82 protein-coding genes, 8 pseudogenes and 1 CRISPR repeat array (2 of these 91 running past the window's edge) are annotated in these 115,343 nt (G+C 34.5%); of the genes and pseudogenes, 62 read left to right on the top strand and 28 right to left on the bottom strand.

Translation table 11 applies throughout. From position 1 onward, the window contains the following. From cas5b to CALKRO_RS12290, 6 genes and pseudogenes are all read left to right on the top strand, one after another. Positions 1–803, top strand: the 3' portion of a protein-coding gene (cas5b, locus tag CALKRO_RS12315; RefSeq protein ID WP_013431321.1) for a type I-B CRISPR-associated protein Cas5b. 25 nt of this gene lie to the left of the window's left edge; only the last 803 of its 828 coding nucleotides appear in the window; the start codon falls outside the window, past its left edge; the stop codon is at positions 801–803. Then, positions 796–3,534, top strand: coding sequence for a CRISPR-associated helicase/endonuclease Cas3 (locus tag CALKRO_RS12310; RefSeq protein ID WP_013431320.1), 2,739 nt, complete (start codon positions 796–798; stop codon positions 3,532–3,534). Before cas5b ends, CALKRO_RS12310 begins: the two co-directional genes overlap by 8 nt. A gap of 20 nt (positions 3,535–3,554) precedes the next feature. Continuing rightward, positions 3,555–4,067 (top strand): CRISPR-associated protein Cas4, encoded by a 513-nt coding sequence (gene cas4 / locus CALKRO_RS12305; RefSeq protein ID WP_013431319.1) that lies wholly within the window; start codon positions 3,555–3,557, stop codon positions 4,065–4,067. Between the two features lie 7 nt (positions 4,068–4,074). Further along, positions 4,075–5,055, top strand: a complete 981-nt coding sequence (cas1b, locus tag CALKRO_RS12300) for a type I-B CRISPR-associated endonuclease Cas1b (RefSeq protein WP_013431318.1) — start codon at positions 4,075–4,077, stop codon at positions 5,053–5,055. A 26-nt stretch (positions 5,056–5,081) separates the two neighbouring features. Further along, the gene (cas2, locus tag CALKRO_RS12295) at positions 5,082–5,345 is read left to right on the top strand and encodes a CRISPR-associated endonuclease Cas2 (RefSeq protein WP_041741788.1); all 264 of its coding nucleotides are present in this window, start codon (positions 5,082–5,084) and stop codon (positions 5,343–5,345) included. Between the two features lie 237 nt (positions 5,346–5,582). Beyond that, a CRISPR array of direct repeats spans positions 5,583–17,160; the repeat unit is 29 nt; unit sequence GTTTTATCTGAACTATGAGGGATGTAAAC. A gap of 156 nt (positions 17,161–17,316) precedes the next feature. Next, positions 17,317–17,613: pseudogene (locus CALKRO_RS12290) on the top strand (IS21 family transposase); the annotation flags it as partial. Between the two features lie 137 nt (positions 17,614–17,750). On the opposite strand, the gene cmr6 reads toward CALKRO_RS12290, so the two are convergent. Genes cmr6 through cas10 form a run of 6 tightly spaced genes read right to left on the bottom strand, consistent with a single transcriptional unit; the run spans position 17,751 to position 25,708 of the window. Then, entirely contained in the window at positions 17,751–18,812 is a 1,062-nt protein-coding gene (cmr6, locus tag CALKRO_RS12285; RefSeq protein ID WP_013431317.1) for a type III-B CRISPR module RAMP protein Cmr6, read from the bottom strand. Continuing rightward, entirely contained in the window at positions 18,790–19,167 is a 378-nt protein-coding gene (gene cmr5, locus CALKRO_RS12280) for a type III-B CRISPR module-associated protein Cmr5 (protein WP_013431316.1), read from the bottom strand. Before cmr5 ends, cmr6 begins: the two co-directional genes overlap by 23 nt. A 1-nt stretch (position 19,168) precedes the next feature. Continuing rightward, the gene (cmr4, locus tag CALKRO_RS12275) at positions 19,169–20,275 is read right to left on the bottom strand and encodes a type III-B CRISPR module RAMP protein Cmr4 (protein WP_013431315.1); all 1,107 of its coding nucleotides are present in this window, start codon (positions 20,273–20,275) and stop codon (positions 19,169–19,171) included. 34 nt (positions 20,276–20,309) lie between these two features. Continuing rightward, complete coding sequence (gene cmr1, locus CALKRO_RS12270) at positions 20,310–21,497, bottom strand: type III-B CRISPR module RAMP protein Cmr1 (RefSeq protein WP_013431314.1); 1,188 nt, start codon at positions 21,495–21,497, stop codon at positions 20,310–20,312. Beyond that, complete coding sequence (cmr3, locus tag CALKRO_RS12265; RefSeq protein ID WP_237699096.1) at positions 21,494–22,723, bottom strand: type III-B CRISPR module-associated protein Cmr3; 1,230 nt, start codon at positions 22,721–22,723, stop codon at positions 21,494–21,496. Before cmr3 ends, cmr1 begins: the two co-directional genes overlap by 4 nt. Positions 22,724–22,765: 42 nt before the next feature. Then, positions 22,766–25,708: a type III-B CRISPR-associated protein Cas10/Cmr2 gene (cas10, locus tag CALKRO_RS12260; RefSeq protein WP_148222764.1), complete on the bottom strand. Its 2,943-nt coding sequence runs from the start codon at positions 25,706–25,708 to the stop codon at positions 22,766–22,768. Between the two features lie 122 nt (positions 25,709–25,830). On the opposite strand from cas10, the pseudogene CALKRO_RS13135 reads away from it, so the two are divergent. The 5 genes and pseudogenes from CALKRO_RS13135 to CALKRO_RS12230 all read left to right on the top strand — a co-directional run. Beyond that, positions 25,831–26,804, top strand: a pseudogene (locus CALKRO_RS13135) (RNA-guided endonuclease InsQ/TnpB family protein). Positions 26,805–27,021: 217 nt separating this feature from the next. Beyond that, complete coding sequence (locus CALKRO_RS12245; protein ID WP_237699095.1) at positions 27,022–30,075, top strand: hypothetical protein; 3,054 nt, start codon at positions 27,022–27,024, stop codon at positions 30,073–30,075. Positions 30,076–30,263: 188 nt separating this feature from the next. Next, positions 30,264–32,288, top strand: a complete 2,025-nt coding sequence (locus CALKRO_RS12240; protein ID WP_013431310.1) for an SPFH domain-containing protein — start codon at positions 30,264–30,266, stop codon at positions 32,286–32,288. Positions 32,289–32,511: 223 nt separating this feature from the next. Continuing rightward, a complete protein-coding gene (locus tag CALKRO_RS12235; RefSeq protein ID WP_013431309.1) occupies positions 32,512–34,590 on the top strand; it encodes an alpha-amylase family glycosyl hydrolase in 2,079 nt (692 codons plus the stop codon). 39 nt (positions 34,591–34,629) lie between these two features. Beyond that, positions 34,630–34,980 (top strand): annotated as a pseudogene (locus CALKRO_RS12230) (polysaccharide deacetylase family protein); the annotation flags it as partial. Positions 34,981–35,047: 67 nt separating this feature from the next. Here the strand turns inward: CALKRO_RS12230 and CALKRO_RS13405 are convergent. Next, a pseudogene (locus tag CALKRO_RS13405) lies at positions 35,048–35,194 on the bottom strand (flavodoxin family protein); the annotation flags it as partial. A gap of 191 nt (positions 35,195–35,385) precedes the next feature. Between CALKRO_RS13405 and CALKRO_RS12225 the strand changes: the two are divergent. From CALKRO_RS12225 to CALKRO_RS12185, 10 genes and pseudogenes are all read left to right on the top strand, one after another. Next, a complete protein-coding gene (locus tag CALKRO_RS12225) occupies positions 35,386–36,138 on the top strand; it encodes a DeoR/GlpR family DNA-binding transcription regulator (protein ID WP_013431308.1) in 753 nt (250 codons plus the stop codon). A 27-nt stretch (positions 36,139–36,165) separates the two neighbouring features. Continuing rightward, positions 36,166–37,113 carry a 1-phosphofructokinase gene (gene pfkB / locus CALKRO_RS12220; RefSeq protein WP_013431307.1) on the top strand — a complete coding sequence of 316 codons (948 nt, stop codon included), beginning with the start codon at positions 36,166–36,168 and terminating at the stop codon, positions 37,111–37,113. Beyond that, on the top strand, positions 37,104–37,553 hold the full coding sequence (locus tag CALKRO_RS12215; RefSeq protein WP_013431306.1) for a PTS sugar transporter subunit IIA: 450 nt from the start codon (positions 37,104–37,106) through the stop codon (positions 37,551–37,553). Before pfkB ends, CALKRO_RS12215 begins: the two co-directional genes overlap by 10 nt. Before the next feature lie 21 nt (positions 37,554–37,574). Continuing rightward, positions 37,575–38,939, top strand: a complete 1,365-nt coding sequence (locus CALKRO_RS12210) for a PTS fructose transporter subunit IIC (RefSeq protein ID WP_013431305.1) — start codon at positions 37,575–37,577, stop codon at positions 38,937–38,939. Between the two features lie 80 nt (positions 38,940–39,019). After that, on the top strand, positions 39,020–39,280 hold the full coding sequence (locus CALKRO_RS12205) for an HPr family phosphocarrier protein (protein WP_013431304.1): 261 nt from the start codon (positions 39,020–39,022) through the stop codon (positions 39,278–39,280). Next, positions 39,273–40,964: a phosphoenolpyruvate--protein phosphotransferase gene (gene ptsP / locus CALKRO_RS12200; protein ID WP_041741783.1), complete on the top strand. Its 1,692-nt coding sequence runs from the start codon at positions 39,273–39,275 to the stop codon at positions 40,962–40,964. The genes CALKRO_RS12205 and ptsP overlap by 8 nt, the downstream gene beginning before the upstream one ends. Before the next feature lie 209 nt (positions 40,965–41,173). Further along, positions 41,174–42,139 carry an acetylxylan esterase gene (locus tag CALKRO_RS12195; protein ID WP_013431302.1) on the top strand — a complete coding sequence of 322 codons (966 nt, stop codon included), beginning with the start codon at positions 41,174–41,176 and terminating at the stop codon, positions 42,137–42,139. A 142-nt stretch (positions 42,140–42,281) separates the two neighbouring features. Further along, positions 42,282–43,211 (top strand): hypothetical protein, encoded by a 930-nt coding sequence (locus CALKRO_RS12190; protein ID WP_013431301.1) that lies wholly within the window; start codon positions 42,282–42,284, stop codon positions 43,209–43,211. 126 nt (positions 43,212–43,337) lie between these two features. Beyond that, positions 43,338–43,481 (top strand): annotated as a pseudogene (locus CALKRO_RS13400) (zinc ribbon domain-containing protein); the annotation flags it as partial. Positions 43,482–43,503: 22 nt separating this feature from the next. Continuing rightward, positions 43,504–43,722: a hypothetical protein gene (locus CALKRO_RS12185; protein ID WP_041741781.1), complete on the top strand. Its 219-nt coding sequence runs from the start codon at positions 43,504–43,506 to the stop codon at positions 43,720–43,722. Positions 43,723–43,832: 110 nt separating this feature from the next. Here CALKRO_RS12185 and CALKRO_RS12180 read toward each other — a convergent pair whose 3' ends face one another. Continuing rightward, a complete protein-coding gene (locus tag CALKRO_RS12180; protein WP_013431300.1) occupies positions 43,833–45,005 on the bottom strand; it encodes a hypothetical protein in 1,173 nt (390 codons plus the stop codon). A gap of 225 nt (positions 45,006–45,230) precedes the next feature. Here CALKRO_RS12180 and CALKRO_RS12175 point away from each other — a divergent pair, with 225 nt between their 5' ends. After that, complete coding sequence (locus CALKRO_RS12175; RefSeq protein WP_013431299.1) at positions 45,231–45,506, top strand: SHOCT domain-containing protein; 276 nt, start codon at positions 45,231–45,233, stop codon at positions 45,504–45,506. 62 nt (positions 45,507–45,568) lie between these two features. On the opposite strand, the pseudogene CALKRO_RS14180 reads toward CALKRO_RS12175, so the two are convergent. The 9 genes and pseudogenes from CALKRO_RS14180 to CALKRO_RS12130 form a co-directional block, all read right to left on the bottom strand. Beyond that, positions 45,569–46,251, bottom strand: a pseudogene (locus tag CALKRO_RS14180) (MjaI family restriction endonuclease). Positions 46,252–46,253: 2 nt separating this feature from the next. Next, the gene (locus tag CALKRO_RS12165; protein WP_013431298.1) at positions 46,254–47,492 is read right to left on the bottom strand and encodes a DNA methyltransferase; all 1,239 of its coding nucleotides are present in this window, start codon (positions 47,490–47,492) and stop codon (positions 46,254–46,256) included. A 167-nt stretch (positions 47,493–47,659) separates the two neighbouring features. Beyond that, positions 47,660–48,196, bottom strand: coding sequence for a rubrerythrin (rbr, locus tag CALKRO_RS12160; protein ID WP_013404300.1), 537 nt, complete (start codon positions 48,194–48,196; stop codon positions 47,660–47,662). 24 nt (positions 48,197–48,220) lie between these two features. Further along, positions 48,221–48,643, bottom strand: a complete 423-nt coding sequence (locus CALKRO_RS12155; RefSeq protein ID WP_013431297.1) for a Fur family transcriptional regulator — start codon at positions 48,641–48,643, stop codon at positions 48,221–48,223. A 158-nt stretch (positions 48,644–48,801) separates the two neighbouring features. Then, on the bottom strand, positions 48,802–50,475 hold the full coding sequence (locus CALKRO_RS12150; RefSeq protein ID WP_013431296.1) for a glycoside hydrolase family 13 protein: 1,674 nt from the start codon (positions 50,473–50,475) through the stop codon (positions 48,802–48,804). Between the two features lie 135 nt (positions 50,476–50,610). Further along, positions 50,611–51,237: a glycerol-3-phosphate acyltransferase gene (locus CALKRO_RS12145; RefSeq protein WP_013431295.1), complete on the bottom strand. Its 627-nt coding sequence runs from the start codon at positions 51,235–51,237 to the stop codon at positions 50,611–50,613. A gap of 155 nt (positions 51,238–51,392) precedes the next feature. Further along, positions 51,393–52,857 (bottom strand): annotated as a pseudogene (locus CALKRO_RS12140) (IS200/IS605 family accessory protein TnpB-related protein). Next, the gene (locus CALKRO_RS12135) at positions 52,823–53,431 is read right to left on the bottom strand and encodes an IS607 family transposase (RefSeq protein ID WP_041741777.1); all 609 of its coding nucleotides are present in this window, start codon (positions 53,429–53,431) and stop codon (positions 52,823–52,825) included. The pseudogene CALKRO_RS12140 and the gene CALKRO_RS12135 overlap by 35 nt, the downstream one beginning before the upstream one ends. Positions 53,432–53,475: 44 nt before the next feature. Beyond that, on the bottom strand, positions 53,476–54,579 hold the full coding sequence (locus tag CALKRO_RS12130) for a glycosyltransferase (RefSeq protein ID WP_013431293.1): 1,104 nt from the start codon (positions 54,577–54,579) through the stop codon (positions 53,476–53,478). A gap of 752 nt (positions 54,580–55,331) precedes the next feature. Here CALKRO_RS12130 and CALKRO_RS12120 point away from each other — a divergent pair. After that, positions 55,332–55,577, top strand: a complete 246-nt coding sequence (locus CALKRO_RS12120; RefSeq protein ID WP_013431292.1) for a TM1266 family iron-only hydrogenase system putative regulator — start codon at positions 55,332–55,334, stop codon at positions 55,575–55,577. 21 nt (positions 55,578–55,598) lie between these two features. Then, on the top strand, positions 55,599–57,032 hold the full coding sequence (hydG, locus tag CALKRO_RS12115) for a [FeFe] hydrogenase H-cluster radical SAM maturase HydG (RefSeq protein ID WP_013431291.1): 1,434 nt from the start codon (positions 55,599–55,601) through the stop codon (positions 57,030–57,032). An 18-nt stretch (positions 57,033–57,050) separates the two neighbouring features. Here the strand turns inward: hydG and CALKRO_RS12110 are convergent, their stop codons facing one another. After that, on the bottom strand, positions 57,051–57,437 hold the full coding sequence (locus CALKRO_RS12110) for a response regulator (protein ID WP_013431290.1): 387 nt from the start codon (positions 57,435–57,437) through the stop codon (positions 57,051–57,053). A gap of 158 nt (positions 57,438–57,595) precedes the next feature. On the opposite strand from CALKRO_RS12110, the gene CALKRO_RS12105 reads away from it, so the two are divergent. Together CALKRO_RS12105 and rsmI are read left to right on the top strand one after the other, a co-directional pair. Then, positions 57,596–58,318, top strand: a complete 723-nt coding sequence (locus CALKRO_RS12105; RefSeq protein ID WP_013431289.1) for a tRNA1(Val) (adenine(37)-N6)-methyltransferase — start codon at positions 57,596–57,598, stop codon at positions 58,316–58,318. Continuing rightward, positions 58,315–59,163 carry a 16S rRNA (cytidine(1402)-2'-O)-methyltransferase gene (gene rsmI / locus CALKRO_RS12100; protein ID WP_013431288.1) on the top strand — a complete coding sequence of 283 codons (849 nt, stop codon included), beginning with the start codon at positions 58,315–58,317 and terminating at the stop codon, positions 59,161–59,163. The genes CALKRO_RS12105 and rsmI overlap by 4 nt, the downstream gene beginning before the upstream one ends. Before the next feature lie 69 nt (positions 59,164–59,232). Here the strand turns inward: rsmI and CALKRO_RS12095 are convergent, their stop codons facing one another. After that, positions 59,233–59,475 carry an AbrB/MazE/SpoVT family DNA-binding domain-containing protein gene (locus CALKRO_RS12095; RefSeq protein WP_011917919.1) on the bottom strand — a complete coding sequence of 81 codons (243 nt, stop codon included), beginning with the start codon at positions 59,473–59,475 and terminating at the stop codon, positions 59,233–59,235. Positions 59,476–60,059: 584 nt separating this feature from the next. On the opposite strand from CALKRO_RS12095, the gene CALKRO_RS12090 reads away from it, so the two are divergent. The 15 genes from CALKRO_RS12090 (at position 60,060) to CALKRO_RS12020 (ending at position 86,200) form a co-directional block, all read left to right on the top strand. Continuing rightward, positions 60,060–62,915, top strand: coding sequence for an extracellular solute-binding protein (locus CALKRO_RS12090; protein ID WP_013431287.1), 2,856 nt, complete (start codon positions 60,060–60,062; stop codon positions 62,913–62,915). Between the two features lie 52 nt (positions 62,916–62,967). Beyond that, positions 62,968–63,861: a carbohydrate ABC transporter permease gene (locus CALKRO_RS12085; RefSeq protein ID WP_013431286.1), complete on the top strand. Its 894-nt coding sequence runs from the start codon at positions 62,968–62,970 to the stop codon at positions 63,859–63,861. Positions 63,862–63,915: 54 nt separating this feature from the next. Continuing rightward, positions 63,916–64,764: a carbohydrate ABC transporter permease gene (locus CALKRO_RS12080; RefSeq protein WP_041727298.1), complete on the top strand. Its 849-nt coding sequence runs from the start codon at positions 63,916–63,918 to the stop codon at positions 64,762–64,764. 29 nt (positions 64,765–64,793) lie between these two features. Further along, positions 64,794–66,944, top strand: coding sequence for a YIP1 family protein (locus CALKRO_RS12075; protein ID WP_013431284.1), 2,151 nt, complete (start codon positions 64,794–64,796; stop codon positions 66,942–66,944). A 27-nt stretch (positions 66,945–66,971) separates the two neighbouring features. Next, the gene (locus CALKRO_RS12070; protein WP_013431283.1) at positions 66,972–69,173 is read left to right on the top strand and encodes a DUF5696 domain-containing protein; all 2,202 of its coding nucleotides are present in this window, start codon (positions 66,972–66,974) and stop codon (positions 69,171–69,173) included. A 7-nt stretch (positions 69,174–69,180) separates the two neighbouring features. Beyond that, on the top strand, positions 69,181–70,101 hold the full coding sequence (locus CALKRO_RS12065) for a carbohydrate ABC transporter permease (RefSeq protein WP_013431282.1): 921 nt from the start codon (positions 69,181–69,183) through the stop codon (positions 70,099–70,101). A 29-nt stretch (positions 70,102–70,130) separates the two neighbouring features. After that, on the top strand, positions 70,131–71,150 hold the full coding sequence (locus CALKRO_RS12060; protein WP_013431281.1) for a carbohydrate ABC transporter permease: 1,020 nt from the start codon (positions 70,131–70,133) through the stop codon (positions 71,148–71,150). A gap of 74 nt (positions 71,151–71,224) precedes the next feature. Then, complete coding sequence (locus CALKRO_RS12055; protein WP_013431280.1) at positions 71,225–73,012, top strand: ABC transporter substrate-binding protein; 1,788 nt, start codon at positions 71,225–71,227, stop codon at positions 73,010–73,012. Between the two features lie 105 nt (positions 73,013–73,117). Continuing rightward, the gene (locus CALKRO_RS12050) at positions 73,118–77,134 is read left to right on the top strand and encodes a family 43 glycosylhydrolase (RefSeq protein WP_013431279.1); all 4,017 of its coding nucleotides are present in this window, start codon (positions 73,118–73,120) and stop codon (positions 77,132–77,134) included. 16 nt (positions 77,135–77,150) lie between these two features. Beyond that, a complete protein-coding gene (locus CALKRO_RS12045) occupies positions 77,151–79,244 on the top strand; it encodes an endo-1,4-beta-xylanase (RefSeq protein ID WP_013431278.1) in 2,094 nt (697 codons plus the stop codon). Between the two features lie 42 nt (positions 79,245–79,286). After that, a complete protein-coding gene (locus CALKRO_RS12040; protein ID WP_013431277.1) occupies positions 79,287–80,792 on the top strand; it encodes a GH39 family glycosyl hydrolase in 1,506 nt (501 codons plus the stop codon). Between the two features lie 19 nt (positions 80,793–80,811). Further along, complete coding sequence (locus tag CALKRO_RS12035; protein WP_013431276.1) at positions 80,812–81,825, top strand: endo-1,4-beta-xylanase; 1,014 nt, start codon at positions 80,812–80,814, stop codon at positions 81,823–81,825. Between the two features lie 47 nt (positions 81,826–81,872). After that, positions 81,873–82,670, top strand: coding sequence for an alpha/beta hydrolase (locus CALKRO_RS12030; RefSeq protein WP_013431275.1), 798 nt, complete (start codon positions 81,873–81,875; stop codon positions 82,668–82,670). Positions 82,671–82,760: 90 nt separating this feature from the next. Further along, complete coding sequence (locus CALKRO_RS12025) at positions 82,761–84,209, top strand: GH39 family glycosyl hydrolase (RefSeq protein WP_013431274.1); 1,449 nt, start codon at positions 82,761–82,763, stop codon at positions 84,207–84,209. A gap of 188 nt (positions 84,210–84,397) precedes the next feature. Continuing rightward, complete coding sequence (locus tag CALKRO_RS12020; RefSeq protein ID WP_013431273.1) at positions 84,398–86,200, top strand: peptidoglycan DD-metalloendopeptidase family protein; 1,803 nt, start codon at positions 84,398–84,400, stop codon at positions 86,198–86,200. A 75-nt stretch (positions 86,201–86,275) separates the two neighbouring features. Here the strand turns inward: CALKRO_RS12020 and queC are convergent, their stop codons facing one another. From queC to CALKRO_RS12005, 3 genes are read right to left on the bottom strand one after another with little or no spacing between them, the layout of a single operon-like run. Continuing rightward, positions 86,276–86,941, bottom strand: coding sequence for a 7-cyano-7-deazaguanine synthase QueC (gene queC / locus CALKRO_RS12015; RefSeq protein WP_013431272.1), 666 nt, complete (start codon positions 86,939–86,941; stop codon positions 86,276–86,278). A gap of 12 nt (positions 86,942–86,953) precedes the next feature. After that, complete coding sequence (locus tag CALKRO_RS12010; protein WP_013431271.1) at positions 86,954–87,331, bottom strand: RidA family protein; 378 nt, start codon at positions 87,329–87,331, stop codon at positions 86,954–86,956. A gap of 24 nt (positions 87,332–87,355) precedes the next feature. Further along, the gene (locus CALKRO_RS12005) at positions 87,356–87,757 is read right to left on the bottom strand and encodes a zinc ribbon domain-containing protein (RefSeq protein WP_013431270.1); all 402 of its coding nucleotides are present in this window, start codon (positions 87,755–87,757) and stop codon (positions 87,356–87,358) included. A 141-nt stretch (positions 87,758–87,898) separates the two neighbouring features. Between CALKRO_RS12005 and CALKRO_RS12000 the strand changes: the two genes are divergently transcribed. Together CALKRO_RS12000 and CALKRO_RS11995 are read left to right on the top strand one after the other, a co-directional pair. Beyond that, positions 87,899–88,093, top strand: coding sequence for a MoaD/ThiS family protein (locus CALKRO_RS12000; RefSeq protein ID WP_013431269.1), 195 nt, complete (start codon positions 87,899–87,901; stop codon positions 88,091–88,093). Positions 88,094–88,121: 28 nt separating this feature from the next. Then, positions 88,122–89,027 (top strand): TIGR00269 family protein, encoded by a 906-nt coding sequence (locus CALKRO_RS11995; RefSeq protein ID WP_013431268.1) that lies wholly within the window; start codon positions 88,122–88,124, stop codon positions 89,025–89,027. A 64-nt stretch (positions 89,028–89,091) separates the two neighbouring features. Here CALKRO_RS11995 and queE read toward each other — a convergent pair whose 3' ends face one another. Beyond that, complete coding sequence (gene queE / locus CALKRO_RS11990) at positions 89,092–89,769, bottom strand: putative 7-carboxy-7-deazaguanine synthase QueE (protein WP_013431267.1); 678 nt, start codon at positions 89,767–89,769, stop codon at positions 89,092–89,094. A gap of 143 nt (positions 89,770–89,912) precedes the next feature. On the opposite strand from queE, the gene CALKRO_RS11985 reads away from it, so the two are divergent. Genes CALKRO_RS11985 through CALKRO_RS11975 form a run of 3 tightly spaced genes read left to right on the top strand, consistent with a single transcriptional unit; the run spans position 89,913 to position 94,493 of the window. Beyond that, on the top strand, positions 89,913–90,362 hold the full coding sequence (locus CALKRO_RS11985) for a MarR family winged helix-turn-helix transcriptional regulator (RefSeq protein WP_013431266.1): 450 nt from the start codon (positions 89,913–89,915) through the stop codon (positions 90,360–90,362). Between the two features lie 19 nt (positions 90,363–90,381). Beyond that, the gene (locus CALKRO_RS11980; protein ID WP_013431265.1) at positions 90,382–92,610 is read left to right on the top strand and encodes an ABC transporter ATP-binding protein; all 2,229 of its coding nucleotides are present in this window, start codon (positions 90,382–90,384) and stop codon (positions 92,608–92,610) included. Further along, on the top strand, positions 92,607–94,493 hold the full coding sequence (locus CALKRO_RS11975) for an ABC transporter ATP-binding protein (RefSeq protein WP_013431264.1): 1,887 nt from the start codon (positions 92,607–92,609) through the stop codon (positions 94,491–94,493). The genes CALKRO_RS11980 and CALKRO_RS11975 overlap by 4 nt, the downstream gene beginning before the upstream one ends. 127 nt (positions 94,494–94,620) lie before the next feature. Here the strand turns inward: CALKRO_RS11975 and CALKRO_RS11970 are convergent, their stop codons facing one another. Beyond that, positions 94,621–95,898 carry a methyl-accepting chemotaxis protein gene (locus CALKRO_RS11970; RefSeq protein ID WP_013431263.1) on the bottom strand — a complete coding sequence of 426 codons (1,278 nt, stop codon included), beginning with the start codon at positions 95,896–95,898 and terminating at the stop codon, positions 94,621–94,623. A gap of 185 nt (positions 95,899–96,083) precedes the next feature. On the opposite strand from CALKRO_RS11970, the gene murA reads away from it, so the two are divergent. The 15 genes from murA to CALKRO_RS11895 all read left to right on the top strand — a co-directional run bounded on the left by murA (position 96,084) and on the right by CALKRO_RS11895 (position 109,724). Further along, a complete protein-coding gene (gene murA / locus CALKRO_RS11965) occupies positions 96,084–97,328 on the top strand; it encodes a UDP-N-acetylglucosamine 1-carboxyvinyltransferase (protein ID WP_013431262.1) in 1,245 nt (414 codons plus the stop codon). Between the two features lie 69 nt (positions 97,329–97,397). Beyond that, positions 97,398–97,826, top strand: coding sequence for a DUF1284 domain-containing protein (locus CALKRO_RS11960; RefSeq protein ID WP_013431261.1), 429 nt, complete (start codon positions 97,398–97,400; stop codon positions 97,824–97,826). Continuing rightward, on the top strand, positions 97,819–98,763 hold the full coding sequence (locus CALKRO_RS11955) for a biotin--[acetyl-CoA-carboxylase] ligase (protein ID WP_013431260.1): 945 nt from the start codon (positions 97,819–97,821) through the stop codon (positions 98,761–98,763). The genes CALKRO_RS11960 and CALKRO_RS11955 overlap by 8 nt, the downstream gene beginning before the upstream one ends. A gap of 17 nt (positions 98,764–98,780) precedes the next feature. Then, positions 98,781–99,911 (top strand): dihydropteroate synthase, encoded by a 1,131-nt coding sequence (folP, locus tag CALKRO_RS11950; protein WP_013431259.1) that lies wholly within the window; start codon positions 98,781–98,783, stop codon positions 99,909–99,911. Between the two features lie 26 nt (positions 99,912–99,937). After that, positions 99,938–100,153 carry a DUF3006 domain-containing protein gene (locus tag CALKRO_RS11945; protein ID WP_013431258.1) on the top strand — a complete coding sequence of 72 codons (216 nt, stop codon included), beginning with the start codon at positions 99,938–99,940 and terminating at the stop codon, positions 100,151–100,153. A gap of 4 nt (positions 100,154–100,157) precedes the next feature. Next, positions 100,158–100,631 (top strand): 2-amino-4-hydroxy-6-hydroxymethyldihydropteridine diphosphokinase, encoded by a 474-nt coding sequence (gene folK / locus CALKRO_RS11940; RefSeq protein WP_013431257.1) that lies wholly within the window; start codon positions 100,158–100,160, stop codon positions 100,629–100,631. Positions 100,632–100,637: 6 nt separating this feature from the next. Next, positions 100,638–101,432 (top strand): SDR family oxidoreductase, encoded by a 795-nt coding sequence (locus CALKRO_RS11935; RefSeq protein WP_013431256.1) that lies wholly within the window; start codon positions 100,638–100,640, stop codon positions 101,430–101,432. 28 nt (positions 101,433–101,460) lie between these two features. Next, positions 101,461–102,015 (top strand): Uma2 family endonuclease, encoded by a 555-nt coding sequence (locus CALKRO_RS11930; RefSeq protein WP_013431255.1) that lies wholly within the window; start codon positions 101,461–101,463, stop codon positions 102,013–102,015. Positions 102,016–102,041: 26 nt separating this feature from the next. Beyond that, positions 102,042–103,376, top strand: a complete 1,335-nt coding sequence (locus CALKRO_RS11925) for a coiled-coil domain-containing protein (RefSeq protein ID WP_013431254.1) — start codon at positions 102,042–102,044, stop codon at positions 103,374–103,376. Between the two features lie 38 nt (positions 103,377–103,414). Next, a complete protein-coding gene (locus tag CALKRO_RS11920; RefSeq protein WP_013431253.1) occupies positions 103,415–104,083 on the top strand; it encodes a PspA/IM30 family protein in 669 nt (222 codons plus the stop codon). A 216-nt stretch (positions 104,084–104,299) separates the two neighbouring features. Continuing rightward, on the top strand, positions 104,300–106,594 hold the full coding sequence (locus CALKRO_RS11915; RefSeq protein ID WP_013431252.1) for a SpoIIE family protein phosphatase: 2,295 nt from the start codon (positions 104,300–104,302) through the stop codon (positions 106,592–106,594). Then, positions 106,575–107,651, top strand: a complete 1,077-nt coding sequence (gene spoIID, locus CALKRO_RS11910; RefSeq protein ID WP_013431251.1) for a stage II sporulation protein D — start codon at positions 106,575–106,577, stop codon at positions 107,649–107,651. Before CALKRO_RS11915 ends, spoIID begins: the two co-directional genes overlap by 20 nt. 40 nt (positions 107,652–107,691) lie before the next feature. After that, complete coding sequence (locus CALKRO_RS11905; protein ID WP_013431250.1) at positions 107,692–108,093, top strand: hypothetical protein; 402 nt, start codon at positions 107,692–107,694, stop codon at positions 108,091–108,093. Then, positions 108,044–108,643, top strand: a complete 600-nt coding sequence (locus CALKRO_RS11900; RefSeq protein WP_013431249.1) for a hypothetical protein — start codon at positions 108,044–108,046, stop codon at positions 108,641–108,643. Before CALKRO_RS11905 ends, CALKRO_RS11900 begins: the two co-directional genes overlap by 50 nt. 142 nt (positions 108,644–108,785) lie before the next feature. Continuing rightward, positions 108,786–109,724 (top strand): DUF4097 family beta strand repeat-containing protein, encoded by a 939-nt coding sequence (locus tag CALKRO_RS11895; protein ID WP_013431248.1) that lies wholly within the window; start codon positions 108,786–108,788, stop codon positions 109,722–109,724. 171 nt (positions 109,725–109,895) lie between these two features. Here the strand turns inward: CALKRO_RS11895 and CALKRO_RS11890 are convergent, their stop codons facing one another. From CALKRO_RS11890 to CALKRO_RS11875, 4 genes and pseudogenes are all read right to left on the bottom strand, one after another. Then, complete coding sequence (locus tag CALKRO_RS11890; RefSeq protein WP_013431247.1) at positions 109,896–110,609, bottom strand: SurA N-terminal domain-containing protein; 714 nt, start codon at positions 110,607–110,609, stop codon at positions 109,896–109,898. A 126-nt stretch (positions 110,610–110,735) separates the two neighbouring features. Beyond that, the gene (locus CALKRO_RS11885; RefSeq protein WP_013431246.1) at positions 110,736–112,358 is read right to left on the bottom strand and encodes an NAD+ synthase; all 1,623 of its coding nucleotides are present in this window, start codon (positions 112,356–112,358) and stop codon (positions 110,736–110,738) included. Between the two features lie 71 nt (positions 112,359–112,429). Beyond that, a pseudogene (mntA, locus tag CALKRO_RS11880) lies at positions 112,430–112,901 on the bottom strand (type VII toxin-antitoxin system MntA family adenylyltransferase antitoxin). Positions 112,902–112,968: 67 nt separating this feature from the next. Beyond that, positions 112,969–113,232, bottom strand: coding sequence for a helix-turn-helix domain-containing protein (locus CALKRO_RS11875; protein WP_041741769.1), 264 nt, complete (start codon positions 113,230–113,232; stop codon positions 112,969–112,971). Positions 113,233–113,415: 183 nt separating this feature from the next. Between CALKRO_RS11875 and CALKRO_RS11870 the strand changes: the two genes are divergently transcribed. Continuing rightward, positions 113,416–115,343, top strand: the 5' portion of a protein-coding gene (locus CALKRO_RS11870; protein ID WP_041742014.1) for a glycoside hydrolase family 2 protein. 514 nt of this gene lie beyond the right edge of the window; the window shows 1,928 of its 2,442 coding nt (coding positions 1–1,928); the start codon lies at positions 113,416–113,418; its stop codon lies off the right edge, out of view.

Raw genomic sequence — 115,343 nt, 5'->3', positions numbered from 1 at the left:
ATACTTTAAAAATGAAGATATATCAACCGCAAGCACATTTTAGGATACCATTTAGTTATCAAAGAAGACATACATACCCTATTCCACCTTATTCGACGGTTTTAGGTTTGATAGCAAATGTTCTTGGTATTAAGAATATACCAGGGCAAGAGGAGCCTTGTGTAAATAAAAACTGCAAATGTTTATATCACAAATTGAAACAAATTAAAATGGGAGTTTGTGGAAATTTTGAAACCAAAGTTGAAGAATACTTTTGGTTGAGAAACCTGAATATAGGAAATCATATAGAAAGGTTTGGCTCTATAACAAATCGATATGTTGGTGGCCACATTGAACACATCGGTGGGCAGATGCCATGTATTGCAGATGTTTTGCATAACGTAAGAATTTTAATTTATTTGTATCATTGTGACAAAGAGTTTTTGGATATTATAAAAAGTAGTTTTGAAAATCCTATCAATAGAACTTCTGTTATACATTTAGGCAGAGCTGAAGACTGGATATTAATTGAAGATATAAGATATGTTGATTTGATAATTGATAAAATTAATGGAAACTACAAAAATTTTTTCTGGGTTCCTGAAAAAGTTTTTGGATTTGATGGAAATTTTGACTTTAAAAAGGTTAATGGCTTGGCTTACAATATAACTTCTTTTTATAAAATTCAGAATGGAGTTAGAAACTTTAGATATGTCAAAGTGAAACTAAATAATGGGGATTTTGGTGATATTACTACTTATTTTGATACAGAAGATAATATCCCTGTATTTTTAGCCGACCTTGAGGAGGGTAAAGATGAGTGAAATTTGGGCAAAGTCGGTGGATGAGAAAAATAATAAAATAGTTACTTTATCAGACCATGTCTCTGATGTACTAAAGGTTTTTAACTTTTTTAAAAAGAAATTTTCAGATAATCAATTTATCTTGAATGCGACTGAAGTTGCAATATTTCTTCATGATTTGGGGAAAGTATTGCCATCTTTTCAAATAAAAGCTTTAGGAAATATTGAATATTATCCAAGGGATGTGATTTATGAAATTCCACATTCATTATTTTCTGTTTTTTGGATTAATATAGACAAGCTAAAAGAAAAGTTTGATAGTGAAGAATATTTAAATTATATAATTTCAGCGATTGCGTATCATCATTGGAGAGATAATTTTGATGAGATAATTTCTTTAGAAAATAAGCAATTGAAACAGGTGTGTGAAAAGGTAATTCATGAATGGAAAGATGAATTAAAAGAAAATCTTGCTAAAGAGTTTGGAAAGCTTTCAAATTATGATGGATATAAAGAATTAATCAATGTTAATATGACATGGCTGAAAGCTATTTTAAACCACAGACTTTTTGTGAATTTAGTAGTTCCTCCTTACAAATTTGACTATCATCCACTCAGGGGTGAAGTTAAAAAAGAATGGATTTTTATATCAGGGATTTTACAGCGTTGCGACCATTTTGCTTCGTGGTGCGAAGAAGAGGGAGCAGAAGAAGAGTTAGAAAATGTTGAAATTGATGCACCAGAAAAAGAATATGTTGCTAAAACTATTTCAAGTAAAATTGGAGATAATGCTTGGCAATTTAAAGAGTTAGAAAAATGTTCAGAAAAAAACGTTATTCTAATAGCACCAACAGGTTATGGTAAAACAGAGTTTGCTTTTTTATGGTCATCAGGAGAAAAGCTTTTTTATACTTTACCTCTCAGAGCATCAGTAAATAACACTTTTGAAAGAGCTAAAAATGTATTTGGATGTGACAAGACAGGGCTTTTGCATTCAGATGCTGATATTTATTTGTTGGATAAAAATTCAGATGAAACTGGCTCAATAAAGTTGTATGAGCTTTCAAAACAACTATCATATCCTGTAATAATCTCAACAGGAGACCAATTTTTTCCATATGCATTGAGGCCTCCTGGATTTGAAAAGATATTTGTTTCTCTTTCATATTCCCGAATAGCAGTTGATGAAATACAGGCATATTCGCCAAAAGCTTGTGCTATAATTGCAAAATTTATGGAATGGGTATATAAAATGGGTGGGAAATTTCTTTTAATGACTGCTACTATGCCAAAATTTGTAATGGATTATTTAAAAGATGTAATTCCTGACTTTTATGATAATGTAAATACTATAAATATTTATGAGGAAGAAAAAGATGCATTTAGTAAACTTTACAAACACAAAATAAAACTAAATTTAATTAAAATCGAAAATGAGCAATTTGATATTCCTGATGAAATAATTAGAGAAATTTTGCAAAAAGCAAATAATAACAAAAGAGTACTTATAATATTGAATACTGTAGGTTTTGCGCAGAGTGTGTATGATAAATTGAAAAATAGTGCAGATGGACAATTGAAAGAAAGAATTTTTCTTATTCATTCCAGATTTACTTTGAAAGATAGAGAAAGTAAAGAATTTGATTATATAAATAATGAGTTTAAGAATCCTAAAACCGAGAATATTGGCAAAATACTTGTTGCAACCCAAGTAGTTGAGGCTTCTTTAGATATTGATGCAGATTTTTTGTATACAGAGATATGCCCGCTTGACTGCTTAGTCCAAAGAATGGGGAGAATTTTGAGAAGATATATTTATCAAAATAATGAAGTTGTCAATAAAAGCAATGATGAGAAATTAAAATTAGATTACCCTTTTAGAGCTTTTGAAAAAGAATATCATAATGAGCCAAATGTAAATGTACTTATATTTGATAGCAATAATTTGCAATCAGGCGGGCAGAGAGTTTATACAAAGGAACTTATTAATCTTTCACTTGCTTGGTTGTGGAAAGCAAGATATAATCAATCTAATTTGGGGAGCTTATTAGACAAAACTTTTCAACAAGAATTTGACGATGATGGTATTGAGGAGTTTTTTAGAGAGGAGTTTGCAGACTTAATCCTTGTTCAAAAAAATAATAAAAATAAAGGTAAAAAGGATAAAGGTAAGAATAAAGAAAGTGTCTATAATTCTCTTCTTTTCAGTCATGATTGGTTAGCAAAATTAGACCAGTTAGAAATTGAACTGTCAGAATATGATAAGTACATTTTGGTAACTTTATTTTATTCTACAATGAAAAAGAAAGGTAGATATTTAAAGGATTTTTACAATACCCTTATTGTATTAGATAGTGGATTGATGTCAGATAAAAAATCTGAAGCAGAAGAGATTTTTAGAGAAATTTATAGTGTACAGATTATTCCCAAGAACAAGTTTGAAGAATTTAAAAAGGATATTCAAGAATTTATAAAAACAATAGAACAGGGCAAAGAAAATAAAAGGATGCTTTTTACGCAATTTAAGAGGGGTGTCTTGTCAAAATATATTGTTATGCATTTTTGTTCAAAAGACTTAGAGTCTGTTTATAATAAACTTACAATTGAAATTGAGATGGATAGTAAGTGGAAAAGAAGACTTAAACGTTGGCTTTCAGGTGTATATTTGAACAATGATTTTGTATACAATAATGAGAAAGGCTTAATAAAAGCTGAAGAAGAGAAAAGTATAGAAGATAGTTTTATTCTCTAAAAAAGAGAGTGAAATTTGGCATGGAAAATTCTCAAGAATTTCAAGACCTAAAATTCCAGGCTATAAAAATTAACTATCTTTATGTTTGCAAAAGAAAACTATGGCTTTTTAGCAAGAATATAACCTTCGAAAACAAATCAGATAAGGTTCTTTTAGGAAGACTTTTGCATGAATACTCATATCCTAAAGAAAAAAGTAAGGAAATCTTGATTGATAACATAATCACAATAGACATAATGTCAGACGGCAGTATCAGAGAAGTAAAGTATAGCAGTAAAATGAAAGAAGCTGACATAATGCAGGTTATGTATTACCTTTACTATCTCAAGCAAAAAGGAGTTCAAAAGCAAGGTATAATCAATTATCCAAAAGAAAAAAGAAAAGAGGTGCTAAAACTTACCCCTGAGTACGAAGAAAAAGTAAAGCAAGCTTTAAAAGAGATAGAAGAAATTACAACAAAATCTATTCCGCCGCCTGCGCAAAAACAAAAGATTTGCAAGTCGTGCGCGTACTTTGAGTTTTGCTGGGGGTAAAATGGTAATGCAAAAGAGCTTATATATTACTTCAAATGGAAGACTAAGAAGGCATGAAAATACACTTTATTTTGAAATGGGTGCTGAAAAGAAGGCAATTGATATAGAAAACGTTGAACAGATTCACATCTTTGGAGAAGTCGATTTGAACACAAAAGCTCTAAACTATATCTCTCAATACGGTATTGTTCTTCATTTTTACAACTACTATGGTTTTTATGCGGGGAGTTTCTTGCCACGCAAGAAAAATGTGTCTGGAGATGTTGTGGTTAGGCAAGCCCTTCATTATCTTGATAGAGAAAAAAGATTATTTTTAGCATATTGTTTTGTCGAGTCGGCAGTATACCATATGATGCGAAATTTGAGAGAAAGAAAGGAAGCTGAGGCTTATTTGATTGCAATTGAGGATGAGTGGGAAAAAGGAAGGTTTAATATATCAAGTATTTCAGAGCTAATGGGACTTGAGGGGCGAATTCGAAATATATATTATCAATCATTTAATCAATTTCTTCCAGAAGATTTTTCAATGGAAAAAAGAGAAAAAAGACCACCTACAAATCCCATCAATGCTCTTATTTCGTTTGGAAATAGCTTGATTTACAGTCACACTTTATCTCAAATTTATCAAACTCAGCTTGACCCAAGCATAAGTTTTTTGCATGAACCAAGCGAAAAGAGATTTTCGCTTAGCCTTGATATTTCTGAGATTTTCAAGCCATTGATTGTTGATACTGTAATATTTAAGCTTCTTAATAACCATCAGTTAGAGCTTGAGCATTTTGATGAAGATTTAAATTATTGTTATCTAAATCAAGAAGGGAAGAAAATATTTTTAAAAGAATTTCAAAGCAAGCTTGAGACTACAGTTCGTCACAGACAGCTGAATAGAAATGTTTCCTATAAGGGATTTATAAGACTTGAGTGCTACAAGCTGATAAAGCATTTTATAGGCGATCAGGTATATTCACCACTCAAAGCATGGTGGTAAATTATTCCTCAGGGGAGTGATGAAGCATCTTTGTAATAGTTACATACGACATCAATGAAAAGAGAGTCAACAAGGTAAGAAAAATTTTGAAAAAATACTTCACATGGGTTCAAAACTCAGTTTTTGAAGGAGAAATTACATACGGCAAGCTTGAAAAATGCAAACGGGAACTTTTATCGGTCATAGAAAAGGATGAAGATTCGGTGTATTTTTATGAGATGGATTATAAACTTGTATGCAACAAAAAGGTTTTAGGACAAGAAAAAAACTATGATTCTGTTATAATTTGAAGGTTTTAAAATAAAACAAGGGTTGAATGTGCATTTCCAAACTAAACCATTTTGCAGCGAGGCCTAATATGATTTTAATCTTTCTGCCTTCTTTTCTTACAAGACCTTCAATACTCTTTACCAACTCCTTACAGAATCCAACCGCCCCCTCGCTGCAATCTATTTTTGTTGTTAAAAATTTGTTAATAGGTTATAATTTAAATGTAGCCTAGAAAAGAGGATATTTATTATTAATGGGTTTTATCTGAACTATGAGGGATGTAAACGAAGCCAATTGGCAGCGGGACTAACCCTGCTGACCAAGTTTTATCTGAACTATGAGGGATGTAAACGGAAAGATAAGGTTTAGCTGATTTTTCGGAGATATCAGTTTTATCTGAACTATGAGGGATGTAAACCTAGAATCTCTGTACTCTTCTTCATAAACAACTTCTTTGTTTTATCTGAACTATGAGGGATGTAAACTTATAACACCCTATGATGTCAGGAATACCTCTTCGTTGTTTTATCTGAACTATGAGGGATGTAAACATACTCCCGACCGTTTTTTTAGCGTCTCAAAAGTTGGTTTTATCTGAACTATGAGGGATGTAAACAAATACCCCTCGATGATATAGTTGAAATTATACGCCTGTTTTATCTGAACTATGAGGGATGTAAACCATCTTAGAAATAAATAGTGAAAGTGAATTTTTATAGTTTTATCTGAACTATGAGGGATGTAAACTTAAAATAGCGTCGTGAACTGTAGCAATAATATGCAGTTTTATCTGAACTATGAGGGATGTAAACATAAGAGCAATAGCTACTAATGTTTTACCGGTACCCTGGTTTTATCTGAACTATGAGGGATGTAAACGCAATAAATAATTATGGGTTCAAGGAATAGCAACTGAGTTTTATCTGAACTATGAGGGATGTAAACATATATAAATGATCATCTTATGCTTCAAAGATTGTTAGTTTTATCTGAACTATGAGGGATGTAAACGCTGCATCAGAAGTGTCGACAGTTTTTAAAAATTCAACAGTTTTATCTGAACTATGAGGGATGTAAACGCATTGTTGTTGGGCGACAGGGTTAGCGTTGTAGATAAGTTTTATCTGAACTATGAGGGATGTAAACATTTTGAAGATTTTTATAAGCGTCTGTTTGAATGTAGTTTTATCTGAACTATGAGGGATGTAAACTAATCTTTTGTTAACAGCTCATTTATTTGCTGTTGCACAGTTTTATCTGAACTATGAGGGATGTAAACTTTTTTACATTAGGTGTTTCTAACTGGGATCAGGTAAGTTTTATCTGAACTATGAGGGATGTAAACTTTTTAATTTTTATACTAAAATCTTGAATTTTTATACAAGTTTTATCTGAACTATGAGGGATGTAAACTTTTATACGCGACTTTTTGTTAGAAATGGCTTTTAGTTTTATCTGAACTATGAGGGATGTAAACTCGGTAAAAGGTTCTTGGACTTATGTCGCATTCTTTGTTTTATCTGAACTATGAGGGATGTAAACAAAATTGCTATATGAACGTTTTTAGTGCATTGTTCAAAGTTTTATCTGAACTATGAGGGATGTAAACAGAAGGTGAAGTACAGACAATAACACTTACAAACACTCGTTTTATCTGAACTATGAGGGATGTAAACGCAAAGATGTGAAAATGAACATCTGTCAGTTGGTAAAGTTTTATCTGAACTATGAGGGATGTAAACGAGTTAAGAAATGTTGGTAACAGTAAGGTATGTACATTGTTTTATCTGAACTATGAGGGATGTAAACTACGTCTGGCATGTATTGTTTAATAAACCGTATTGGTTTTATCTGAACTATGAGGGATGTAAACTTCTACACAATCTAAGTATTTTATTTTGTTTTTTGTCGTTTTATCTGAACTATGAGGGATGTAAACGCTAATGCGAAAATAAAATTTGTAGAAGTAATTGCAAGGTTTTATCTGAACTATGAGGGATGTAAACTGTTCTTATTTTGATGCAATTTGATTGGCAGGATTTGTTTTATCTGAACTATGAGGGATGTAAACTACTGTCCCAATAATTCAACAACTTTGTTTCTATCTTTGTTTTATCTGAACTATGAGGGATGTAAACATTGTCATAGTTTTTAATTCAAAATCATATTTGTGAAGTTTTATCTGAACTATGAGGGATGTAAACATGCAATCTTGGGATAAAAGCGATAGTCAATGTATTGGGTTTTATCTGAACTATGAGGGATGTAAACTTTCTATAAATTCTTCAAGTGTCATCTTGAACTCTTTCGTTTTATCTGAACTATGAGGGATGTAAACTCTTGTGTCGGTGGACTTGTATGTATGCTGTTATGGTTTTATCTGAACTATGAGGGATGTAAACGCTTATCAAGATACTTACATTCAAGCAACAAGAAGTGTTTTATCTGAACTATGAGGGATGTAAACAACAACGTTCTCGTAAACACGGCTACTAAATTGAAAAAGTTTTATCTGAACTATGAGGGATGTAAACCACCTGAGAAGCTTGATAACAGTTCATCCCAAACAAGTTTTATCTGAACTATGAGGGATGTAAACCTTTATTAGCACGTCGCGATTTGCCCTTGACTTCAAGTTTTATCTGAACTATGAGGGATGTAAACGCCTATTGAATTTATAGAAAAATTCTGCAAACACTCAGTTTTATCTGAACTATGAGGGATGTAAACATTTTTGGGACAATGATAAACTTGCTTAGTGAAATAAAGTTTTATCTGAACTATGAGGGATGTAAACCTTAAGGAAAGAAAACAGATAATTATAAACGACCTTGTTTTATCTGAACTATGAGGGATGTAAACCCTTTTGCATGAGTTGTTTTATGTGCAAAGTCCGTAAGTTTTATCTGAACTATGAGGGATGTAAACTGGAATCCTGCAACAGAAACTGTAAGAGATAAAGTTAGTTTTATCTGAACTATGAGGGATGTAAACTGGAACTGTCCCAAAAGACCCTGAAGTGTACAAAAGTTTTATCTGAACTATGAGGGATGTAAACCTCTGTTTGCAATATTCAATAAACCCTTCTGCCAAGTTTTATCTGAACTATGAGGGATGTAAACGGTCTACCGCAGCGTTCACACAAACCATGTTTGCTTAGTTTTATCTGAACTATGAGGGATGTAAACGTTTTAAAATGGGCACTTACAAACTTGCAAGTAGAAGGTTTTATCTGAACTATGAGGGATGTAAACGTAGTTTGAAGTAGTCTTTTTTGTGGTCTAACAGATTGTTTTATCTGAACTATGAGGGATGTAAACATAAATCAGAGAGAGAGATGAAAGACTATCCTTAGTTTTATCTGAACTATGAGGGATGTAAACAATAACTTCTTACCTCATATTGTCTTTAAAAGAAGCTGTTTTATCTGAACTATGAGGGATGTAAACAATTATCTGTAAGTGCCACAATTCGCAGGCTTTTGTCTGTTTTATCTGAACTATGAGGGATGTAAACTCAAGTAAGAGTGTCGTCTGTCTCGGCTCAAACCACCAGTTTTATCTGAACTATGAGGGATGTAAACGTCAGAGATGTTGAAGCTCTAAGACAAGACTTTGAAGGTTTTATCTGAACTATGAGGGATGTAAACGTTGTTGCAAAGATTGAAGCTATTTTACCCCAGTTCTGTTTTATCTGAACTATGAGGGATGTAAACTCATAGAAAGCCGGTGTAATGACTTCGGATATTTTAAGTTTTATCTGAACTATGAGGGATGTAAACATTTTTGGGACAATGATAAACTTGCTTAGTGAAATAAAGTTTTATCTGAACTATGAGGGATGTAAATATTGAAGCGGTGATCGATGTAGAAGAACAACACAAGGTTTTATCTGAACTATGAGGGATGTAAACGCAAGAATATATTTTGACAAGCAAAACTCAGCTCCCGGTTTTATCTGAACTATGAGGGATGTAAACCTTTAGTTATTCTTTAATTAGTTTTTAAAAGAGACCTGTTTTATCTGAACTATGAGGGATGTAAACATCAATGAAAATTGGCAGGATTTTTTTCATGTCTTGTTTTATCTGAACTATGAGGGATGTAAACCACTTTGGATGAGGTTGGTAAGGAATTCAATGTGACAGTTTTATCTGAACTATGAGGGATGTAAACGGTTTAAAGTCAATTAATCCTGCTTGTTTTAATCTAGTTTTATCTGAACTATGAGGGATGTAAACCTTGGCTATGACATTGTGGACAAGCAATATGTAATAGTTTTATCTGAACTATGAGGGATGTAAACGGTGAATACGCAGAATTGATACAAAAGGTTCAAGAAGTGTTTTATCTGAACTATGAGGGATGTAAACAATGACCGAATAGCACCGCCTGATGCACCAGAACTAGTTTTATCTGAACTATGAGGGATGTAAACTACCAAACAAGAACTGCTCCTGTATACACTCCAATAAGTTTTATCTGAACTATGAGGGATGTAAACGAAATAATTTCTCATATTTATGTGCTTCACTTCATACTGTTTTATCTGAACTATGAGGGATGTAAACACTTGTAGCGGCGCTATCTTCTTTCGCTTCAACAACTGTTTTATCTGAACTATGAGGGATGTAAACTTATTGTTTGTCCTGTATTTTGTAAATTTGGCTTATTGGTTTTATCTGAACTATGAGGGATGTAAACATCGTTGGGGCGGTTCGGGCTGGAACAAATGGTACGTGTTTTATCTGAACTATGAGGGATGTAAACGTTTCTGGGCAAAACTGAACATTACGAATTCGACATGTTTTATCTGAACTATGAGGGATGTAAACTTTCATGAAAAAATACGACGTAGTTCTACTGGACGAAGTTTTATCTGAACTATGAGGGATGTAAACTGGTTTGCTTTTCAAGAAAGTGAAAATAAAGGGATAGTTTTATCTGAACTATGAGGGATGTAAACGTTTTTGAACAGCCGAGGGTCGAAAACAACATTTCCGTTTTATCTGAACTATGAGGGATGTAAACTTTTTACTAAAGCTGCCTTAATTGCTTTATTTGCAATGGTTTTATCTGAACTATGAGGGATGTAAACTTTTTCTTCAGCTGTCGTTTATAAAAGGCGCTGTCATAGTTTTATCTGAACTATGAGGGATGTAAACAAAGAGAATATAGTGCTCTTGTTACTGTTATTATTGTTTTATCTGAACTATGAGGGATGTAAACAAGAGGGGATTATCATCTCGGCAGTTGACAGCATGGAGTTTTATCTGAACTATGAGGGATGTAAACAGTGAGCTTTACGCAATTGTCGAGGAAATAAAAAGGGTTTTATCTGAACTATGAGGGATGTAAACCTTATTACCAGCTTCACTGTTGCGCCTGTTAAATCCAGGTTTTATCTGAACTATGAGGGATGTAAACAATCTGATTTTAAGCTTAATGTCGTTTTCCTGATATCTAGTTTTATCTGAACTATGAGGGATGTAAACAAAGGAAATGATGAAAAAACTTAAGGAAGGTTTGAAGTTTTATCTGAACTATGAGGGATGTAAACTTCTATCCTTCTACAAGCCATTATCAACGCTTTTTCTTGGTTTTATCTGAACTATGAGGGATGTAAACCTGTATACCCTTTTCAGCGTCCAGTAGATACGTCGTCCAGTTTTATCTGAACTATGAGGGATGTAAACAGTTTAACGCACATCTCATTCACCTTCTCTTCTATGGTTTTATCTGAACTATGAGGGATGTAAACTTCCTCAAGATTCTTTAGCCTCTCCTCATGTATCCCAAGGTTTTATCTGAACTATGAGGGATGTAAACATCATAAAAGGCGTTGAGTTGTTTTATATAGTTCATCGTTTTATCTGAACTATGAGGGATGTAAACACTAAAGAAGGACCCGGTTCTGAAGCAGATAAATGGATGGTTTTATCTGAACTATGAGGGATGTAAACTAGTTGTTGCCTCACCACATATTGGACATGTGGCCTTGTTTTATCTGAACTATGAGGGATGTAAACTTCAATATCATCTCTTGCCTTAATGGCTTCACTGGCCTGTTTTATCTGAACTATGAGGGATGTAAACAAAAAGTATAGAAAGTAGGTGATGTTTTAATGGAAGGTTTTATCTGAACTATGAGGGATGTAAACTACGCATACTTTGAGCCGCAATCGCACAGGGAAGCAGTTTTATCTGAACTATGAGGGATGTAAACTTTAATTACACCTGCGTCTGCGTCTGGTAGCATGTTGTTTTATCTGAACTATGAGGGATGTAAACCTGGATAACACATTTCTATAAGACGGTCATAAGTTCTTGTTTTATCTGAACTATGAGGGATGTAAACGTGTTTGGTATGTATTCATGTGTAAAAGAAGTTTTACTGGTTTTATCTGAACTATGAGGGATGTAAACGCAAGAGGTCCTTGCCTTTACGGCAAACTTAGAAGAGAGTTTTATCTGAACTATGAGGGATGTAAACAAAACAGTCGTGGCAAGTTCTGTTGGTTTGCCACCAGGTTTTATCTGAACTATGAGGGATGTAAACGATACTTCAGTAAAAGTCGGTTTAATATCAAGTGCATAGTTTTATCTGAACTATGAGGGATGTAAACAGGGGAAGAATAATTGAAATTTATGGAGTTGAGGGAGTTTTATCTGAACTATGAGGGATGTAAACACAACTGCTCGACCAATACTAAGTTGTTTTCTTCTTGTTTTATCTGAACTATGAGGGATGTAAACATGCTTTTAAGTCCTTCTTGTTAAGTACCAAAACTGGTTTTATCTGAACTATGAGGGATGTAAACTGATTTTTTGCAACTGTTTCGCCACAGTTAAGCTCTCGTTTTATCTGAACTATGAGGGATGTAAACGATAATATGTCTGGGTATGTTACAGAAAAGAATAGGTGTTTTATCTGAACTATGAGGGATGTAAACATTCTTAATTTTTTCTCATTGCCTGGACCATCCCAGTTTTATCTGAACTATGAGGGATGTAAACTATCTTAAATTTCGTGCTTTGTCAAGCTGTATTACAAGTTTTATCTGAACTATGAGGGATGTAAACTTCCTGCAGTTGAAATTGTCGATACTATCTTACCCCAGTTTTATCTGAACTATGAGGGATGTAAACACAGAGATTGCTGAAATCAATGGGCAGACGTATTAGTTTTATCTGAACTATGAGGGATGTAAACTACAATGCTGGATATTACTATGAAAGCAATAATTTAGTTTTATCTGAACTATGAGGGATGTAAACGAAATCAATTGGTATGTGCGCGGTGATAAAAAGGAAATGTTTTATCTGAACTATGAGGGATGTAAACTGATATTGACAAAGTTCAAAGTCAAGTCCATCATGGTTTTATCTGAACTATGAGGGATGTAAACATCTGTTACCTTCTCCTTGCCCAAGTCATCGATGAGTTTTATCTGAACTATGAGGGATGTAAACGCAGCGGTAAGATTTGTTTCAGTAGAGCCAATGTTGGGAGTTTTATCTGAACTATGAGGGATGTAAACTCTTTAACCCTTGAAAATAGCGCATAATCAACAGCATAGTTTTATCTGAACTATGAGGGATGTAAACCACATAAAAGTAATGTCAATGCCCCAGAAATTGTGAACAGTTTTATCTGAACTATGAGGGATGTAAACGTAGCATTGTTTGAATATTTAATTAAAACCTACACAAAGTTTTATCTGAACTATGAGGGATGTAAACTGTAAGAAACTCTAAGACTTCATCCTGTGAGGCGATGGTTTTATCTGAACTATGAGGGATGTAAACATCAAGGGTGGAATTAGGCAATCGAATACTGTAAAGTTTTATCTGAACTATGAGGGATGTAAACTTATTAGCCCCATCGGTTGATACCCAGCTTGTGTTTCGTTTTATCTGAACTATGAGGGATGTAAACTTATTAACTGGTAATTATGTTATGAAGCTTGTGATAGTTTTATCTGAACTATGAGGGATGTAAACAAGGCATTAAAGAGTATATTGAACAGAAAATTGAACAAGTTTTATCTGAACTATGAGGGATGTAAACTTCAACCACCATATACATTGCTAAAATTTCTTTTTCAGTTTTATCTGAACTATGAGGGATGTAAACGAATTTCAGGCATTGGCTAATATGTTTGGCAAATCTTTGTTTTATCTGAACTATGAGGGATGTAAACATTAGTTCGGCCGAGATTAATATGTTTAATGTTGTTGAGTTTTATCTGAACTATGAGGGATGTAAACAACCTATTGCGATTAATCGAAACTACACGCGCATCATATGTTTTATCTGAACTATGAGGGATGTAAACCTCTAAACAATACTCGTCTGCATTTGTTATTGAGTTTGTTTTATCTGAACTATGAGGGATGTAAACAATTAATAAAATTGAATATATTGATAGTATTAAAAAAGTTTTATCTGAACTATGAGGGATGTAAACATTTTGAGTGGAACGAAAAAATAGATAATTATATTCAAGTTTTATCTGAACTATGAGGGATGTAAACCTTGCAGATTATATGAACTTAAGAGGGCTAAAAGATGGTTTTATCTGAACTATGAGGGATGTAAACGTCTCTTATTCGCCACCCTTTTTCTTTTATTTTAAGTGTTTTATCTGAACTATGAGGGATGTAAACCTCGTTGACGTCTTTATAATCAATAGGTATTTCAAGAGTTTTATCTGAACTATGAGGGATGTAAACTGTTGAAATTGTCTAATTAATGTATAAAAACTACCTGGTTTTATCTGAACTATGAGGGATGTAAACGATGTTTTTTTACTTTTTCAACATCCGCCTCTGGAATGTTTTATCTGAACTATGAGGGATGTAAACCTATCATTGAGGGTATAAATTTCTGCGTTATATAGTTTGTTTTATCTGAACTATGAGGGATGTAAACCATCTAATCAAAAGATTTACAAAATTATGAGGTGAAGTTTTATCTGAACTATGAGGGATGTAAACTGTTTATCTACTAATTTAAACATTGCAAGCGAGGAAATGTTTTATCTGAACTATGAGGGATGTAAACGACATAAAAATGATACCCTATTCCAGCCCAGCCTTGGTTTTATCTGAACTATGAGGGATGTAAACTTTTTCTTCAGCTGTCGTTTATAAAAGGCGCTGTCATAGTTTTATCTGAACTATGAGGGATGTAAACGCCAGACAAATCAAGTGTTTTAAGAATTTAAAATTTGTTTTATCTGAACTATGAGGGATGTAAACCCTTTTTTGTTACAATCAAGGGTTTTTCAATCTCTTGGTTTTATCTGAACTATGAGGGATGTAAACTCTGTCTACATACTTCCCTGCAGCGTCTGAAGTGTCGGTTTTATCTGAACTATGAGGGATGTAAACATGCACTGCTCCTCAACGCAACACCTCGCCATTGCCAGTTTTATCTGAACTATGAGGGATGTAAACTTCAATAGGCCCTTCTTCGTTTATGCGTTCCTGAAGGTTTTATCTGAACTATGAGGGATGTAAACCATGGACAACCAGCACCAATGTAACAAAGCAGCAATGGTTTTATCTGAACTATGAGGGATGTAAACATATTGTTGTACGAAATCGACCGAGGATAGAGCAATGGTTTTATCTGAACTATGAGGGATGTAAACTATCGGAAATATGGACAAGGTTATCAGTAGCTATAAAGTTTTATCTGAACTATGAGGGATGTAAACGAAATAATGCGAGAGCTTTTAATATAGCTGGTACTGTGTTTTATCTGAACTATGAGGGATGTAAACCTTATTAGATTGCCTTGTTTATCAAGGGATATATCAAGTTTTATCTGAACTATGAGGGATGTAAACTTTGAAGCTCTTTCTTGAGCAGGGGCTTGGCGAGATAGTTTTATCTGAACTATGAGGGATGTAAACGCATGTCAATGTTAAATTCACTTTTTTCCTCATGCTGAACAGTTTTATCTGAACTATGAGGGATGTAAACCATATGTTTTAGATGGCTCTTTTACACTGCTGCGTTGTTTTATCTGAACTATGAGGGATGTAAACACGGTTGCATACGTGAGAGTCGTCTCACTTACAACCGTTTTATCTGAACTATGAGGGATGTAAACAACTACGTGAACATTTTCGTTGATGCATTTTGGGAAGGTTTTATCTGAACTATGAGGGATGTAAACTTTATTTCTCTCTTCATCTTTTCACCTCGCCTTGTTGTTTTATCTGAACTATGAGGGATGTAAACGATACCGCTTCATCAATATATTCTTTTACAACGATGTTTTATCTGAACTATGAGGGATGTAAACAGCTGAGATAATTTTTTTAGTAACACTGAAAGTCTTTGTTTTATCTGAACTATGAGGGATGTAAACGCTGGGGCATTCTCAAATCTCAATTACGATGGATTTATGTTTTATCTGAACTATGAGGGATGTAAACATGTTATAAGTCCTTGTATCAAAGAGTCTTCTATATCGGTTTTATCTGAACTATGAGGGATGTAAACCAGCACCATTTTGGCTATGATTTATAAAAACAATAGAGTTTTATCTGAACTATGAGGGATGTAAACGTCAAAAGAACAACCCTTCCACTTACCACTTCGTCCTGTTTTATCTGAACTATGAGGGATGTAAACTGAATACAGTATTTTTTTGTCTTCTATGAACTTTTGGTTTTATCTGAACTATGAGGGATGTAAACCTCAGGATCAAGATACTTAGGGAAACAAGTATGTGAGTTTTATCTGAACTATGAGGGATGTATACATTTTTTGATTACATTCATTTTTCAATTATAGTGTCGTTTTATCTGAACTATGAGGGATGTAAACTGTCTTACGTAATTCACTTAAATATTCTTCAATCTTGTTTTATCTGAACTATGAGGGATGTAAACAAAGCTTGTTCTTGCAGACTCTCAAAATATCGCTGTCGGTTTTATCTGAACTATGAGGGATGTAAACCTTAAAATCAATGTCGAACAAAAACTGACTCTGACAGAGTTTTATCTGAACTATGAGGGATGTAAACTGGCCAAGACATTTACTTTGACATGCAAATAACTAACGAAGAGTTTTATCTGAACTATGAGGGATGTAAACTCAAAAAGTCTACTTGTTTTTGCAATGTTTCGATTTGCGTTTTATCTGAACTATGAGGGATGTAAACCTGCTAAAGCTGCTGTATCTTCATCTGCTTCTTTTGATGTTTTATCTGAACTATGAGGGATGTAAACTGGTGGAAGATTATGAGAGAGCTACATATAGAGAAGGTTTTATCTGAACTATGAGGGATGTAAACTGAAGGCAGAATCACAATTGAGGAGGCTAGGAAATTGTTTTATCTGAACTATGAGGGATGTAAACGATGATATTTCAACACAGACAGCACCTGAAGATACGTTTTATCTGAACTATGAGGGATGTAAACATGCTTTTAAGTCCTTCTTGTTAAGTACCAAAACTGGTTTTATCTGAACTATGAGGGATGTAAACAAATAATTGTTCGTCATAATAATTCAAACCTAATAAGTTTTATCTGAACTATGAGGGATGTAAACCATCAAGCGAACAATACAAATCTGGATGATAAGGATTGTTTTATCTGAACTATGAGGGATGTAAACTGTGAATGCGTCAAAAATTGTTGTTTTTCCTGTTGCGTTTTATCTGAACTATGAGGGATGTAAACTGCTATGCCCTGAATAGCTACGCCTTTGCTGAACTAGTTTTATCTGAACTATGAGGGATGTAAACAATGATATACTTCATTTGCATACCTACCGCAAACTTCGGTTTTATCTGAACTATGAGGGATGTAAACTCGTTACCTGTAAACTTTACCTGCCCTGTTGCTTTAGGTTTTATCTGAACTATGAGTGTTAATAATAAAATAAAAATGTACTGAAAGTGGAGTATAAGAATGTACAAAATTGAACATTGATATGATATCCTTTCTCATAGTGAGGAGGGATATCAAATGCAGAACTTAACAGCACATTTAAACATGATAAGGGCGATGAAAATGAAACCTAACTTTTCAGACCTTGCAAGAATATATGGGATGGATATAAGAACAGTTAAAAAATATTATGAGGGTTATGAAGGAAAACCTAAGAATAGAAATAAACCAAGTAAATGGGACAAATACTATGATGAGATAAAATCAAAGCTTGCTATCAAAGGAGTTACAGTCAAGGGTGTTTATGAGTATTTTAAATCAAAAGATGAGACAATAGGAACATACTCAAACTTCAATAAGTATGTCAAGAAAAAATTAAATCACAAAAAAAGCAAATAAAAGATTACTTATGTTTTAAACAAAAGTTATATATTTATGATACCTCAAAATTTATCAATGAATAAAACTATAGGGTGAGGAAGTTGTAGTAGTAATTTCCTCACCCCTTTGCTTTAAATGGAATTGCCTTGTTCATTTAAAATTTCAAATAAACCATAACCTAACCGTGTTTTTGCGCCTATGCCATAAAAGCTTAAAGAGGTTTTTATGGTGTTTCTAAGAATTTCAAAATTATTTTTTTCTAATAATTGGATTAGCTCAGAATATATGCTTCCTGTCCCAAAAGATTTTACTAACTTCTCAGAACGATGTTGGTCATAAAATACAGTGAATTTAAATTCGATTCCTGGTTTTACTGCTAAGAAGTAAACAGGTTGTGGATTATACCAATCCCCAGCTGGTATATCTTTGGGATTACTATAATAGTCAGGGTAATGAGAATTTATTATGTCTAATTCGAATATATGGGCTAATCCCGATAGATTTTGAGGATATGCATCTAAAAATGTGAATAAGCCTTCAAAATTCTTTGTCCCAAATATGAATTTATATAGTAAAATTCTTTTATCAATATCACTAAGTTCTAATAGTTTATTGTTTTCAAAATAAATATCTTCATCGTACAATTTCTGGAAAATATATCTTGCTACTTCATCAATTGCGTCTTGAGAAATTTCTTTTTGAGATTCTTTTTTATCATAATTATTTAATATTAACGAAACTATTTCCCAGAATGCAGCAGCCCTACATCCGCCTTTGACTGCAGAAGATGGTATATAAGGAATTCCCCAAATATAATCAAGAGTTAAGGATGTTTCGAAAACATGCTCAGATCCCAAACCTACAACCAGTCTTGATATGTTTTTCAGATTAATATCAATAACCTTTAAAAAGTGATTAGCAAGCAAGTATTCTTCAATACTCTTCAATTTGTAATTTATTTGATTTTGAATAAAAGATAATTTTTCCTTTGCTTTGCTAATAGAAATTGATTGTAAGTATTCTTTTTTGTTTTTTTGATTTATAAGATCAAAATTTTTATTTTTGCATATCTCAATAGAAACACCTTTTGAAAAAGCAAGTGAAAAGTTATCACATTCTGCTATGGCTAAATTTGACTGCCAATTTGCTTGTTGATTACCTTTCGGATTTTTACTCTTCTGTTGTTTTCTCATCTTTTATTTCCACCTCAACAATTCTTTTTAACCAGTCAGCAAGTTTAAGAACTTCAGAGGTTTTAAAAAGAAGCTTTTCATAGTCTACATCATTAGTTAAATATTCAATTAAATCAATATTTTGTCGCTTATAAGAAAACCAACTATTTATTATATTATAAACATCTTCATTAGTTTTTTTATAAAATACCATGGTAGCCAAAAGACCATTATTAGTTATCATGGCTGGAAGTCGCCTTATGTCAGATTTAAACCTTGAAAGTTTATCACTTTGACTTTCTACATTTTTTTTATAAGTTGAAATTTCATTAAAACAAAACTGAGCTATTTCTTGTTCTATGCTTTTTATACTCATTTTAGCTCTCTGCCTCCTGCTTATCTTTGGAGTTTGAAAACAGTATTGATGTAGTTTTTACCTTTACAAAACCTCTTCCAAGAGTTGAATCTGCACCAAGTTGAAGAAGTCCATTATCAAGTAGTTTCTCAAGTTGATTGATAACATCTTTAGAAGACAAATACCTGTTCTCTGTTTTATTAGCTCCATTTTCACTTTTTTCTCCAGCTGCTTCTTTTAATATATTTAACTTTTCAGAGGAAACAGAATTACCCAATTTTTCCCAATCAATAAAAGAAGATGTCAATATGTTATATAAATCATTATCAATACCGAAAAACGGGTCAGTTGTAAAAACAAATCCGTAAAAAATACTCTCTGAAGGCAAAAGTTCTTCGGTAAATAGTGCTTTATCCTCAACAACACCTGTTGTTTGGTCTATTCTTATTCGAGTTCTAATTTCAACAGCATATTTAACAAAAACTGAAAAAATATCATCTGGGACTATTGCTAATCTCTTTTCAAGTTCTTCTGTAAGTATATTTGTTGGAAGGATATCTTTATAAAAGTTAATAATTACAGTATCACTTTTAACTTCTGATGAGAATTCAAATTCTTCCAGCATTACTTTTTCTGAAGTATTCTTTATATAGGCACTGCTGTCAAGCAACACCACTTTGTTTTGAGATATAGGAGTTTCTATATAAGTAATCCAGTTAATTATTGCATTTAACACGTCATGATTATTACATAAAATACCTGCACCTTCTATTTCTTGGATAAATCTTTTTATGACAAATGGGCAAGTTATCCAAGCAAAGATGCCTTTTGCTGAACGAACAGGGTAAAAAAGTATTTTTGCATCAGTAAAGCTTATACAAGATGAAACTAAATTGTCAGGAGATTCATCTGCTTCAGAACCAAAAATATATAAAAGTTTTGTTTTACTCCATCCGCTTCTCAAAGCCCTATCTCTGGCAACACCTTTGATACTGCTTGACCAGATAACAGGGAAATCTGTGTGTTTTTCTCTTTGAATTGGCAGGTCTACGTATGATATACTCTGTCCAGAACCCATATGTAGAGGAGTCTCACAATAATATGTGGTCAAGATTACATCTTTAAACATATTATCACTCCTTTGATATTATTCTTTATTAAACCTAAATATTATCAATTATTCCATAACTTTTTAACGTATTAATAAAAGTATCTATAGCGTTCCAATTATTTGTTAAACATTTTATTTTATTTTGTTGGATTTTTAAGTTTATTTCCATGTTATTTGGTAAAAAATCAGACTTCATTACTACAAACAAACATTCGACGCTGTTTAAAGAATTTGACAATATTTTGAACCACAAAGGTGATGCCCGTCTACTATTAGTGTCTTTTTTATTATTAGTGTCTTTTTTATTGTCATACGCGTTTACAAAATAATTGCTTTCCCCAATTCTAAAAGTCAAAGGCAAACCAAACACTGCCCTTTCAATTATTATTCCCTTATTTGCTGCAAACGTAGGATTTCTAATTGCAGAAATTAAATTTTCATAATCAGGCAGATAATAGCTTCTAAATCCCATAAGTAAACAGCCCATAAACGACAATGCTTTTAAAGGGTTATCCAAATGAAAATCTGATGTTTTTAAATTCGGTATATATTTGTTGCTTTTTCTATTTTCATATATTTTAGCAACCCATTTATTATAGGAATTTTCTAAGTTGTCTTTTTTTAGATAATATATTTCAACACTATTGTTAAACAAACAAGGAATGCACTCCCTTTCTTTTGAAAACAAAGTACTTTTTATCACATTAAGATTATTATTAAACCAATCTTTTAATGAAGGTTGAGGAGTAAACTGGAGAAAATCAAATATTGAATCAGCACCTTCTATTTTGGTAATTTTTACAGAACCAAAACCTCTTCTTGATCTTGCACCAAAATTACCAAGGTTTACAGCAAGCCAAACACTACAAAAGAACTTTTTTATATCATCTTCTGTTGCTAAAGGTGAAAAACGAAAGATTAACTTAAACTGTTGACCAGGTGGGAAAAAAGAATTTTCTCGACCTGATCTTTCTAAAAAATTACTCAGATAATAAAAGCCTTTTTTCAATTCAGCAGAAGATTCTTCAACAACTATTATCTGCACAAGTCCTTTTCTGGCATTATTTCCTCCCAAACCAAATATTCTTTTTTCATCTTCTAAATCTCCTCCTCCTCCAATTCGAAACCAATACCTAAAAAGCCCGTTAAAAGACTGACTTCTTAATTCTAAATTTTTTGGTTTGCTCCCACCCATAAAAAGAGGAGTTACAACCTCACAGTAAAAGGTATATTCCCTCATTTTTTCGTTTTCTCCTTTCTAATCAGCACAAGATTTGAACCAATAAAGCTATTTTTTGACAAAGATGAAGTATTTTCTGATGAAATTTCAATATCTTTTTCAGCAACTGCCCAGATTACTGTGCCAGCTGGAATTGCTTTTGAGAAAAATCTTGTAATTTTTGATGAATATAGTGTTACATTGAGGCAACTGTTCATTGTCATGCTTGTAGTTCTAAAGCCACATTTGTTGAGCAAATCTGGCAAAAAGTTATCAAATACTCCCTGTGTGAGAAATAAAATTTGAACTTTTTCGCCTTTTTCTATTTTTATAATTTTCTCAGGCAATATTGATAAACTATTATTTTCAAACTTTAAAAATCCAACAAAGGTATTTTCAATTTCAAGAAGCTCTTTTATTTCATCAAAAAATGAAACTTCTTCAATCTTGTAAAATACTATTTTTGACTCACCGCCAACTTTTAGCACACGTGGTTGTTTTTCAAAGATAGCCTTTATTTGGTCATATCCTATATTTGCTTTTTTGATATTTTCATCTTCAAGATTAAATTCTACCCACACAACAAACGAGAACTCTTCTGCAGGCTCAATTTTGAGTTTTTTAAAAGATATTCTGTAAACTCCGCTTTCTTTTTCAACAGTTCCCTGTTTATAATTCATTTTTATACCAATTCGCTCATCGTTTTGACATATCTCATCAAGCTTAATAATGTTTCTTTTATTTTCAGTGTCATTATGCGTATCTGAAAGTTTATTTTCTAACGAACCGTCTAACCAATGTTTTAAATATTTTATTGAAATAAATCCTGTGAAAGGTTCAATTTCAGTTTCATCCTTAGTGTAAACACAAAATGTAGAGATTGTATTTGGCTTATTAGTATTTTGAGGAGAAAATAGCTTCAATGCTTGATTTTCTAATGGGTTTAATATGCAGAAAAAATTAGAATTATCTTCTTTTCTGGTAGTATATATATTTGAAGGTATAGAAAAAAATATGGTTTCCTCCTTGGATGTTACTGAAAGCTTTTTTACAAAAGGGCCATATATAAATTTTATCGCCTTTGAAGAGTCTATCTTGAAAAAAGTTGTAAGTTTTCTTGATATTGCTCCAGCAAAGGTATGCGAAAACGGGGGAAAGATAGAACTTGCATCATCTCCCCTGTTAAAAGGTTTTCCACTTCCAAAAAACAGGACATCAAAGGGTTTAAATTCAAATTTTAGCATCATTTTTTGAACCACCTCAAATATAATTATTAGGCCTTTATGTTTTTATAAATTAAGATCACTTTTGCCAGTCAGAAATTTTGCTAAAGGGAAAAGATAGCCAAACATTAAGATATTTTGTGTTTTAAACGTCTTACAATTATCAAAAGTATTGCCATTTTCAGTTACATATTCTCTAAAATAATATATTATATCTTCTATATTTAAGACAGAGTTTTCATATTTTTTCTTTCTTGTCCACAACCTTTTTATTTCCAATTCTAAAACATTTACCACTTGTTTTAAAACATATTCCTGTTCAATATCTAATAGTTGATTCATAGCCTCAACAATTTGGTTGCAAAATACTTTTGGGATTGAACCATTTTGAAGGTCAAATGCAATTTTATTTATAAATTCAACAAAATTCCACTTGCTGCCACATTCTCTGATTTCGCCAGAGTGGGTTATAAGCTGAACACAAAAAGCATTTCTGCCAAGTTTATTTTTTGCCTTTTTTTCTGCACTTCTTACTGCTTTTAAAGCAAGAGATAAAGGATATTTATGATGAGCTATAACAATTCCTGCACTCATTGTAGCCCGAGAGTTTACTGTTTTTTTGTATTGTTCTTGAAGCTCATATGCACAATTTAAAACAGTGTTTACAGGAAGCAAGGCTAAAACGTCATCGCCACCCGCATATATCAATTTTCCAAAATATTTTTCTTCAACAATTCTTCTGACGTCATGCAGAGCAAAATTACACAATCTACTGCTTAACATTTGATGGTATGTAGGTGTAACAGGATGTGTTTTATCACAGAGGCTTTTGAGCTTCTCTTTTTCAGTCTCGTTTGAATTTTTCAACAATTCATCATATACCTTAGGGTGAATAGTTTCACTAATTGTGGGGAATTTAATTTCATCTTTTTCAGTTTTTCCAAATCCTCTAATCCATTTGCCCATATGGTCGCCATCCATTTGCAAAATTGCAAAGTATCTTGAGAAATTTAAGTTTGCACTTTTCAAAAAACTTCTTATATTCTCAAGAATGCTTTCATCGATATTTTCAATTCCAAATTCATTCTTAAGATACTCTTTTGAGTAACTTTCTTCCATAAGCCACTGACCGTCAATGGAACAAAAGTATTGATATTTATCACCAGAAAATTTTTTCAAGGCAGGTACTGTTTCAGATAAAGAAAGTTTTTTGCCACTTGCTTCAATTGACTTTTTAAATTTGTTATATTTCTCTACAAATTCTTCAATAAATTTTTGATTACTTTTTAACAGCTCTACCTTGACTGGTATAGAAGCAATTTCTGAAGTAGATGGAAATGACAAAATTTGAAAGCCAAATTCTTTCTCAAGCAGTTTTGGGAAAAGTCTTTTAAATAAACATACCCCACAAAGCCTTTCGTTTTGTCTCAAAAGACCAGGGCTTTTTTCTCTTAGTTTGTGCCAGTATAGTTTATTTTTTTCTTCATCCTTAGCTAAAAAGACTATTTCATTTTCACCACACAAATGACATTTTTCTCTATTATAATAGGGTATAAATTGAATGTCTCGAATACTTTTTCTTGCTCCTAAAAGTTTTTCTAAAAGATCAAGTAATAATGGATAAGCCCTACCTATGCCAGCATTAGATGGATCAATCTCTTCCCCACTTTTAAGACCTTGGTTTACTCTAATTATTTCTTCTATTAAATTTCGAATTTCGCTTTCTTTAAATAAAATTTTATGTTCATAAAATACACTTTTGCAGTTTAGTCCACCAGGAATCGTGCCACTATTTTGCAAATTACATTCATTGGTAGTCCAGGGTAATATTGCATAGTAAATTTGGAAGTATGATATTAATTGAGATTCTATTTCATTTTGAAGAGAAGGATTTATTTCTTCTCCTTCTAAATATTGTTCTTTAATAATATTCACAATTTCCATGGCAAAATTTTTAAGTACATTTTCAAGAGCGCTATTGCATTCCTTAACTATTGTTTTTTTGCTATAGGGTATAATTGCTAAAAATCGATTCGGAATATTTGCAATTAACAATTTCTCGTTGTCTTCGTTTTCTAAATTGCAACATTTTTCTTTAATAAACTTAATAAACTTTTCAACATGGTTATTTTCATCTTTTGCATAGGAAAAAGTTTTATAAATCCACCTTTCAATTAAAGGTTGCCCTCTCAAATTAGGATAAATTACAACATCAGGTCCCAGCTTATCTATCAGAGGCTCTAAGCACTTATATGTAAGGTAAGAAAGAATGTAACTTCCTGCCCATAAATCTTGAGTTTTACGTGCTGTTGAAATAAAGCTTTGAACAGGACCAATAGTGAAAAGTAAAAATGCTGGGATACTACCCACTAATTTCTCTGAGGAAACTTTATCAACATCTATAATGGCTGTGGTGATTGCACTTGTTTGAACTAAGTGGTTGTAAATTGAATGAGAAGGTATTCTACTGTCTGCTGGATGGATATTTACCCATTTGAATAAATCGGGAACATACTGCCAGAGTATTAAAAAGGCTGTTTTTGCTTTTTCCTCATCATTACAAGTTACTACAGAGCAAAAATTTCCCAATAATTTGAAAAATTCTTCAAGTTCTTGATGCTTATTTTCAAAATCTTTACAAATCACATTTTCTTCAAGCTTTTCTATATAAATATCTCGAAAACAAATATCTTTATGGTCTCTAATTTTTTCTGTTTTACTTTTAAGTTTTTCACTTAATACTTCATTCATCGGGTAAGAAATTCTGTCTGCAATTTTAATGATTGGTAATAATTCCTTTGTACATTCTCCAGGAAGAATGTAATTGAGAAATTTTTCTGCTACTATTTCGTGAATTGCTTCTTTGTGATTTCTGTTTTTTGGACACTCAAAATTATCTATCTTGAGCTTGGTTTTAGTGCTTAAATCATTTTTATCAAAGTTAAGCACCCACTGTTTATTAATGGGGTCATGTAAAAAAGCTTTCAACTTTAATTTCCATATACTCACCTTAATCACCTTTCATGTTTTAGATAGATTCCGACATGCTTGAGCAAACAATGAAATTTTTTGTATAATTATATCATATATGCAAAGTAAATCAATATAAATTTTTTATCAGGTGATTTCTAATGTACAAAACACAGAAGAATCATATAAGGTGTAATAAACAAACATACGAACTTTTGCGTCTGTTGTGTCACTTTTCTAAAAACTTGTACAACTATTCTTTGTATCGTGTAAGACAACAGTATTTCAAAACTCAGGAATATCTGCCATATGAGAGTGTATATCATTTTGTAAAGGAAAATATAAATTACAAACTTTTGCCTTTCTCAGGTTGCCCAGCAAACACTTATTTCAGTGGATGAAGCCTTTAAGTCTTTTCTAAATCTTTTGAAAGTCAAAAAAGATGGAAAAGTAGATGAAAAAGTTTCAGTACCGAAATACCTGCCAAAGGATGGGATGTACTAGATTGTTTTTCCGAAAGACCAGTCTAAAATAGAAGACAAAAAAGTACGAGTAAGCCTTAGCAGAGGTTTTGCAAAAGAGTTTGGGGTAAGGTACCTGTATTTTAGCCTGCCAGCAACTGTTTCAGGTAAGAAGATAAAGGAAGTCAGGATAGTGCCAAGGCCTGGTGGCAGGTGGTTTGAGATTGAGTGTGTTTGACAACTTTTTGAATCAAGATGCGAGTTTAATAATCAAGCACTGTTTGAACAATCAAATATCTGCATTAGTTGTTTGGGAAATGAAAGGTATAAAGCAGGAGATAGAGCTTGGGGTTGTAAACAATCAAAATTTTGTGGGGGATACCATATGACAAGTTCAAAAGGAAGCTAAAATCAAAGTGCATGTATTATGGTATAAGGTATGTGGAAGTAGATGAAAGTTTCACATCGCATAGATGTAGTAGGTGTGGACATGTTAGCAAAAATAGCAGGAAATACAGGGGATTGTATGTATGCAGAAAGTGTGGGTATGGAGTAAATGCGGATATAAATGGAGCGATAAACATACTTGTGAAGGTATAAGGTAGAGTCTGCGAAGAAGCAGATAACCCAGTAGTGGGTGTGTGAACCACCCTGTGAGAATAAGGGTAGCTTAAGCTGCTGTCCAACTTCTCACAAAGCCTCCACCTCTTCAGGTAGACAGTAGTTTACTTTGGGTAAATATATTATATCCACATTGGCATAACGAGAAAGGAGAGAAAGTGTATAGCAATGAAAAAAACTTTGTTTACACATAGGTTATTAATTTTCTTTGTTTCCCTAATATTAGTTATAGTACTAATTATACCCTTATTACAATGGATAACAAAGCCAGTGAAAGAGCTTGATGTATGGATTATTGACAAAACTGTTCCAAAGACAGATTATCGTGAACATGGAGGACTTTTTTGGATTTTTAATTTTGAAAAAATCAAGAATTCGAATAATCAAAAATATGATTTAAAACAAGATTATTTTGGTTTTAAGCCCAGTGGAAATGGTTATAGCATAAGAAATATCAATGTGAAAGATTTAGAAAAGGATTTTCCAGATTTGATTTATATCACAGATGCATATGGTGTGTACAAAGATGATTTAAAAAAAGACTCAAAGTTAAATACAAAGTCTGAACTTGTGTATGGCAAGGTTACAAAGGATGACCTTTTATATATAAATGCAAGTCTCAAAAATAATATTTTGATTGGTGAATTCAATATATTACAGCATCCAACAGAAAAAGCTGTATCTGAAAATCTTCAAAAGCTTTTTGGAATAAAATGGACTGGATGGTATGGTAGGTATTATTCAAACCTTGAAAGAGGTGTGGAGGTTCCATATTTTCTTATAAAAACTTTTGAGGAAAAATACAAAACAAAGTGGAATTTTAAAGGTGCAGGAATTATTATTTTATCTGAGGCAGGAGACATTCTGGTTTTGGAAAAAGGGAAAGACTTTTCAAAAAAGCCTATAGCAGTAGAATTCAATAAAGATTATAAAAATTATTATAATGCTTATGACAATGTTGGATTTTATTACTGGTTTGAGATTATAGAGGATAAAGGAGCGCAGAAAATAGCAAATTTTAAGTTCAATCTATCTGAAAAAGGAAAAGATAAGTTGAAAAAATATAATATACCACAAATATTTCCAGCAATTCTAAAATATAAATCTGTTGATTACACTTCATATTATTTTGCAGGTGATTTTGCTGATTTTCCTGCAAAAAGTGGTTTTTATTTTTATAGCATAGCTGATAGATTGCATCAAATCTTTACATTTGAAAAAAGTGGGTTTCAGGATGCCTTCTACTGGAAGGTATATGTTCCTGTTATGAAAAAGATTTTGTCAGAAGCACACCAAAAAAGATTAGTTAAAAAAGATGTTTATGAAAGTGTAGAAATTGAAGATGGTATAACTTTAAAATCTAAAATACAAGGTAAACAACTTTTTGTGTTTACCAAAAATGGATGGGAAAAGTTTTTTATAAAAGGCGTTAATCTGGGCTTAGCTCTTCCAGGCAAATACTTTACCCAAATGCCAGACGACCCGAACATATATTTTAAATGGTTCAAGATGATATCAGATATGAATGCAAATGTAGTAAGGCTTTATACGCTTGCACCCCCAGAATTCTATCAGGCTTTAAAGATTTTTAATCTTACAAGTTCAAAAAAATTATATCTTGTTCAAGAGATTTGGCCAGATGAACAAGTGCCAGACAAAAACTATTTGAACAAGTCGTATACAGAAGAATTTAAAAAAGAGATAGAGTATGTGATTGATGCACTGCACGGCAAGGCTGACATTCCGAAGAGAATGGGTAGAGTATATGGTAAGTACAATTTTGACGTTTCGATGTACACAATTGCAATACTTATCGGACGAGAGCTTGAGCCGGATGAAGTCATAACAACAGATGTCAAAAACAATATAAAAGAATATAAAGGAAAATATGTAAAAGTTAAAGGAAGTCCATCAGAAGTGTGGCTTGGTATGTGCTGTGACTATGCTCTTGAGTATGAAACAAAAAGGTATTCAATGCAACATCCGGTTGGGATAGTTTCATGGCCAACTCTTGACCCGATTTCCCACCCCTCAGAATTTAACGCTCAGGGGAGAAAGGATTTAGAATACAATGACAAAGCACAGATACAGATTGATAATTTTGATATTGGTACAAAAAACAGAGCAGGTATATTTATAGCTTATCATATATATCCTAACTATCCGGATTTTATGAATAATGAAGAAAAATATAAGCTTTATAAAGATGAACAAGGTGAATTTTTATATGGTGGTTATCTAAAGGAACTTAAAGAAGCACACAAAAAGTTTCCAATACTTGTTGCAGAGTTTGGGCTATCTACATCTGTAGGAATTGCTCATAAAAATCCAAACGGATATCATCACGGTGGAATTGATGAAAAGACACAAGGTTACGGAATTGTAAGAATGATGAAAGCAATAAAAAAAGAAGGATACATGGGTGGGATTATTTTTGAATGGATGGATGAATGGGCAAAAAAGACATGGATCACAGAACCGTTCATGATTCCATATGAAAGACATGTTCTTTGGCACAACAGGCTTGACCCTGAGCAAAACTACGGTATTTTGGCAAACGAGGCTCTGCCCCCAGACCAAAAACAAGAAGTTTCAGGAAGCAAAAAAATAAAGGATATAGAGATATCTTCAAATGCTGAATATTTGTATTTAACAATTAATTTATCTGAAGAATTGTCAAAAGAAACTGAGCTTTTAATAGGTATTGACACATATGATAGAAAAAGAGGAGAGTTTATAATTCCAAGAGATAAAAAAATTGTTTTGCCAACAGGGATAGAGTTTTTACTGAGAGCAAAAAAGGACCAAGCAAAGCTTCAGGTAATCCCGAGCTACAATTGGACAAAAGGCAGATATAGCTCAGAAAAATCTATTTCTGGCAGATTCGAGGATATTATCTTTGAGATAAACAAAGAAAGAGTTACTCAGGATGGAAAGAAAATCCCTGCTATATTCCACAATTTTAGTATTCTTCCCAAAGGCAAGTTTGATGATTCAAGAAATACATGGTATATAGAGAAGAATAAAGTTTATGTGCGAATACCATGGGGGCTTTTGAATGTATCTGACCCATCAAGCAAAACTGTACTGGACGATAACAGATTAGTTTTACAGCCAGAAAGGGATATGCTAAAAACAACAAAAACAGATAGCTTTATATTTTATTTTGCTTTGTTACAAAATGGCAAATTGTCAGATATTGTTCTGAGGAATAATGGCAGGTTAATAGAACATAAGCTAAGAACATGGGAAGATATAACTTTTAAAGAAAGACTCAAAAAAAGTTACTATATAATCCAAAAATTTTTCGCAACATTTGAATAAAAATTAGCGTTATTATAAATAGAGACAGGAAACAATTTTAGTTACAGGATTGTAAAACAAAAATTAAATATGGTATTATTATAAGGTAACTAATGCAATACAAACATTAAATGTAATATTAAGTCGAACTTTGTCGAAAAATGAAGGAAGATGTGAAAAAATAAAATGAGAGAGGTGTTGTAATTAGGATGATTGAAATTTTAATTATGCTTGGTATTTTGCTGGTAGCAGTTTATCTACTTTTAAAGCTCATAGGTCTTCGAGTGATTCCGAATGACAAAGTGGGTATTGTCGAAAAATGGTGGTCTTTCAAAGGTTCACTGGATGAACAGATTATAGCGCTACATGGCGAAGCAGGCTTTCAGCCAGAGGTTTTAAGAGGTGGTATTCATTTTAGGACACCGCTTATGTACAAAGTTCATATTGTTCCGCTTGTTACAATTCCGCAGGGTCAAATTGGTTATGTGTTTGCAAGAGATGGGAAACCGCTCGAGCCTACTCAGACGCTCGGCAGAGTTGTTCCAGAGTGCAATAATTTCCAAGATGTACGTGCATTTTTAGAAAATGGAGGACAAAGAGGACCTCAAAGGGCAATATTGAGAGAAGGAACATATGCTTTTAACCTTGCTCAGTTTATAGTCATCACAGAAGATAAGATTTACTATCTCCCGATGGGCAACAAAGAGGAAAAAGAGATGATAGAGAAGATGGTCCAGACTTTAAAATCACGAAATGCATTCAGGCCGATTGTAATAACAGAGGACAAGGTTGGGATTGTAACTGTACACGACGGACCATCACTTCCAAGTGGTGATATTGTCGCACCGACGGTTGGCGATGACCCATCTGACCCTGAGACTTATCACAACAACTTCCAGGACCCTGAAAAGTTTTTAAAAGCAGGGGGATTTCGTGGAAGACAGCTTCAGGTTCTTGTTGAGGGGACATACTTTATAAACCGCCTGTTTGCAACAGTTGAGCTGATAGACAAAACGGTAATTGAAGTTGGATATGTAGGAGTTGTTGTATCATATGTTGGTCCAAAAGGGCAGGATACATCTGGTGAGGACTACAAACATGGTGAGCTTGTTGAAAAAGGATACAGAGGTGTTTGGAAAGATCCTCTGATGCCTGGAAAATACGCATTTAACACCTACGCTGGCAAAATTGTAAAGGTTCCCACTACAAACATAATTCTAAAATGGATAAGTAACCAGACAGGTACGCACCGCTATGACGAAAACCTCAAAGAAGTAAGTTTAATCACAAAAGATGCGTTTGAACCGTCGCTACCATTGGCAGTTGTTCTACACATAGACTACAGGAAAGCTCCTTTGGTTGTCCAGAGATTTGGAGATTTGAAGATGCTTGTTGAACAGACTCTTGACCCGATGGTATCTGCATACTTTAAAAATATAGGGCAGAAAAAGACCCTCATTGAGCTCATTCAGCAAAGAGATGAGATTCAAAAGATAGCATCAGCTGAGATGAAAGAGAGATTTGCTCATTACAACTTAGAGCTTGAAGAGGTTTTGATAGGAACACCAATGTCATCTCCAAACGACAACAAGATAGACGCAATTTTAGAGCAGCTTCGCGACAGGCAAATTGCTCTTGAGCAGATAGAGACGTACTCACGCCAGCAAAAAGCAGCTGAAAAAGAAAGAGAGCTCAGAGAGGCAGAAGCTCGGGCTGCCCAGCAAAAACTTTTGACAGAGTCTGAGATAAATATTCAGATTCAGACAAACCAAGGAAAGGCAGAATATCAGAGGTCACTTCAAGAAGCTCAAAAGATAAAAGCCTTGGCTGAGGCAGAAGCAGAAAAAGAAGCACGAATTGGTATTGGTCGGGCAATTGCAATAGAAGAACAGGTAAAGGCATATGGTGGACCTCAGTATCAAGTTCTGCAGGATGTCATGGGCAAGTTTACTCAGGCTTTAGAGAAAACTGGTATTGATATAGTTCCTGAGACAGTTGTTTCAATGGGTGAAAAATCATCTTCAGTTTCATTTAATGCGTTTGAAATGCTACTCACTTTGCTTTTGACAAAAGAACTTGGTGTTGAATTCAAGGCAAAAGAGACAGAGGATGAGAATGTCAAAAAGATAAAGCAGGAAATACTAAATTCAATCCTTCTTGCAAAAGAAGATGAAAAAGAAGAGAAAACTGAACAGGTTTCTCAGGGGCTACAGCAGCAAAGTAATGTATCTTAAGCTTTAAGATTTTGCATACATGGTTTATGAAAAGTGCGGCTCTGGGGAAGGAATTTTACAAAATATGCCAGAGCCGCTTTGCTTTTCAGAAAAAGCCACTACAAAATTTGAGTTTTGTATGGTAAAATAATTTCATACAAATTGCAAACGTTTGCTTATAATTAAGCTATATGGGTATAAATTAAATGTAGGAAAAATTCAAAAAAGGGGAGAAATAAGAAAGATGTCAGCTTTAAAGAAGCTTGTTGATATTCTTAATAATAAAGCAAAAGAATGGGATGAGAAAAACGATTTCAGAATACCAAAGGTGTGGGATAGTTTCGGCTATGATGGGGTTGAAAAAAAGGAAAACAATGATGGCACAATCTCAGTAAACCCTTATAAATTTGTTGCACAGGCGATAGAAAAAGCAATTTTGCCTTGTATGAAAAATAATACTGATTATCTTCAGCCACTTTCTAAGATACTTTCTAAGGATAATAGACCTTCAGAAAAAAGTTACAGCAGCTGGATTGAAAAGAGCAGTGTATATGGTATGCAAATTCGTACATTTTCGGCATGGGATCATGATAGTAGTAGAGAACTTGAGCTTGAAAATGCTTTTGATTTAAGAGATACAGGAACATTTGTAAAGACAATTGCACTCTTGCCAATTATAAAAAGAATGGGCTTTGATGTTATTTATACACTTCCAATTACCAAAAACAGCACAAGGTATAAAAAAGGTGAGATGGGCTCGCCTTATGCAGTCAAGAACTTTTTTGAACTTGACCCAGTGCTTTTTGACCCTATGGCTGATGAACTTTCAATAGATGAACAGTTCAAAGCTTTGGTTGAAGCGTGCCATATTCTTGATATAAGGTTTATAATTGATATTATTCCACGCACATCTGCAAGAGATTCTGATTTCATACTGGAACATCCAGACTGGTTTTATTGGATTAAAGTAGAGGATTTGAAAGACTACGGACCACCAAAGTTGACTTTGATAAAAGAGTTTACAAAGGCAAACGAAGAAAACATTGAACTTATATACAAAGACCCGGCTGTGCAAAAGCACATTAAAAAGTTTGTGCCATCACCTGACAAGTTTGATCCCCTAAAATGGCAGAGTATAAAAGAAAGGTGCGAAAAAGACAAAAACCTTGACTTTTTCGAGCTAATTGAAAAAGAGATTGGGATAACTACTGCACCAGCTTTTTCAGATTGTCTTAATGACCCGCAGCCACCTTGGACAGATGTGACATATTTGAGGCTTTATCTTGACCATCCTGTACAGTCTGCAAAGTATGTGGATGAAACCCAGCCGCCGTATATTCTTTTTGATGTTATAAGAGGAAATATCTTTAAAGGAAAAAAACCAAACAAAGAACTTTGGGAAAAAATTGCAAACATTATTGTACATTATCAAAAAAACTTTGGTATAGATGGTGCAAGGATTGACATGGGTCACGCTCTTCCAAAAGAGCTGGAAGATATGATAATTTCAAATGCCAGAAAAGTAGACCCTGAATTTTGCTTTATTGCAGAAGAACTTTCGATGAATGCGCACAGGAAAGCAAAAGAGTCAGGGTATGACATGATAATAGGTGATCTTTGGGCAAGAGAGCCACGATACTATCAAGGAACGCTAAAAAAGGTTTTGGATATACTTTTGCAGCTTGAAGTTCCTGTTTTTGCGGCATGTGAAATCCCAGACAGTCCGCGCGCAGCTTCAAGGCTTGGGAAAAGAGAATTTTCACGGTTTGCGACAGTTTTAAATTTCTTTTTACCAAACAGCGTGCCTTTTGTTACGTGCGGGCAGGAAGTTTATGAAGTTCAGCCAATGAACTTAGGTCTTGACCCGCAACCAGAAGGCAAATTTATGCTTGCTAAATCAGACCCTCTTTATGGTAGACTTGCGTTTTTTGACAGATACGCTCTTCACTGGACAAACGAAGGTGCAGATGAAATGATAGCTTTAATTGAAAGAGTAGCTAAGATAAGAAAAGAATATTTGGACTTTATGAGCAAAGAAAACTTTTTCAAGATTCCTCACAACAGCAAATTTGTCTTAGCATTTGGATACAAACTTTTTACTGAACATGGAAAACAGTACCTGATTGTAGTTGCAAATGCCGATATTTTGCGAAAAAGAAAAGTCAGTTTGGATTTAATGAAAGCAGGTTTATTTGAGGTAGGAAAAGGAAGGCAAATTGAGTGTATCTATTCTCTAAAAGGAGATAGAAATCATGTTTACGATTTTCCACGCGTTACAGTTGATATGGAAACTCTTGATATAAAAATTTTAAAGATAAAATAAAAAATTGGCACTTTCCTTGCACAAACAAAGAGGTAAAATGAATGGAAAGCAACCTGCCACCATAACCATAATCTTTTAAAACTTGCAGAGCAGTTTTTAAGCTTTTATAAGAAGCAATATTTGTATCTTTTTTATGTCTGGGGACACAGCTATGAGTTTGACAATGACAACAACTGGGATTTAATTGAAGAGTTTTGCAAAATGGTTAGCAATCAACCAGATATCTGGTATGCAACAAACATCGAGATTGTTGATTACATAAAAGCCTTGCAAAATCTCAAGTTTTCAGCAAACGGCGACTTTGTATACAACCCATCTTCAATTGACGTCTGGATTTCTGTAGATGATAAGATTGTTAAGGTTGAAGGTGGGAAGATAACAAAGCTTTGATAATAGATAACAAGAACATTAGAGGGGCTTGGAAGTAAGTAAGTTTTTCCAAAACCCCTCTTTTTTGTTACCTTATAAAATTGGTAACTACTTTTGGTTCTTTTGCAGGCTCCAAGATGCTGCCTTTTCCATTTTCAACAAGCTTCAAAAGCCAAGCCATATTTTTGCCAAGCACTCTCATAATCTGAACGCCTTCTTCATCCTGCAAAACTTTATTTTTTCACTTTTCACAATATCATTTTATTATGTATGTGCAAATCAAACAAATTTAGACAAGAAGGCATATATTTTTTGTAAAAGGTGCTTGACAGGGCAGCTTTCATGTTCTATAATGAAATTAATCATAAATGAGCATAAATGATTAAATTCATTCATCAAAATGAGCATAAACGAAAGGTGAATAAAATGTTTGCAGAGGAAAGAAAAAGTAGAATTGCGCAGATGATAAAAAGTGGGCAAAGTGTTAAGGTTTCAGAGCTTGCAAAGCTGTTTGGTGTGTCAGAGTCTACCATAAGAAGAGATTTGGCGGAGCTTGAAGCTCTGGGGATAATAAAAAGAACCCATGGTGGGGCGGTCAACAATTTTATTACCTCTTTTGAGCCTTCTTTTGCAGAAAAAGAAGACAAGTTTGCAAAAGAAAAGGAGTACATAGGGAAGCTTGCAGCAAGCTTTATTCACGATGGTGATACTCTCATCCTTGACTCTGGAACAACAACCCAGTATATTGCAAGAAACATTACTGCAAAAAATATAACTATAATAACCAACTCAGTAAATATAGCATATGAACTTTCTAACAATGATAATCTTGAAGTGATTGTGACAGGAGGAGTTATAAGGACAAAGACAAAAGCTCTTGTTGGAGATATAACACAAAGCGTACTCAGGCAATTTAGGGTTGACAAAGCTTTTGTGGCAGCAAACGGAGTGTCGATAGAATTTGGAGTAACAACACCAAGCCATGTTGAAGCTGCTATAAAAAGAGCAATGATAGAAAATGCAAAAGAGGTTTTTTTGGTCGCAGACAGTTCAAAATTTGGCCAGGTTACTTTTTCACTCATATGTCCTGTGGAAAGGCTTGATTATATTATAACTGATAAGATGGATGACAGACAAAGAGCTGAGTACGAAAAACTTGGTGTGAAGGTCATAACTTAAAACTTTAAATTTCAAGGTGGGATCAAATTGATTTATACAGTTACACTAAATCCAGCAATAGATATGACAGTGTATATCGATGAGCTAAAAAAAGGGCAAGTAAACAGAAGCAACCATTGTTTAATAGATGCAGGTGGAAAAGGCATAAATGTTTCAAAGGTTATAAAATCCTTGGGCGGAAAATCAATTGCTCTTGGTTTTTTAGGAAATGACAACAAGGATTGGTTTTTGAAATATTTAAAAGACTTGCAACTTGATTTTGACTTCATCCTTGTGGATGGTCTTACACGAACAAACATCAAAATTGTTGAGACGGCACAAAAGGTTTATACTGACCTCAATCAAAATGGTTTTGAAGTGAAGAAGAAAGACATAAACCTTTTGTTTGAAAAGATAGATAGGATAGCAAAAACTGATGACATCTTTGTGCTCTCAGGAAGCCTTCCACCTAGTGTAGATGAGGATGTGTATGTAGAGCTTATAAGAATGCTAAAACGAAAAGGTGCAAAGGTTATATATGATGCCGACGGAAAAGCGCTTGAGAGCGGTGTTTTAGAAAAGCCAGATGTTATAAAGCCAAATATCCATGAATTTAAATGCCTTTTTGATGTGGATGAAAATGATTTAAGTTCAATTGTAAGTTCAGCAAGAAGACTCATAGAAAGTGGGATAAAAAAGGTTTTGATTTCGATGGGAGCAAAGGGTGCAGTTTTTGTGACAGAAAATATGGAGCTGTTTGCAAAGGCAGCTGAGGCTAAAGTAAAAAGCACAACAGGTGCTGGCGATTCAATGGTTGCGGCTATTTCTTATGGGCTTTCGCAAAATATGGATGATATATCTATTTTCAAGCTTGCTTTAGCCTGTGCAGCGGCAAAAGTCTCAAAGGAGGGTGTAAAGGCGCCTGAAAAAAATGAAATTGAGGGGTTTTTAGAAAAAATAAAATTAGAAAGGCTGGGGGAATTCAAATGGATATAAAAGCTTTGTTTTCACCATCAAGAATGATTTTTGATCTGCAGGCAGAAACAAAAGAGGCAGTTATTGATGAACTTATAGAGCTTCTTCATAAAGATGGCAAACTATCTGATAAAGAAAAGTTTAAAAAGGCAGTTATAAAACGTGAAGAAGAATTTTCAACAGGTATAGGTATGGGCATTGCAATTCCTCATGGAAAAGATAGTTCAGTTTTAGAGCCTTGTATTACCTTTGGTGTTTCTAAAAAAGGGGTAGATTTTGATTCTATGGATGGAGAGCCTGCATATATATTCTTTTTAATTGCAGTTCCTGAAAATGCGGATGATACACATCTTCATGTATTGAGTTTTATATCACGAAAACTTATGCATGAAGATGTGAGAAAAAAATTATATAATGCTAAGTCTTTTGAAGATGTCATAACTGCTTTTGAAGAAAAATAAAAAATGAGGAGGAATGGGAAGATGAAAAAAATTGTGGCTGTCACATCTTGCCCCACTGGAATTGCCCACACATACATGGCGGCAGAGGCACTTCAGATGGCGGCAAAGGAGCTTGGGGTTGAAATCAAGGTTGAGACAAGAGGATCTGTCGGTGCAGAAAACGAGATAACACCCGAAGATTTAAAAGAGGCACATGCAGTTATACTTGCATGCGACACAAAGATTGATGAGGACAGGTTCCAAGGGCTTCCAATTGTTCGGGCAAGTGTAAAGGATGCTATCAAAGACCCCAAAGGACTTATCACAAAAGCAATGAACATGGAAAAGAAAGATTATGTTGACAAGGTCTTTGAGGCCAAGAAAGAAGCAAAAGAAAAAGCAACTGGTGTTTACAAGCATTTGATGACAGGTGTTTCTTATATGATTCCATTTGTTGTTGCAGGTGGTATTTTAATTGCAATATCTTTTGCATTTGGAATTAAAGCTTTTGAGAAAAAAGGAACACTTGCAGCAGCGCTCATGGACATAGGTGGTGGCAGTGCATTTTATCTCATGGTTCCAATTCTGGCTGGCTTTATTGCATTTTCGATTGCAGACAGGCCTGGGCTTGTACCAGGAATGATTGGTGGGCTTTTAGCAAATAAGCTTGGAGCAGGTTTTTTGGGCGGCATTGTTGCAGGGTTTGCAGCTGGGTATTTAGTTGCATGGCTTAAGAAAACCATAAAGCTACCAAAGACAATGGAAGGTTTGATGCCAGTATTGATACTTCCTGTTTTGTCAACATTGATTATTGGTTTGGGTATGATATATGTTGTAGGTGAACCTGTTGCAGCTTTAAATAAGGCAATGACTGAATGGCTCAAGAGCATGAGCAGTGGCAGCGCTGTGTTACTTGGAATAATTTTGGGTTTGATGATGGCGTTTGATATGGGTGGACCTGTCAACAAAGCTGCATATACATTTGCTGTATCAACTCTGGCGGCAGGTCAGCCATCAACAATAATGGCAGCTGTTATGGCAGCTGGCATGACACCACCACTTGGACTTGCGCTTGCAACCTTAATTGCAAAGGATAAATTTACAACAGAAGAAAGAGAAGCAGGAAAGGCGGCATTCTTCCTTGGGATTTCATTTATAACTGAAGGTGCTATTCCATTTGCTGCTGCAGATCCACTGAGGGTTATTCCATCTATTATGATTGGATCAGCAGTAACTTCGGCCCTGAGTATTTTGTTCAAATGTACTTTGGCAGTTCCACATGGCGGGATATTTGTACTGCCGATACCAAACGCTGTAGGAAATTTGCTTTTGTATGCGGTAGCTATTGCAATAGGAACAGTTGTAACAGCACTTATAGTTTCGGTTTTAAAGCCAAAGAAACTATGAATAAAAAGCTTTCGAGGCAGGTGAGTGCCTGCCTTTTCTTCTTTCAAATAAACTTATCATATGGCGGAGGAGGATTTAAAATGGTTGAAGCTAAAGTTGTTTTAAAAAATCCAACAGGTCTTCACGCAAGGCCTGCCAGCATATTTGTGACTGAAGCGGGGAAGTTTAAAAGTGATATTTTTATTATAAAAGACGGGAAGGAAGTAAATGCAAAAAGTATTTTAAACATCTTGGCAATGGGAGCTAAAAAAGGTGATGAGATTATTCTCAAAGTTGTAGGCGAAGATGAAGACCAAGCTTTAAAACGTTTAGTGGATTTATTAGAGAATCTAAATGAGTAAGTTGATGGGGGTAAATAGTGTGGTGATAAAAGGCATTCCTGTCTCAGAAGGGATTGGTTTGGGGAGAGCAGTTGTAATCAAAGAAAGTGAATATACAATCAAAAAGACAAAAATAGAGAATACTGGTGCTGAGCTGAGACGCTTTTTGGATAGCATAGAAAAAGCAAAAGAACAGATAAGGAAGATAAAAGCTGCAACTCAGGAAAGTTTAGGCGAAAAAAACGCAATGATTTTTGATGCCCATCTTTTAATCCTTGACGACCCAGAATTTGTAAATATGGTAAGAGGAAAGATAGAAGAAGGGATAAATGCTGAGTTTGCCATTGATGAGTCGGCAAGGTTTTTTGAAAATATGCTTTTGAGCTTAGAAGATGAATATATGAGAGAGAGGGCAAATGATATAAAAGATGTAGCTTTGAGACTAATTAAAATTTTGAATGGAGAAAAACAAATAGACCTAAAAAATCTTCCTGAGGACAGTATTTTGATTGTGCATGACCTTACTCCTTCACAAACAGCCCAAATAAATAAACAAAATGTGCGGGGATTTGTCACAGAGAAAGGTGGCAAAACTTCTCATACAGCAATAATTGCAAGAACATACGAAATTCCCGCAGTTGTTGGTGTAGAAGATATAATCAATAAAATAAAAGACGGAGATTTTCTGATTGTAGATGGCTATGAGGGGTTTGTCTATGTGAATCCTGAAGAGGATTTAATAAAGGAGTATGAAAAGAAGATTGTGGAAGAAAATAAGAGAAAAGAAGAGTTAAAAAGCTTTTTGTATGTTGAGTCCAAGACACAAGATGGGAAAAGGATAAAACTGTTTGCAAATATTGCGCATATAGAAGAGATTGACGCTGCCCTGAAAAATGGAGCAGAAGGAATTGGGCTTTTCAGAACAGAGTTTTTGTTCATGGATAGAAGCCAGCCACCATCAGAAGATGAACAGTTTGAAGTTTATAAAACTGTACTTGAAAAGATGGAAGGCAAGCCGGTTATTATAAGAACTTTGGATGTTGGGGGAGACAAGAATATTTCATATTTGAATATAGATAAAGAAGAAAATCCTTTTTTGGGGTACAGAGCTATCAGGCTCTGCTTAGGAAATAAAGAGCTTTTTAAAACTCAGCTAAGGGCGCTTTTAAGAGCATCTATTTATGGAAAACTCAAAATGATGTTTCCTATGATAACCTGTATTGATGAAGTGTATCAGGTAAAATGGATTATCCAGGAAGCCAAAGAAGAGCTCAAAAAAGAAAATATTCCTTTCTCACAAAACATCGAAATTGGTATAATGATAGAAACTCCTGCTGCAGCAGTTATCTCAGATATTTTGGCTAAAGAAGCTGACTTTTTTAGCATAGGAACAAATGACCTTATCCAGTACACCCTTGCAATTGACAGGACAAATGATAAAGTATCGTACCTGTACAATCCTTTGCACCCGGCTGTTTTGAGACTTATTAAGATGACAGTTGAAAATGCTCACAAAAGAGGCATAGAGGTTGGGGTGTGCGGAGAGATTGCATCAAACCAGGAATTTGTTCCTGTTTTGATAGGACTTGGTATTGATGAGCTAAGCTTAAATCCTTCTAAGATATTAAATGTAAAGAAGAAAATTTTACAAACAAGGTTTGAGGAAGAAAACCTTCGTGTAAAAGAGCTTTTAAATTGGCAGTAAAATAAAAAATAGCAGGGCTGGATTTGAAATGCTAAAGTGAGAAAACAGTCCTGCTTTTTGTTTTAGGAATACAATTTAGCATAAGAAAATAAATGAGACAAATATTGAAAAAATGAGATATAATCCCTATCACATTTTTTTTACTTTGTAAGATAATATATTATGTATTTTCTTCGTATATACGAATATCCAAAAAGGAGTGAGGTTATATGGTTTTTGAAATGCCGCTTGAAAAGTTAAAAACGTATATGGGGACAAATCCGTGTCCGCCAGACTTTGATGAGTACTGGCAAAGGGCATTAAAAGAGATGGATGAGGTTGAACCCAATGTAGAGATTGTCAAAGAAGAGTCAGTAGAAGCTCCATATGCTGAGTGTTTTAATATGTATTTTACCGGAGTAAAAGGAGCAAGAATAAGGGTTCAGCTTATAAAACCTAAAAAAATTGAGAAGCCATGCCCTGCAATTTTGATGTTTCATGGATACAAATGGTATTCTGGCGACTGGAGTGACAAATTTGGACTTGTTGCTGCAGGTTTCATAGTTGCTGCAATGGATGTAAGAGGACAAAATGGTTATTCAGAAGATGTTGGTGGTGTGAAGGGCAACACGGTTCAAGGACATATAATAAGGGGTTTTGACGATGATAAAGACCAGCTTTTATACAGGCAGATTTTCTTAGATACAGCTGAGCTTGCAAAGATAATAGCTAACATGCCAGAAGTAGATGAAAAAAGAATTGCAGCATTAGGATATTCTCAAGGTGGCGGGCTTGCTCTTGCCTGTGCAGCTTTATCTCCTTATATTTCAAGGGTTGTGTCTGTTTATCCTTTTCTTTGTGACTACAAGAGAGTTTGGGAGATGGATTTAGCAAAAGACGCTTATGAAGAAATAAGAACATATTTCAGATTTAGAGACCCTCTTCATGAAAGAGAAGATGAGATATTTACAAAGCTTGGCTACATAGATGTTCAGCATCTTGCAAAGTGGATAAGAGCAGAGGTTTTAATGGTTACAGGTCTTATGGACACAATCTGCCCACCATCTACTCAGTTTGCTGCCTACAATAAAATACAGTCCAAAAAACAAATGCTCATCTACCCTGACTTTGGACATGAACAGATTTTCTACTTAAATGACAAGATATTTATGTATCTTATGGAGATGTTAAAATAAAAAACTGAAAAATAGGATTTTGTATTAGCAAGGCTAAAGCAATACCAAAAAATGCTTTAGCCTTTTTGTTTTCAATCTAATTAAAATGTGGTATTTTAAAAATATATAAATTTATCTCACAGGTAAAAGGAGGAAGTCTGAGATGTTTAAAGATTTCTTAAAAGACTCATTTTTCTTCACAAAAAGATACTATGGATACATATTGGGTCTATTGGTTATATCATTTATTCTTGGTACTTTGGCAGTTGTGGTTTTACTAATACTTGGTATTTTATTGGCTATGTTAATGGGTGTGGATATGTCTACATTAGGTTTATTAAATGATAAGAATGTTTTTCCATTTTTAAGTAGCAAATTTATTTTCTATATTATTTTGATGATTCTACTTTTTATAATGTGGGTATTGTTAGTATTAGCTTTTATTCAATATCCACTTGTAAAGACCTTTATTGAAATAACACGAGAAAAGGATATATACAAAAAGCCTTTTGAAATTTTCTTTGCCGGAATAAAAGAAAAAAATCTGATGATGGCCTTGAAAATAGTTGGACTGGGATTTTTATTAACACTTATAGTTGGGTCAATACTTTTTATAGGTATTATAGGTATAGCTTTTAGTACCGATGCTGTCGATAATTTAGCACGCTTTGCTCTGATTATAATTGGTATTGTTGGTATAGTATTAGGTGTTTACCTGTTATTAAGATTAATGTTTGCAAATGCAGCATTGGTGGATAAAAATATAGGAGTTATAGAAAGTGTTAAAGAGAGCTTAAAGCTTACAAAGGGGAAAATGGGATTTGTAATAGCAGCTTATATTTATAGTATTTTGGTATCAATAGTTTTCCAAATACCAGTTTATATTGTTGATACATTATTTAAAACAGAAACATCTCAAGAGAGTGTATTATTTATTATTTTAAGTTTGATAGGATTTGTTTTTTACCTTATAGCAGTGCCTTACTTTATAGTGTTGCAATATCTACCATATAATTTTATAAATAGCTATAATAAGGGTGTGAACCATCAAGATGGTCAAATTTACAACACTGATGAGTATGTAATAGGTTAAACATGAAAAATATTATTGTTTTATTCAGCTAAGAGGCTATCTAACAAACACATTTTAGATAACCTCTTCTTAATATTCTTTTATAACTGAACTATTTGAGTGAAGAGAATGATAATAGTTAAAACATTTGAGAAGTTCAAGATGAAACTTGGAACAAAGTGCAGTAACTGTGGTATAGAGTATGTAGAAGTGGATGAGAGCTATACCTCACAGACATGTAGCAGATGTGGAATAGTAAGGAAAAGCAACAGGAAATACAGAGGATTATACTAATGACATTAAGGAAAAATGGATGGATAAAAAAGGCTCTGGCTCAAAATATTTGATGTATATTGCAATTGGTATTGGATTAGAATTTGTTCACGCCTTGTTACCAAAAGAATATAAACCTATTCTTTTGGCAGGTTCTGTGCTGCTTGATATAGTTTTATGGCTCTTAAGATTTGAAATGTCAAATGTTGCTAGTGATTTAGGTAATAATGTTATAAGACAACCATATAAAAGATTATAATAAGCTTTAAAAGTCAAAAGTCTAGCCAAAAAAAATAAACAAAAAAAGGAGCTGTTTTTCAAAACTTTGGCAGCTCCTTAAATTTTTCTATAAAAATATATTGAATTGCGTTACATCTTCATTCCTTCTACTGGCAAGCCCAGCTTTTTAAATATATTTTCTAAATTCTTCTGCATAGTTTCAAAATCTTTATTAGTCAGCTTTGACATATCAGCGCCTTTTGATATATCGATTTTGGGCACCTTAATATTTGCATTTAAAGAATTTATAACACCTTTTATGTCAAACATAATTTTAAAATCATTGGAGTCTTTCAAATAAAAGTATAATCTTTCACCTTTTAAGTTATTCTTATCGTCTATCATCATTCTGTACTGAAGAGTAAAAGGTGGAATCTGCGGCTTTACTTCATCAATGGCATAAACAGCACTGTTAACAGCTTGAGTGTAGTTTTGGTTTACCTGATTTAAGATTTCACCTACATCTAAATCCTCAGCGTTTAGTCCTTCTCCTTCAGGTAGCATCTGAGTCTGAAGAATTGCTTTTGAATCCTCAAGTATTAGTTTTAAAACTTGAAGTATAAACTCTTTTGTTTTAGTGTCATTTGCTGCTTTTGTTAAAATCGCTTTTACAATTTCTAAGCTTGAGTTTTTGTTAAATTCAAAAATGATTTCGCTACAGCTCTGTTTTTTTCCATCGCTAAAGACAATTTCCACTTTTTTGTCAGAAGACTTAATAGCAGCTGCAAGTTGAGGCATCAAAACCGCAGCATAGCTTGCCACCAGTTCTTGAAGCTGTTTATTAGATCTGACATCAAACAACTTTGTATATTTCTCGACATCAATCTGAATGGGCATATTCTTGTAAGTATCACTGAATTTTACATATAATGGTTTTGAATAAATTTGTGGAAAATTATAAACAGCCAAGTCTTTGTTGACGTAAACAGAACCACTAAGGACTTGTTTATTGTTGTAATACAAACTCAGTAACATATTAGATTCATAGTTATAAACATCAGCTACAACTCTTGCTTTTATATACGTTTTCTTCAAAAATTCTTCCAATTTCTTATCTTCTGCTGTTGCATTTTTGCCTGCAGAAAGTCTTAAGTCAATTCTTATCTCTTCATCAACCGTTTTTGCGTTTTGTGCCTGCAGGTAAGCAATTCCAGCTTTGAAAATGAGCGCAGAATTTGTCTGAGAATATGCAACAGAAGAAAACGCAAAACTTAAAACAGCTAAAAATGTGATGAGCAGCTTTATTGACCTTTTTAGTTTCAAAAAAATTACCCCCTCGCGCATTTTTAGAAATTGAATATATGCTAAGTATATCTAAAAAATCTTATACTGTCAATAATTTTTTGAAATAACAGATTAATACGCCAAAGAAAAATACTAATCACTTGATTTTACACATTCTTTACAATTTAATCATACTTTCTTCACACTAAAGGGTTATTATAGATAATGTAATCAAAAGTTAATTGAAAGGAGATGTGAATAACAATGATGAGATATTTTTATAATCACTTTGATGGTCTTTGGGGACTTCATATGATAGGAGGTTTTATTGTGGGTATTTTATTTTTGATAGTATTAGTGGTTATAATAATTTATGCTATTAACAAATTTAGCCAGTTGTATATGGAAACAAAGAAAAATGGTTTGCAATCTTTTTCGCCAGAAGACGAAGCGCTTAAGATTTTAAATATGCGATTTGCAAATGGTGAGATATCCGAAGAAGAGTATGAGAGAAAGAAAAAACTGTTGTTAAATAATTAAGTGGAAAGATAAATAAAAAAGAGGCTGTTACTTCATTTTTTTTAGACAGCCTCTTCGGTTTTTTATGTTTGTTTTAATCTTTCTATTTCTTGCTTAATTTGCTCTATTATTTCATTTTCATTGTATATCTCTTTTTTGCCGTCTTTATTTGTGATAGAAAATATAACAAATACTTTTCCACCAAATTCTTCTGAAAACTTTTTGTGTGTTTGCGAAAGCCATTTTATCCAATTATGTATTTGAGGCATATGTTCATAAGTAATGGGTTTTATTTGTATTCCAATGTACTTGTTGTTTATCTGAATATAAAAGTCTACATTATATAATCTATCCCATTCATCTGGAGCAGGGTGAATTTTTAAATTCAGCAATCTTTCTATTTTCCCGTAGATGGTTTCTTTTTCAGTGATATACCCTTGAAAAGTGCGGTTTATTACTAATTGCTTTATATAATTTATTTTATGCAGTCTTCTTCAGTGACATCGTCAATTTCAGCCTGAATAACTTCAGTTATTTTAACATACAGTTTTCTACCAAGCTCTTTAAGATATTCTTCAGCATCAGAAAATTCTAAATTTTGGGGTTTTAAGATGTTTTCTTCTACAAGCCTTAGATAAGCCTTTTCCTACTCTTCGAGATTTTTAGGCGCTGTTTCTCTAATCCATTTAGCAACAGGACCTACTTTATCTTTTTTGTTTAATCCCCATCTATTAGTTGCCATGTTTAAGATCCATTCTTTTGCCATTGTTAGTCAACCATTTCTAATTTTTTAAATTTATTTTTGTAAGTGTAGAAACTATCTTTATCGGCTAAAGCAAGTCCACTTTTTATTAAGTAAGCATTGATAAAGATTTTGTTTTTAAGGTACAAATAAGCATTTACATTATTGTTTTTTACAGTAGAGTTACTATCGTAGCGCAAAAAAACTTCTTTATTTAACACATAATTTTTTAAGTATTCTACAGCTTCTTTTTCTTTTTCTTTTTTTATTTTTACACCTAATAGTTTTACTTCTAGACCACTGTTAAGTTTAACTGTATCAGCAGAAACTATTTCGGAAACTTTAAAATATTGATTTTTTTTCGGTTCAATTATCTTAGGATCTATTATAGGTGATGCATCTTTGATACGTGGTTCATATTTTACAGCTTTTATCTCAGGAGTTTCGGTTTCTTTTTTAATAGTCTCAATCTTATAAAGGAACGAGTTATTAATTGTATTTAACTTTTTATTTATTACTTCTAAAAAATCTGGATTGATTTCATACCCTATTCCATTTCTTTCAAGTTCTAAGGCAACTTTTAAGGTTGTTCCGCTACCTAAGAATGGATCCAATACTGTGTCTCCAACAAATGAAAACATTTTGATTAATCTATATGGAAGTTCATCAGGGAACATGGCTTCGTGTTCAGTTTGTTTTTCACCTTTGAAGTACCAGTGCCCACTAAAGTATTCTTTCCACTCTTCCTTTGTCAAGACTGATTTTTCTTTAATTTCAGGAGACACCTTTGGGGATTTTCCATGCTTTTTGAATATAAGTATAAATTCATAATCGATTTCTATCATGCCATTTGGTGGATATGGGTAAGAACCCATAACATTTGCTCCACCACTTGTATTCATTGTGGTTTTTTTCTGCCAAATTATTGCTCCCATATAATCAAATCCTATATCTTCACATTGAGCAATTATCTCAGAGTGTAATGGAATTATTTTATATCTGCCATAAACTATAGAGCGTGCAAATTGGTCACCAATATTGATACACAAACGCCGCCCTTCTTTAAGAACTCTAAAACATTCTTGCCATACCCGATACAAATCTTTTAAGTACTCATGAAGTGTTTGACCATATCCTATTTGGTTAGCTACACCGTAGTCTTTTAAATGCCAATAAGGCGGTGATGTTATTATCAAATCAATTGTTTCATTATCTATTTCAGACATATTTCTGCTATCTCCTATAATTATTTTTCCCCAATTCATTTTTTTGTAAGCTCCTTTCCCTTTTCAGCTATGAACATTCTTTTTTTCACAACCTATTATAACACTAAATAATCAATTATTTAAGCTGTTTTACTGCAAAAAATTAAGGCTGCTACACATTGAAAAACATTAGTAGCAGCCTTACGTCTTTCTTTATAAATTTGAAATTAATAATTCTCAGCTCTAATCTCAAAGAATGACTGTGGATGTTTGCAGGTTGGACATACCTTTGGAGCTTCTTTGCCAACATGCACATAGCCGCAGTTTCTGCACTTCCAAACGACAACATCATCTTTTACAAATACCTTGCCGTTTTCAACATTTTCAAGGAGTTTTCTGTATCTTTCTTCATGTTTTTCCTCAACCTTCGCAACAAACTCAAAAGCAATAGCTATCTCTTCAAATCCTTCTTCTCTTGCAACCCTTGCAAACTCTTTGTACATTTCAGCCCACTCGTAATGTTCGCCTTCTGCAGCAGCTTTGAGGTTTTCTTGAGTGTTACCAATTCCGTTTAAGAACTTGAAAAATAGCTTTGCATGTTCCTTTTCATTTTCAGCTGTCTCTTCAAAGATTGCTGCAATTTGCTCGTAGCCTTCTTTTCTTGCCTGTGATGCAAAATAAGTATATTTGTTTCTTGCCTGAGACTCGCCAGCAAACGCTGCCCACAAGTTCTTTTCTGTCTGTGTTCCTTTCAAATCTTTCATTTCAAAACTCAACCTCCCATAAAATTAAGATAAACTTTTATTTTTACAATAAGGGCATACACCCTTATAGTAGACATAAATTTCCTCAACGTCAAAGTTTTTGTCTAAATAAGATTGAATGGACTCTTTTTCAACTAAAAAGTCGTAAATCTTGCAACACACCTTGCACTGAAAATGACCGTGAACAGAGGTGTCAGCGTCAAACCTTGCTATATTTTCTTCGATTGTCAACATCTGAACAAGTCCTTTTTCAACAAAAAGACTTAAAGTATTGTATACTGATGTTTTAGAAAGTGTTGGAATCTCTTTTGAAAGATTTAAATATACCTCTTCAGCTGTGGGATGTGTTCTGTGTTTTTTCAAATACTCATAAACTTTAATCCTAATCAGTGATGGTTTTATACCTCTTTTTTCAAGATCCTCTTTTAAAAGATTTATATCATTAATCTTAGCCGCCCCCTATAAAATTGATTTAAAATTAAACTGATTACAATTTTATTATAATTACAACTTTTGATTTTGTCAATAGGATTTTAAAAATCGATTTAGTTTATTAAAAACAAAAGGGCCGTATTTGCCATATATTTACAGCCCTTTTTAGTTTCTTATATTTTATATACCCTCGATTCATAAGGTTTTAAAACAATTTTTTCTTGGATATTGTCGTCAATTTCATAGTTACTTATCAGAAGTTCAGGTTTTTGGGTAAATATTTCATTTGGTGCTAAAAACTCGCTTTCTTCTTCAGAAAAGTTCATTACAACAAGAAGCCTTTCATCTTCATAGCTTCTTGTATATGCAAAGATCTTTTCATCGTCCTCATAAAGCATTTGAACATCCCCATATACAATGACAGGATGCTTTTTTCTAAGTTCAATCAATTTCTTATAGTAATAAAACACTGAATTTTTATCTTCTAAAGCTTTTTTAACATTTATTTCCTTATAATTTGGATTTACCTTTATCCATGGGGTGCCTTTTGTAAATCCTGCATTTTTAGAATCATCCCACTGCATAGGTGTTCGTGCATGGTCTCTACTTCTTTTGTTTAAGATTTCTAAAAGCTCTTCATCTGATTTTCCAAGCTTTTTCATCTCTTTGTACCAGTTGAGTGTTTCAATGTCCCTGAACTCATCAAAACTTTCAAACTTGCAGTTTGTCATACCAATCTCTTCACCTTGGTAGATATAAGGAGTTCCCTGCCATGTGTGAAGCAGGGTTGCTAAAAGCTTTGCAGACTCAACTCTGTACTCTTTGTCGTTTCCAAAGCGTGAGACCATCCTTGGCTGGTCATGGTTGTTAAGATAAAGCGAATTCCAGCCCTTGTCTTTTAAAGCCAAATACCACTTGAACATTATCTTTTTCAAATCAGTGAGTTTCCAAGGTTTTATATTCCACTTGCTGCCGCTGCAGTCCATATCCATGTGCTCAAAATGAAATATCATATTAAGCTCATTTCTATCATACTCTACATATAGCTTTGCAATCTCAGGAGTTACAAATGGAGTCTCACCTACTGTCATGATGTCGTATTTTGAAAGCACTTCTCTGTTCATTTCCTGAAGATATTCATGCACCCTTGGACCGTTGGCATAGTATTTAAAACCAATCAAGCCTCCTTGATTTTCATCTGGGTCATCTGGTAGCCCCTCAACTTTTGAAATGAGATTTATTACATCCATTCTAAATCCATCTATGCCTTTGTCAAGCCACCACTTCATCATTTTGTAAATTTCTTGACGGACCTGAGGATTGTTCCAGTTGAGGTCTGGTTGCTTTACAGCAAAAAGGTGAAGGTAATATTCTCCTGTCAACTCATCGTATTTCCATGCAGGGCCGCTGAAAAAAGATGTCCAGTTATTAGGAGGTCCTCCATTTTTACCAGGGCGCCAAAAATAAAAATCTCTGTAAGGATTGTCTTTTGATTTTCTGGACTCCAAAAACCATTTGTGTTCATCAGATGTGTGGTTCACAACAAGGTCCATTACAATTTTAATTCCTCTTTTGTGAGCTTCATTCAAGAGCCTATCAAAGTCTTCCATTGTACCAAACTCGTCCATGATATCATAGTAATCGCTGATGTCATAACCGTTGTCTGCATTTGGAGATTTGTAAATAGGATTTAGCCAAATAACATCCACTCCAAGTTCTTGTAGATAATCAAGTTTTTCTATTATTCCTGGCAAATCTCCAATTCCATCACCGTTTGAGTCATAAAAACTTCGAGGATAGATTTGATATACAACAGCTTCCTTCCACCACTTTTTGTGCAAGTCCATCTCTGCTCCTTTCCTACAATAATGTACTCTGTGAGATATTATAACATAAATTTAACAAAAGCACTATGTATTACTTGCTATACAAAACATTATCAGTACAAAATATACTAAAACATGCTTTTGAGGAAAAAGAATTTATTTTTTTATCTCATGTTGTTTATCAGTGAGCGAAATATAAAAAGTAGCAAGTTTTTCCTTGTTTTTATATATCATTATAATTAAGTTTAAAAACCACAAGGCCAAAAGATAAACCGAAAAGTTATTCAAATAGAGATATGCACCCACAATTGTAAAGCCAAGCACTACCATAAAAGCATCCTCTTGTGTTGTTGTACGACTGCCATGCTTTAGTTTTTTCGCTATTAAAAACAGCAGAGCAAGTACAACCGCATAGAAGAGAGAAACTCTAAAGCGAGTTGTAGCACTCCACACTCCAAATGTAGTTGCAATGGATTTTCCTCCTTTAAATCTCAAAAAAGGTGAAAATGCATGTCCTAAGATTGGTGCGATTGCAGCGGGAATAATATATGACTTTGGCAGGTATCCCTGTTCAACAAAATACACAAGGGGAAAATAACCTTTTGCAAAATCAAGAAATACTCCCAAAAGTCCAATTTTAACTCCAGCTGCCTGAATCAGATTAAAAGCTCCTGGATTTCCGTCTCCAACAGCTGTTATATCCTTTTTGACAAGCTTTCCAAGCCAGTAGGAGAACATCAACGATCCACAGAAAAATTCCAAAAGAGTGATTGCAACAAGCATCTTTAATTTACCCTGGTCAACCAAACTGTGCACATTAGCACATGTTTGGCGGCTGGGGTATTTGTAGTCCGCCCATCAAAGCTTTCCCAGCCCCAGCAGGCGGTATTTGGGAAAGCCATTGCCCCTGCCCCAAGAAACAGGAACTTACGCCCTTTTTAGCCGGGTCTCCCCACTTGCCCTGAAATCAAAAGCGATTTCAAGACAGACATATCACGCAGGACTCTGTCAGGAGAGAGTGGCGTTACCACCGCTACCCTAAGAACTCGCCAGGGATTGTGTTTTTTGCCACGACTACCCGCACTTGTTCCATCCAGAGGCACGGATAGCCTCCCTGGCTCACTCCCAGAGCTTTGTAAAATCCCTATCACCCTATCTATCGCTTTGAGTTGTTTTCTCCTAACGTTCGGGTTCTTAACTACCTTCTTTACGTATTCTTTTAGTTCTTCCATGCTGTTTGTATCAAGACTACTAAGAAGCAGCATATAATTGTGCGGTATCCTTTCTCTCAAGCCAAGTCCTCTTCGCGCTATTACATACGCTGCCGCAATATCCTTGCTCACCATAAACTGCGGTGCATACTTCAACATCCCTATTACCGAAGTATACGCAGGGTCTACTTCTATAACCTCTACTCCTTCCCGTTTTGCCAGAAGTTTTACCTTTTCCAAAAGTGACCTGTACCCAAAATAGTGCCTTATCCGTCTTGATTTTCTACCTGAAAAGTCGCCTCTTCTGCCCCTGTCCTGTATGCTAAGGTTCTCAATCACTATCGCTTTTTTCTTCTCTTTCGCCATTTGTACTATCATGTGTGCATACTGCCACCTGTAATACTCTCTCTTGCTTGAGCTTCCACTCTCAAGCTTCTCAAGTGGTATTCTGCCATATCCCAGAAACTGTCCGTACTCATCTGTTTCTGCCCATGCAACATTCTTTGGATATGCGTTAGTGTCTATCCCTATAACTCCATTTGCTCTCATTATCGCAGGCTGTGGGAAAACTTCTTCAACGGTGAAGTAGGCTATATACTACACCGTTTTTGAGTTTCAGTTCTACAGAATAAGGTTCACTTGAGCTGCTTATCGCTTGTAGCAGTAGGTTCCTATCCATGTATGTCTTACCTTTCATCTTCCATCCAGCTTGTATCGTCGCATATACGTACTCTCTTTCTCCTACGTTAATCCTGAGTTTTGTGAAGTTTCCGTCTATCTCAATCCTTGTATTGAGATTTCCCTTTTTGCTCCTGTCTCCTCTTGAGTACAGACTCCCCTTCCTTTTCTCCTGCCACTTAAGTTGAAGTTTCCTATTTGCTTTGCCGTTTATGTGCCGCCTCTTTAGTTTTTCAAAAAGTTGCCTACCACCAAAAATGACCTTTTCAGGATTTTCTCCTCTTTCTTTGCATGAGTTTAAAACACTGTTTGCTTTCATTATTGCATCATCAACGTATCGGGAATTAAGATTAAAAATTCCTTGCAGTTGCCTTTTGAGTTCATTCCTTTTGTGACCTTCAAGTAACCTCTTGTATGCATACCTCATACAAGAGGACCATCTTCTCATAAGATCTAATACTGCCTTTTTGTCTTCCTCTCTATCGAACACTAACTTCGCCTGAACTGTTACCATGTCTTTTAGCACCTCTTTGTCCATAAATCCTTGCTGCAAAAGATGTTACTATCGCTATTAAGTCCTCTGCCAGTTCTCTGTTAATATCTTCTTCATTTTCTCTGCCATTTAACACTATAAGTTCTACTCCAAAACTCTCCATGAAAAACTTAAGATATTCAAATCCAAACCTTGCAAGTCTGTCGGGATACTTTATTACAACTTTTGCAACTTCTCCTCTTTTGATTTTGTTCAAAAGTCTTAATAGTCCTCTCCTGTTTTCATTCACTCCGCTGGCTATTTCAGATATAATTTCATACTGCCAACCTTGAGACTTGGCATATTCTTCAAGTCTTCTAATTTGGTTTTTAAGGTACTCTTCTTGCTTTTTAGTGGAGACTCTTGCATACAAAACAACGGTTGGTTTTGGTTTTTCCTCTATCATACCAAGTAGCTTTTCTATGTCTTCTTTTTTATACCTTCTCCTTCCCTTCGGTGTCCTGAGAGGTGTTATTAACCCTTCCTTCTCCCAGTTTATTAGTGTTCTTCGGCAGATAGCATATATCTCTTTAACTTTTTGCACACTTAGCAATATTTAACATCACCTAGTCAAAATTATACCTTTTTGCATTGTTATTTTCAACTGTTGTGACCTCCTACTTTAATTTGTCTTCCTTTCCAGTAGATACTTTTAATAAATTTTACTTGATAAAAAGAATACAAAATCATTAGTAAAAAATATGCAGTAGGAATAAAGTACAGTATAGGAAGTAGAAAACCAAAATCACCTATATATATTTGGAGATATAATATCTGAATGACATAAAGAATATAGCCTATTAAAAATTTAGTTGCTAAAGGATGATGAATGTACAGCAAAATCGGTGTTAAGAAACCTGTTAAGACAAGCCCAAAAGTCCACAGAGCAATTAAAATGACTGTTTTTGTATTTAAAAGCTGCATGCTTAAAGCTGCACTTTTTGCAATTCCTTCAAGCTGGCTTTTCATTCCATTTGGGTACATTCTAAATGTAACAGCACCGTATCCTAAAAAATTTTCAACTCTAATGCCATTTTTGCAAAAAAGCTTGCCAAGGCTCAAATCGTCTGTTACTCTGTTACATATACGTTTGTGCCCGCCAACCTTTTCGTAGTCTTTTCTAAAAACTGCTATACATGAACCATACATTCCTTTGTTCTTGCTCTTTCTTTCATAAGGTGACATAAACGCAAATACACCAAGGATATTTACAATTAAACACAATTTTTCATAAAGCTGCTGCGTTGTATGATATGGTATAACTGAAATTGCACCATTTGTTGAAAAGAGTGTCTTTATAATTCTTTCTATACCATTTTCAGATAGTCTCACATCAGCATCTAAAAATATCAGTATATCACCTGTTGAGTTTAAATACCCATTCCAAAGAGCCCAATTTTTACCTGTCCAGCCTGGAGGCAAAGGTGGATTTTTAATTAGTTTCACACCAAATTTTTCAGCGATTTTGCAAGTCCCATCTTCAGAAAAATCATCTACCACTATTATTTCATCAGGAACTATTGTTTGGTTTAATAGACTTTTAAGAAGGTGAGGCAAGTTCTTCTCTTCGTTTCGAGCAGGGATTATAACAGAAATCTTTTGATTTAATTCAAAAAAATCGCCTTTAGTGTCTGAAAGAAAAATTTTTGAGAAAAGAAGAAATCCTGAAGCTATACCCAGAATGAAAAGAACAAAAAGTATCATAAAAAAATCAGCTCCTTTTTGAAAATGCAGAATGTTAGCCAATCATATTTACTATATTATACATTATTTGTGCTATTATTTGAATGCAACATATATTCAAAAAATTTTTACCAAATTCAAGTAATACTTGAATTTTTGATGTGCTATAGAGATAATATTAGGACAAAGTGCTATGGAGGTCTTATTGCACCTGACGCACAGTTGATGCTTGCAAAGTTTGGCTTGGGTGTTCCAAAAGAAGTTTTGCAAACTCCTCAATTGTTTGCTTGTAAGAACTATTGATTTTAATAACTCTATAGAGAGGTATTATCAGAGGCATTACATAAATATTGGATAGAGAAGAATTTGATAAGTGGTTAATTTGAAGTATTCCTTCACAGATTGATGTTCTTACAAATTCAATTTATAAATCATCAATGATAGTTGGGAACGAAAATATAAAAGTTAAATTCAGTTGGAATGGTAAAGAATATAAAGAGCAATGCAAGTTACTGGTTGGTGCAGATGAATGGTAGTTCACGTATGGATAAATAAAAGCATTTCTATTAGAATACTTTCAAAATCTCAAAAACTATGTTATAATATTAACAAACAAAATATTTGATCCTGACTTAGAGGGTATCATGGCCTGATAAGGAGGGGAATGGGATGATGTCAATAATAAGACATAAATCCACCTCTTTTGGCTGAAAAGGTTAAAAAGTCAGGAGAGGTGGTTTTATTTTACCTAAAAAAGGGAATGGTGAAGTGAATTGGAAAGGAGAATTGGCGTTATTGGAATTGTGATTGAAAACAGAAAAGAGGTATCAGACAAGCTCAACAAAGTCTTAAGCGATCATGGTGAAATTATTGTTGGCAGGATGGGTATACCATATAAAGAAAGAGGGCTTTGTGTAATCTCGCTCATAGTTGATGGAACAACTGATGAGATTGGCGCGCTCACAGGAAAGCTTGGTAGCTTGCCAGGTGTTAAAGTAAAAAGTGCTCTTACTAAATAAAAAGTGGAGTGTGATTTTGAGATGTTTAGAAAAGATGAATGGGAAAGAACTGAGTTTATAAATGACCAGATGGTCTATGATATTCTTGAAGAAGGTAGAAAAAATGTTGACAGAGCAGAAGAAATAATTGAAAAAGCTTTGCAGTTAAATGGACTTGAGCCTCAGGAGGTTGCAACCCTTCTTTATATAGAGGACAAGGATCTTTTAGAAAAACTTTTTAAGGCGGCAAGACAGGTAAAAGAAAGGATTTATGGCAAGAGAATTGTGCTTTTTGCACCTCTTTACATCAGTAACTTTTGTGTAAACAACTGCCGCTACTGTGGTTATCACAGGTCAAATACCAAAATGAAAAGAAGAAAACTTACGATGGATGAGATACGAAAAGAGGTTGAAATAATTGAATCTCTTGGGCACAAAAGAATTGCTCTTGAGCTTGGCGAAGATCCAAAAGAAGCGCCAATTGAGTATGTCATAGATGCCATAAAAACCATATATTCTGTTTACAAGGAAAAAGGAAATATAAGAAGAGTAAATGTAAACATTGCAGCAACAACAATTGAAGAATATAGGATGCTGAAAGAAGCAAAAATAGGCACTTATGTACTTTTCCAGGAAACATACCACAGACCAACCTATGAATACATGCACCCCGAAGGGCCAAAATCAGATTACGACTGGCATACGATGGCAATGGACAGAGCAATGCAAGGTGGAATTGATGATGTTGGGCTTGGAGTACTATTTGGGCTTTATGACTATAAATTTGAGGTTGTTGGACTGATTTTACATGCAAAGCATCTTGAGGAAAGATTTGGAGTAGGACCACACACAATCTCTGTGCCAAGGATTAGACCTGCCGAGGGTGTTGAGGTGACAAAAGAAAGATATCCTTACCTTGTTTCTGATGATGAGTTTAAAAAGATTGTTGCAATAATAAGACTTGCTGTGCCCTACACTGGAATGATTTTATCTACCCGTGAAAGACCAGGTTTTAGAGAAGAGGTAATTGACCTTGGAATATCGCAGATAAGCGCTGGGTCCTGCACGGGTGTTGGTGGCTATACTCTTGAGTATGAAGAAAAATCCACGGGTAATTTAGATGAAGACCTTGCACAGTTTGAGGTTGAAGACAAAAGAAGTCCAGATGAGGTCATAAGAACGCTTTGCGAGGAGGGTTATATTCCAAGCTACTGTACAGCTTGTTACAGAAGAGGAAGAACTGGGGATTTATTTATGCAGTATGCCAAGACAGGTGACATTCAAGACTTCTGTACACCAAATGCGCTTTTGACTTTTATGGAGTATTTAGAGGATTATGGTTCTGAAAAGACAAAAGAGGTTGGGCGAAAAATTATATATGAGAGCTTGAATCAGATAAAAGATGAAAAAATGCGCAAAGAAACTGAAAAGAGGCTTGAGATGATAAGACAGGGTGTAAGAGATTTATATTTCTGATACTAATCAAAAATGGGGCTAATGTATAGCCCCATTTTTACTGCTCTGTTCTTGTTTGATTTGGCTCAAAACATGTTCAATTGCTAATTTTGAAAATGGCTTTTTGATGAATTCAAATGCACCACATCTTTTTGCTTCTTTTTCAATATCTGGCTGAGAGATTGCCGAAATTATTATGATATATGTATTTGGTAAAATATTCTTTATAATTCTTGTTGCAGTAAGTCCGTCAATGTCTGGCATTGTTATGTCAAGTGTTATAATATCAGGCTTTAAATCTTCGATTTCTTCAATGAGCTGTGATGCAGATGAAAATTCTGCAATAACGTGATGCCCAAGTGAAGTGAATATCTCTTTTAAAATTTGGCGTATAAATTGAGCGTCGTCTACAATACAAACCTTCATAATAAATCTCCTCTTTTAGAGATTGTCAAATATTTTCAAGGGCACTATAATATATTATAATGCTTTTGCTGAAAAAAACAACACTAATTGAATAAAATTTTTTCATCTGAATAATGACTTTGTCATATTATAAATTTTGCAGGTAAAGAGGTAGAGCTATGCTCAGGAAGGAAAATTTGAAGATAGGAAACTATTGTATATACCAAGATACAGATTATTTTCTATACGGTACAGATGCTGTTGTGTTAAGCGATTTTATCCAGATAAAGAAAAATGACGTTGTAGTTGAATTTGGCACTGGTAATCTTATAATTCCAATTTTACTTTGGGCAAAAGGTAAAAAGTTCAAAAAGCTTTATGCACTTGAGATTCAAAAAGAGGTTTGTGACCTTGCTGTGTTAAACAGGAATATCAATAATCTTCAGGATAGGATTGAAGTGATTAATGCTGATTTAAAAGATGCTCTCAAAATTTTTGGTTCTGAGTTTGCAAATGTAGTATTTACAAATCCGCCTTACAGAAAAGTAAACAGTGGTACTATAAATCCCAATATTAAAAAAGCCATTGCAAGGCATGAAATTATGTGTACAATTGAAGATGTTGTCAAAAGCGCAATGCAGATTTTAAAATTTGGTGGGCGTTTTTATATGGTTTACAGAAGTGACAGGCTTACAGATGCTCTATACTATCTGCGACTTTATAAGTTAGAACCAAGCCTTATACGATTTGTTCACCAGAACAAGGAAAAAGAGTCTTCACTTGTGCTGATAGAGGCCAAAAAAGGTAAACAGTGTTCATTGGTGGTTGACAAGCCCCTGTTTATTGATGAAATGGAATATTACCTTGAGACGCAAAATGATAATGAGGATGAAACAAAATGAGTGGAAAGCTATTTATTGTTGGAACACCGATTGGAAATTTAGATGACATCTCAAAACGTGCTATAGACACTTTAAATTCGGTAGACTTTATTGCATGTGAAGATACACGGGTCACCATAAAGCTTTTGAACCATTTTGGAATAAAAAAGAAACTTGTTTCTTTTCATGAGTTCAGCCCAAAAGAAAAAGAAGAGAAAATTATACATGAGCTGAAAAGCGGCAAGAAGATTGCGCTTGTGTCTGATGCGGGAATGCCTCTTATTTCAGACCCTGGGTATGAGCTTGTTCGAAGGTGCATAGAAGAAGGTATAGATGTTACAGTGGTTCCAGGGCCTTCTGCTTTTGTATGTGCTTTAGTGCTCTCTGGTCAGAACACTTACAGTTTTGTGTTTGAAGGGTTTTTACCCAAAAATAAGAGAGCTAAGAGAGAAAAACTTGAAAGCTTAAAATATGAAAAAAGGACACTCATATTTTATGAAGCTCCTCACAAACTTTTAGATACTCTTTCTCAGATGGCTGAGATTTTTGGAGAAGAAAGAGAAATAAGCATTGTCAAAGAGATAACAAAAGTGCATGAAAGTGTTATGTTAACAAATCTTTCAAAAGCAATAGAGTTTTTTAAACAAAATCCTCCGAAAGGTGAATATGTGCTTGTTGTGAGAGGCTATGAAGATGCTAAAGAAAAAGAACAGGAAAACAATATTGAGTTAATAAGAGAAAAATTAAATGAAAAACTCTTGCAGGGATTTTCCAAAAAAGAGGCAGCAAGAATGGTTGCAGATGAGCTAAAGCTACCTAAGAACAAGGTGTACAAGATTATGGTGGAAAGTAATGAATTTAAATGAAAAAGAATAGAGGGCAGAATGAATTTTTTCTGCCCTCTATTCTTGTGGTGTCTGGCTTCTTTTGCTCAATTAGCTCTTTTTGAGTTCTTCCATGCAGTCTTTGCAGATGTTTTTGCCCTTGTAGTAGATAACATCCTTTGCATTACCGCAGAAAATGCAAGCTGGTTCATATTTTCTCAAAATAATCTTGTCACCATCAACAAAGATTTCAAGAGCATCCTTCTCAGCAATGTCAAGTGTTCTTCTGAGCTCGATAGGAAGAACTATTCTGCCAAGCTCGTCAACCTTTCTTACAACGCCTGTTGATTTCATTTCAAATTTTCCTCCTTTCAACAAATTTCGACATTTTTCTTACAATGCTATTATACCATCGTTACAATTTTATGTCAAGGATTTTTTAAATCTTTTTACAATAAATTTTATTCAAGCAAACAATAGCTTTTGTAGGGTTTATGTGTTCAGAAAAGGTACGCTGCTTGTTTTCAGTTTTTTTCAAAAAAATTCGATTAAATCAATATTTATTGTATAATACAGATTAATAAAGAACAAGAAAATATAGACTGGGAATAACGTTTTAAATGAACATTAATAAATTTTCGACACGATTCGACGGATTAGAAATAGTATCAAATATTGAAATAAGTAATTATAATATTAAATCTTAGGATCTACTTGTTCACATACAAGTTTTTAATAAAATACACACAAAAAATATTGACTAGTAAACGCTTACGATATATTATATAAACAAAAGAAAGTTGATTTTTGATATATTCAATTTTGAAAAAGGTTACAAAAAAATTTGTATAAAGAGTTTATAGGTTAAACTGCCTAATTTCTTAACAAATATAGTTTGGGCAAAATTACGGATAAATGTATCGAAGGAGATGATAGATTTGTCTGGTTTTTTAACAATTCTGAAAAGGACAAAATTTGTCATTGTATATTTACTAGTCATATTACTCATATTGCTCTGTAAAATCTCAGCATTTGCTTCAAACGAAGTACCTACCCTTCAAGATTACCTAAAAAAAGTGGGAAATGTTGAAAGACCAAAAAGATATATTATAATTGAGGCAATTAATTACACAAGTTCAAGTAATGCAAGTGTCAGAAAATTATCACAATTCTATGGGCAAAAAGATGTGCTTTTATGGGAAAAAGAAGGTGGATGGTTAGAGTGGAGTGTAAATATTCCGGAAGATGGATTTTATAATATGGCTCTTCTCTATTATCCTTTGCCAGGTAAAGGGCTGGGTATAGAATTTAGCGTATTTATTGATGGAAAAATTCCTTATAAAGAAGCCCAAAAAGTTACATTTCCAAGAGTATGGAAGGATACAACAGGAATTAGGAAAGATAAAAAAGGTAATGATTTGAGACCAAAATGTGATGAACAACCGCAATGGCAAAAAATTGATTTTATAGATACTGAGGGTTTCTATAACAAAGCTTTACCGTTCTATTTTACGAAAGGCGAACATAAAATTAGACTTATAAGTATTAGAGAGCCTATCGCATTGAAGCAGTTGATTATATATAACAGTGAGAAATTACCAACCTATGAGGAATACATATCAAAAAGTCGTGAAAAAATTTCAAAAAATGTGTTTATAAAAATTCAAGGTGAGAATACATATCTAAAATCTGATCCAATACTATATCCTACTTATGATAGAACCGACCCTGCAACAGAGCCTTATCATGTTTCTAAAATAAGACTTAACACAATAGGTCAGTGGAATTGGCGTTATCCGGGGATGTGGATAAGTTGGATTTTTGAAGTTCCGAAGGATGGATGTTATAAAATTGCAATAAAAGCAAGACAGAATTTTGTCCGAGGGTTATCTGTTCACAGAAAGTTATATATTGACGGAAAAATTCCTTTCAAAGAAGCTGAGGATATTGAATTTCCATATAGTATTAGCTGGTATATGAAAACAATAGGCAAGAAAAATCAACCATATCTAATATATTTGAAAAAAGGTGTTCATGAATTAAGGTTGGAATCAACCCTGGGTGCTTTTTCAGAGATTTTGAGTAGAGTTGAAAGTACCACAATAGATTTAAACAATTTGTATAGAAAAATAATAATGATTACAGGCACATCACCTGACTTGTATCGTGACTATTTCCTTGAAGAGCAAATACCAGGGCTTGTCAGTACATTAAAAAGATTAAGCAATGAGCTGGAAGAAGAAGCTGCTATGTTTGAAAAACTTGCAGGGCAAAAAGGCGGAGAAGCTGAGTTTTTAAGAAGAGTTGCTCTTCAACTCAGGAGTATGGCTGAAGATACTGATACAATACCTGGAAGATTAACAAGTTTTAGAGACAATTTGAGTGGATTATCTTCGTGGCTTGCATATAGAAGAGATCAGCCATTAGAGATAGATTATATATTGATTACATCACCTGAGGAAAAGCTGCCCTCGCCGACAGCTTCTATTGGTAATAAGATTGTTAATTCAATAAAAGCATTTTTGTATTCCTTTGTTGAAGATTACAATAACGTAGGTGAAGTATATCAGGGACAAAAGGTTATTAAAGTTTGGGTTGGCGGTGGTCGCGATCAGGCGCAGATTATAAGAGATCTAATCAATGATTCATTTACACCACAGACAGGAATTAAAGTAAATGTTAGCCTGGTTCAAGCAGGATTAATTGAAGCAATACTTGCAGGAAAAGGTCCAGATATAGTTTTAACAGTTTCAAGGGCACAACCAGTTAATTTAGCCGCACGTGGTGCACTTGTTGATTTGAGCAAATTTAAAGATTTTAATGAAGTTAAAAAAAGGTTTGCTAAAACTGCTTTAGTTCCATATACGTATAATGGCGGTGTATATGGGCTTCCAGTTACTCAGGATTTTTATATGATGTTTTACAGAAAAGATATCTTAAAAGAGCTAAATATTGAATTGCCACGAACATGGGATGATATGTACAAAGTCATAGCAAAGCTTCAGAGATATAATCTTCAGGTTGGTCTTCCATATCAAAGGATTGACGCTCTTGAAGCAATTGATGCGGGGCTTGGTGCAAGAAATCTCTTTCCTACATTATTGCTTCAGTTTGGTGGAAGCTTTTATGACAAAACAAAAACACGAACACTATTGGATAGACCAGAAGCTGTAGCTGCATTTAAGACTTGGACAGATTTTTACACAAAGTACAATCTTCCTTTGATATATGACTTTTACAACAGATTCAGAACAGGTGAGATGCCACTTGGAATAGCACCATATACCACGTATAACCTGTTATCGACAGCTGCACCTGAAATTCGAAATGAATGGGGAATGGCACCAATACCTGGGGTAAAAAAGCCAAACGGTGAAATAGACCGTTCTACAGGTGGGTCAGGTACAGCATGTATAATATTAAAGAAAAGCAGAAATAAAAAAGCATGCTGGGAGTTTTTGAAATGGTGGACATCTGATGAAATTCAAACACAGTTTGGGAAAGAGCTTGAGATGCTGATGGGTACTGCTGCAAGATACAATACAGCAAATTTGAGAGCTTTTCAAAGACTTCCATGGAACAAAGAGGAGATAGAAAATTTAGAGACACAGTGGAAATATGTAAAAGAAATAGAGGAAGTACCAGGAAGTTATTACATTACAAGAAGTATAGACAGTGCATTTTCAGCTGTTGTTTATCAGGGGATAAATCCAAGAGAAAGTATGTGGAAATATTCAAAAGAAATCAACGATGAGCTTGAAAGAAAGAGGATAGAGCTTAGTTTGAATAAATAATTGAAAAATATTTAAAAAGATTTTCATAATTCCATGAAGGGAGATTTTATAGATGAGCCTAATTGAAGACATAAAAAAGAATAAGGCAAGTTATTTAATGATAGCTCCATATATGTTATTATTTACGATATTCACATTAATTCCAGTTATAAGCTCTATATTTTTAAGTTTTACAAATTACAATATGCTTCAGCCACCTAAATGGGTTGGATGGTCAAATTATATAAGATTGTTTCTAAATGATAAAATATTTTTAAAGGTGCTCAGGAATACTCTAATATTTGCATTTTTGACAGGACCGCTTAGCTATTTTATGTCTTTTTTCCTTGCATGGTTTATAAGTGAGTTCAATCCGAAGTTGAGAGCATTTTTAACACTTGTATTTTATTCACCTTCACTTGCTGGAAATGTGTTTTTCATATGGTCGTTTATATTCAGTGGCGATGTTTATGGACTTATAAATGGATGGGCGATGAAACTTGGGATTATAGATGAGCCTATTAACTGGCTTCAGGACCCGAATTACATTTTATGGGTAATTATAATAGTTCAGCTTTGGCTTAGTATGGGGGCTGGATTTTTGGCATTTGTTGCAGGTTTTCAGAATCTTGATAGAGAACTATTTGAAGCAGGAGCAATTGACGGCATAAAAAACAGATTTCAAGAACTTTGGTACATCACAATTCCGCAGATGGCACCACAGCTTTTGTTTGGGGCTGTGATGCAAATAGGTGCATCATTTGGTGTTAGCACAGTTGTTATGGCACTTGGGGGACTGCCAACAAGGGAGTACAGTGCAGACACTGTTGTGACTTATCTTATTGACTATGGGACAGTCAGATTTGAAATGGGCTATGCTTCAGCAATTGCAGTTGTGCTTTTTATTGCTATGCTTTTGACTAACAAGGTTATTACGTCAGTTTTGAGAAGATATTCATTTGATTAGTATATGTATTCTAAATTTACAAAGAGTAGGTGAGTTTAGTTGAACAGAAAAGCAATGTTGGTGTGGAGAAAACAAAACAGAAGCCTTGGAGGGAATATAGTAATATTCATTATCTTAGCGGTACTGGGTATATTTATGGCATTACCGCTTGTTTATACGATAGTCAACGCATTTAAGCCATTTGATGAAATCTTTATTTTCCCCCCACGGCTATATGTACGGCGTCCTACACTTGATAACTTTGTCTTACTGTTTCAACTTGCAACAAACATGTGGGTACCTTTTTCAAGATATGTTTTCAACAGCTTATTTATATGCATTGTTGGCACAGTTGGTCATATTTTCATTGCATCGCTTGCTGCTTATCCGCTTGCCAAGCATCAATTTGCGGCAAAGAGGATTATAAATGAGATAATAGTTCTTGCACTGCTTTTTACACCGCAGGTTACATATATTCCTCTTTATATAATTATGTCTAACTTAAAGCTTATTGATACTTATGGAGCACTGATTTTTCCGGCTTGGCAAATGACTCTGGGGCTATTTCTAATGAGACAGTTCATGACCCAGATTCCAGATGCACTTTTAGAAGCTGCTAAAATTGATGGTGCAAATGAATTTTTGACATGGTGGCGTATAGTTATGCCAAATGTTAAGCCTGCGTGGCTGACGCTTATGATTTTATCATTTCAGCAGCTTTGGAACCAGACAGGTGGTTCGTTCATATTCAGTGAAAGTTTAAAGCCACTGCCTACTCTTATGTCACAAATAGCAGCAGCGGGTATTGCTCGTGCTGGAGTTGGTGCTGCTGTTGCGCTTGTGCTAATGATTCCACCAATTGTACTTTTTATAATATCGCAAAGTAGTGTTATGGAAACAATGGTAAATGCAGGAATTAAATAGTAAATAGTTATGTAACAATTTCTTAAACTATGAAAGTAAAGGTGAGGACAGTGAAAGTTGAATTAAAAAGTATAAAGAGAAGTATAGTACTCATTTTTGCCATAAGCCTAATATTCCAAATAATAAGTACTACAAAAGTGTACGCATATATAATTGAAGATATGCGTGAAGTTCCATATTATCAATACAATTATGATGTATATCAGCATGAAATACCAAGCGCTGCTGGTTATTATCCAGAAAAAACCGTAAGAGGTGAATATATCGGTTCAGGCAGTTTTAAAAATCCAACAGATCTATATGTTGATAACAATAATACTATCTATATTATGGACAGTGGTAACAAGCGAGTAGTAGTCTGCGATAAAGACTTCAAACTTAAGAAAATTATAGATAAATTTTTCGATTCTAATGGAACTATTCAACTTACTGAACCAGATGGAATATTTGTTGATAAAGGTGGTTTAATTTACATATGTGACAAGGGTTCTAAACTGGTCTGGATATTCAACCAAGATGGCAAATTAATAAGAACCATAGAAAAGCCTGTATCAGACCTGAAAGCTGCTAAAAAAGATTTTATTCCATTTAAAGTTGTTGTTGATAATGCAGGGATTATTTATGTTCTTTCTTTGGGAAGTTTTGAAGGTGCTTATATGTTTGACCAAAATGGGAATTTTTTGGGGTTTTACGGGAGCAACAAAGTAGTTGTTACATGGCAGTTATTGATTGACAGGTTTTGGAAGAGTATTTTAACAAAAGAACAGAAAAGTTCTATGGTAAGATATTTACCAACAGAATGTACCAGCATCGACATAGCTAAGGATGGATTTATATATACCTGTTCAAATTACACTGATGTAAGCGAAGGTGAAGTAAGAAAATTAAACTATTTAGGCGAAAACATACTTTGGTATAAAAAGCAAGGCAGAACAAGAGACTATGGTGATATTTCAAAATATCAGGGGAAGGAGTTGGAAGATTCATATTTTATAGATATTGACGTGACTGATGATGGATTTATCAATGTACTTGATTATGAACGAGGACGAATTTTTCAGTATGATCAAAATGCGAATTTGCTATTCATATGTGGTGGGAAAGGTGATCAGGTAGGCACATTTAAAGATCCAGTGGCTATAGATAGTATAGCAAATGATTTAGTTGTTCTTGATAAGCTAAAAGGAACAATCACAGTTTTTAAAGAAACAAAATTAGGAAGCTTAGTACATAAAGCAACACTGCTATATAATGAAGGTAAGTACGATGATGCAAGGCATTTGTGGGAACAAGTTCACAAAATGGATTTCAATTTTTCACTTGCACATGTAGGTCTTGGCAAAGCACTTTTGAGGATGGATAAATATTCAGATGCGATGTATTATTTCAGGCTTGCAAATGATAAAGATGGTTATTCAGAGGCAAAAGAAGTTTTAAGAAATGAATTTTTAAAAAGAAATTTTGGGGTTATAGCAACAACTGTAATTGCTATAATAGTACTTTTATATGTATTAATAAAACGCTTTAGAAAGCCACCTACAGCTCAAGACATTTATACTAAAAAGATCGACAAGTATAAATATCCTTTACATGTAATGCTACATCCATTCAGAGGCTTTGAAGAATTAAAAGAAGAGAGGAAAGGTTCTGTTATAATTGCAACATTTATTGTGTTTATATTCTTTGTAACTATGGTCATAAATAGACAATACACAGGATTTATCTTTAATCCGTATAGACAAGATAAAATTAACATATTGTCAATATTCTCAAGTACAATTGGTATATTTTTCTTCTGGGTACTTTCTAACTGGATGGTATCCACTCTTACTGAGGGTGAAGGCAAGTTTGGAGAAATATGGGTATTTTCGGCATATTCTCTGACACCATATATTATTTGTACTCTTTTAGCAGTTGTTATGAGTCAATTCATGATTGCAGAAGAAGCAATGTTTATAAACTTTGTAAGACTTGTTGGCACCTTATGGCTTGTAATATGTATATTTAATGCAATAAAATCTGTTCATCAGTATACTGCTAGTAAAACTATAGGCACAATAGCTTTGAGCGTTTTGGGAGTAGGAATAATTCTTTTCATAATTGTATTAATGCTTACACTGTTTGGACAGTTAATAGACTTTATCAATAATGTGTACAGCGAGATACTCCTCAGGATGTAGCTAACCTTTTAAAAGGAGGCATATAAATTGTTTGATTTAAAAAAGTATAAACTAATCAGAATAATTGGAATAATATTTGCAATAATCATTACACAGATATTAAGTTTTCAAAAGATTTATGCTGACTCTGAAATAAGTTTTCAGAAGATTGCCACCAATGATAGGTTAGAATTGTATGTGAATAAAAAATATGGTTATTTCAAAGTTTTAGACAAGAAAACAAATATTGTATGGTTGAGCAATCCAGAAAATTGGAAAGAAGACACTGTTGCAGCAGGAAGTATGAAAACACAGCTTGCATCTCAACTTGTATTAAAATATGCTTTTATGGAGTCATATGCAATTCAAACGTCAAACAGCTATGTAAGCTCTGCAATGAAAAGAGGTTTGAAAATAAAGCCAATAAAAAATGGATATATAGCCACGTATTCATTCAAAAAAGAGGGTTTTGTGATACCTGTTGCAGTAACAATCTCGAACGACTATCTGAATATTGAAGTGTTAGTCAATCAAATTAAAGAACTTAAAAAAGAAAAGTACCGGCTTGTTTCCATTATGCTCTTGCCATTTTTTGGAGCGGCAAGTAAAAGCGATAAGGGTTATATTGTTGTACCAGACGGTTGTGGAGCTGTGATAAATTTCAACAATAAAAAAGGGGAAGAAGAGTATTCACAGCGAGTATATGGTCCTGATTATGCCTTAATTAGAGAGCCCAACACGTATGTTACGCAGTATGCAAGGTTACCTGTATTTGGAATGAATAAGAATGATTCGGGGTTTTTGGCGGTTGTAACGAATGGAGACTCAAAAGCAATAATAAATGCCTATACTAGTGGCGTTAGAACAAATTTTAATCAAGTTTTCAGCGAATTTATCATAAGAGAACAAGACAGTGTCACATTTAGAGAAAAGCAGTGGAATGAAAAGACGTTTAATATATTTGAAGAGAACATTCCAAATCAAACAAAGTACTCTATCAGATATTATTTCCTTGACAAGAATAAATCAGACTATATTGCGATGGCTGAAAAGTATAGAGAATATCTAATAAAGGAAAAAGGTCTTAAAAAAGAAGACCAGCAGAAATTACCTTTATATATTGAATTATACGGTGGAATGAAGAAAACAAAATATATTGTTGGGCTACCAAGGAATGTAACAATACCATTAACTACATTTGATGATGCTATTGAAATTTCAAAGAGATTGAAAAATATAGGTATTAAAGACATAGTTGTGAAGTATACAGGATGGTATGAAAATGGAGTGTATTATAATCTTCCCATTTCACCAAAACCCGAGAAAGTTCTGGGTGGGTGGACAGGGTTTAGAAAAATGATAGATTACTTCAATAGAAATAACATAAAAGCATATTTTGATGTAGATTTTGTAACATTTAGAAAAGGTTCATTGTTTTATCCTCTGAATGTTGTTGCAACAAAGTCTTTGAGAAAAATGCCAGCAAAACTTATTAGATATTCACCAGCTACATGCTATGCAGATGATGATTATCCTCTACTATTTATGGTATCTCCTTCATACGTGACCAAGTTTGTTGACAAATTTATTGGCTCCAAACATGCAGAGATAAAAAATATATCTATCTCAACAATTTCTAAAATGTTATATTCAGACTTTGGTTCAAAACAAATAAACAGGTTAAAAACAGAAGAGATTTTTACTAATTTGGTAGAGAAGGTGACAAAGCAGTATAATGTTTTATTAACAAGTCCAAACGGCTATTTAATACCTAAGGGAAATGAAATAATTGATGTACCTATTTCAAGCAGCAAATTTGCAATTGAGGACTATGAAATACCATTTTACCAGATGGTGCTAAGAGGATATATTCCTTATTCTACACCAGCAATAAACGATTATACTAATGATTGGATGGTGTTATTGAAAACATTGGAAACAGGATCATTCTTAAAGTTTACATGGACCGCGAGAAATGAGGATGAATTGAAGGAAACAATGTGTGATTTTCTCTACTCATCAAATTATAGGATGTGGTTAAATGATGTAAAGAGTATGTATAGAAAAATTTATCCTGTATTGCAACAAATAAATAATAAAAAATTCTTAGAGCATAAGGTATTAAAGGCGGGACTTGTGTATGTTAAGTTTGATGGTGGAGTGGAGATATTGTTAAATTATACTTCATCTGACCAAAAGGTTGGAAATACTGTTGTAAAAGCAAGAGATTTTAAAGTTATTAAGAGGTGAATATTTAATGCAAAGAACTAATTTATTTAAAATATTTCCAAAAAGAAAACTTACTCTTAGGCAAAAAGAAGCGTTATACGGCAGATTATTTATCCTGCCATGGCTAATTGGACTTGTTATATTCTTTATAATTCCTTTTATAAATTCCATATATTACACATTTCACAAAATAAGATTAGGCGACAGTGGTTTGGAGTTTGAATTTATTGGATGGGAAAATTATATATATGCGTTTACAAAGGATCCCGATTATTTAAAAAATTTGACATCGTCTATAACAAATATGCTGTATGAAGTTCCTATAGTAATAATTTTCAGTGTTTTTGTTGCATATTTGTTAAAAGATGATTTCAAGGGAAGAACCTTTGCCAGAACTATATTTTTCTTTCCGGTAATTATAGCATCAGGGGTTGTTATAACGGTATTGAAAGAAAATGTCCTTGGAAGCAACACATCAAGTATGGTTGCTTCATCTACAACAATTTTTAAGGCTGAGAATTTGAGAGCGGTTATGATAAACGCAGGTGTACCAAGATGGTTCAGTATGTATATTGTCGACATAGTAAATAAGATATTTGACCTGACATGGAGGTCTGGGGTTCAGATACTTTTGATACTTGCAGCGCTACACAACATTCCAAAAAGTTTTTATGAAGTTGCAATAATTGAAGGTGCGACAGAATGGGAGAAGTTCTGGAAGATAACTTTTCCAATGATTTCGCCCACAATACTTGTTGCAGTCATATATTCAATAATTGATTATTTTACTGACTATGGCAACCAAGTAATGAGAATGGTTGTAAATCAGGCTAATAACGGGAAGTTTGAATATAGTACAACTTTAGCGATAACCTATTTCTTAGTGGTTATGATAATAATTTTAATTGTAAACAGAATAATTGGTAAAAGGGTTGTTTACTTAACTTAAATTTGATTTAAAAAGAGAGGCGAGATTAAATGAAAGTTGCAAGAGCAATTAAGATCAACTATACCTTTGAAAAGTTTAGAATTACAGATGTTTCAAAGCTAGTATTCAAAAAAAATCTATTTATAGTTTTAAAGAAGCTATTTCTGTACACATTCATAATATGCATGAGCTATATACTATTGTATCCAATACTATTTCTAATAAGTAATGCACTAAGGGCAAAAGAGGATTTGTTTGACCCAAGCGTTATTTGGATACCGAAGCATATAACTTTTAAAAATTTTGAATATGCCAATATGCTTTTATCATACCCATTGGCAATAAAAAATACGTTAATTATCCTAATTCCATCGGTTATTATTCAGACATTCATATGCATGATGGTCGGGTATGGTTTTGCTAGGTTTAGATTTGCAGAAAGAGAGTTATTATTCGGGATATTGCTTTTTACAATTATTGTTCCAATGCAAACAATAATAGTCCCACTTTATATGAAATTTAGATATTTTGATTTTCTTTACATTGGCAAACTTATAGGAATTTTTACTGGCAAACCAATGACAATAAATTTACTTGATACACCTTGGCCATTTTATATACTGAATTTTTTCGGGATGGGAATAAGGTCAAGTTTGTACATCTTTGTTTTCAGGCAATTCTTTAGAAATATGCCAGTTGAATTGGAAGAAGCAGCAAAGATTGACGGATGCGGACCATTTTCAACATTTTTGAGAATAATGGTTCCTAACGCGACAGGAGCAATAATAACAATTTTGCTCTTTACAATAGTATGGCACTGGAACGACTATTATGTTTCGGCTATGTTCTGTAATGAGAATCTGCCTGTATCAGTAATGTTAACCGCACTCAACAACAGGATGAGCATGATTCAGGATGCATATGGTTTTTCATCAGATGATATTTACCTGATTGGTTCTAATGTACTTGAAGCAGGGTGTTTGATGGTAATTTTACCACTGATTATTGTGTATATCATTGGACAGAGATATTTTACTGAAAGTATTGAACGTACAGGTATAGTTGGTTAAAAAATTGGGCTTTAATCCCCATAAAAACAGTAGGGGATTAAAAATAAAAAACATGAATGAGGAGGTTTGAGATTATGGTAAGACCAAAGATTGTTAAAAGAATTATTTCGGTTTTAGTAGCTATTTGTATGCTTGCTTCAGTTGCTTTGATTGTGGGCAAGTCTCCACAAAGAGTTCAAGCGTCATCAAAACTTGGTGACATTTCATTCTTAAGACCTGGTTTTTCTAAAGAGAGTTTAAAAAGTACTGACATTTTCAACAAAGCAGTTGCAAAGGCAATTGAAGACTATCAGAAAAAATATGGTGGAAAAGTAAACATAGTATATTCTGACTGGAACAACTGGCAAACAAAGATAATTGCAAGGATGGCTGCAGGTGATCCAATTGATGTTATTTTTGGAGGAACCGGGACATTTCCGGCATTTTACAACAGAGGGCTTGTACAACCACTTGATAAGTATGTTGATTTGAAAGCTCCATATATAAACAAAAGAGCAATGGACTATGCATTCAAGTACAATGGTCACTACTATTTAGCAAGCCAGAAAGGTTCGAATGTTCCATGGCTGGTTATATATAACAAAGACTTAATGTTAGAAGAAGGTATTGATGAAGAAGAAATGCCACTTGCTCTTTATAAGAAGGGAAGATGGAACTGGGATACATTTGCCGCACTTGCTAAGAAGCTGACAGCTGATACAAATAAAGATGGAAAGATTGATAGGTATGGTGTAAACTTCTGGGCAGCAACAGCTATTGTATACGCAAACGGCACACAGTTTGTTAAGGTTGATTCATCTGGTAAAGGCAAGGTAAACTTTGATAATCCAGCGCTTCAGAGAGCATTGAACTTCTACAAAAAGGGTGCAAAAGAAGGCTGGCTTGCTAGAGACTGGGATATAACAGTTTCTGGTTTGAAGAAGAGACAGACTGTAATGCTTGTTGCACCACAATATAAATTTGATCAGGACAAGAGAGAGGTTGAAGATGAGCTTGAAGCTGCTCCATTGCCACTTGGACCAGACAACAAGTCAGGGCTTTATCCATTCGATGCAGACGGGTATGGCATTATGAAGGGTTCAAAGAATCCAGTTGGTGCTGGAAAGTTTATTAACCTGTTATTAGAAAGCGTCCAAAAGAATCATGATGATGTCAATGCAAAAAATAGACCAAAATACTTAGTAGATTTTGTTAATAAGCTTGCAGAAAAATCTTTCTATCCAGGCTTAGGAGAGTCAATGCTTGGTATGCCACACTGGGATATATTCGGAAGAGTTGACAGTTCTGACTCTGTTGCAGCTGCATTGTCAAGTTTGAGACCTCAAGTTGAAAAGAACGTCAAAGAAGCTTCAGCTGGTGCTATTAATGCAGTTTACAAACCATTCAAGCCATTTACAATTAACTTTGAGGATGGAAAATTAGATACATTCAAAGTTTTAGATACATCAAAGAAGACAGTTAAACTTTCAATTGCTTCAGGTAAAGAAGCTATAAAAGGAAAATCCTTGAAGGTAACTTGGGACCAAGGAAAAGACGGTGGCGAGATTTATGTAGTAACAGCACCAGAAAAGGTTAAGATATACGGGTGGCATGACTATACTGTAAGCTTTGATGTCAAAGTCTTGAAAGCACCAAAAGCTGGCAAGACGACAGTTGTATGTTCAATCCTCAATGATACAAAACCAAATGCAACATCTTATGGCAGCATTACAAAGACAATTGATAAAGGTCAGACTGTCTACCATGTAGAAGGTAATATTACAAATATTCCAGATAACTCTGACAAGATGTGCTTGAGAATTGGCGTTCAAGAAGGAGTAGACTTTGTAATTGATAATATTAAGGTTGTAGAACTTGAATAATTATAAAATGTGAAACTTATTACAGGGCATACTCATAAAATAAGAGTATGCCCTGTAATAACTAATATTTCTGGTGTATATAAAGTAATGAAGGTAGTGAATCATATGAAGATTTTGAGGATGTTTAAAAATTTAATTATAGAAACAATCATTTTGAGTATGATACTATGGGTTTTTTTTAGTTATAATGCAAGCTTTATTTCTGCCATAGGAGGAGAAGCATTGAGAGGGGGAACAGCTGCAACAAATCCGATAATTCTTGCTGATATTCCTGATCCTGACATTGTTAGAGTTGGAAAAGACTATTACATGGTCAGCACCACAATGCATATGACACCAGGTGTTCCAATTATGCATTCAACAGATCTTGTGAACTGGAGGATAATTGGCTATGTTTATGACAGGTTAGAAGAAAATGATGCACATAATTTAAAAAATGGTCAAAACGTTTACGGAAAAGGGCAATGGGCACCATGTATAAGATACCATAATGGTAAATTTTATGTAATATTTGCTTCATTAGATTCTGGCAAGACTTACTTGTTTAGCTCAGCGAAAATCACGGGAGCATGGGAGAGGGTGGAATTTCACGAATATCTCCATGATCCAACACTTTTATTTGATGATGATGGGAAAGTCTACATTATATACGGTAATAAAGAAATAAGAATTAGAGAATTAACTCCAGATTTAAAAGCTTTTAATCCACTGGGACTGAACAAGGTAATTATTAAATCTAAAATTGAAGGACTTGAGGAAGGTTCACATGCTTACAAAATAAACGGTAGGTACTACATAACAACAATTCGGTGGGAAAAAGGAAAAATAAGAGAAGAATGTATATACAGATCAGATAGAATTGATGGGCCATATGAAGGGAAAGTTGTACTCAGTGATACCATGGGATACAAGAATAACGGTGTTGCACAGGGAGGACTTATCGATACACCGGATGGAAAATGGTTTTCAATGCTTTTTCAAGACCATGACGCAGTTGGGCGTGTTCCAGTTCTTGTGCCTGTCAGGTGGGAAAATGGATGGCCAGTCTTTGGAGATGAGAATGGTAAAGTTCCGATAAGATTTGTAAAGCCGGGCAGGTGCAGTTTTGAAACTGAAATTGTGAAAAGCGATGAGTTTTACCAAGAAAAAATAGAAACAAATTTCAGAAGATTTGAAGTTGAGAGAAATTTGGAAATTACTGCACAAGAAGAGCTTGCAGTAAACAGCGATTTTAAAAGGGGAAAAGTTGGCTGGAAAGGCAAAGATGATTCAAAGGTGGAAGTTGTGAAAGAAAAAAACAGAAATATTCTTCATGTCTATTCTATTTCAGACCAAGGTACAGGAATGCAACAAAACTTTACTGGTAAAATTATGAAAGGGAAAAAATATAAATCTACTTTTAGAGTTAAATACACAAAAGGTGCTGAAACTGTAGAATTTGTCTTATGTGCAAGACTGTCAAATGGAAATAATGAGATTTACAAAGAGCTTGTAAGGGGATTAGTGCAAAAAAATGAATGGACAACAATATCTGGTATATTTGAAATTGACCAGAATTTTGATACAATATCATTGATAGTAAAAGTTTTATTTATTGGAAATAAACAAGAGAAAGTAACTGACTTTTATGTGGACTTTTTCTCTGTAAAAGAAGTGCTTTTTACAAATAAAGAACCAGAACAAGCAGCACCTAATGGTTCGGTATTAGGCTTGACGTGGCAGTGGAATCATAATCCAGATAATACTAAATGGTCTTTGGTTGAAAGAAAAGGCTTTCTTAGATTGAGGACTTGTGATGTTGTAAATGATATACAACAGGCAAGAAATACGCTGACTCAGCGAACCATAGGGCCAAAATGTTCAGGATGGATACTTATGGATGTAAGTAATATGAATGATGGGGATGTTGCTGGGCTTGCTGCATTTCAAAAAGAGTATGGGTTTATCGGTGTTTCAAAGCAAAAGAACAAATACTACATAATAATGGTTGACAAAGGTAAGGAAATTGCAAAAGAAAATCTTTTACAAATGATGGTATATTTGAAGATTGATTTTGATTTTGAAGTTGACAGAGCATATTTTTACTACAGCTATGATGGAATTAGTTGGACAAAACTTGGTTCTGAACTTGAAATGAAGTATACTTTGCCCCAGCATTTTATGGGATACAGATTTGCAATATTCAACTTTGCGACAAAAAAGCCAGGCGGATATGTTGATATAGATTTCTTTAAGTTTGAGAATAAATTAACAGGCACAAAAACCGAAAATTATTTGAAGGTATATTTGGATCAAACTGAAATTTTTCTTGATAATTCTTCTGAAAAAAAATATCAAGTATCTATTTATGTAAATTCTCTGCCTAAGAATAAAAAAATAAAACAAGTTGAACTTTTGTTGAACCATCCTGAATGGATTGATGTTGCCGGCATAAAAAAAGAAAATAAACTGCTTGAAAATGCAATTGTAAAAGTAGTAAAAAGAGAAGCAAATCATACAACAATTTCAATTTCTAATATAAAAAAAGAGCTTATAGACAAAGATAATAAATGGCAGAAAATAGTAAGTATTCAATTAAAACGAAAAATAAAACCATCAGAGTCAAATAAAGGTGAAATATCAATTAAATCATTTGTTTTACAAACAGAGAAAGAAAAAATTAGTTACGGGAGTGACGCTGCAGTGACAAAGATAGAATACACTGCACCTAAGGTACCAATAGGTAAAATTCCACCTAATGCAAATCCTCTAATTTCACACAAGTTTGGTGCTGACCCCGCTGTTCTTGTTTATAATGATAGGGTATATGTTTATCTTACAAACGACATTTTAGAGTATGACGCAGACGGAAATATTGTGGACAATACCTATAGTAAGATAAATAAAATTACTGTTATTTCTTCTGAAGACCTTGTCAATTGGACAGACCATGGAGAAATTGAAGTTGCAGGACCAAATGGAGTTGCTAAATGGGCAACACAGTCATGGGCACCAAGTATAGCATATAAAAAGATAAATGGCAAAGATAAATTCTTCTTGTACTTTGCAAACAACGCAAGCGGTATAGGTGTATTGACAAGCGACAGTCCAATAGGTCCATGGGAGGATCCTCTTGGAAGACCACTAATTTCAAGATTTACACCAGGAGTTGAAGGTGTTGTTTGGCTATTCGACCCTGCAGTTTTGGTAGACGATGATGGGAAGGCATACATTTACTTTGGTGGTGGAGTTCCGCAAGGACAGGCCGAAATGCCAAACACTGCTCGAGTTATGCAGCTTGGAAATGATATGATAAGTGTTGTAGGAAGTGCAAAGACAATTCCAGCACCATTTATGTTTGAAGATTCTGGTATTAACAAGATAAATGGAATTTACTATTATTCCTACTGCACAAACTTTTATGGTGGACCAAGACCACAGGGAAGTCCTCCCACTGGTGTAATAGCTTATATGATTAGTAAAAATCCTATGGGGCCATGGCAATATAAAGGTGTAATACTCAATAATCCAGGATATTTCTTTGGAGTCGGTGGCAATAATCATCACCAGATTTTTATGTTTAAAGGTAAATGGTATATTACATATCATGCACAAACTCTTGCAAAAGATATGGGTGCAGCTAAAGGATATAGGTCACCGCACATAAACGAGGTTGTTATTGAGGGTGATAAAATCAGAGAGGTTATTGCAGATTATAAGGGTGTCAATCAAGTAAAGCTGTTTGATCCGTACAGGCTGGTTGAAGCTGAGACATTTGCATGGTGTGCAGGTGTGTCCACAAAGAAAGCAGATGCAAGTAACAACATGTGTCTTACTGATATTGATGATGGTGATTGGATAGCCCTTTCAAAAGTAGATTTTGGGAATGCTGGAGCAAAAAAGTTTGAAGCGATTGTGAATAATGCAAATGGTGAAAGCTTAATAGAGATAAAGCTTGATTCTTTAGATGGGAGAACCATCGCAGTTGTGGAAGTCAAACATCAGCAAGAATTTTCATCCAAGTGGACAAAGGTAGAAACAAAGGTTGAAAAAGTAACAGGAGTGCATGATTTGTATTTTGTTTTCAGAGGTAAAAAGCAAAATAAATTGTTTGATATGGATTATTGGAGATTTATGAAGTGAAAGGAGTAACTGGGAGATGAAAAAAGGGAAATTCAAAATATTATATTTATTTTTAATTATGGTACTTTCTATATCATTTATTATATCAATAGTTTTTCCATCATTTTTTAAGGCGGCACAGACAACATCAACAAACATAAACTTTGAAGGAAAAGACAAGATAACATTTTTTGCATATGGCAAAGCTAAAATAACAACAGACCAAAACACAGCCCAAGAAGGGAAAAAGAGTATAAAAGTTACAGACAGGAAAAGTGTATGGGATAGCATGGGGATAGATGTAAAAGATGTTTTACAAAGAGGAAAAACATGGGTAATATCAGCCTATGTAAAACATCAAGGGAAAAAGCCGATAGAATTTTCAATAACAGCTATTTATAACGACGGCAGGGGGTTAAAGTACCTTCAGCTTGGTGAGAAAATTGTCATACCAAACAAATGGGACAAAATTGTTGCTAAGTGGAAACCAACGTTAAAAAACCCGATAGACTTGATTATTGCAATTCATCCAACAGTTGATAAAACAACTGCATATAATGTGGACAATATTCAAATAATGACAGAAGAAGTTTATCAATCACAAGCTGTTGTTTTTAAAGATACATTTGAATCAAATTTGACAAACTGGCAGCCAAGAGGTGATACTGTACAACTAAAAATAGATAATACAAAATCACATAATGGAAATAAGAGTCTTTATGTATCAGATCGTTCGGCATTCTGGCATGGAGTTCAAATTCCTGTAACAAAATATCTTGTTGCTGGGAAGATATACAAATTTAGCGTATGGTTGTATCATCAATCAATTGACAAGCAAGGTTTTGGTCTTACCATTCAAAGAAAGATGGCAAACGATGATCAATATAAATATGACTGGATAACTGGAAGCCAGATTGAAGGTGATGGCTGGGTTGAGATAAGTGGTAATTATTATGTACCAAAGGATGGCAAAATAGAAGAACTTGTATTTTGTATTTCTTCGTGGAATCCAACATTAGCATTTTGGGTAGATGATGTTACAATATCTGATCCGTTTAAGTTACAGGAACCTAATTATAATTTGCCGTCTTTAAAAGAAAAATATAAAGAAGATTTTAAAGTTGGTGTAGCTATTGGATATGGTGAACTTATTAGTGATATAGACACACAATTTATCAAAAAACATTTTAACAGTATAACACCAGGCAACGAGATGAAACCCGAAAGCGTGCTAAAAGGACCAAACAACTATGACTTTACAATAGCGGATGCATTTGTGGATTTTGCAACAAAAAATAAAATGGGTATACGTGGACATACTCTTGTCTGGCACAACCAGACACCTGATTGGTTCTTCAAAGATGAGAATGGCAATTTTTTAAAGAAGGATGAACTTTTGAAAAGGTTAAAAAATCATATATACACAGTTGTTAGCCGGTATAAAGGCAAAATATATGCTTGGGATGTTGTCAATGAAGCTATTGATGAAACACAACCTGATGGATACAGAAGGTCAAACTGGTACAATATTTGTGGCCCCGAATATATAGAAAAAGCGTTTATTTGGGCACATGAGGCAGATCCACAAGCAAAGCTATTTTACAATGATTACAATACAGAAATTCCACAAAAGAGAATGTTTATATATAACATGATTAAAAATTTGAAAGCAAAAGGTGTTCCAATACATGGTATAGGTCTTCAATGTCACATAAATATTGACAATCCTTCTGTTGAAGATATAGAGGAGACGATAAAGCTATTTAGCACAATTCCAGGGCTTGAGATTCAAATTACTGAGCTTGACATGAGCTTTTATCAATGGGGTTCTTCTGTTTATTACGCAGAGCCATCAAGAGAAATGTTATTAAAACAGGCAAAGAAATACTATGAGTTATTTAACCTATTTAAGAAGTACAAAAATGTCATAAAGAGCGTTACATTCTGGGGGCTTAAGGATGACAACTCTTGGCTGAGAGGAGTTTTTAACAAACCAGATTTTCCGCTTTTATTTGATGAACATTATGATGGCAAACCTGCTTTCTGGGCATTGATAGATTATTCAATATTACCACAAAATGCCAATTTGCCTACACCACCTGCTATTCCAAAAGTAAAGGCTAAAAAATAATATTTTATCGTTTGACATTACTTGATATTGGAGGAATAGATAATGACATATGTAAAAATTGAACGAGGAAAGATATTTGACGTGTTTCCAGATAATTGGAAATTTTGTGTTGGTAGCGGTCGTATAGGGCTTGCTCTTCAAAAGGAGTATATGGAAGCATTAGAATATGTAAAAAAGCATATTGATTTTAAATATTTAAGAGCTCATGGTTTGCTCCATGACGATGTTGGAATCTACCGCGAAGATAATGTTGGGGATATGAAGCAGCCGTTTTACAATTTTACTTATATTGATAGGATATATGATTCATTTTTGGAGCTTGGAATACGGCCTTTTGTTGAGATAGGATTTATGCCGTCAAAACTTGCATCTGGAACACAAACAGTATTTTACTGGAGGGGTAATGTTACCCCTCCCAGTGATTATGGAAAGTGGGAGAAGTTAATTAAAGCAGTTGTTAAACACTTCATAGACAGATATGGCGAAAAAGAGGTTGAAAACTGGCCGTTTGAAATATGGAACGAACCAAATTTAAATGTATTTTGGAAAGATGCTGATCAAAATGAATATTTTAAACTATATGAAGTGACAGCAAAGGCTATAAAAGATGTAAATGAGAATATAAAGGTTGGTGGACCTGCAATATGTGGCGGGGCAGACCACTGGATAGATGATTTTTTAAATTTTTGTTACAAAAATAATGTTCCTGTTGATTTTGTTACACGACATGCGTATACAGCAAAACCTCCTACTTATACGCCACATTTTGTTTATCACGATTTACATCCAATTGATTACATGTTAAACGAATTTAAAATGGTACGAGAGCAGATAAAAAATTCACCGTTTCCAAATTTGCCGATACATATTACTGAGTACAACAGTTCATACCATCCGCTTTGCCCTGTTCACGACACGCCGTTTAATGCGGCATATCTTGCAAGGATATTAAGCGAAGGAGGATATTATGTAGATTCGTTTTCTTATTGGACATTCAGTGATGTATTTGAAGAAGCAGATGTACCAAGGTCTCTGTTTCATGGTGGGTTTGGCCTTGTAGCTTTCAATAATATTCCAAAACCTGTGTTCCACATGTTTACATTTTTCAATGCAATGGGAAGAGATATTTTGTATAGAGATGACCATATCTTGGTAACAAAAAGAGCAGATGGTTCAGTTGCGATTGTGGCATGGAATGAAGTTATAAGTAAAGAACAAGAGATTGAAAGAGAATACAAGCTGGAAATTCCTATTGACTTTGAGGATATTTTTGTAAAGCAAAAATTAATTAACGAAGAACATGCAAATCCATGGCGTGTATGGATTGAGATGGGAAGACCAAGGTATCCGTCAAAAGAACAGATAAAAACTTTGAAGGAAATTGCAAAACCGCATGTTAGCACTTGCAGAATGAGAGCAAGAGAGGGATATGTAACACTTAATATCAAGTTAGGTAAGAATGCAGTTGTGCTTTATGAGCTCAACAAAGTTAATGACGAGACGCATACATATATAGGGCTTGATGATAGTAAAATTCCAGGTTATTGAAAAAGGAGGATATTGTATAATGAGCGAAGATTATTATGAAAAATCTACTGTATCACTTGCGGAAAAATATAAAGACTTCTTTAAAGTTGGTGCAGCTGTTACAGTGAAAGATTTTGAAGGAATACACGGAAGAATTCTTACAAAGCATTTTAACAGTTTAACACCTGAGAATGATATGAAATTTGAACGAATTCATCCGAAAGAAGATTTTTACAACTTTGAAGCTGCTGATAAGATTAAAAATTTTGCACTTAAACATAATATGCAACTGAGAGGACATACACTTGTATGGCACAACCAAACACCTGAATGGGTTTTTTGTGACAATGACAAAGAAGCACCAAAAGAGCTTGTAATAGAAAGACTGAGGGAACACATAAAGACAGTTTGTACAAGATACCGTGATGTGGTTTATGCGTGGGATGTTGTGAATGAAGCTGTTGAGGATAAAACAGATGCTCTGCTCAGAGATTCAAAGTGGAGAAGAATCATTGGTGATGATTATATTAAGATTGCCTTTGAAATAGCTAAAAAGTATACAGGAAATGGGAAACTATTTTATAACGACTATAACAATGAAATGCCATACAAATTAGAAAAGACATACAAGGTCTTAAAAAGTCTTTTAGAAGAGGGAACTCCGATTGATGGTGTTGGCATACAAGCACACTGGAATATTTGGGATAAGAATTTAATAGACAACCTTAAGAGAGCTATCGAAATATATGCATCCTTGGGGCTTGAAATACAAATAACAGAGCTTGATATATCAGTATTTGAATTTGAGGACAGAAGAACTGACCTATTAGAGCCCACTGAAGAGATGGTGGAGTTGCAAGCTAAGGTTTATAATGATGTGTTTAGAGTATTTAGGGAGTATAGAGATGTTATAACTTCAGTTACATTATGGGGGATTAGCGATGGACATACATGGAAAGACAATTTTCCGGTAATCGGCAGAAAAGACTGGCCATTGCTGTTTGACATTGATGGAAAGCCAAAAAAGGCATTTTTTAGAATAATTGACTTTTGAATTAATGAACTTTAAAAAAATAATGGTCAAGAAGGAGATAGATTTAAATGGCTATAATGGAAATAAATTTTTATTCAAAGATGCTCAAACGAAGCACAACCCTCATGGCAGTTTTGCCAGTTGATAGGTTAGACAGGAGTTTTTCGAAAAAACATGATGTTGATAATTTGAGAGTACTTTATTTGTTACACGGATATGCGGGCAATCACATGGATTGGTTGTATGGTGCGCAAATTGTTGAATTGTCTTTAAAATATAATGTAGCAATATTTATGCCATGTGGCGAAAATAGTTTCTATTTGGATGATGAGGATAGAGAAGCATATTATAGTGAGTATATAGGAAATGAACTTATCGAGTTTACAAGAAATGTATTTCCAATACCTGAAGATAGAGAAAAAACGTTTATTGGTGGGTTCTCTATGGGTGGCTATGGCGCGCTAAGAAATGGATTAAAATACCACAAGATATTTGGTGGGATAATTGCGCTATCTTCAGCTTTAATAATCCATAAAATAGCTGGAATAACACCAGATTATAAGGATGGTATTGCAAGCTACAAATATTACAGACATGTATTTGGCGACCTGTCCTCTTTGATTGGCAGTGACAAAGATATAAATGCTCTTGCCAAAAAGCTGAAAAAAGATGGTGTAGACATTCCCAAAATTTATATGGCATGTGGCAAAGATGATTTCCTTGTTCAGGAGAACAGAGACCTTTACAATTTTCTTAAGAAAGAAGGTTTAAATGTAACGTATGAGGAAGATGAAGGTACTCATGATTGGCAGTTCTGGAACAGGTATATTTTTAAGGCTTTTGAATGGGTAGAAAAGGTCTTTTAAAATAGCTTTTTTTAGGAAAAGGGAGATTTTACGCCTCCTCTCTTTTCCTTTTTTTAAAAAAAATAATGTATGAAAGGAGAGAAAACACACATGAAAATAAATATCTATCCAGAAATTAAGTTAGGCAAGATAAATAAATTCTGGACAAAGTGTGTAGGCAGCTGTCATGCAGCAACTGCCCTGAGGGAGGATTGGAGAAAGCAGCTGAAAAAGTGCAGGCAAGAACTTGGGTTTAAATATGTCAGATTTCATGGTTGGCTTAACGATGATATGAGTGTTTGCTTCAGAAATGATGAAGGCAAACTTTGGTTTTCATTTTTCAACATTGATTCTATTATTGACTTTTTATTGGATATTGGAATGAAACCTTTTATAGAACTGAGCTTTATGCCTGAAGCTTTAGCATCTGGTACAAAGACAGTTTTTCATTATAAGGGCAATATAACTCCCCCAAAATCCTATGAAGAGTGGGGACAACTTGTTGAAGAACTTACAAGACATCTTGTAAAAAGATATGGTAAAAATGAGGTAAGAGAGTGGTTTTTTGAGGTATGGAACGAGCCGAATTTGAAGGACTTTTTCTGGGCAGGGACAATGGAGGAGTATTTTGAGCTTTATAAGCATGCAGCGTTTGCAATCAAGAAAGTTGACTCTGAACTGAAAGTAGGAGGACCTGCATCAGCAGTAGATGCGTGGATTTTGGAGCTGAAAGAGTATTGTCAGAGAAATGGAGTACCAATAGACTTTATATCAACACACCAGTATCCAACAGATTTAGCGTTTAGTACAAGTTCTAATATGGAAGAAGCCATGGCAAAAGCAAAAAGAGGTGAGCTTGCTAAAAGAGTAAAAAAAGCTTTGAGTGAAGCAGAACCTTTGCCTTTGTACTATACAGAGTGGAACAACTCACCGAGTCCGCGAGACCCGTACCACGACATTCCATATGATGCAGCATTTATTGTGAAGACTATAATAGACATTATTGATTTGCCGCTTGGATGTTATTCATACTGGACATTTACAGATATATTTGAAGAGTGTGGGCTAAGTTCATTGCCTTTCCATGGAGGATTTGGACTTTTAAATATTCACGGTATACCAAAACCATCATACAGAGCATTTCAGATATTGAATAAATTAGATGGTGAAAAGGTAGAACTTAAAGTTGAGGAGAGAAGTCCAACTGTAGACTGTATAGCAGCTGTAAATGGCAATGAGTTAGTACTTGTTATTTCAAACCATAATGTTCCACTATCTCCCATAAACAATGAAAAAATAACTGTTACAATAAATGGTATTAGAGAATGCAAAGAAATTTATGCAGAGCGTATAGATGAATACAATGCAAATCCCAAAAGAAAGTGGGTTGAAATGGGCAGCCCAGAATATCTGAATAATGAACAAATTGAAGAACTGATCAAATCATCAAAAACGAAGAAAGAAGAGATATTATGGAGAGTAACAGGTGAGAATCAAGTTACCTTTGAGATAAACATTTTACCCCACTCAGTTATAGGAGTTTCTATTAAAATAGAATAGAACAGCAACTTCAAAAGTAATAGTTATTATGTGATTTAAGTCGGTTTTCAATCAATTTTTGGTTTTGACATTTCAAACAATATCAATTAAAATAAAAGTATAGTATTTTGCATATTCAACATAGTATAAATTATATAGAAGGGTAATTTTAATACCCTTTTTATTTTTTTTATCAAGGGGGTGCACTTGTGGCAAAGCATGCGTCAAAATCAAAGACATCTGCCACAGCCACCGTTTTGGACCAGAAAAAGGCCCAGTTTGTCCCAAAGACAATAGAAGAAAATTTGAACAGTAAACAGAAAGTTTACCAAAAAAACAAAGGAGCTAATAAAAAAGTTGGACTGGCAGATAAAGCAAAAACTAAAGAGAAAAAGACTATTAAAGTTGAAAAAAACAATCAAGGTTTACATAGATCAATTGTTGGTTTAATTAAACAAATCAAATCAAGATTTGCACAGAAATTAGAAGTGATAAAAGATAATCTACGCTCAAAAATATATAAATCTGCTCAAAAAAGTCAGAAACCTTTAAAATCCAATGTTCAAGATGAGTTTATCTTTTTATCTTACAAGTATAGAAAAAGTCCATTAAAAGAGATTTTTGAAGAGATAGTAAGATTGATTATTGGACTTAAATACATTAGCAATATCAGACATTCAAAAGAAAGTATACTGAAACTTAAAATATTTTCGACCTTAGCTTTGATGTTTCTTATGGTATTTACAATTAACAAAATGCCGACAACTTATCAGAAAGCTTATGCAGTCATACTCAACGGAAGTGTTGTAGGGTATGTAAAAGACAAAATGGAAGCGCAAAAGCTTTTTGGCAGTTTGAAAGAAGAAGTCTCATTAAAACATGGAACAGATGAGTTTGTTTTTCAAAACAAGCCTAAGCTAAAGGAAATTCCGCCCGGTCAGTACAAAAGTACAAGTTTAGATAGTCTTAAAAACACCATAATAGAAAAAGGTGTTGTGCTTGTAAAGAAGTATGCCCTTTTTGTAAATTCAAAAGCTTATTTAATTTTTGACAATCCAGACGTTCCCAAAAATATTTTAAATAAACTTAAGACTATTTACTACAAAAATGATGCAAAGTATGCAAGGTTTTTGGAAAAAGTGGAGATAAAACCTGTTTACGTTAAACCAGATATTAAGGTTGCAACAGAGGACCAGGCATTAAATAAAATAATGTTCGGCAAAGATGAAATAGTGGAATATACAATCAAAGAAGGGGATACCCTCTGGGATTTGGCAAGAAAATACAATATTTCTGTTGATGATATTTTTGCATCAAACCCAGGACTTACTGAAAAGATAATGCCAGGACAGAAGATAAAACTTTCACAGATGACACCGCTTGTAAATGTTGTTCTTGAAAAAGAAGTGGAGTTTGTAGATACTCTGCCAAAAGAAGTGAAAACAATAAAATCAGATAAATACTACACTACACAAACTATAGTAAAGCAGGAAGGTAAAGACGGTAAAGCAAAGATAAAAGCTAAGATTGTTTATTTAAATGGACTTGAGTATGACAGACAGGTAATTTCCCAGCAGGTGCTGGAAAAACCTGTGGAGAGAATTGTGGTTATTGGGACTAAAAAGCCGCCGAGATATTTTGCAACAGGTAGATTTTCATTCCCAACGTGGGGTGTGCTGACTTCACGATTTGGCTATAGAGGAAGAGAATTTCATGAGGGGATAGACATTGCTGTTCCATGGGGTTCAAATGTGTATGCAGCAGATGGTGGTGTGGTTGAGTTTGTTGGATGGCTTGGTGGCTATGGCAAGCTGATTATAATAAATCATCAAAATGGATATAAGACATACTACGGTCATCTTAGCAGATTTTTGGTAAGTCCAGGACAGAAGGTTGCAAAAGGACAACTTATTGCCAAAAGCGGGTCAACCGGTAGAAGTACAGGTCCTCATCTTCATTTTGAGGTGAGGAAAAATGGCGTACCACAAAATCCGCTTGCGTATCTGCACTAATAAAGGAATTTCAAGTACAAGTATAAAAAAAGGCTGGTTGATGCTTCAAAAAAGCCACAAACCAGCCTTTTGTTTTTACCAGTCAATTTCAATTTCATATTCAATAGGGTCTTTTACACCTACTTTTTTGAAAGCTTCAATTCGCTCTGTGCATGTTCCGCATCTGCCACAGGCTTTTTGACCTCCTTTGTAACATGACCAGGTTAAACTGTAATCTACTCCAAGTTCAAGTCCTCTTTTGAGAATATCCTCTTTTTTCATATCAACATAAGGTGCATCAAGTTCAAGACCGATATAGTCGGCAAGATATAGTGCATTTTTCATTGCTTCAACGAACTCTTTTCTGCAGTCTGGATATATTGGATGGTCGCCTGCATGTGCACCGTAAAAGAGTTTTTTTGCCCCAAGCGATATAGCATATGCTGCAGAAATAGAAAGCAAAACCATGTTCCTGTTTGGAACAACAGTCTGTTTCATGGTGCTGTCGGTGTAATATCCTTCTGGTACGTTCCAGTCAAGCGCTGTGAGTGCAGATGGTGCAAGCTCTGCAAAAAATGAGATGTCAACAATCTTGTGAGGGATGGATAAAAGACTGCATGTCTTTTTTGCAAACTCAAGCTCTTTTGAATGTTTTTGTCCGTACAAAAAACTTATTGCAAAAACTTCATAACCCTGACTTTTAACATCATAAAGAAGTGTTGTTGAGTCCATACCACCAGATAAAACAACAACAGCTTTCATTCTTCAAGCTTTTCACTCCTTTGCACAAATAACATCAACTTCTATAAGAGCACCTGGTAAAAGCTTTGCTTCAATGGTTGTTCTTGCAGGGAAATTCTGCGTAAAGATTGTAGAGTAAACTTCATTGAACTTTGCAAAATCCTCAAGTGAAGACAAGTATACATTTACTTTAACAACATCTTCAAAAGAAAATCCTGCTTCTTTCAAAATAGCTTCGATATTCTTGAAGACAAGCTGTGTTTGAGCTTTTATATCATCACCTTCTATTTTCCCAGACATTGGGTTTATGGCAAGCTGTCCTGAGACAAAAAGAAGATTTCCAACCTGCACAGCATGCGAATACGGTCCAACTGGTTTTGGAGCGTCATTTGAAACAATACATTTTTTCATTTTAATATCACTCTCCTTGAAAGTTTATTCAAGCTTGCTGCCGCAATAAGGACAGTACAAAAAAGTCTTTGAAACTCTTCTTTGACAATTTGGACAAAAATCAGACCTTTCATCATCAAAACCATATTCATTTTCGAATTTTCTAAAGAGCTCAACATCAGCAAGGGTAATTGGAGTATCAATTCCACGTTCAAGGTCTTTGGCAAGTTGCTGATTTGTAATAATATAAATTCGATTGCAACAGCTTGTTTGCAAAAAATATCTGACATTCCATCTAAAAAGTGGAATAAAGAAAAAATGAAAATAGCTATAAACTTTTAGCAAAGTATAACTTCCCTTTCTTGAACAAAAAGGACAAATTGTTACATCTATTTGCCGTATAGCTTTTGCTTTCTCTTCAATGCCAAATATACCTATAAAAAACATCGTAAGTTAATCCTGCTCCTCAAAAATCATTGTTCTTTTTGTATTTTATCATTTTAGGTTTTGATTTTAAAGATTTGTGATATAATTTTATTGCAGCTTGTAAAGTGCACATTAAGATGTGTGAGGAGGGCGAATGCAGAGGTGAAAATAATATTTGTGGGTAAAAATAAAGAGGTTGAGGTAAAAGGACCAAAGACAGTTATAAATCTTGCTAAAGAACTTAATATAAATTTGGAGTCTAATGTTTTTATAAAAAACGGAGAAATAGTTGCACCTGACGATGTTTTGAATGATAGCGATACAGTTGAGATTATCTCTGCTGTTTCTGGTGGCTAAAGATTTTGAAAGGAGCTGAACAAGAAGATTGAAGTGTGTAAGATGTAAAAACAAGGGCGTTATTTACCTCAAGAGACACAACGCTGCATTTTGTCAGGATTGTTTTCTTTATTACTACAAGAATCAAGTAAAGAGGAACATAAAGAGGCATAAGATGTTTGACAAAAAAGATAAGATTTTAGTGGTAATCTCCGGCGGGAAAGACAGCATGGCTCTGTGGCATGTATTGAGCAGTGAAGGCTACAATGCCACAGGGATGTATATAAACCTTGGAATTGGTGAGTATTCGGATAAGTCACAGCAGGTTGTGGAAAACTTTGCACAAAAAAACGGTCTTGAGCTAATTGTAAAGGATATTAAAAAAGAGTATGGACTTGACATATACAAACTTTCAAAGCTTTTAAAAAGAAGCACATGTTCCATTTGCGGCTCAATAAAAAGATACCTCTTTAACAAAGTAGCGTATGACGGTGGGTTTTTTGCTGTTGCAACAGGACACAACCTTGATGATGAGGCGGCAACGCTTCTGGGCAACGTTCTTTCATGGGAAGAAGGGTATCTCGCAAGACAATCGCCTGTGCTTGAGTCCACCCATCCAAAGCTTGTAAAAAAAGCAAAGCCGCTTTATACTCTCACTGAGCGTGAGAATCTGTTTTATGTTTTAATCAACAAGATAGAATTTTTGCACGATGAATGTCCGCACGCAATCGGTGCTATGTCAATTTTGTACAAAGAGGTTTTGAACAGGCTTGAGGAAGAAAGTCCAGGGACAAAACAGCGTTTTATAACAAGCTTTTTGGAAAAGGGCAGAAGACATTTTCAGGATATTTATGAAAAGGTTGAACTGAAAGAGTGCATTAGCTGCGGTCAGGTTACAACAACAGAAATTTGCTCATTTTGCAGATTTGTTCAGATTTCAAAGCAGGATGCATAAAATAAAACGGGTTGCCAAAACTAATTAAAACTCAAGTAAAAACTTTTGGCAACCCTTTGATTTTTCATACCCCTCTGCTATTCTCTGACCAGATTATCTTGTGAAGTTGAAGCTGAACCCTTGCCTCAAAAAGCCCATTTTCAAGTACAAACTTTACAATCTCCCTTGGTTCTATCTTTCCAAAAACAGGGCTAAAATAGATGTTACATCTTGGTTTGAATGTCTTTATAATTCTTTCAGCAGTCTTTAAATCCTCATACGTAGCAACAACAAACTTGATCACATCTTTCTCACCAAGTAAATGTATATTATTAACAATCATCCTGTGTTCCATGCCGCTTGATGGGCACTTGTAGTCCATGGTGATAATGGCATCTCTCGGCACATGCTTTATGCTGACAGAACCATTTGTTTCGATGTTGACCTCAAATCCTTCGCTGATTAACCTGTCTATCAATAAGTAAATGTAAGGCTGGATAAGAGGCTCTCCGCCTGTGAGTGTAACTCTTTTAATCCCTGTTGAAGTGATAAAGTTCATGAGATTATCAATATCAATTTCTTCGTATTCTGGATTTTCATTTGCATACTTTGTATCACACCAAGAACATCTAAGGTTGCATCCTGCAAACCGCACAAATACTGCAGGATATCCACTTCTTATACCTTCTCCTTCAATGCTCACAAACTTTTCAACTACGTTGAATTTAAAAGGATTTTCGCTTTTAATGTATAAATCTGACAATTGATATCTTCACCCTTTTTTGAAATCTGCATTAATTTTAACATATTGACAACTTTCTATTCAAAGAGTAAAATATAATTCGTTTCCAAATTATTTTTATTCGAAATATTCGGTTCAAAATAATATGTTACGTGGTGGTGTTAATGGAATTAAGAGAAAAAAAGATTAAACTTTTGAAGCTGCTGAAAGAGGTATCAATAAAAGTTCGGGATGCACTTAAATACAGAGGTGATGATGTTGAGATACCTGCTTCTCATTGGATGATTATGAGTGTTCTTGACAAAAATGGTGAGATGAAAGTTGGAGATTTGAGCAATGTTTTAGGGCTTTCCAACTCAACAGTTTCGGGAATTTTAGATAAATTAGAAAAACTTGGATATATTGAAAGATCCAGAAGTACAGAAGATAGAAGAGTTGTGTGGGTTAGAACAACTCAAAAATTTAAAGATAGTTTAAAAAAGCATTTTAAAGAAGCTGAAAAACAGTTTGAAAATTTACTCAGCAAGGCAACAGAACAGGAAATAGATAAAATTATCGAAGGTTTTGAAACTCTTAAAAATATTTTAGACCGAGAACAGCTTGAAAAATTTTAACAAAAAGGGTGATAGCAAGTTGAAAAGAGTACTAAAATACCTAAAACCTTATACTTTGCTTGTATTAGCAGCAATTTTGTTCGTATTTATTCAAGCCATGAGCGAACTTACATTACCAGATTATATGTCAAAGATAGTGAATATCGGAATTCAGCAAAGTGGTATTGAAGATGCAACACCAGAGGCAATATCGAGTTCTACTATGGAAAAGGTTCTCTTGTTTATTCCACAGAGCAAAAAAGATGAGATTCTTTCTATGTACGAACTTGTGACAAAAACTTCTTCTGACTATGAAAGTTATAAAAAGAAATATCCAATATTATCGAATGAAGATATTTATGTACTAAAAACAAAAGATAAAGAAAAAATTGATAAAATTAATGTTGACATGGGCAAGGCAATTTTGGCTGTTGCAGGAATAGAGAAGATGAAAAAAGAGGCGAAAAATGGAGTTATTAACTTTAACGGCAGGCAAATACCTGCAAATATTGACCTTTTTGCCCTATTAAAACAGCTTCCGCAGCAGCAGGTAGACCAGATTCAAGAGGAGATAAATAAAAAGTTTTCATCGCTTGGTGACAGTATGATAGTTCAGGCCGCAGCCTCTGCAATAAAAGATGAGTATAAAAAAATTGGTATAGATATAGGCAAAAAGCAGACAATGTATATTATCAGGATGGGTCTTTTTATGCTTCTTTTGACATTAGTGTCAGCTATCTCAACCATTTTAGTTGCATTTTTTGCAGCAAGGTCTGCAGCTGGTGTTGCAAGAGATTTGAGAAAAGATGTATTTTCCAAGGTTGAAAGCTTTTCTATTGAGGAGTTTGATAAGTTTTCGACAGCATCACTCATCACAAGAACGACAAACGATATCATGCAAATTCAGATGCTTTTTGTAATTGGAATAAGAATGATATTCTTTGCACCTGTGATGGGAGTTGGCGGTGTGTTCAAAGCTCTTTCAAAGAGCCATTCAATGTCGTGGATTATTGCGCTTGCTGTGATTGTTCTTCTGGGACTTATAATGATTTTGTACGCTATTGCAATGCCCAAATTTATGCTAATGCAAAAGCTGATAGACAGGCTTAACCTTGTTGCAAAAGAGAACCTGTCTGGAATTATGGTTGTTCGTGCATTCAATGCTCAAAAATTTGAAGAAGAACGATTTGATGAGGCAAACAAAGACCTTACAAAAGTAGGACTTTTTATCAACAGGGCAATGGCAGTGCTTTTCCCGTCCATGATGTTTATAATGAACGGCACAACCCTTTTGATTGTATGGGTTGGAGCACATTATATTGAAAATTCAAGTATGCAGGTTGGCGATATGCTTGCGTTTATGCAGTATTCTATACAGATAATCTTTTCGTTCTTGATGCTTTCAATGCTCTTTATTCTTGTTCCAAGAGCTGCTGTTTCTGCAAGACGTATTGAAGAGGTTCTTTCAACAGAGCCTACAATTAAGAATCCTGAAAAACCTGAAAAGTTCAGAGAAGATATGAAGGGTATGGTAGAGTTTAGAAATGTATCATTCAAATACCCAGGCGCAGAAGAGTATGTTCTGCAAAATATAAATTTTAAAATCTTGCCTGGTCAGACGGTTGGAATAATTGGTAGAACAGGAAGTGGTAAAAGCACTCTTGTAAATCTTATTATGAGATTTTATGATGCAACAGAAGGTCAGGTTTTGGTAAATGGTGTTGATGTGAAAAAAGTAAATCTTGAAGATTTGAGGGCAAAAATAGGATATGTTCCTCAAAAGAGCTGGCTTTTTAGTGGCACTATCAAATCAAACCTCAAGATTGGCAACGACAATGCAACAGATGAGGATTTAAGGCTGGCTGCTGAGATTGCCCAGGCGCTTGAGTTCATAGAAGAAAAGCCGCAAAAGTTTGATACTGAGATTGCACAAGGTGGAAGCAACGTCTCAGGTGGGCAAAAACAAAGACTTTCAATTGCAAGAGCGCTTGTAAAAAATCCTGATATTTATATATTTGATGAGAGCTTTTCAGCACTTGATTTCAGAACTGAACTGAAGCTCAGAAGAGCTTTAAAAGAAAAGCTAAAGGACAAAACAGTGATAATAGTATCACAGAGGATAGCAACATTAATTCATGCAGACCAGATAATAGTTCTTGAAGATGGGAAAATTGCTGGTATTGGCAGGCATGAAGAACTTTTAAAAAGCTGTGAGACATATCGCGATATTGCTATTTCACAGCTTCCAGAGGAGGAATTACTGGCATGAGCGAAAAACAGACAACATCGTACAGACCTCATATACAAAGACCAAGAAGACGTGGGCCTGGTGGGCCTATGGGTCCAACATTTGTAGGTGAAAAGCCAAAGGATTTTAAGACTGCTATGAAAAAGCTCATAAAGTATCTATCTGCTTACAAGTTTTCAATTATTGCAGTGATTGTTCTTGCAATGCTGTCTGCTGCATTTTCAATTGCAGGACCTAAAATCCTCAGCAAGGCAATTACAAAGATATTCGAAGGCATCATGAATAGAATAACAGGCACAGGAAATGGCATTGACTTTGAGTATGTTGGTAAAATCGTTTTAATTTTGCTGGGGCTGTATATTGTAAGTGCTCTTTTTGGCTACATTCAGGGCTGGATAATGTCTGGCGTTTCAATGAAGCTAACATACAGGCTCAGAAAAGAAATTTCACAAAAGATAAATAGACTCCCCTTGAAGTACTTTGAGAGCACAAACCAAGGGGAGATACTTTCAAGAATCACAAACGATGTTGACACACTCACACAGACTTTAAATCAGAGCCTGACACAGATAATAACCTCAACAACCATGGTTATCGGCGCACTTGTAATGATGCTGAGTATAAATGTCTTGATGACATTGGTTGCACTGCTAATAATTCCAATTTCTTTTTCTGTTGTTGCGTTAATTATTGGAAAATCGCAAAAGTTTTTCATGCAACAGCAAGAATATTTAGGGCATGTAAACGGTCATATTGAAGAAGCATACGGCGGGCATGTTGTTATAAAAGCATTTAATGCTGAGAAAAAGACAATAGAGAAGTTTAACTTTTTCAACAACAAACTTTATGATGCTGCTTGGAAATCACAGTTTTTGACAGGCGTTATGATGCCGCTTATGAATATCATAGGTAATCTTGGGTATGTTGTTGTGACAGTACTTGGTAGTTACCTTACAATAAAAGGTACAATTGAGATTGGCGACATTCAGGCGTTTGTACAGTATATAAGGTCGTTCACACAGCCAATTGCCCAGATTGCAAATATTTCAAACATCCTTCAGCAAACAGCTGCTTGTAGCGAAAGAGTTTTTGAGTTTTTAGAAGAAGAGGAAGAGGTGCCAGATACACCAAATCCACAGATTGAACTTGACAGCATAAAAGGCGATGTAGAGTTTAGAAACGTCAAGTTTGGCTACAAGCCAGACAAAGTTGTTATAAATAACTTTTCAGCAAAAATCAAAGCTGGGCAGAAGATTGCAATTGTTGGTCCGACAGGTGCAGGTAAAACCACTATTGTAAAGCTTTTGATGAGGTATTACGATGTGAATGATGGTGCGATTTTGATAGATGGGCATGATATAAGAGAGTTCAAACGTGAAGATTTGAGGTCGCTTTTTGGAATGGTATTGCAGGACACATGGCTGTACAATGGTACAATAAAAGATAATATTCGCTACGGGAAACCTGATGCGACAGATGATGAGGTGATAAGAGCGGCAAAGCTTGCGCATGCAGACCATTTTATAAGAACACTGCCACAGGGTTATGATACAGTGCTCAATGAAGAGACAACAAATATCTCTCAAGGACAAAAACAGCTTCTTACCATTGCAAGAGCAATCTTAAAAGACCCGAAGATTTTGATTCTTGATGAAGCAACAAGCTCTGTTGATACATTGACTGAACTGCAGATACAAAAGGCAATGGACAATCTCATGAAAGGAAGGACATCTTTCATAATAGCCCACAGACTATCAACAATACGAAATGCAGATTTGATTTTGGTTATGGACCATGGAGATATCGTTGAGCAGGGCACACACAAAGAACTTTTACAAAAAGGCGGTTTTTACGCTCAGCTTTACTACAGTCAATTCGAAAAGGAAGAAGAGCTTGCAGGATGAAAAATTTTAAACAAAAAAGATATATGCCCTGGGGAGGTATTGCTATCCCAGGGCATTTTAGATGTTTTTAGAAGAGTTAATTAATAAAAAATAGTTTTTCCGAAAATTAAGTGAATAATTCCATTTTTTATCGTATCTTATACTTCTTAAGTCTCTTTTCAAGCTCATCAACAAGCTTTTGCAACGACTGTGCAGAGTATTTCATTTCGTTTATTGAGTTTAACTGATTTTCAACAGTTGCCGCAACCTCTTGTGAAGCCGCAGCCGTCTCTTCAGACACAGAAGATATGCTCTCTATTGCGCGAATAACTGCATTTCTTGCCTCTTCCATTCTACTGAGTGCTTCTTTTACAACATATGTCTTTTCTACAATTGCGTTTATCTCATCAGAGATTTTTGAAAAAGACTGCTGTGATTCAACCACTGCATCTTTCTGACCGAGCGCTGCCTCTTTTATCTCATCTATTATTTTTATTGTATTTTCTGTCTCACCCAAAATCACATCAACAATAGAATTTATCTCATCTGCTGCCTTTTTGCTCTGGTCGGCAAGTTTTCTGACCTCGTCTGCAACAACTGCAAACCCTCTTCCTGCTTCACCTGCTCTTGCTGCCTCAATTGCAGCATTCAAGGCCAAGAGGTTTGTCTGCTCAGCAATTGTGTTGATAACCTCAACAAAGTTGGAGATATTTTTGATTCTCTCTATAAAAGACAGGATAGTGTCGATTACCTTTTCAGCTGTTGACACGGCAATTTCGCTCTTTTCCCTAAGTATACTCATCTTCTCAATTCCATCTTTATTGAGGACATCAATCTTGTTTGCCTCTTCAATCACACCGTTGTAGCTTTCAGACACAGCATTTATCTGTTCAGAAAGGTTATTTACAAGCAAAACACCATGCTGTGCTTCTTCAGCTTGCTGGGATGCACCTTTTGCAATTTCTTCAACTGTCTTTGCAATCTCTTCAATTGCAGCGGCTGCTTCTTCAGATGTCTTTGTAACCTTTTTGGACGCACCGACAATTGCGTTTGACAGGTCAAAAAAGCTTTCAATAAGCGTCTTTATATCCGAAAGAACAATGTTTACGCTCGATGCTACTCTCTGGATGTTGCCGAACTCTTTTGACGAAATCAGTTTGCTGTAATCCCCGTTTTTGATTTTTTCAAGAACATCTTCAAGCTTTAAAATCATTTTGTTCATCTCATAACGAATCATAAAAGCAGTCAGTGAAAGTGTCAGTAAAAATGTAACTGTTGCAACTACGATAGAATAGAGTTTTAATTTGGCTGTTGGCATTATAATGCCAAGTATGATGTCAAGTACAATAATAAAAGCTAAAGCAACATATGTAAGACTTATAACTCCTTTTTTGACAGCGCCATTTTGCTCATTTTTTGGTGGCATTTAGTTCACTCCTTTAACCCAAAAATTTCTTTTGTTACTTCTATTATAATACAAGATGTGACCTTTTTGCTAATATTTCTTTTTAAAATAGTATCTAAAAATTATATAAAACTTTTTGTCTAAAACCATAAAAAGATTTCAATACTACTATAATAAACAAAACTTTAAGACGAGGAGAAAAATAAATGTCGAAATTTATAATAGAAGGTGCAAATAAGATTTCTGGCTCAATAAAGATTCACAGCTCGAAAAATGCGATTTTACCACTTTTGACAGCATCTTTGCTGTCGTATGATATGGTTGAAATTCTGGATGTGCCGCTTTTGGAAGACATCAAGGTGCTTTTGCAGCTTCTTTCACATTGTGGGTGCGATGTAAAAATTGAGGACGGCAAACTGCAAATCACTCCTGATATCAAAAACGGTGATATAAACGTAGATGGGGTAAACAAACTCAGAGCTTCAATACTTCTTTTAGGAAGCCTTCTTGCGCGTGGGAAAAAGGTTGTGCTGGGTATGCCGGGCGGGTGTAACATTGGCACACGACCCATTGACCTTCACATAAAAGGGCTTTCCCAGCTTGGTGCAGAGATTAAACTCAATCAAGGGTACATTGAAGCAAAGGTTAAAAAGCTAAAAGGTGCTAAGGTATATTTAGACTTTCCGTCCGTGGGTGCAACTGAAAATATCATGATAGCAGCCGTTTTAGCAGAGGGGGAGACCATAATAGAAAACGCTGCGACAGAGCCAGAGGTTGTGTGTCTTGCAAATTTTTTAAACTCAATGGGCGCAAAAGTAATGGGTGCCGGCACTGATACCATCAGGGTTTTGGGTGTGAAAAAGCTTTTTGGCTGCTCATTTGTTCCAATTCCAGACAGGATTGAAGCAGGAACGTACATGGCAATGGCTGCAATGTGTGGTGGAGAGCTTGAACTTACAAATGTGATTTGTGAGCATATAAGGTCTATTATTGCCAAGTTCAAAGAAAGTGGTGTGAAGGTCTATGAAGGGGAAAATGCTGTGCGCGTTGAAGCACCCGACAGGATTTTGGCAACAGACATAAAAACCCTGCCTTACCCTGGTTTTCCGACTGATATGCAGGCACCCATGATGAGTATGCTAAGTATAGCAAAAGGCACAAGCGTTATCATTGAGACAATATTTGAAAACAGATTTTTGCACGTTGGAGAGCTTGTCAAAATGGGTGCGAATATAAAAGTGGAAGGAAGAGTAGCAGTGGTTGAAGGTGTTAAAAAGCTCAAAGGTGCAAAGGTTGAAGCAAAAGACTTGCGCGGTGGTGCTGCACTTGTTTTGGCAGCGCTCTGTGCAGAAGGTGTAAGCGAGATTGAAGGTGCATCTCACGTTGACAGGGGGTATTTTGAATTTGAGAAAAACATTACAAGTCTTGGGGGTAAGATAAAGAGAGTTTAAAGGGATTTTGTCTTCCTTGATGAAAAATTGTGGTATAATTAAATTAAAAAGTTTGTTTGCCGAAAAGAAATGAACAGAACAAAAATGCCAATTATACTCAGAGCACATCATCTTTTGTGTTTTTTAGGCTTTAAAGGAGCAGGATATAGCAAAGAGTTTGTTGAAAATTTTGAGAGGGTTTATAAAAGTGTTTACCTTGAAAATGCGCCTATAACAATTGTATCTTTTCCAGATGAAATTTGTAGATGTTGCCCAAATTTGGCTGCTACAGAGTGCAGGTTTGAAGGAAAGGTCAAAAAGTATGATGAAAAAGTAGTTGAGCTTTTAAAGCTATATGGGCTTTCTGATTTAGAAGATGTGTTGCCATATGAAGCTTATAATGTTTTGAAAAAGGCTTTGCCACAGCAGCTGGAGAGTATCTGCCGAACATGTGAATGGTTTGCCCTTGGTTTTTGCAGAGAAAGCTTTCAAAGAAAGGACTTGTGGAAAAATGGATGAAAAGGACATCTTCATATTGAGAAAGCTGTATGAAAATGAGTATATCTCTGGTGAAGAGCTTGCCTCTTTTTTGAATATCAGCCGAATGGCAATAAACAAGAGAATAAAGTCGCTAAAAGCTTTGGGCTATAAAATAGAGTCTGCAAGGAAAAAAGGATATGAGCTTGTTGACAAGGATATAATAAGAGTGTGGGAAATAAAAGACTACATCCAATCCTCAAACCTTTTTAAAGAGTTTATATACCTTGATGAAATAGACTCAACAAATACATATGTAAAACAGAACCAACAACATCTTGAAAACGCAACAGTTGTATATACTGAGAGGCAAACTCAAGGAAGAGGAAGACTTTTACGCAAGTGGGTAGACATTGAAAAGGGTATAAAGATGTCAATATTATTGAAACTTATTTTGTTTGATTTAGAAAAGATTGTACCGCTTACACTTTTCACAGGACTTATTATAAACAGGGTTTTAAGAAAATATGGAGTTAACTCTTTTATAAAATGGTCAAATGACATATACTTAAATGGCAAAAAGGTTTGTGGAATTTTGTCAGAACTGTCAGGTGAGGTTGAAGGTCTTGGCAGTATTATAATAGGTATAGGAATAAATGTCAATGCAGAAAGCGTTCCAGAGGATATAAAAGACATCGCAACAACCTTGAAAACTGAAACATCGCAAGATTTTGACAGGACAAGGCTAATTATTGACATTTTAAGTGAATTTGAAAGAGAGCTTCCCAACTTTGATAATTATGGTTTTTCATATTTCAGGGATGAATATAAAAGCTTTTGTTTAAATTTTGGAAAAGAGATTTTGATAAATGGTGAGAGGATGCTTTGCAGAGATATTGGCGAAAATGGGGAGCTTGTATGTGAAAAGGATGGAGAAATAATAGAAATTTCAAGTGGTGAGGTACTAATGAGGTTTTAAAAAGGAGATGGTAAAGCTTGAGACTGATATCAAAAGATGCGAATATAAAGAAGATTTTGTATCAAAAAGGTTTTGATGAGAAAGAAATTTTGGAATTTGAAAAAAAGGCAAACTCAATAATTTTGAGATTTGATAACATAAAAAATCCTTCAGAATTTATTCAGTTTCTTTCAAATCTTGGTTATTTTACAATTTCAAACGAAAATATATGCTTTGCAACAACATCACTTTACAACTTTGAAAAGACAAGATGCGTTTTGACAGAGGAAGGGATAGAGTGTAATTTTGATGCAGATTTTACCATTTCACAAAGGTATTTGCTTGCAAAAGATAAAAAATTGAGCCTTTTGAAGACAAACGTGATGGGGATTATAAATGTCACACCAGACTCGTTTTATGAGGGCTCAAGAGTTCAAGTTGAAAAGGTAACCCAAAGAGCACTCCAGATGATTCAAGATGGTGCAGATGTTCTGGACATTGGCGGTGAGTCCACAAGACCTTTTTCAGAACCAGTTGAGGAAGAGGAAGAGCTAAAAAGAGTAATTCCTGCAATTGAAGCGATAAGAGATATGGATAAAAGTATCCCAATTTCAATTGATACATATAAAAGCAGAGTAGCTCAAAAAGCAATAGAGGCCGGTGCTGACATTATAAATGATATCAGTGGCGGAACGTTTGACAAAGACATGTTTTACGTGGCAGCGCACTACAATGTTCCTATCATAATCATGCACATCAAGGGTACGCCTAAGGATATGCAAAAAAACCCTTACTATGAAGATGTTATAGAAGAGATTTTGCAGTTTTTTGAACTGAGGATTGAACAGGCTCTGAAAGCCGGTGTAAAACTTGAAAACATCATCTTAGACCCTGGCATTGGCTTTGGGAAAAGACCAGAGGATAACTTGGAGATACTGCGAAGGTGTGAAGAGTTCAGGGTTTTAGGAAGACCCATTTTGATTGGGGCATCAAGAAAATCGGTGATTGGCCATGTGCTGAGTAATCTTCCCCCTGAGGAAAGGCTTGAAGGAACTTTGGCAATCTCTGTAATATGTGCTCAGAAAAAGATTGAATTTGTAAGGGTGCATGATGTAAAAGAAAACAAAAGAGCCATCTTGATGACACAGGCTATCTTCGATGGAGTTTAAACTTTTAAAAAAGAGGTGTACACTTTATGGTAAAAAAAGTACTCATCGACAGGTTTGAAGGTAACTTTGCAATAGTTGAGCTTGAGGGTAGAAAAATGGTAGCAGTTCCCATAGAAATTGTACCAGAAGATGCAAAAGAGGGTGATGTTCTGGTAATATCAATAGATGTGCAGAGTACTCAAGAGAGGGAACAAAGAATTAAAAATCTTTTTGAGAGCTTAAGAGAGGAAGGCGGAAAGTAAAAAAATGGATAAACATATTGTTTTTTTAGGGCTTGGAAGTAATCTTGGTAACAGACATGAGAATATACAAAAAGCAATTGAACATTTAAAAGAAAAGATAATAGTTGAAAAGATTTCAAGCATAATTGAAACCCAGCCTTATGGATTTGTTGACCAGCCAAAGTTTTTAAACTGTGTTTTGAAAGGCACAACCATGCTTTTGCCGTTTGAACTTCTTGAGTTTGTACTTGAGATAGAAAATAAAATGGGTAGAAAAAGGATTTTTAAATGGGGGCCAAGGAACATCGATATTGACATTCTTTTTTATGATGACTGTGTTATAGACACAGTAAATCTTAAAATCCCCCATCCAGAACTTCACAAAAGACTATTTGTACTTGAACCTCTTTGCGAGATTGAAAAAGATTTTGTACATCCTGTGCTGAAAAAAAGTGTGTATGAACTTTACACCCAGCTTACATCTCCAAGAAAGGAATGATACGAAATGCAAAACAATTCTTTTTTCATCATGCCTGAGTTTGAAGGCAAAAATGTGGTTATAACTGGTGCTGCCCAGGGAATTGGTCTTGTCACAGCAATCTCTTTTCTTGAAAATGGTGCAACCGTTTTTGCCATTGACAATGACAGAGAAGCAATTGAAGATGCTACTTTCGACTTTTTTAATAAGTTCAAAGATAGAATAACCTTTTTTGAGTGTGACTTAGCAAGCGCAAAAGAGATTGAGCTTGTCTGCCATAAGATTGGTGAAAAAGCTGGGAAAATAGACGTTCTTGTCAACAATGCAGCTATATCTTCAACAAAGTGGATTGAAGAAAGAAGTGTTGATGAGTGGGATGAAGTGATAAATGTTAACTTGAGAGCACCATACTTGATGGTAAAATTTCTCCTGCCGTACTTAAAAGAGGGCGCATCTATTGTCAACATAGCATCAACAAGAGCTTTGATGTCAGAGCCAAACACAGAACCGTATTCAGCGTCAAAAGGTGGTATACTTGCACTTACACACTCTTTAGCTCTGTCGCTATCTTCAAAGAAAATTAGGGTAAATGCCATAAGTCCGGGGTGGATTGAAACTTCAAGGTACAAAAAAAGAAAATACCGAAAAGAACCACAGCTTCGAGAAATTGACCATCTTCAACATCCGGCAGGAAGGGTGGGTATGCCCGAAGACATTGCAAACGCCATTTTGTTTTTGTCATCTGAGAAAAGCTCATTTATCACAGGCACAAATCTAATTGTTGACGGTGGTATGACAGTTAAGATGATTTATGAGGAGTAAAAAATATTAAAAAGGTAGGTAAACAGTGATGATTCCTGAAAAGAAAAGAGCAACATATGAGGAGTTTTTAAAAATTTCGCAGGAAAAAAGAGCAGAGTTTATAGATGGAAGTATCTATCTTTTAGCGTCGCCTTCGTTTGAGCACCAGATGACAATATCGAAGCTGAACCTTGAATTTATGAGATATTTTGAGGGGAAAGAGTGCATCCCTGTAATCTCACCGTTTGATGTGATTTTTGAAGATGAAAAGACAGGAGACATTCACGTTGTCCAGCCGGACATCGTGGTAATTTGCAATAAAAAATTCATCACAGAAAAAGGATACAAAGGTGTGCCAAAACTGATTGTTGAGGTGCTCTCACCATCAAGTGCTTCTGTTGACTATATAAAAAAGATGCAGCTTTACAGTTACTTTGGTGTTTGTGAGTACTGGATTGTAAATCCGCGTAACAAATCTGTCCAGGTTTTCGTTTTAGATAATGGAGTATATATAGAATATGCTGCACTGTCTCAAAAAGGGGTTGTAAAATCAGCTGTATTTGAGAACTTAGAATTTGACATAGAGAATGTGTTCAATTTCTAAAAAATAAAAAAGAGAGGCTTTAAAATATGTGGGGTGAGTTTTACGAGATTGACATAGACTTTTCAAAATTGTTGTGGGCACAGCTTTTGAGGTATTTGCTGGGGTTTTTATTTATAATTGTTCTGGTTGTGGTAGCTTTTACTATCAAGAGAAAAAAAGCTGAGAAGTTGAGAAAGCTTAAAAACTTGCAGAGGGTGGAAGAGTATTTTGAAGAAATTTCAAACAGAATTTTGAACTTAGATGATAAGGCAAAGTTTTTAAGGTTACTTAATGATGGACAAAACCTTGAGAACAAGTTTGAAGAGGTTACAATAAATTTCAAAAACCTAAAAGAATATTATGAAGGAATAAAAAAGAGCTATTCAGATGGTGAGTTTAAAACCTTTTTGACAATCTACAACATACTCAAAAGTGATTTAGATTTTCTGGAAAAGGTTTTAAAAGATTCTGAAAAGACACTTCAAGAAGAATTAGAGTACATTGAAAAGGTAAAAAAAGCTGTAGATGGGATTAAAAATAATGAGGTTTTAAAGAAAAAGATAGATGAACTTTTTGCAAAAAGAGTTTCAGATGATGATTTGAAAAAGGCGGTTGAGGGTATAAAAAGAATTGATGAGAAAATAGAATATTTTAAGAGCCTTGGTGATGACAAGAAAAACGAATATATAAATACAATGATACAGCTTTTAACAAAGAGGTTTGAAGAAAAGTATCCGCTGATTCTTTCAAAGTCTTCTTCTTTGGCTTTGCAGCTTCAAAAGAAGTTTGACGATTTGCTTTTAAAACTTCAGGTGTCAAGCGACTCTGAAAAGATTGTCCTAGCAGAAGACTTTTTAGATGAACTTATACAGGTTGAAAATGAATTAGCACAGGATTTTCAAAAAAAGATGAGATCTAAAAAAGATCTTGTCGACAAGTTTGAAAAAATTGTGTCAGTTTACGACAAGGTTGGCTTTAAATTCTATAAAATAGATCTTGAGATTGAACGAGTAAAAAACTTGCTTGAAAGCTGTGCTGATAATGAAAAGTTAGAAAAAGAGATATCTGAGTTAGAAAGTGCCATTTTGACCTTTACACGGGAGTTTTCAGAGTGCAAAAAGCTTCTTGAAAATTTCGAGAGATTTTTAAAAGAGGCAAAAAATAGGCTAAAAGTAGGCTCATCATCTAACCTTTTTGACTCATATTATAAAAACTTGAAAGAGCTTTTATATGAATGTAACTTTGACGAGTTCAAAAAACGCTATATAGAATACCAGAACGATATCTCAGATGCGCTTTTAAAGTCGACTTCATTTTCAACTGGTTCAAGCGATACAATTAAAAAGGTCATAAAAGACCTTTTTGATGAGTTTTTTGGGTAATAAAAAAAAATATTACATTTTCGGGAGGTTTTATTGCTATGGGGGTATTTCAAAAGATTGTCCAGCTTCTCAAGGCGAACATAAACGACCTTATTGAAAAAGCAGCCGACCCTGAAAAGATGCTCAATCAGCTGATTGAAGACATGGAAGACCAGCTGCAAAAAGCAAGGGCTGAGGTTACAAACGCTCTTGCAGATGAAAAGATTTTGCAAAAGAAGGTTGAAGAAAACAAAAAGGCTGCTGAAGAGTGGCAGAAAAAGGCTGAGCTTGCCATATCAAAAGGCGAGGATGAACTTGCGGTAGAAGCGCTCAAACGTAAAAGAGAATTCGAAAGACTTGCTAATGAATATCAAAAACAATATGAGGCACAGCACGAGGCTGTTGAAAAGCTAAAAAGTGGGCTTAAGATGCTGGAAGACAAGATTGAAGAGGCAAAGAGAAGAAGAGACCTGCTCATTGCCAAGTCAAAAAGGGCTGACGCTCAGGTTACAATCACACAGACAATGAGCAAGTTAACAGACGCATCTGCGTTTGAGTCGTTTGAAAAGTTTGCGCAGAAGATTGAACAGAAAGAGGCAAGAGCTCAGGCACATGAAGAGCTTTTAAATGCTTCAAAAACACTTGAAGACAGATTTAAAGAACTCGAATATAGTGATGAAGACATTTTGGATGAGCTTCAAAAACTAAAAGAGAAAATGGGTAAGTAAAAAGAATAGATTTTTCGTGCAAGCAACCTTTTTATATTGGGTGCAAAAAGGATTTTGGACCTTTTTGCACCCTTTTTTATTTTTTGTCGTAAAAAATTTTTTAGGTATCTTACCATTTACAACAAAAAATGCTCAAGTGGACAAGTAGAATAAATTGTACAGGTAATTGGTTTACAAAAGATTTTAAAAAATTATACAAAAGGAGATGATGCTACCTTGGAAAGACTTGAGGTTCTGCAGTTTAAAAGACAGCAGACAGAAAGACCAAAGAATACTATATCAGACCGATTTTTGGTTTTTAGTGCACAGGAGTTGTTTATTCTGATTTTAGCCTTTTTGCTTGGAAGATGCAGCCTGTTTTCAAGAAGCTTTTTTTCATCTGCGTATGTTGCAAGTTTCAAAAAAAGGGATTACATGTACTATTTAGCCTCGCTTTTTTCTATCTTCGGTATAATTTCGTGCTCAGATAAAAGCTCAATATTAAAATATGTGCTTTCCATTCTTTTGATAACTACAATCAACCATTTTTTTGACCTAAACCTTTATTCAAAGGCGCTGCTCTGCGCTTTGAGTGTAGGAAGCAGTGGTAGCATTTCTATTTTTCTGTTTTCCAAAGCACCAATAGAGTTTTTGTATCTTGTACTTGAGATGGTTGGGTGTTTTTGGGCAGTGATTTTGTTTGAGAGGTTTTTTGATGCGGTTTTTTCTAAAAAAGTATATTCGACTGACCAGACAGTAAATGTGGTTGTAGTTCTGAGTTTGAGTTTTTTGGGGCTTTCAAATGGCTTTGATTCAGTGCTTGCTGTAAGATATGTGCTATTTTTCATTCTAATTTATTCGATATCGCTTTTCTATGGAATGACAATAGCAACTGCAATGGGATTTGTTGTTGGACTTTTAGAGAGTATTAATGAAGCAGCAAGTTTAGAGATTTCGTGTGCATTTGCATTCTCAAGCCTCATTGCAGGGCTTTTTAAAGGGTTTGGGAAAATCGGAGTTTCTCTTGGTGGATTTTGTGGGTATATTATATCCATGTTTTACATATCGTCAAATCCAACAATAAGAATTCGTGAAATTTTGGTAGCAGCTGTACTTTTCTGTCTGTTTCCATTAGAAAAAATTGTAAAGCTACAAAATACTGATGAGAGGGAGGTACAGAGAATGATAAAAGAAAAGATTTTTGGAGTTGCATCTATAATTGAAAATATACAACAGAATGTTTGCAACAAACCAGCAGTTTTGATTTGCAAGGATGAAGCAAAGAATATTGTTCAAAGTGCGTGTCAAAAACTTTGTTTAGATTGCGGAAATTCAAATGTGTGCTGGAATATAGATTATCATAGGACAAATCATAGTTTGAACGAGATAAAAAATATAATATTGAAGAAGGGGAAGCTTTCTCAAGAAGATTTAAAAGAATTTAGATTTTTGTGTGAAAAAGCAAAAGAGTTTGAAATAATTATAAATGGTTTTTTGGAATCTTTGAAATATTCAAAGCTTGTTCAAGAGGGATCAAGTTCCAAAGAAAACATGTTCAAAACACATATAGAAATTTTAAAAGATATTGTAATTGATGCTGCAAGGATGGCTGAAAATGAAGCAAAAAAAGACATGGGAACATCAAGAGAGATTGAACTTGAACTTGCGCGGTTTGGGTATGAGGTTGAAAAAGTTGAATATGTTTCATATGATAATTATTTTCAAATAGATATAGATCTAAAAGACGGTTTCAAAGCACCAAAGAAAGCAGAGATAGAAGAGATTGTGAAAGGAGTTGTAGGTTGCAGTGTAGAAATTATATCAGAGGTGCCAAAAATCTCAGGGGGATATATAGTTTCCATTATCAAAAAACCAAACGTGCATATAGATTATTCTATATATTCAAAGAGCAAAGAAAACATAAACGGTGACAGGGTGTGCTTTTTGCAGCTCAAAAACGGAAAATTTTTAGCCTGCATATCAGACGGTATGGGTACAGGTAAAACTGCTTCAGAAAACAGCTTTATTGTTATAGATGCTCTCAAAAAATTCTCATCACTTGGGTTTGACAGAAAAATCGCAATCAGGTTTATAAACTCACTTCTTAGTATAAAAAACGCTGAAGAATTCGCATCTGTTGACATTGTGTGTATAGACAGGTTTACTCTTACGTGTGAGTTTTTAAAAGCTGGGGCAATGCCAACCTTTATCAAAAGAGGAAGTGAGGTTTTGACGGTTGAGTCAAACTCTCTTCCGGTTGGAATAGAAGCTGAAAACCAGTTTGACTTTTCAACCTGTAAGCTTCAAAAGGGTGATATGATATTTATGTTCTCTGACGGGCTTTTTGAGCTCTTGGGTGAGGATGGTGATAGGATTTTGAAAGAGTTCATTGCCAAAAACCAGTTTGTCTCAACCCAGAGCAGTGCCAAACAGATTTTTGAGTGGGCAATTTCTAATTCGTTTTTGATAAAAGATGATGTAACCATAATTGTCTTGAAAGTTGGAGGTGGACTTGAAAAAAGAGGTGAGTAAAAGAAGGTATAATTTCTTTTGGCTTGACAAAACTTTGATGCTGATTGCTCTTGTTGTGCTTTTGATTGCAAATATTGTTACAAAACCAGAACAAAATAATTCCAAAAATATGCAAAAAGAGAAAGACAAGGTTGTACAAGAAAGTGGTATTCAATCTACACCGACTTTGCCACAGAACAAAAATCAAAAAGAGGATATTTATATAAATCTCCTAAGAAAAAATAAGAACAGAATAGAAAGAATTTCGCTTGAAGAATATGTTATAGGCGTTGTAGCAGCAGAAATGCCTGCCGAGTTTAATTTGGAGGCTTTGAAAGCCCAGGCAGTTGCTTCAAGGACATATGCTGCGCGAAAGATTGTAGGTAAAGCTTTGCACAAAGGATATGAAGAAAAAAAGGTCTATCTTTGCGATGACTTTTCCCACTGCCAGGCATACATTGACAAGGATGAGATGAAGAGAAGGTGGGATAAAAACTTTGAAAAGTACTATAAGAAGATACGCATGGCTGTGGAGGAAACAAAAGGACAAGTGTTAGTTTACAAAGGTCAGGTTATAGATAGTCTGTTTCATGCCGCATCTGGCGGAAAAACTGAGGATGCTAAAGAGGTGTTTAAAGAAGAAATTCCATACTTAAAAAGTGTTGTGAGCCGTGGCGAGGAAAGCTGTCCTAAGTTTTCTGGTGAGTTTTATTTTACCTATAACGATTTGCTAAAAAGATTAAAAAAATATTTTCCCGGATTAAAAGTGAACACACAAAATATATCTTCTCAAATAAAGGTGGTTGAAAGGACAGCCACACAAAGAGTGAAAACTGTAAAAATTGGAAATACAATTTTGAGTGGGAATCAGTTCAGGAGTATCTTTGGACTTTATTCCACAGAGTTTTGGCTTTACCCTGACAAAAGGGGGTTGAGAATCCAAACAAGAGGATATGGGCATGGGCTTGGGATGAGCCAGTGGGGAGCAAACCATCTTGCACGACAGGGAAAAAATTATAAGCAAATTCTTCTTTATTACTATCAAAATGTCAAGATATGTAGGTTAAAATATAAATAGTAGAAAATTTAATACAAATTTTGGAAAGGAGAAAATTAAATTGAACTGTTATTTAGTGGAAAATAATATTGAAAAGCTAAGAAACTATATTGAAAAAATAGGGCCTGACAGGTATGCAAAAGAGTATCTTCTTAAAAAAATGGTATATCTTCACATATACATAGAAGACCTGACACCTACACAGGCAAATATAATAAAACAGACAATGCTTTCCATTGGAACAGATGCTGTTGTTAACAAAGGCTCAATAGACCACTCAGTCCAAAAGAGTGACTGTTTGGTATTTGGGAATGTCCTGCAGCTTAAAATGCTGTGTGAAAAGCTAAAAAAGCAACCTTTTAAACTGAAAGAACTTGCAGAGAAAATACAAAAGATTGTGGAGGGATTTGAACGTGATTGTCTATATTCCGGTAGAGCCGAACAAGAAAAAGATGATACTTGAAAATGGGATAAATATAGAAAAGGACTATAACAAGAAAATCGGGCTGAGGGGTGTATATGTCAAGTGCATATCGGGATTTTTAACACCTGGACATATACCAGCAGACTGGGTTGCAACAAATGTGGATACTCAAAGAACATACATTGCAAACCATGACCTTTGGCTCGCTTACAAACTTTCAAAAAATGAAATATTCAATAGAATGTATATAGAATCTATTGTGAATACAAAAAAATATAGGTTTGGAGAATACAGAAATCCAGAGATTTTGATTTTGTCTTCTGTCAAAAAAGAAGATATAGTGGATGTAAAAGAAACAATAGGTCTGTGTGATAAAATTCTTTTTCAAAGTGACCGAATATATATAGATTGTCTTGTGGAAAAAATTTTTCAAAACACAAACGTTGCAAAACACATTATTGTGGACTATTTTACAAAGCTCAGCCTTCAAAATAATGATTTCACAGCGCAGGTTGTGGAAAAAGAAGGCAGCAAACTTTATGTGTTTATTGACAGAAAAGAGGAGTGTGCATGGACTGTAGAGATTTGACAATAGTACCCCTTGAGATTTTAAGCAACTTTTACAAAATTGGCTTTGAGGTAGTATACAAAACATCTCGTTTATTATAAAATTTTTATATAAAAATTGTTTTTAGAGCTTTTCTTTTTTTGAAAACTCAAGGGGGATTTTTATGAAGTTTAAATTAATGACCATTTTACTGACATTTCTTTTAATGCTTGTTGCTTGCACACCTCAAAAAACAAAGACAAAAGAGTTTTCACAGGAAGGAAGGTGGAGGGTTTTAGACTATAATGGGAAGGCTTTTGTCATTGACTGTGACAGCTCTTTTATTGCCATCAGGGGGAAGAAGGCTACGTCTGATATTGCTATAAGATATATCAAAAAAGTGGTATGGACATATAATGAAAGTGGCAGCAATGTTAGTGAACTTGATGAGAAGGAACTGCAGAAGATTTTTGATGACATGGATTTGAGCATTGAAAACGAGGTTGACAGAGTATATGTAAAAGCAAGAGCATATACTACTTCTGAGGCAGTTTTAGCTAACAAGGTCTCAAATCCAAAAAGAGAATTTGAGTTTGAGGTTTTTCTTCCGCAGGACTGCAAAGTAGTTGTTCAAAACAATAGTGGAAGTGTAAGTGTCTCGGATATTAAAGACGGTTCTGTTTACATAGTAAATGGAGTGGGGAACATTGCGGTAACAAACACAGGTGCACCGCTTGACATTAAAAATGGTGAAGGTGATATCAAGCTTGACTATGTCAGCGGAGATTTTCTAATTAACAATGGAAAGGGCAATATAAACCTCAAAATCGAAAAAACAGGCAGCTTCAAAGTTTCAACAACAAAAGGGAATGTTGTTGCAAAGATAGATAGAATAAATGGATACGGAAATTCGTCTTTTGTAACTGTAGGTGAAGGTGATATTTCTTTTGCTGCAGGGAAAGGTGTTAAAGCAAAGATTAAGATATTAGCAAAAGGGAAGGTAAAATCTGACTTTGATCTCACAAAAACAGGAAACAGCTACTATATAGACCTTGATTCAGGGGGGAATACTATTGAGATAACAAGCCTGAAAGGTTTTGTGAGAATATATAAAAATTACTGATTTGAATAAGTGCATGGAATATATTAAATGGGATGTCTAAAAATGGAGTTTTAAAGGTTTTATTTTATTACATATGTATGTGATACCAAAAAAGGGGGTCATCCAAATATTTTTTTGGACGGCCCCTGTTATTTTTTGACTTTCTTTCTAAAAATAATAGAAGAAAAATGTTTACTGCAATTCTGAATTTAAAATTTCAATTTTTGAATTTGATTTAACTTTCTTTTTAAAATCATTTATAAATTTCTTTACTTCATCAGGTGTTGCATTAGGATGTTCCTTTACATATTCATCAACTTTTGCATTTAAATATTTGCTTATAGTTAATATTTCCTGATAAGCACTGATGACTTTTTCATTAAATTCATTTTCAGAAAGCTGTGTTTTGTACATATCTAACACTTCTTTAGCTTGCTTAGCATTTTCAATATCACCTTTTATCTTCCCATTTAAAACATCATCTATTGTTTTTTTCACATTATTAAAGTAGGCTTCAGCTTCTTCCTTTGATACTAAATATCCTTCTTTCTTTGCAGATTCCATTAAGGCTTTTCTTTCGATGAGTTCATTGAGAAGTTCTTTTTTGGTTTTTTGATAAGGAGTAACTAAGGTATTTTGTTTAGCTATAGCTCCTAATTTTACTGTATTATCAAATCGAACCTTTTCATACAGTTCAGCAATTTCAAGATCCTTTTTATAAATAGGAATACCATCAACCTTAGCAATAATGTCGCTATTATTACTCTTTTCTATTTCCAATGTTTTTTTAACTGTGAAGCTTAATTTGTCTTCACCTGAAAGAACAGTTTTCTTGAGAAGAACCCCACCAGCAATTGCTATTATTAAAACCACAAATACCAATATATTGATTGTTTTTCTTTTCATTACTATTAAACTCCAAACTTATATAAGTTTCCTTTCTAATGATAATATAAAAAAAGAAGAAAAATGTCAATATCAAAAGTTATTTACATAACAAAAAAATTTTCAAAGAATCTTATATTATATCATCTACACCCACCTTTGGACAATTGGCATGCGCCTGCCAAAACCAAACGCTTTTGATGTTACTTTCAAGCCTGGTGCTGCCTGTTTTCGCTTATATTCTGCTCTTTCCACCATCTTTATTACTTTGAGCACAAGATCTTTTGGGTATCCCATTTCCACTATTTCATTTATGCTCTTTTGATCTTCTATATATGAAATAAGTATTGGATCAAGCACTTCATACGGTGGAAGAGTATCCTGGTCTTTTTGGTTTGGTCTAAGTTCTGCAGATGGTGGTTTTACTAAAACGTTGTGTGGGATTATTTCTCTTTCCCTGTTTATATACCTTGCAAGCTCATACACAAGCATTTTGGGCAAATCTGATATAACCGCAAGCCCGCCTGCCATATCACCGTAAAGCGTGCAGTATCCAACTGCAAGTTCAGACTTGTTACCAGTTGTTAAAACAAGCCGGTTTTCCCTGTTTGATATAAACATGAGGATATTTCCACGAATTCGTGCCTGAATGTTTTCCTCTGCCAAGTCCTGCAGAGCAATTTCGCTTCCATTAAACATTTTAAGATAAGCTTTAAATGGTTCTTCAATAGAATAAACCCTAAATTCTATGCCAAGGTTTTCTGCAAGCTGCTTTGCATCTTTTAAACTGTGCTCTGAAGAATATCGCGATGGCATGGCAACACCAAGCACATTTTCAGGTCCAAGCGCTTCTGCTGCCAAACAGCAAACAACTGATGAGTCAATTCCTCCAGAAAGACCCACTACTGCCTTTTTGGTTATTCCTGTCTTTTCAAAATAATCTCTTATTCCAAGCACAAGCGCTTTTTTAATCCATGAGATATCTTCATGTATTTCAACTTCAGGCATCTTATCAATCTTTTCAAGCTCAATTTCCAATATGTCCTCTTCAAATTCTTTTGCTTTTGCCACAACCTTGCCGTTTGAACTAACAACAACGCTGTTTCCATCAAATATCAGTTCATCGTTGCCGCCAACCTGATTTACATATATAACAGGAATGCCATACTTTGTTGCAGCCTCTTTCAGAACTTTTAACCTCTGAGTTTTAAGTTTTGTGTAGTGAAAGGGTGATGCAGAAAGGTTTATAAACATCTTTGCACCCTTTTGAGAAAGCTCATCGAGCACATTTATGTCATACATTGCATTTTCATCGTTGTTTATGTTCCAGATATCCTCACATATGCTTATACCAAAGTTTATCCCTTCAATAGTCACAACCTCTCTTGCAGGGCTTGGGATAAAGTACCTGTTTTCATCAAATACATCATAAGAGGGTAAAAGAGTTTTGTGTATAATCTTTTCTATTTTGCCTTGGTGGAAAATAATAGCACTGTTGAAAAGCTTTGAAACATGGTGGCTCTTTGTTGGGCTACCTACAATCACAAAGCTATCATCCACTTCTTTTGCAATTTCTTCTATTGCCTTGTCAACAGCTTCTATAAAGTCTTTTTGAAACAAGAGATCTTTTGGAGGATATCCGCAGATTGCAAGTTCCGGAAATATAAGAATTTTTGCGTCTCTGTGCGATTTTATAATTCTTATTATCTTTTTTGTATTGCCTTCAATATCTCCAACAATGGGATTTATCTGGCAAAGTAAGACCTTCACATCTTCCACCTTCTTTGTGCTAAATGTACTCTGAGATTGTGTCAATAAAGTCTTCAAAATCATTTAAATTGTTAAGTATGATTTCGTAAACCATTAAAAAATAACATAAATGACATTCCAAAAAATTCTTCATTTTTTATACTTTCAAGAATCTTTTGATTATAGATTTCAGAATAGTAACTAAAATCAAGGTACTCTCTTAATCACACTTGTTTCAAATAAGCTTCTTTCTTCATGGTCTTTTAGAATTATCCCATCCTTTATTATGCTGTACTTAAGAAAAATATTAGCATTTTTCAGATTGACAATATCAACATCTCTTTTAAATAGAGCTTTTCCCTCTTCCATCAAAAGACCTCTTAAGATTGCTTCATTCATCGCAAGTAAATCTTCTTCGAACATAACTGCAATGTCAACATTGCTCATATTGTTAAATGTTCCTGTTGCAAATGATCCAAACAAGTATGCAAACTTTATTGGACATTCTTTGCTTATCCTCTCAACAAACTCTCTTGCCAAGTCTATAACTCTTTCTTGGTCCATAACACATCCACACAGTTTTTATCAAACTCTTTCATAAAATTATATCACAAAAAAGGAAAAAACGCTTTTATTTTTGTCCTTCCTCTTTGAACTTCCTTGGAGATAGGCCTGTGTATTTTTTAAATATCATCGAAAAATATTTATAGTCGCTAAATCCAACCTTTTCGGCAACCTCATAAGATTTTAGATTTGTAGAAAGAAGAAGCTCTTTTGCTTTGTTTATCCTGAGTTCATTTAAAAAGTCCACAAAACTTTTACCAGTTTCTTCTTTAAATATTTTGCAAAAATAATTGGGCGAGATTCCGCAAACCTCAGCAATGTCAGACAGCATCTAAAAAAGTAATCCAGGGACTTGTTGCAGGCGCTGTCAAAGGGTGATATGAAGATTTTCACCCCTTTATTTTTTTCTTAAAAAATGAGATAAAGACTAAAAATAAAGAAAGAGAAACTTGCTGTGAGAAGTATTATAATAAATTCTGAAAAGACTATCAAAAAAAACAGGAGGGTAAAAGCTGTGCGAATAAGTCTTGACGGAAAATGGAAGTTCAGAGAAGTTGGTCAGAATGAGTACTACGAGGCAAGTGTGCCAGGATGTGTCCAGCTTGATTTGATTAACCTTGGAAAGCTTCCCGATCCTTTTTATGCAACAAACGAGGTTTTATTTTATGACTTAGAAGAGAAAGATTTTGAGTATGTAAAAGAGTTTGATGTTGATAATGTCGATTTTCAGGTCAAAAAGCTTGTGTTCGAAGGAATTGACACGGTATCTGAGATTTATTTAAATGACCATTATTTGGGTAAGACTGACAACATGTTTTTGAAGTATGAATTTGATGTGAGTCTTGCACTTAAAAAAGGGAAAAACATTTTGAAGGTGATCCTTCTTTCACCAATAAAAGAGGCAGAAAGGCTCAAAAGCATTTACCAGTCAAACTACAGCTATCCGCAAAGAAGCTGGATAAGAAAGTCGCAGTATTCGTATGGTTGGGACTGGGGGCCAAGAATTCTCCAGATAGGAATCTGGAAGAGCGTGTATTTAGAGCTTCACAATGGGCTTGAAATTCAAGATGAGTTTGTAAAAGTGGAAAGTATCTCAGATGAGCTTGCCATTGTAAGGGTGTTTGCAAAGATAAACTGTTTTGAAAAACCATCCGAAGTTGAGATAGAGGTATTTGATGGTAGCTTTTCTGTGAAAGTTTTTCCAGAGGTTTATAAATCAAAAGATGGGTATTTTATTGATGAAAGGATTGAGATAGAAAACCCAAAACTTTGGTGGCCAAACGGGTATGGGGAGCCTTCTTTATATGAGTTTAAAATAACTGCAAAGACTTCAAATGAAGCTCAAGAAAAGAAGGTCACAACAGGGTTCAGGACTGTAAGAGTAATAAAAGAAAAGGATGAATATGGCGAAAGTTTTATCTTTGAGATAAATGGCAAGAAGATTTTTGCAAAAGGTGCAAACTGGATACCTGCTGATTCCATCCTGCCAAGGCTAAAAGAAGAAGACTATAAAGAGTTAATTAAAATGGCAAAAGATGCGAACATGAACATGCTGCGAGTCTGGGGCGGCGGAATTTATGAGTATGACTGGTTCTATAGCGAATGTGACAAAAACGGTATAATGGTGTGGCAGGATTTCATGTTTGCATGTGCAATTTATCCTGATGAGTTTGACTTTTTTGTTGAGAATTTCAAAAAAGAAGCTGAGTACCAGATAAAGAGGCTCAGAAACCATCCATGCATTGTGCTGTGGTGTGGGAATAACGAGAACAACTGGGGCTTTGTAGACTGGTGGCACATCGGCGATCCAGAGTTTTTGGGAAATAGAATTTACAAGAAGGTTTTGCCACAGATTCTATCAGAGCTTGACCCAACAAGACCGTACCACATCTCAAGCCCATATGGTGGGGAGCATCCAAATAGCAACACTGCTGGCGACAAACATACATGGGATATCTGGGCTGGCTGGAAAGACTATATTTACTACAAACACGACAATGCAAGGTTTGTGAGCGAGTTTGGTTTTCAGGCAGCAGCACACCTTGATACAATGAAAAAGTACATTCCTCTTAAAGACCAGACAATCTTTTCAAAAACTTTGAGAATGCACGAAAAGCAGGAAGAAGGTTTGGAAAGGCTTATAAGGTATATGGCAGGCTCAATTGGTCTACCAAAAGACTTTGACTCTTTTGTGTATTTGTCACAGTTTGTTCAAAAAGAGGCTATTAAAACCGCTGTTGAACATTATCGTAAAAATAAGTTTAGAACTGCCGGTGCTCTTTACTGGCAACTTAACGATTGCTGGCCTGTTATATCATGGTCATCAATTGATTACTTGAAAAGAAGAAAGGCGCTTTACTATGAATCAAAAAGGTTATTTGCAAAGTTTTTGCCAGTTGTTGAGTATGAGGATGGAAAACTAAAGGTATATATTGTTAGTGA

It is taken from the genome of Caldicellulosiruptor kronotskyensis 2002, assembly GCF_000166775.1.
Classification (GTDB): domain Bacteria; phylum Bacillota; class Thermoanaerobacteria; order Caldicellulosiruptorales; family Caldicellulosiruptoraceae; genus Caldicellulosiruptor; species Caldicellulosiruptor kronotskyensis.
Note: the sequence above shows the minus strand (reverse complement) of the source record. Positions and strands in the feature narration are given on the sequence as shown.

Excerpts from the sequence above, each read along its gene's own strand:
- CALKRO_RS12185 (WP_041741781.1), top strand. The coding sequence starts at position 43,504 with ATGGATAAAAAAGGCTCTGGCTCAAAATATTTGATGTATATTGCAATT.
- cmr4 (WP_013431315.1), bottom strand. The coding sequence starts at position 20,275 with ATGTTTAAAGATGTAATCTTGACCACATATTATTGTGAGACTCCTCTA.
- CALKRO_RS12235 (WP_013431309.1), top strand. The coding sequence starts at position 32,512 with ATGTCAGCTTTAAAGAAGCTTGTTGATATTCTTAATAATAAAGCAAAA.
- CALKRO_RS11920 (WP_013431253.1), top strand. The coding sequence starts at position 103,415 with ATGGGGGTATTTCAAAAGATTGTCCAGCTTCTCAAGGCGAACATAAAC.
- CALKRO_RS11970 (WP_013431263.1), bottom strand. The coding sequence starts at position 95,898 with ATGCCACCAAAAAATGAGCAAAATGGCGCTGTCAAAAAAGGAGTTATA.
- CALKRO_RS12010 (WP_013431271.1), bottom strand. The coding sequence starts at position 87,331 with ATGAAAAAATGTATTGTTTCAAATGACGCTCCAAAACCAGTTGGACCG.
- CALKRO_RS12310 (WP_013431320.1), top strand. The coding sequence starts at position 796 with ATGAGTGAAATTTGGGCAAAGTCGGTGGATGAGAAAAATAATAAAATA.
- CALKRO_RS12240 (WP_013431310.1), top strand. The coding sequence starts at position 30,264 with ATGATTGAAATTTTAATTATGCTTGGTATTTTGCTGGTAGCAGTTTAT.
- CALKRO_RS11960 (WP_013431261.1), top strand. The coding sequence starts at position 97,398 with ATGAACAGAACAAAAATGCCAATTATACTCAGAGCACATCATCTTTTG.
- cmr5 (WP_013431316.1), bottom strand. The coding sequence starts at position 19,167 with ATGAGTATAAAAAGCATAGAACAAGAAATAGCTCAGTTTTGTTTTAAT.
- cmr6 (WP_013431317.1), bottom strand. The coding sequence starts at position 18,812 with ATGAGAAAACAACAGAAGAGTAAAAATCCGAAAGGTAATCAACAAGCA.
- cmr3 (WP_237699096.1), bottom strand. The coding sequence starts at position 22,723 with ATGATGCTAAAATTTGAATTTAAACCCTTTGATGTCCTGTTTTTTGGA.
- CALKRO_RS11935 (WP_013431256.1), top strand. The coding sequence starts at position 100,638 with ATGCAAAACAATTCTTTTTTCATCATGCCTGAGTTTGAAGGCAAAAAT.
- CALKRO_RS12145 (WP_013431295.1), bottom strand. The coding sequence starts at position 51,237 with ATGCTTGTTGCAATCACTCTTTTGGAATTTTTCTGTGGATCGTTGATG.
- rsmI (WP_013431288.1), top strand. The coding sequence starts at position 58,315 with ATGAGTGGAAAGCTATTTATTGTTGGAACACCGATTGGAAATTTAGAT.
- cas4 (WP_013431319.1), top strand. The coding sequence starts at position 3,555 with ATGGAAAATTCTCAAGAATTTCAAGACCTAAAATTCCAGGCTATAAAA.
- CALKRO_RS12210 (WP_013431305.1), top strand. The coding sequence starts at position 37,575 with ATGAAAAAAATTGTGGCTGTCACATCTTGCCCCACTGGAATTGCCCAC.
- CALKRO_RS12195 (WP_013431302.1), top strand. The coding sequence starts at position 41,174 with ATGGTTTTTGAAATGCCGCTTGAAAAGTTAAAAACGTATATGGGGACA.
- CALKRO_RS12175 (WP_013431299.1), top strand. The coding sequence starts at position 45,231 with ATGATGAGATATTTTTATAATCACTTTGATGGTCTTTGGGGACTTCAT.
- CALKRO_RS12150 (WP_013431296.1), bottom strand. The coding sequence starts at position 50,475 with ATGGACTTGCACAAAAAGTGGTGGAAGGAAGCTGTTGTATATCAAATC.
- CALKRO_RS12055 (WP_013431280.1), top strand. The coding sequence starts at position 71,225 with ATGGTAAGACCAAAGATTGTTAAAAGAATTATTTCGGTTTTAGTAGCT.
- CALKRO_RS12025 (WP_013431274.1), top strand. The coding sequence starts at position 82,761 with ATGAAAATAAATATCTATCCAGAAATTAAGTTAGGCAAGATAAATAAA.
- CALKRO_RS11955 (WP_013431260.1), top strand. The coding sequence starts at position 97,819 with ATGGATGAAAAGGACATCTTCATATTGAGAAAGCTGTATGAAAATGAG.
- CALKRO_RS11945 (WP_013431258.1), top strand. The coding sequence starts at position 99,938 with ATGGTAAAAAAAGTACTCATCGACAGGTTTGAAGGTAACTTTGCAATA.
- CALKRO_RS12165 (WP_013431298.1), bottom strand. The coding sequence starts at position 47,492 with ATGAATTGGGGAAAAATAATTATAGGAGATAGCAGAAATATGTCTGAA.
- CALKRO_RS11930 (WP_013431255.1), top strand. The coding sequence starts at position 101,461 with ATGATTCCTGAAAAGAAAAGAGCAACATATGAGGAGTTTTTAAAAATT.
- CALKRO_RS11975 (WP_013431264.1), top strand. The coding sequence starts at position 92,607 with ATGAGCGAAAAACAGACAACATCGTACAGACCTCATATACAAAGACCA.
- queC (WP_013431272.1), bottom strand. The coding sequence starts at position 86,941 with ATGAAAGCTGTTGTTGTTTTATCTGGTGGTATGGACTCAACAACACTT.
- CALKRO_RS12030 (WP_013431275.1), top strand. The coding sequence starts at position 81,873 with ATGGCTATAATGGAAATAAATTTTTATTCAAAGATGCTCAAACGAAGC.
- murA (WP_013431262.1), top strand. The coding sequence starts at position 96,084 with ATGTCGAAATTTATAATAGAAGGTGCAAATAAGATTTCTGGCTCAATA.
- CALKRO_RS12190 (WP_013431301.1), top strand. The coding sequence starts at position 42,282 with ATGTTTAAAGATTTCTTAAAAGACTCATTTTTCTTCACAAAAAGATAC.
- CALKRO_RS12065 (WP_013431282.1), top strand. The coding sequence starts at position 69,181 with ATGCAAAGAACTAATTTATTTAAAATATTTCCAAAAAGAAAACTTACT.
- CALKRO_RS12045 (WP_013431278.1), top strand. The coding sequence starts at position 77,151 with ATGAAAAAAGGGAAATTCAAAATATTATATTTATTTTTAATTATGGTA.
- CALKRO_RS11925 (WP_013431254.1), top strand. The coding sequence starts at position 102,042 with ATGTGGGGTGAGTTTTACGAGATTGACATAGACTTTTCAAAATTGTTG.
- rbr (WP_013404300.1), bottom strand. The coding sequence starts at position 48,196 with ATGAAAGATTTGAAAGGAACACAGACAGAAAAGAACTTGTGGGCAGCG.
- cmr1 (WP_013431314.1), bottom strand. The coding sequence starts at position 21,497 with ATGAGGGAATATACCTTTTACTGTGAGGTTGTAACTCCTCTTTTTATG.
- CALKRO_RS12035 (WP_013431276.1), top strand. The coding sequence starts at position 80,812 with ATGAGCGAAGATTATTATGAAAAATCTACTGTATCACTTGCGGAAAAA.
- CALKRO_RS12215 (WP_013431306.1), top strand. The coding sequence starts at position 37,104 with ATGGATATAAAAGCTTTGTTTTCACCATCAAGAATGATTTTTGATCTG.
- CALKRO_RS12080 (WP_041727298.1), top strand. The coding sequence starts at position 63,916 with ATGTTGGTGTGGAGAAAACAAAACAGAAGCCTTGGAGGGAATATAGTA.
- CALKRO_RS12085 (WP_013431286.1), top strand. The coding sequence starts at position 62,968 with ATGAGCCTAATTGAAGACATAAAAAAGAATAAGGCAAGTTATTTAATG.
- CALKRO_RS12075 (WP_013431284.1), top strand. The coding sequence starts at position 64,794 with ATGAAAGTAAAGGTGAGGACAGTGAAAGTTGAATTAAAAAGTATAAAG.
- CALKRO_RS11985 (WP_013431266.1), top strand. The coding sequence starts at position 89,913 with ATGGAATTAAGAGAAAAAAAGATTAAACTTTTGAAGCTGCTGAAAGAG.
- ptsP (WP_041741783.1), top strand. The coding sequence starts at position 39,273 with ATGAGTAAGTTGATGGGGGTAAATAGTGTGGTGATAAAAGGCATTCCT.
- CALKRO_RS12040 (WP_013431277.1), top strand. The coding sequence starts at position 79,287 with ATGACATATGTAAAAATTGAACGAGGAAAGATATTTGACGTGTTTCCA.
- CALKRO_RS12060 (WP_013431281.1), top strand. The coding sequence starts at position 70,131 with ATGAAAGTTGCAAGAGCAATTAAGATCAACTATACCTTTGAAAAGTTT.
- CALKRO_RS11895 (WP_013431248.1), top strand. The coding sequence starts at position 108,786 with ATGAAGTTTAAATTAATGACCATTTTACTGACATTTCTTTTAATGCTT.
- hydG (WP_013431291.1), top strand. The coding sequence starts at position 55,599 with ATGTTTAGAAAAGATGAATGGGAAAGAACTGAGTTTATAAATGACCAG.
- CALKRO_RS12225 (WP_013431308.1), top strand. The coding sequence starts at position 35,386 with ATGTTTGCAGAGGAAAGAAAAAGTAGAATTGCGCAGATGATAAAAAGT.
- cas1b (WP_013431318.1), top strand. The coding sequence starts at position 4,075 with ATGCAAAAGAGCTTATATATTACTTCAAATGGAAGACTAAGAAGGCAT.
- CALKRO_RS12005 (WP_013431270.1), bottom strand. The coding sequence starts at position 87,757 with ATGTTTTTTATAGGTATATTTGGCATTGAAGAGAAAGCAAAAGCTATA.
- CALKRO_RS12130 (WP_013431293.1), bottom strand. The coding sequence starts at position 54,579 with ATGATACTTTTTGTTCTTTTCATTCTGGGTATAGCTTCAGGATTTCTT.
- CALKRO_RS12205 (WP_013431304.1), top strand. The coding sequence starts at position 39,020 with ATGGTTGAAGCTAAAGTTGTTTTAAAAAATCCAACAGGTCTTCACGCA.
- CALKRO_RS12095 (WP_011917919.1), bottom strand. The coding sequence starts at position 59,475 with ATGAAATCAACAGGCGTTGTAAGAAAGGTTGACGAGCTTGGCAGAATA.
- CALKRO_RS12105 (WP_013431289.1), top strand. The coding sequence starts at position 57,596 with ATGCTCAGGAAGGAAAATTTGAAGATAGGAAACTATTGTATATACCAA.
- CALKRO_RS12050 (WP_013431279.1), top strand. The coding sequence starts at position 73,118 with ATGAAGATTTTGAGGATGTTTAAAAATTTAATTATAGAAACAATCATT.
- CALKRO_RS11890 (WP_013431247.1), bottom strand. The coding sequence starts at position 110,609 with ATGAAAAGAAAAACAATCAATATATTGGTATTTGTGGTTTTAATAATA.
- CALKRO_RS11875 (WP_041741769.1), bottom strand. The coding sequence starts at position 113,232 with ATGCTGTCTGACATTGCTGAGGTTTGCGGAATCTCGCCCAATTATTTT.
- folK (WP_013431257.1), top strand. The coding sequence starts at position 100,158 with ATGGATAAACATATTGTTTTTTTAGGGCTTGGAAGTAATCTTGGTAAC.
- CALKRO_RS12110 (WP_013431290.1), bottom strand. The coding sequence starts at position 57,437 with ATGAAGGTTTGTATTGTAGACGACGCTCAATTTATACGCCAAATTTTA.